General features: G+C 43.6%; 118 protein-coding genes (2 of these 118 cut by a window edge). 90 read left to right on the top strand and 28 right to left on the bottom strand.

Features of this window, described 5'->3' with window-relative positions; translation table 11 throughout:
- The 12 genes from QWY16_RS10515 to QWY16_RS10460 all read left to right on the top strand — a co-directional run.
- Positions 1–380, top strand: partial view of an acyl-CoA dehydrogenase family protein gene (locus QWY16_RS10515; RefSeq protein ID WP_300989186.1) — the 3' portion only. It extends 823 nt beyond the left edge of the window; 380 of the gene's 1,203 nt are visible here — the last part of the coding sequence; its start codon lies off the left edge, out of view; it ends in the stop codon at positions 378–380.
- A 53-nt stretch (positions 381–433) separates the two neighbouring features.
- Entirely contained in the window at positions 434–1,387 is a 954-nt protein-coding gene (locus QWY16_RS10510) for a VOC family protein (protein ID WP_300989185.1), read from the top strand.
- A gap of 314 nt (positions 1,388–1,701) precedes the next feature.
- Complete coding sequence (locus QWY16_RS10505; RefSeq protein WP_300989184.1) at positions 1,702–2,553, top strand: alpha/beta fold hydrolase; 852 nt, start codon at positions 1,702–1,704, stop codon at positions 2,551–2,553.
- Between the two features lie 18 nt (positions 2,554–2,571).
- The gene (tcuA, locus tag QWY16_RS10500; protein ID WP_300989183.1) at positions 2,572–4,077 is read left to right on the top strand and encodes an FAD-dependent tricarballylate dehydrogenase TcuA; all 1,506 of its coding nucleotides are present in this window, start codon (positions 2,572–2,574) and stop codon (positions 4,075–4,077) included.
- A gap of 229 nt (positions 4,078–4,306) precedes the next feature.
- On the top strand, positions 4,307–6,427 hold the full coding sequence (locus QWY16_RS10495) for a glycoside hydrolase family 3 protein (RefSeq protein WP_300989182.1): 2,121 nt from the start codon (positions 4,307–4,309) through the stop codon (positions 6,425–6,427).
- Positions 6,428–6,774: 347 nt separating this feature from the next.
- Complete coding sequence (locus QWY16_RS10490; RefSeq protein WP_300989181.1) at positions 6,775–7,422, top strand: DsbA family oxidoreductase; 648 nt, start codon at positions 6,775–6,777, stop codon at positions 7,420–7,422.
- Positions 7,423–7,448: 26 nt separating this feature from the next.
- Positions 7,449–7,775, top strand: coding sequence for an IDEAL domain-containing protein (locus tag QWY16_RS10485; protein WP_300989180.1), 327 nt, complete (start codon positions 7,449–7,451; stop codon positions 7,773–7,775).
- Positions 7,776–8,213: 438 nt separating this feature from the next.
- Positions 8,214–8,816, top strand: coding sequence for a CPBP family intramembrane glutamic endopeptidase (locus tag QWY16_RS10480; RefSeq protein WP_300993394.1), 603 nt, complete (start codon positions 8,214–8,216; stop codon positions 8,814–8,816).
- A 767-nt stretch (positions 8,817–9,583) separates the two neighbouring features.
- Positions 9,584–9,994, top strand: coding sequence for a DUF1259 domain-containing protein (locus tag QWY16_RS10475; protein ID WP_300989179.1), 411 nt, complete (start codon positions 9,584–9,586; stop codon positions 9,992–9,994).
- Positions 9,995–10,077: 83 nt separating this feature from the next.
- Positions 10,078–10,440, top strand: a complete 363-nt coding sequence (locus QWY16_RS10470) for a hypothetical protein (protein WP_300989178.1) — start codon at positions 10,078–10,080, stop codon at positions 10,438–10,440.
- Between the two features lie 203 nt (positions 10,441–10,643).
- Entirely contained in the window at positions 10,644–10,799 is a 156-nt protein-coding gene (locus QWY16_RS10465; protein ID WP_300989177.1) for a hypothetical protein, read from the top strand.
- Positions 10,789–10,989 (top strand): hypothetical protein, encoded by a 201-nt coding sequence (locus QWY16_RS10460; protein ID WP_300989176.1) that lies wholly within the window; start codon positions 10,789–10,791, stop codon positions 10,987–10,989. The genes QWY16_RS10465 and QWY16_RS10460 overlap by 11 nt, the downstream gene beginning before the upstream one ends.
- A gap of 119 nt (positions 10,990–11,108) precedes the next feature.
- Here the strand turns inward: QWY16_RS10460 and yyaC are convergent, their stop codons facing one another.
- Positions 11,109–11,705: a spore protease YyaC gene (gene yyaC / locus QWY16_RS10455; RefSeq protein ID WP_300989175.1), complete on the bottom strand. Its 597-nt coding sequence runs from the start codon at positions 11,703–11,705 to the stop codon at positions 11,109–11,111.
- A 470-nt stretch (positions 11,706–12,175) separates the two neighbouring features.
- Between yyaC and QWY16_RS19380 the strand changes: the two genes are divergently transcribed.
- A complete protein-coding gene (locus QWY16_RS19380) occupies positions 12,176–12,421 on the top strand; it encodes a GNAT family N-acetyltransferase (RefSeq protein WP_367281315.1) in 246 nt (81 codons plus the stop codon).
- Between the two features lie 44 nt (positions 12,422–12,465).
- Here the strand turns inward: QWY16_RS19380 and QWY16_RS10445 are convergent, their stop codons facing one another.
- A complete protein-coding gene (locus tag QWY16_RS10445) occupies positions 12,466–13,059 on the bottom strand; it encodes a CHRD domain-containing protein (protein WP_300989174.1) in 594 nt (197 codons plus the stop codon).
- A gap of 176 nt (positions 13,060–13,235) precedes the next feature.
- On the opposite strand from QWY16_RS10445, the gene srtD reads away from it, so the two are divergent.
- Positions 13,236–13,952 (top strand): class D sortase, LPxTATN-specific, encoded by a 717-nt coding sequence (srtD, locus tag QWY16_RS10440; RefSeq protein ID WP_300989173.1) that lies wholly within the window; start codon positions 13,236–13,238, stop codon positions 13,950–13,952.
- 95 nt (positions 13,953–14,047) lie between these two features.
- On the opposite strand, the gene QWY16_RS10435 is transcribed toward srtD, so the two are convergent.
- The gene (locus QWY16_RS10435) at positions 14,048–14,797 is read right to left on the bottom strand and encodes an SGNH/GDSL hydrolase family protein (protein ID WP_300989172.1); all 750 of its coding nucleotides are present in this window, start codon (positions 14,795–14,797) and stop codon (positions 14,048–14,050) included.
- Between the two features lie 366 nt (positions 14,798–15,163).
- Here QWY16_RS10435 and QWY16_RS10430 point away from each other — a divergent pair, with 366 nt between their 5' ends.
- The 5 genes from QWY16_RS10430 (at position 15,164) to QWY16_RS10410 (ending at position 19,851) form a co-directional block, all read left to right on the top strand.
- Positions 15,164–16,147 (top strand): ketoacyl-ACP synthase III, encoded by a 984-nt coding sequence (locus tag QWY16_RS10430; protein ID WP_300989171.1) that lies wholly within the window; start codon positions 15,164–15,166, stop codon positions 16,145–16,147.
- A gap of 247 nt (positions 16,148–16,394) precedes the next feature.
- The gene (locus tag QWY16_RS10425) at positions 16,395–16,517 is read left to right on the top strand and encodes a hypothetical protein (protein WP_300989170.1); all 123 of its coding nucleotides are present in this window, start codon (positions 16,395–16,397) and stop codon (positions 16,515–16,517) included.
- 226 nt (positions 16,518–16,743) lie between these two features.
- On the top strand, positions 16,744–17,421 hold the full coding sequence (locus QWY16_RS10420) for a response regulator transcription factor (RefSeq protein ID WP_300989169.1): 678 nt from the start codon (positions 16,744–16,746) through the stop codon (positions 17,419–17,421).
- On the top strand, positions 17,408–18,823 hold the full coding sequence (locus QWY16_RS10415) for a sensor histidine kinase (RefSeq protein ID WP_300989168.1): 1,416 nt from the start codon (positions 17,408–17,410) through the stop codon (positions 18,821–18,823). The genes QWY16_RS10420 and QWY16_RS10415 overlap by 14 nt, the downstream gene beginning before the upstream one ends.
- A 404-nt stretch (positions 18,824–19,227) precedes the next feature.
- Complete coding sequence (locus QWY16_RS10410) at positions 19,228–19,851, top strand: flavodoxin family protein (RefSeq protein ID WP_300989167.1); 624 nt, start codon at positions 19,228–19,230, stop codon at positions 19,849–19,851.
- A 170-nt stretch (positions 19,852–20,021) separates the two neighbouring features.
- Here the strand turns inward: QWY16_RS10410 and QWY16_RS10405 are convergent, their stop codons facing one another.
- Positions 20,022–20,885, bottom strand: a complete 864-nt coding sequence (locus tag QWY16_RS10405; RefSeq protein ID WP_300989166.1) for a metallophosphoesterase family protein — start codon at positions 20,883–20,885, stop codon at positions 20,022–20,024.
- 259 nt (positions 20,886–21,144) lie between these two features.
- On the opposite strand from QWY16_RS10405, the gene QWY16_RS10400 reads away from it, so the two are divergent.
- The 5 genes from QWY16_RS10400 to QWY16_RS10380 all read left to right on the top strand — a co-directional run bounded on the left by QWY16_RS10400 (position 21,145) and on the right by QWY16_RS10380 (position 27,073).
- Positions 21,145–22,161, top strand: coding sequence for a M28 family metallopeptidase (locus QWY16_RS10400; RefSeq protein WP_300989165.1), 1,017 nt, complete (start codon positions 21,145–21,147; stop codon positions 22,159–22,161).
- 847 nt (positions 22,162–23,008) lie between these two features.
- A complete protein-coding gene (locus tag QWY16_RS10395) occupies positions 23,009–23,485 on the top strand; it encodes a cupin domain-containing protein (protein ID WP_300989164.1) in 477 nt (158 codons plus the stop codon).
- A 103-nt stretch (positions 23,486–23,588) separates the two neighbouring features.
- The gene (locus QWY16_RS10390; protein WP_300989163.1) at positions 23,589–24,062 is read left to right on the top strand and encodes a cupin domain-containing protein; all 474 of its coding nucleotides are present in this window, start codon (positions 23,589–23,591) and stop codon (positions 24,060–24,062) included.
- A 216-nt stretch (positions 24,063–24,278) separates the two neighbouring features.
- Positions 24,279–24,755, top strand: coding sequence for a cupin domain-containing protein (locus tag QWY16_RS10385; RefSeq protein ID WP_300989162.1), 477 nt, complete (start codon positions 24,279–24,281; stop codon positions 24,753–24,755).
- A gap of 257 nt (positions 24,756–25,012) precedes the next feature.
- The gene (locus QWY16_RS10380; protein ID WP_300989161.1) at positions 25,013–27,073 is read left to right on the top strand and encodes a GAF domain-containing sensor histidine kinase; all 2,061 of its coding nucleotides are present in this window, start codon (positions 25,013–25,015) and stop codon (positions 27,071–27,073) included.
- 203 nt (positions 27,074–27,276) lie between these two features.
- Here the strand turns inward: QWY16_RS10380 and QWY16_RS10375 are convergent, their stop codons facing one another.
- Together QWY16_RS10375 and QWY16_RS10370 are read right to left on the bottom strand one after the other, a co-directional pair.
- Positions 27,277–27,822, bottom strand: coding sequence for an ECF transporter S component (locus QWY16_RS10375; protein ID WP_300989160.1), 546 nt, complete (start codon positions 27,820–27,822; stop codon positions 27,277–27,279).
- A gap of 233 nt (positions 27,823–28,055) precedes the next feature.
- The gene (locus QWY16_RS10370; RefSeq protein WP_300989159.1) at positions 28,056–28,493 is read right to left on the bottom strand and encodes a ribosomal maturation YjgA family protein; all 438 of its coding nucleotides are present in this window, start codon (positions 28,491–28,493) and stop codon (positions 28,056–28,058) included.
- Positions 28,494–28,768: 275 nt separating this feature from the next.
- Between QWY16_RS10370 and QWY16_RS10365 the strand changes: the two genes are divergently transcribed.
- From QWY16_RS10365 to QWY16_RS10340, 6 genes are all read left to right on the top strand, one after another.
- Positions 28,769–29,767, top strand: a complete 999-nt coding sequence (locus QWY16_RS10365) for a macro domain-containing protein (protein ID WP_300989158.1) — start codon at positions 28,769–28,771, stop codon at positions 29,765–29,767.
- Positions 29,768–29,872: 105 nt separating this feature from the next.
- Entirely contained in the window at positions 29,873–30,526 is a 654-nt protein-coding gene (locus tag QWY16_RS10360; RefSeq protein ID WP_300989157.1) for a vWA domain-containing protein, read from the top strand.
- A gap of 117 nt (positions 30,527–30,643) precedes the next feature.
- The gene (locus QWY16_RS10355) at positions 30,644–31,201 is read left to right on the top strand and encodes an alpha/beta hydrolase (protein WP_300989156.1); all 558 of its coding nucleotides are present in this window, start codon (positions 30,644–30,646) and stop codon (positions 31,199–31,201) included.
- A gap of 165 nt (positions 31,202–31,366) precedes the next feature.
- Complete coding sequence (locus QWY16_RS10350) at positions 31,367–32,347, top strand: aldo/keto reductase (RefSeq protein WP_300989155.1); 981 nt, start codon at positions 31,367–31,369, stop codon at positions 32,345–32,347.
- A 314-nt stretch (positions 32,348–32,661) separates the two neighbouring features.
- Positions 32,662–34,002, top strand: coding sequence for a copper amine oxidase (locus QWY16_RS10345; protein ID WP_300989154.1), 1,341 nt, complete (start codon positions 32,662–32,664; stop codon positions 34,000–34,002).
- Between the two features lie 57 nt (positions 34,003–34,059).
- On the top strand, positions 34,060–34,770 hold the full coding sequence (locus QWY16_RS10340; RefSeq protein ID WP_300989153.1) for a class F sortase: 711 nt from the start codon (positions 34,060–34,062) through the stop codon (positions 34,768–34,770).
- 113 nt (positions 34,771–34,883) lie between these two features.
- Here QWY16_RS10340 and QWY16_RS10335 read toward each other — a convergent pair whose 3' ends face one another.
- Positions 34,884–35,912 carry an alpha/beta fold hydrolase gene (locus QWY16_RS10335; RefSeq protein ID WP_300989152.1) on the bottom strand — a complete coding sequence of 343 codons (1,029 nt, stop codon included), beginning with the start codon at positions 35,910–35,912 and terminating at the stop codon, positions 34,884–34,886.
- A 253-nt stretch (positions 35,913–36,165) separates the two neighbouring features.
- Between QWY16_RS10335 and QWY16_RS10330 the strand changes: the two genes are divergently transcribed.
- The 13 genes from QWY16_RS10330 (at position 36,166) to QWY16_RS10270 (ending at position 51,437) form a co-directional block, all read left to right on the top strand.
- On the top strand, positions 36,166–37,188 hold the full coding sequence (locus QWY16_RS10330; RefSeq protein ID WP_436837183.1) for a zinc-binding alcohol dehydrogenase family protein: 1,023 nt from the start codon (positions 36,166–36,168) through the stop codon (positions 37,186–37,188).
- A gap of 66 nt (positions 37,189–37,254) precedes the next feature.
- The gene (locus tag QWY16_RS10325) at positions 37,255–38,856 is read left to right on the top strand and encodes a pyruvate oxidase (RefSeq protein ID WP_300989150.1); all 1,602 of its coding nucleotides are present in this window, start codon (positions 37,255–37,257) and stop codon (positions 38,854–38,856) included.
- Positions 38,857–38,961: 105 nt separating this feature from the next.
- A complete protein-coding gene (locus QWY16_RS10320) occupies positions 38,962–39,453 on the top strand; it encodes a DUF1648 domain-containing protein (protein WP_300989149.1) in 492 nt (163 codons plus the stop codon).
- Positions 39,454–39,897: 444 nt separating this feature from the next.
- Positions 39,898–40,506, top strand: a complete 609-nt coding sequence (locus tag QWY16_RS10315) for a TetR/AcrR family transcriptional regulator (protein WP_300989148.1) — start codon at positions 39,898–39,900, stop codon at positions 40,504–40,506.
- 519 nt (positions 40,507–41,025) lie between these two features.
- Positions 41,026–41,886: a MurR/RpiR family transcriptional regulator gene (locus QWY16_RS10310; RefSeq protein WP_300989147.1), complete on the top strand. Its 861-nt coding sequence runs from the start codon at positions 41,026–41,028 to the stop codon at positions 41,884–41,886.
- Positions 41,883–43,019: a M20 peptidase aminoacylase family protein gene (locus tag QWY16_RS10305; protein ID WP_300989146.1), complete on the top strand. Its 1,137-nt coding sequence runs from the start codon at positions 41,883–41,885 to the stop codon at positions 43,017–43,019. The genes QWY16_RS10310 and QWY16_RS10305 overlap by 4 nt, the downstream gene beginning before the upstream one ends.
- Positions 43,020–43,024: 5 nt before the next feature.
- Positions 43,025–43,867 (top strand): GNAT family N-acetyltransferase, encoded by an 843-nt coding sequence (locus tag QWY16_RS10300; RefSeq protein WP_300989145.1) that lies wholly within the window; start codon positions 43,025–43,027, stop codon positions 43,865–43,867.
- Positions 43,864–45,000, top strand: coding sequence for an o-succinylbenzoate synthase (menC, locus tag QWY16_RS10295; RefSeq protein WP_300989144.1), 1,137 nt, complete (start codon positions 43,864–43,866; stop codon positions 44,998–45,000). The genes QWY16_RS10300 and menC overlap by 4 nt, the downstream gene beginning before the upstream one ends.
- A gap of 29 nt (positions 45,001–45,029) precedes the next feature.
- Complete coding sequence (locus QWY16_RS10290; protein WP_300989143.1) at positions 45,030–46,106, top strand: YkvI family membrane protein; 1,077 nt, start codon at positions 45,030–45,032, stop codon at positions 46,104–46,106.
- Between the two features lie 504 nt (positions 46,107–46,610).
- The gene (locus QWY16_RS10285; RefSeq protein ID WP_300989142.1) at positions 46,611–48,089 is read left to right on the top strand and encodes a PTS mannitol transporter subunit IIBC; all 1,479 of its coding nucleotides are present in this window, start codon (positions 46,611–46,613) and stop codon (positions 48,087–48,089) included.
- 39 nt (positions 48,090–48,128) lie between these two features.
- The gene (locus tag QWY16_RS10280) at positions 48,129–48,566 is read left to right on the top strand and encodes a PTS mannitol transporter subunit IIA (protein WP_300989141.1); all 438 of its coding nucleotides are present in this window, start codon (positions 48,129–48,131) and stop codon (positions 48,564–48,566) included.
- A complete protein-coding gene (locus QWY16_RS10275; protein WP_300989140.1) occupies positions 48,567–49,718 on the top strand; it encodes a mannitol-1-phosphate 5-dehydrogenase in 1,152 nt (383 codons plus the stop codon). It abuts the gene before it with no gap.
- Between the two features lie 456 nt (positions 49,719–50,174).
- On the top strand, positions 50,175–51,437 hold the full coding sequence (locus QWY16_RS10270) for a mechanosensitive ion channel (protein ID WP_300989139.1): 1,263 nt from the start codon (positions 50,175–50,177) through the stop codon (positions 51,435–51,437).
- A 665-nt stretch (positions 51,438–52,102) separates the two neighbouring features.
- On the opposite strand, the gene QWY16_RS10265 is transcribed toward QWY16_RS10270, so the two are convergent.
- Positions 52,103–52,516 (bottom strand): DUF2892 domain-containing protein, encoded by a 414-nt coding sequence (locus QWY16_RS10265; protein WP_300989138.1) that lies wholly within the window; start codon positions 52,514–52,516, stop codon positions 52,103–52,105.
- 242 nt (positions 52,517–52,758) lie between these two features.
- On the opposite strand from QWY16_RS10265, the gene QWY16_RS10260 reads away from it, so the two are divergent.
- From QWY16_RS10260 to QWY16_RS10220, 9 genes are all read left to right on the top strand, one after another.
- Positions 52,759–53,154, top strand: a complete 396-nt coding sequence (locus QWY16_RS10260; RefSeq protein ID WP_367281314.1) for a peroxiredoxin family protein — start codon at positions 52,759–52,761, stop codon at positions 53,152–53,154.
- A gap of 139 nt (positions 53,155–53,293) precedes the next feature.
- Positions 53,294–54,103, top strand: coding sequence for an MBL fold metallo-hydrolase (locus tag QWY16_RS10255; protein WP_300989137.1), 810 nt, complete (start codon positions 53,294–53,296; stop codon positions 54,101–54,103).
- A 34-nt stretch (positions 54,104–54,137) separates the two neighbouring features.
- Positions 54,138–55,868: an adenine deaminase gene (gene ade, locus QWY16_RS10250; RefSeq protein ID WP_300989136.1), complete on the top strand. Its 1,731-nt coding sequence runs from the start codon at positions 54,138–54,140 to the stop codon at positions 55,866–55,868.
- Between the two features lie 393 nt (positions 55,869–56,261).
- The gene (locus QWY16_RS10245) at positions 56,262–57,527 is read left to right on the top strand and encodes a type 2 periplasmic-binding domain-containing protein (RefSeq protein ID WP_300989135.1); all 1,266 of its coding nucleotides are present in this window, start codon (positions 56,262–56,264) and stop codon (positions 57,525–57,527) included.
- Between the two features lie 90 nt (positions 57,528–57,617).
- Positions 57,618–58,496 carry a carbohydrate ABC transporter permease gene (locus QWY16_RS10240; protein ID WP_300989134.1) on the top strand — a complete coding sequence of 293 codons (879 nt, stop codon included), beginning with the start codon at positions 57,618–57,620 and terminating at the stop codon, positions 58,494–58,496.
- 14 nt (positions 58,497–58,510) lie between these two features.
- On the top strand, positions 58,511–59,341 hold the full coding sequence (locus QWY16_RS10235) for a carbohydrate ABC transporter permease (protein ID WP_300989133.1): 831 nt from the start codon (positions 58,511–58,513) through the stop codon (positions 59,339–59,341).
- A 167-nt stretch (positions 59,342–59,508) separates the two neighbouring features.
- On the top strand, positions 59,509–60,513 hold the full coding sequence (locus QWY16_RS10230; protein ID WP_300989132.1) for an HNH endonuclease: 1,005 nt from the start codon (positions 59,509–59,511) through the stop codon (positions 60,511–60,513).
- Between the two features lie 76 nt (positions 60,514–60,589).
- Positions 60,590–62,620 (top strand): Na+/H+ antiporter, encoded by a 2,031-nt coding sequence (locus tag QWY16_RS10225; RefSeq protein ID WP_300989131.1) that lies wholly within the window; start codon positions 60,590–60,592, stop codon positions 62,618–62,620.
- A gap of 179 nt (positions 62,621–62,799) precedes the next feature.
- Entirely contained in the window at positions 62,800–63,702 is a 903-nt protein-coding gene (locus tag QWY16_RS10220; protein WP_300989130.1) for a proline iminopeptidase-family hydrolase, read from the top strand.
- A 68-nt stretch (positions 63,703–63,770) separates the two neighbouring features.
- Here the strand turns inward: QWY16_RS10220 and QWY16_RS10215 are convergent, their stop codons facing one another.
- Positions 63,771–64,520 (bottom strand): arylamine N-acetyltransferase family protein, encoded by a 750-nt coding sequence (locus QWY16_RS10215; protein ID WP_300989128.1) that lies wholly within the window; start codon positions 64,518–64,520, stop codon positions 63,771–63,773.
- A gap of 596 nt (positions 64,521–65,116) precedes the next feature.
- Here QWY16_RS10215 and QWY16_RS10210 point away from each other — a divergent pair.
- Together QWY16_RS10210 and QWY16_RS10205 are read left to right on the top strand one after the other, a co-directional pair.
- Positions 65,117–65,479, top strand: a complete 363-nt coding sequence (locus QWY16_RS10210; RefSeq protein WP_300989126.1) for a GNAT family N-acetyltransferase — start codon at positions 65,117–65,119, stop codon at positions 65,477–65,479.
- 81 nt (positions 65,480–65,560) lie between these two features.
- Positions 65,561–65,983 (top strand): DUF1259 domain-containing protein, encoded by a 423-nt coding sequence (locus QWY16_RS10205; protein WP_300989124.1) that lies wholly within the window; start codon positions 65,561–65,563, stop codon positions 65,981–65,983.
- A gap of 81 nt (positions 65,984–66,064) precedes the next feature.
- Here QWY16_RS10205 and QWY16_RS10200 read toward each other — a convergent pair whose 3' ends face one another.
- A complete protein-coding gene (locus QWY16_RS10200) occupies positions 66,065–66,466 on the bottom strand; it encodes a DUF2512 family protein (protein WP_300989122.1) in 402 nt (133 codons plus the stop codon).
- A gap of 223 nt (positions 66,467–66,689) precedes the next feature.
- On the opposite strand from QWY16_RS10200, the gene QWY16_RS10195 reads away from it, so the two are divergent.
- The gene (locus QWY16_RS10195) at positions 66,690–67,250 is read left to right on the top strand and encodes a divergent PAP2 family protein (RefSeq protein ID WP_300989120.1); all 561 of its coding nucleotides are present in this window, start codon (positions 66,690–66,692) and stop codon (positions 67,248–67,250) included.
- Between the two features lie 21 nt (positions 67,251–67,271).
- On the opposite strand, the gene QWY16_RS10190 is transcribed toward QWY16_RS10195, so the two are convergent.
- Together QWY16_RS10190 and QWY16_RS10185 are read right to left on the bottom strand one after the other, a co-directional pair.
- On the bottom strand, positions 67,272–67,847 hold the full coding sequence (locus QWY16_RS10190) for a TVP38/TMEM64 family protein (RefSeq protein WP_300989118.1): 576 nt from the start codon (positions 67,845–67,847) through the stop codon (positions 67,272–67,274).
- 360 nt (positions 67,848–68,207) lie between these two features.
- Positions 68,208–68,720 carry a GNAT family N-acetyltransferase gene (locus QWY16_RS10185; protein WP_300989116.1) on the bottom strand — a complete coding sequence of 171 codons (513 nt, stop codon included), beginning with the start codon at positions 68,718–68,720 and terminating at the stop codon, positions 68,208–68,210.
- A 552-nt stretch (positions 68,721–69,272) separates the two neighbouring features.
- On the opposite strand from QWY16_RS10185, the gene QWY16_RS10180 reads away from it, so the two are divergent.
- The 3 genes from QWY16_RS10180 to QWY16_RS10170 all read left to right on the top strand — a co-directional run bounded on the left by QWY16_RS10180 (position 69,273) and on the right by QWY16_RS10170 (position 72,640).
- Positions 69,273–69,974 carry a GDSL-type esterase/lipase family protein gene (locus QWY16_RS10180; RefSeq protein WP_300989114.1) on the top strand — a complete coding sequence of 234 codons (702 nt, stop codon included), beginning with the start codon at positions 69,273–69,275 and terminating at the stop codon, positions 69,972–69,974.
- Positions 69,975–70,250: 276 nt separating this feature from the next.
- Positions 70,251–71,651: an FAD-binding oxidoreductase gene (locus QWY16_RS10175; RefSeq protein WP_300989112.1), complete on the top strand. Its 1,401-nt coding sequence runs from the start codon at positions 70,251–70,253 to the stop codon at positions 71,649–71,651.
- Entirely contained in the window at positions 71,651–72,640 is a 990-nt protein-coding gene (locus QWY16_RS10170; protein ID WP_300989110.1) for a bile acid:sodium symporter family protein, read from the top strand. The genes QWY16_RS10175 and QWY16_RS10170 overlap by 1 nt, the downstream gene beginning before the upstream one ends.
- 79 nt (positions 72,641–72,719) lie before the next feature.
- Here the strand turns inward: QWY16_RS10170 and QWY16_RS10165 are convergent, their stop codons facing one another.
- Positions 72,720–73,055 carry a hypothetical protein gene (locus QWY16_RS10165; protein WP_300989108.1) on the bottom strand — a complete coding sequence of 112 codons (336 nt, stop codon included), beginning with the start codon at positions 73,053–73,055 and terminating at the stop codon, positions 72,720–72,722.
- Between the two features lie 103 nt (positions 73,056–73,158).
- On the bottom strand, positions 73,159–74,013 hold the full coding sequence (locus tag QWY16_RS10160) for an NAD(P)H-hydrate dehydratase (RefSeq protein WP_300989106.1): 855 nt from the start codon (positions 74,011–74,013) through the stop codon (positions 73,159–73,161).
- 155 nt (positions 74,014–74,168) lie between these two features.
- On the opposite strand from QWY16_RS10160, the gene QWY16_RS10155 reads away from it, so the two are divergent.
- From QWY16_RS10155 to QWY16_RS10120, 8 genes are all read left to right on the top strand, one after another.
- Positions 74,169–74,912, top strand: coding sequence for a ZIP family metal transporter (locus tag QWY16_RS10155; protein WP_300989104.1), 744 nt, complete (start codon positions 74,169–74,171; stop codon positions 74,910–74,912).
- A gap of 132 nt (positions 74,913–75,044) precedes the next feature.
- Positions 75,045–76,001, top strand: coding sequence for an MBL fold metallo-hydrolase (locus QWY16_RS10150; protein WP_436837138.1), 957 nt, complete (start codon positions 75,045–75,047; stop codon positions 75,999–76,001).
- Positions 76,002–76,080: 79 nt separating this feature from the next.
- Complete coding sequence (locus QWY16_RS10145; protein ID WP_300989100.1) at positions 76,081–76,446, top strand: nuclear transport factor 2 family protein; 366 nt, start codon at positions 76,081–76,083, stop codon at positions 76,444–76,446.
- Between the two features lie 220 nt (positions 76,447–76,666).
- Entirely contained in the window at positions 76,667–77,632 is a 966-nt protein-coding gene (locus QWY16_RS10140) for a nucleoside hydrolase (RefSeq protein WP_300989098.1), read from the top strand.
- A gap of 13 nt (positions 77,633–77,645) precedes the next feature.
- On the top strand, positions 77,646–78,248 hold the full coding sequence (locus tag QWY16_RS10135) for an ECF transporter S component (RefSeq protein WP_300989096.1): 603 nt from the start codon (positions 77,646–77,648) through the stop codon (positions 78,246–78,248).
- Positions 78,249–78,312: 64 nt separating this feature from the next.
- On the top strand, positions 78,313–79,068 hold the full coding sequence (locus QWY16_RS10130; RefSeq protein ID WP_300989094.1) for an energy-coupling factor transporter transmembrane component T: 756 nt from the start codon (positions 78,313–78,315) through the stop codon (positions 79,066–79,068).
- The gene (locus QWY16_RS10125; protein ID WP_300989092.1) at positions 79,053–79,916 is read left to right on the top strand and encodes an energy-coupling factor ABC transporter ATP-binding protein; all 864 of its coding nucleotides are present in this window, start codon (positions 79,053–79,055) and stop codon (positions 79,914–79,916) included. The genes QWY16_RS10130 and QWY16_RS10125 overlap by 16 nt, the downstream gene beginning before the upstream one ends.
- Complete coding sequence (locus QWY16_RS10120; protein WP_300989091.1) at positions 79,909–80,724, top strand: energy-coupling factor ABC transporter ATP-binding protein; 816 nt, start codon at positions 79,909–79,911, stop codon at positions 80,722–80,724. The genes QWY16_RS10125 and QWY16_RS10120 overlap by 8 nt, the downstream gene beginning before the upstream one ends.
- A gap of 37 nt (positions 80,725–80,761) precedes the next feature.
- Here QWY16_RS10120 and ptsP read toward each other — a convergent pair whose 3' ends face one another.
- Positions 80,762–82,474, bottom strand: a complete 1,713-nt coding sequence (gene ptsP / locus QWY16_RS10115; protein ID WP_300989089.1) for a phosphoenolpyruvate--protein phosphotransferase — start codon at positions 82,472–82,474, stop codon at positions 80,762–80,764.
- Complete coding sequence (locus QWY16_RS10110) at positions 82,474–82,740, bottom strand: phosphocarrier protein HPr (protein ID WP_036804699.1); 267 nt, start codon at positions 82,738–82,740, stop codon at positions 82,474–82,476. The genes ptsP and QWY16_RS10110 overlap by 1 nt, the downstream gene beginning before the upstream one ends.
- Before the next feature lie 178 nt (positions 82,741–82,918).
- Here QWY16_RS10110 and QWY16_RS10105 point away from each other — a divergent pair, with 178 nt between their 5' ends.
- The 5 genes from QWY16_RS10105 to QWY16_RS10085 all read left to right on the top strand — a co-directional run bounded on the left by QWY16_RS10105 (position 82,919) and on the right by QWY16_RS10085 (position 90,263).
- Positions 82,919–83,671, top strand: a complete 753-nt coding sequence (locus QWY16_RS10105; protein ID WP_300989087.1) for a DeoR/GlpR family DNA-binding transcription regulator — start codon at positions 82,919–82,921, stop codon at positions 83,669–83,671.
- Positions 83,668–84,600: a 1-phosphofructokinase gene (gene pfkB, locus QWY16_RS10100; RefSeq protein WP_300989085.1), complete on the top strand. Its 933-nt coding sequence runs from the start codon at positions 83,668–83,670 to the stop codon at positions 84,598–84,600. Before QWY16_RS10105 ends, pfkB begins: the two co-directional genes overlap by 4 nt.
- Positions 84,597–86,513, top strand: coding sequence for a PTS fructose transporter subunit IIABC (locus tag QWY16_RS10095; RefSeq protein ID WP_300989083.1), 1,917 nt, complete (start codon positions 84,597–84,599; stop codon positions 86,511–86,513). The genes pfkB and QWY16_RS10095 overlap by 4 nt, the downstream gene beginning before the upstream one ends.
- Positions 86,514–86,725: 212 nt before the next feature.
- Positions 86,726–88,822 (top strand): sensor domain-containing protein, encoded by a 2,097-nt coding sequence (locus tag QWY16_RS10090; protein ID WP_300989081.1) that lies wholly within the window; start codon positions 86,726–86,728, stop codon positions 88,820–88,822.
- A 208-nt stretch (positions 88,823–89,030) separates the two neighbouring features.
- Positions 89,031–90,263: an AI-2E family transporter gene (locus QWY16_RS10085; protein ID WP_300989079.1), complete on the top strand. Its 1,233-nt coding sequence runs from the start codon at positions 89,031–89,033 to the stop codon at positions 90,261–90,263.
- Between the two features lie 126 nt (positions 90,264–90,389).
- Here the strand turns inward: QWY16_RS10085 and QWY16_RS10080 are convergent, their stop codons facing one another.
- Positions 90,390–90,575 carry a hypothetical protein gene (locus QWY16_RS10080; protein WP_300989077.1) on the bottom strand — a complete coding sequence of 62 codons (186 nt, stop codon included), beginning with the start codon at positions 90,573–90,575 and terminating at the stop codon, positions 90,390–90,392.
- A gap of 81 nt (positions 90,576–90,656) precedes the next feature.
- Here QWY16_RS10080 and QWY16_RS10075 point away from each other — a divergent pair, with 81 nt between their 5' ends.
- From QWY16_RS10075 to QWY16_RS10005, 15 genes are all read left to right on the top strand, one after another.
- Positions 90,657–91,028, top strand: a complete 372-nt coding sequence (locus tag QWY16_RS10075) for a nuclear transport factor 2 family protein (RefSeq protein ID WP_300989075.1) — start codon at positions 90,657–90,659, stop codon at positions 91,026–91,028.
- Between the two features lie 262 nt (positions 91,029–91,290).
- A complete protein-coding gene (locus QWY16_RS10070) occupies positions 91,291–92,010 on the top strand; it encodes a 3-ketoacyl-ACP reductase (RefSeq protein WP_300989073.1) in 720 nt (239 codons plus the stop codon).
- Between the two features lie 111 nt (positions 92,011–92,121).
- The gene (locus tag QWY16_RS10065) at positions 92,122–92,571 is read left to right on the top strand and encodes an SRPBCC family protein (protein WP_300989071.1); all 450 of its coding nucleotides are present in this window, start codon (positions 92,122–92,124) and stop codon (positions 92,569–92,571) included.
- 1,150 nt (positions 92,572–93,721) lie between these two features.
- Positions 93,722–94,969, top strand: coding sequence for a hypothetical protein (locus QWY16_RS10060; protein WP_300989069.1), 1,248 nt, complete (start codon positions 93,722–93,724; stop codon positions 94,967–94,969).
- A 509-nt stretch (positions 94,970–95,478) separates the two neighbouring features.
- Positions 95,479–95,823, top strand: coding sequence for a MerR family transcriptional regulator (locus QWY16_RS10055; RefSeq protein ID WP_300989067.1), 345 nt, complete (start codon positions 95,479–95,481; stop codon positions 95,821–95,823).
- Positions 95,820–96,272: an SRPBCC family protein gene (locus QWY16_RS10050; RefSeq protein WP_300989065.1), complete on the top strand. Its 453-nt coding sequence runs from the start codon at positions 95,820–95,822 to the stop codon at positions 96,270–96,272. Before QWY16_RS10055 ends, QWY16_RS10050 begins: the two co-directional genes overlap by 4 nt.
- A 71-nt stretch (positions 96,273–96,343) precedes the next feature.
- Positions 96,344–96,847 carry a P-loop NTPase family protein gene (locus tag QWY16_RS10045; protein ID WP_300989063.1) on the top strand — a complete coding sequence of 168 codons (504 nt, stop codon included), beginning with the start codon at positions 96,344–96,346 and terminating at the stop codon, positions 96,845–96,847.
- Positions 96,844–97,380 carry a Rossmann-fold NAD(P)-binding domain-containing protein gene (locus QWY16_RS10040; protein WP_300989061.1) on the top strand — a complete coding sequence of 179 codons (537 nt, stop codon included), beginning with the start codon at positions 96,844–96,846 and terminating at the stop codon, positions 97,378–97,380. Before QWY16_RS10045 ends, QWY16_RS10040 begins: the two co-directional genes overlap by 4 nt.
- 201 nt (positions 97,381–97,581) lie before the next feature.
- Positions 97,582–98,355 carry an aminoglycoside phosphotransferase family protein gene (locus tag QWY16_RS10035; RefSeq protein ID WP_300989059.1) on the top strand — a complete coding sequence of 258 codons (774 nt, stop codon included), beginning with the start codon at positions 97,582–97,584 and terminating at the stop codon, positions 98,353–98,355.
- 68 nt (positions 98,356–98,423) lie between these two features.
- Positions 98,424–99,080 (top strand): YIP1 family protein, encoded by a 657-nt coding sequence (locus QWY16_RS10030; protein ID WP_300989057.1) that lies wholly within the window; start codon positions 98,424–98,426, stop codon positions 99,078–99,080.
- Between the two features lie 241 nt (positions 99,081–99,321).
- Complete coding sequence (locus QWY16_RS10025) at positions 99,322–100,107, top strand: MBL fold metallo-hydrolase (RefSeq protein ID WP_300989055.1); 786 nt, start codon at positions 99,322–99,324, stop codon at positions 100,105–100,107.
- Positions 100,108–100,209: 102 nt separating this feature from the next.
- Positions 100,210–100,374, top strand: a complete 165-nt coding sequence (locus tag QWY16_RS10020; RefSeq protein ID WP_300989054.1) for a hypothetical protein — start codon at positions 100,210–100,212, stop codon at positions 100,372–100,374.
- Positions 100,358–100,864, top strand: coding sequence for a GNAT family N-acetyltransferase (locus tag QWY16_RS10015; protein WP_300989052.1), 507 nt, complete (start codon positions 100,358–100,360; stop codon positions 100,862–100,864). Before QWY16_RS10020 ends, QWY16_RS10015 begins: the two co-directional genes overlap by 17 nt.
- Before the next feature lie 221 nt (positions 100,865–101,085).
- Positions 101,086–103,092 (top strand): ABC1 kinase family protein, encoded by a 2,007-nt coding sequence (locus tag QWY16_RS10010; RefSeq protein WP_300989050.1) that lies wholly within the window; start codon positions 101,086–101,088, stop codon positions 103,090–103,092.
- Between the two features lie 127 nt (positions 103,093–103,219).
- Positions 103,220–104,143 carry a bifunctional helix-turn-helix transcriptional regulator/GNAT family N-acetyltransferase gene (locus tag QWY16_RS10005; protein WP_300989048.1) on the top strand — a complete coding sequence of 308 codons (924 nt, stop codon included), beginning with the start codon at positions 103,220–103,222 and terminating at the stop codon, positions 104,141–104,143.
- 51 nt (positions 104,144–104,194) lie between these two features.
- Here QWY16_RS10005 and QWY16_RS10000 read toward each other — a convergent pair whose 3' ends face one another.
- The gene (locus tag QWY16_RS10000; protein WP_300989047.1) at positions 104,195–104,734 is read right to left on the bottom strand and encodes a cupin domain-containing protein; all 540 of its coding nucleotides are present in this window, start codon (positions 104,732–104,734) and stop codon (positions 104,195–104,197) included.
- Positions 104,735–104,892: 158 nt separating this feature from the next.
- On the opposite strand from QWY16_RS10000, the gene QWY16_RS09995 reads away from it, so the two are divergent.
- Complete coding sequence (locus QWY16_RS09995; protein ID WP_300989045.1) at positions 104,893–105,309, top strand: GNAT family N-acetyltransferase; 417 nt, start codon at positions 104,893–104,895, stop codon at positions 105,307–105,309.
- Positions 105,310–105,717: 408 nt separating this feature from the next.
- Here QWY16_RS09995 and QWY16_RS09990 read toward each other — a convergent pair whose 3' ends face one another.
- The gene (locus QWY16_RS09990; RefSeq protein WP_300989043.1) at positions 105,718–106,107 is read right to left on the bottom strand and encodes a VOC family protein; all 390 of its coding nucleotides are present in this window, start codon (positions 106,105–106,107) and stop codon (positions 105,718–105,720) included.
- A gap of 258 nt (positions 106,108–106,365) precedes the next feature.
- On the opposite strand from QWY16_RS09990, the gene QWY16_RS09985 reads away from it, so the two are divergent.
- Entirely contained in the window at positions 106,366–107,199 is an 834-nt protein-coding gene (locus QWY16_RS09985; RefSeq protein WP_300989041.1) for an AraC family transcriptional regulator, read from the top strand.
- A 51-nt stretch (positions 107,200–107,250) separates the two neighbouring features.
- On the opposite strand, the gene QWY16_RS09980 is transcribed toward QWY16_RS09985, so the two are convergent.
- Positions 107,251–107,676, bottom strand: coding sequence for a hypothetical protein (locus QWY16_RS09980; protein WP_300989039.1), 426 nt, complete (start codon positions 107,674–107,676; stop codon positions 107,251–107,253).
- Between the two features lie 410 nt (positions 107,677–108,086).
- On the opposite strand from QWY16_RS09980, the gene QWY16_RS09975 reads away from it, so the two are divergent.
- Positions 108,087–108,299, top strand: coding sequence for a DUF3951 domain-containing protein (locus QWY16_RS09975; RefSeq protein ID WP_300989037.1), 213 nt, complete (start codon positions 108,087–108,089; stop codon positions 108,297–108,299).
- A 367-nt stretch (positions 108,300–108,666) separates the two neighbouring features.
- Here the strand turns inward: QWY16_RS09975 and QWY16_RS09970 are convergent, their stop codons facing one another.
- From QWY16_RS09970 to arsC, 8 genes are all read right to left on the bottom strand, one after another.
- Positions 108,667–108,789, bottom strand: coding sequence for a hypothetical protein (locus tag QWY16_RS09970; RefSeq protein ID WP_300989035.1), 123 nt, complete (start codon positions 108,787–108,789; stop codon positions 108,667–108,669).
- Between the two features lie 204 nt (positions 108,790–108,993).
- Positions 108,994–109,206: a hypothetical protein gene (locus QWY16_RS09965; RefSeq protein ID WP_300989033.1), complete on the bottom strand. Its 213-nt coding sequence runs from the start codon at positions 109,204–109,206 to the stop codon at positions 108,994–108,996.
- Positions 109,207–109,242: 36 nt separating this feature from the next.
- Entirely contained in the window at positions 109,243–110,088 is an 846-nt protein-coding gene (locus QWY16_RS09960; RefSeq protein WP_300989031.1) for a type II toxin-antitoxin system SpoIISA family toxin, read from the bottom strand.
- A gap of 365 nt (positions 110,089–110,453) precedes the next feature.
- A complete protein-coding gene (locus QWY16_RS09955) occupies positions 110,454–112,049 on the bottom strand; it encodes a long-chain-fatty-acid--CoA ligase (protein ID WP_300989029.1) in 1,596 nt (531 codons plus the stop codon).
- Between the two features lie 63 nt (positions 112,050–112,112).
- A complete protein-coding gene (locus QWY16_RS09950; RefSeq protein ID WP_300989028.1) occupies positions 112,113–112,274 on the bottom strand; it encodes a hypothetical protein in 162 nt (53 codons plus the stop codon).
- A gap of 65 nt (positions 112,275–112,339) precedes the next feature.
- Complete coding sequence (locus QWY16_RS09945; protein WP_300989026.1) at positions 112,340–113,128, bottom strand: hypothetical protein; 789 nt, start codon at positions 113,126–113,128, stop codon at positions 112,340–112,342.
- A 144-nt stretch (positions 113,129–113,272) separates the two neighbouring features.
- Positions 113,273–114,064 carry a hypothetical protein gene (locus QWY16_RS09940; RefSeq protein WP_300989024.1) on the bottom strand — a complete coding sequence of 264 codons (792 nt, stop codon included), beginning with the start codon at positions 114,062–114,064 and terminating at the stop codon, positions 113,273–113,275.
- A gap of 156 nt (positions 114,065–114,220) precedes the next feature.
- On the bottom strand, positions 114,221–114,640 hold the full coding sequence (gene arsC / locus QWY16_RS09935; RefSeq protein WP_300989022.1) for an arsenate reductase (thioredoxin): 420 nt from the start codon (positions 114,638–114,640) through the stop codon (positions 114,221–114,223).
- A gap of 208 nt (positions 114,641–114,848) precedes the next feature.
- Between arsC and QWY16_RS09930 the strand changes: the two genes are divergently transcribed.
- On the top strand, positions 114,849–115,343 hold the 5' portion of the coding sequence (locus tag QWY16_RS09930) for an alpha/beta fold hydrolase (protein WP_300989020.1). Its footprint extends 276 nt past the window's final position; 495 of the gene's 771 nt are visible here — the first part of the coding sequence; it begins with the start codon at positions 114,849–114,851; the stop codon falls past the right edge of the window.

The raw sequence follows: 115,343 nt of genomic DNA, 5'->3' as shown, positions 1-115,343 counted from the left end.
GTGTCGAATTTATTAAAGATGCGGCAAGCACACACTCCATTATAGCGGAAGCGGAATTGAAAATTGAAACGGCAGAGATGTTCTACTTTAAAGTCGCAGATGATTTGGATGCCAGCGCACAAGCAAAAGAATACATGGGCCGCCATGCTCGCGTGAAAACGTTAGCGGATATCGGCTATGCCAATCAATTGTTGAAAGAAGCGATGGATTTACTGATGTCAGCAAGTGGATCCGGTTTTGCGTATAACGGACATCCAATGCAGCGAATCCTGCTCGATTTTCTGGTTTTGCACTCTCACCGTTCTTTATCGCCGATCATTACAAAAGAAAACTTCGGACGGGTATTGGCAGGGCTCGAATCGAATGCAATCCGTTATTAATACTTTGAAATGTACACGCTTACAAAAAACAATTGGTTAAAGGAGGTTTTACGGTGAAACCTGAAATTGCAAAACTGGGTTATATTTCATTGGTATCGGCCGATTTGGAAAAGTCGCTGATATTCTTCAAAGACGTAATCGGTTTGGAAGAAACTGAAGAAAAAGACGGGGTCCATTATTTGCGGGCATGGGGAGACTTTCAGCATCATACCTTGTCCATTGAACAAGGGGACCGCGGCTATGTAAAGCATATCGGCTGGCGCACCAAGAAAAAAGAGGACGTCCAAGGCTTTAAAGAGCTTCTGGAAACGAACGGTGTGGCAGCAAGCGATGTAGAAGCCTGGAAAACGCCGGGCATCGGAGCATCCATTGCATTTCAAGTGCCAAGCGGCCATACCTTCCACTTTTACTATGATGTGGAGCGGCCGCCGGTGGATGAGCATCGCCGTTCCGTACTGAAAAATCAGACGTATAAATCCTGGGCAAAAGGGGTGTCGCCTCGCCGGCTGGATCACGTCAATCTCCATACTTCGGCAGATTCATCCGACACTTATTCCTTTATGGAAAATATACTCGGGTTTAAAATGCGTGAGTTTTTAGCGAACGATGCGGGAGATGTACTGGCTGGCTGGATGAGCGTTACGCAATTAGTGCACGACGTGGCGCTCGTTTCACGGCCGGAAACTCCGACGAAAGCGCGTCTGCACCATATCTCTTACTGGCTGGACGACTCACAGGATATTCTGCGCGCAGCTGATATTCTGCGGGAACATAATTTTGAATTCGTGGGTCCTGGAAAACATTCCATTTCCCAAGCCCTGTACTTATATGTAACGGATCCAGGCAGCGGCTGCCGCGTAGAATTGTTCACGGGCAGTTATTTGATATTCGAACCTGACTGGGAGCCAATCCATTGGCATGAAAGTGAACGTGCTTTCGGCAATACGTATTGGGGCGACAGCATCACAAACAAAGAGCTTGTAAAAGAGACGATTGAGGCATTGTAAAGAAAATGTTACAAGCTAAACCTTGATTCAACCCTTTTAAGAGAGAAATCATCAAAAAGCTATCTAAGTAATTCTCTCTCTTTTAAAAAGCTTCTCCAGCGAAGGCGCGTCCACGGGCAAGGCGAAGCAAGAAGACAGATAATCTGCCTGGCTTCTTGCGGAAGTCAATGAGGTGCCCAAAAGCTTTGGTCACCTCATTTGCGACGAGCTTGCGCAGGAGCACAAGTCTTTGCCTTACCCAAAGCAGCCGAAGCGTTATATAAAAGGATAATTCTTAATTTCAATTTATATCGACAATAGAAAGGGGCAAAAAAATGACTTTATTGACAAATACCGTGACACAGGAAATTGTTCAAACAGAGAATTTTGCTACTTATTTAAACCGTTCAGGCGAACAGAACACGGAGACGATTTTGTTCTTGCACGGTTCAGGTCCAGGAGTGACAGCTTTCGCCAATTGGCGGAGAGCGCTTGAAGAAGTGGGAGAAAACTTTCATTGCTTAGCGCCGGATCTATACGGTTTTGGCAAAAGCAGCCATCCCGACGTACCGCTGAAAAATCGCCAGCAATGGACGGATCAATGGGTCAAGCAGACAATTGAACTGCTGGACCATTTGAAACTTGAAAAAGTGCATGTGGTCGGCAATTCACTTGGCTGTTCAATCGCTATTGAATTATTGCTGGAATACCCGGAACGTTTTGATCAAGTGGTGCTGATGGGTCCTGGAGGCACGCCTAATACCAAATTGAGTTTTGAACTGGCGCGCGCGAAAGGGTTTTATGACAATCCTTCCAAAAAGAAATTAAAGCAGATTATGAGCTGGTTTGTTTATGACGAAAAAGCGATGCAGCCGGTCATCGACAGCATTCTGGATGTCCGCTTTGACACAGCGATGCAGCCGGAAGTGCACCGCTCAAACGATTCGATTTTCTCCACAGCTGCTGTTCCGGTGCCGGTTGTGGCGCTGAACCGCATCGAGAACGAAGTGCTTTTGGTCCATGGCTTGAACGATAAAGTTTGCTCAGTCGAGTCAAGTTATTATTTGGCCCAGCATTTGAAAAATGCACAGCTGCATGTTTTCGGGCAATGCGGCCATTGGGCGCAGCTTGAGAAGAAAGACAGTTTCCATGAACTCATCCAATCATTCTTCAAAAAGAAAATATAAGCAATGGGAAGTGGCCATATGGAGTCCAGAACAGAGTACCAATATGAAACGGATGTGGTGATTATAGGTGCCGGCAACGCGGCGATGTGTGCAGCTCTGGCTGCGCAGGAACAAGGTGCGCGCGTCATGGTCCTTGAAAAGTCGCCTGAAAAAGAAAAAGGCGGCAATACCACATACACCCATGGTTCGATTCGTTTTGCGTATAACGGAACAGAAGACATACAGGCGATCATCCCGGATCTTGAAGAAGAGGATCTCCGTATGACGGATTTCGGAAGTTATAGTGAAGAGCAGTATTATGAAGACCTTTGCCGCATGACTAATTACAAGACTGATCCTGAATTAGCTTCGATTCTAACGGGTGAAAGTTTTGAAACGATGAAGTGGCTGACACAGCACCACATTAATTTCATTCCCATTTACGGCCGGCAAGCTTTTAAAATCAATGGCATTTTCAAGTTTTGGGGCGGCATGATCCTGGAATCAGTCGGCGGCGGCCATGGATTGGTTGAAGCGCTTCATAACGAAGCAACACGCCAAGGCGTACGAATCTTATACGACACGATGGCCGTTAAATTGCTGCAAGATGACGACGGGATTCAAGGCGTCAAAGTGAAAGAACAAGGGCGCAGCAAAATCATCCGTGCAAAAGCAGTTGTCATGGCTTCCGGTGGTTTCCATGCCAATGTTGAAATGCGCACCAAATACCTCGGTCCTAAATGGGATGTTGTCCATACGCGGGGCAGCCGCTACAATACGGGTGAAGGCATCCAGATGGCTTTGGATATCGGCGCGCTGTCAGCTGGCAACTGGTCGATGGCGCATGCCGTGACGGGAGACCGTTACTTGCCTGATTTTCAAGAGGGTTTCCAGCGGCTGAGCTATCCTTTCGGCATCTTAGTTAATACGGACGGCCAGCGCTTCTTGGATGAAGGCGCCGATTTCCGGAATTATACGTATGCCAAATACGGCCGCTTGATCTTGGAACAAAAAGACAATTGCGCTTGGCAGATCTTCGACGGCAAAGTTTCTCATTTGCTGCGCGAAGAGTATAAAGGCAAACAAGTGACCAAGGTGAAAGCGAACTCGCTTGAAGAACTAGCCGCTAAAATGGAAGGCGTCAATAAAGAAAAATTCCTCAAGGAAATTGCTGAGTACAATGCAGCAATCGATGAAGCAGTGCCGTTTAATCCGAACGAAAAAGACGGCCGGGGAACGGAAGGGCTTGAGGTGCCTAAGACCAATTGGGCGAACCGCATCGACACTGCTCCGTTTGAAGCCTATGCCGTAACTTGCGGCATCACGTTCACATTCGGCGGATTGAAAATCAACGAACAGGCAGAAGTCCAAAACACGACGTACCAGAAGATCAACGGTTTGTATGCTGCCGGTGAAGCGGCTGGGGGATTGTTCTACGATAATTACCCAGGCGGCGCAGGATTGATGGCGGGGGCTGTATTTGGAAAAATTGCGGGTGAACAGGCTGCCCAATATGTGAAAACTGAAGTGGCTGAAAAAGTTTAATTTTCTTCGTGAAATTTTATTTGTAAAACGCGTTCTGGAATTCTCTTTGCTGAGATTCCGGAACGCGTTTTTTTATTGGGAAAGGGTATTGCAATAAAAGGAAGTGACAAGCTCTCTTTATTAGAACTGACGATCAAACTTTGTTAGGGTTAGATTATGTATTTGATTATGGAAGACTAGTGTAAAGAAGAACGTTGCAGTCATAAGCTTTAAAGGAGTGGAGTTTACCATGAACAAAGAGCAACCGGAGTTACAAGTTAAATCGAAGAAACTTATCGAGGTAGATGGATTGAAATTTAAAGACTTGAACGGCGATGGGAAACTGGATCCTTATGAGGATTGGCGGCTGAGCCCTAGAGAACGCGCAGAAAACTTGGTAACATTGATGAATTTGGATGAAAAAGTTGGGATGATGCTTATCAATTCCCGCCAGATGGGGCTTACCCAAAAAGATAAAATCAAGACAAGCCATAATGGGGTGTTGGATGAAGCAATTGTAGAAGAAAGTGAGAATATTTTTGCGGCTACAAAAATATATGGGACTTCTCATACAATTGAAAAAATGCATTTGCGGCATTTTATACTAAGAGACAATTGGGGCCCAGCCGAGACGGCGGAATGGGTCAATACGATGAATGAAGTCTGCGAAAGCACGCGCTTGGGCATTCCTTGCTTAATCGCATCCAATTCACGCAATGAACATTCAGAACCTGTTTTTGGCATGAATGACGCGTCAGGGATTTTTTCTACATGGCCCGGAACACTGGGCCTTGCTGCAGCCGCTAAAGGAGACATGAAAAAAGGCGGCGATGCGTCGCTGATCAGCCAGTTTGCTGAAATTGCTCATGATGAATGGGACGCTGCCGGTTTAAGGAAAGGCTATATGTATATGGCGGATACGGTTACAGATCCACGATGGCAGCGGATTTACGGTACGTTCGGCGAAGATCCGGTATTTATATCCGACGCGATTGGGCGTATCCTCAGAGGTTTTCAAGGGGATAAGCTTGGAAAGCACAGCATAGCGATGACCACGAAGCATTTTCCTGGCGGGGGGCCAAGAGAGAATGGGTTTGATCCGCATTATGAAGAAGGAAAATGGAATTTATATCCGACGCCTGGAAGTTTGGAAAAGTATCATTTGCCGCCATTCCAAGCTGCGGTTGAGCATGGAACTTCGTCCATCATGCCTTATTATTCAATTCCAAGCATTGATAAAAGCGCTGGCCAGAAACTTGGAGGGGAAGACATTCCTTTTGAAGAAGTAGGCTTTGCATTCAACCATTACTTTTTAAACGATATTCTCAGAGGCAAATTAGGTTTCAAAGGCTATATCAACAGTGACAGCGGCATTATCAATAAAATGCCTTGGGGCGTAGAAGGGCTAAGTGAAGCTGAACGTTTTGCGAAAGCAGTCAATGCCGGGACTGATTTAATCGCCGATACCAATGATATTGAAAATCTTAAGTCAGCTGTCGTAAAAGGCTGGATCAGTGAAGAGCGGATCAATGAAGCGAATACGCGCCTGTTGACGGAAATGTTCACATTGGGGCTGTTTGATGACCGGACATATGTATCGCCGGAATATGCTGCTGCAGTAGTGGAAACACCGGCCCACTGGGAAGCGGCTTATGAAGCCCATAAAAAGTCGGTTACAGTTTTGAAAAATCAGCAGGAAACTTTGCCGTTGACAGCGGAAAAGCTGGACGGCAAAAAGATCTATGTGGAGGTTTTTCATAAAGATCCAGAACGGGCGGCGATTTATACCGCAAAAGCTCGAAAAGAAGGCGAGGAGTTAGGGAAACTGTCGCTGACGGAACATTTCAGCGAAGCGGATGCCGCAATTTTGTTTTTGCATCCGATTTCCGGCGCCTATTTCTCTGCAACTCCCGGGCTTTTGGAACTCGACCTATGCGAAAAAAAGACAGTGAAAGCTCTGGACGGCACAGACTATGAAGAAACGACTTTGACCGGTATGGACCGTTTGAAAGATATTGTTGCTGATTTGCATGGCCGCGGCGGCAAAGTAATTATGAGTGTGAATATCACCTTGCCTTGGATACTAGAAAATGTTGAGCCTTTGGCGGATGCCTTGATTGCTGGCTATGACACGTTCTATAAGGCGCAATTTGAAGTTATTGCAGGAGACAGCCAACCAGCAGGTGTTTTGCCATTGACATTGCCAGCCAGTGAAACAGTTATTGCTGTAGATGAAAAAGGCAATTGTGTTTCAAGAAATGACGTGCCAGGCTACGACAAAGACCTCTATATGCCGGAAGGGCTTACCTATGCTTATGAAGACAACGATGGCAATATTTACAAGCTAGGTCACGGCTTATCTTATAACTGAATTTAGTATGTATAGCTAGACAGATTAACGAAGCTTCTTTCAATAAAAGCAGGAAGTGTGAAGAAAAGAGAGCTTAACTCTAAAACAAGGCAAATAAATTGTAATATAACTTATGAACGCGTAGAGTTTTACTTAATAGCTTAATAAAAGGTCAGCTTTTAAGTTCAAAATAAACCGCTTGGGAATTTAATCTCTATAAATAAAGGCGGTTTAGAGAAAACGACATTGGGATACCGGTTTCTCTGGTTTATGCAAATGATGATTCAGTTTAAATACATTGTTTTAAAGTTACTATAATATAGTTTTTGTTTTAATAAACTTCTGAAAAATGAAAGGTGGTTTCCAATATGGCTTTAAAAGTCAAAGTGTATTCAGACTATGTGTGCCCATTTTGTTTCTTGGCAGAACAACCGTTAGCGGAAGCCATTAAAAATAAAGACATCGAAGTAGAATGGATGCCGTTCGAGTTGCGGCCTGCACCCAATCCTACTCTGCGCCCTGAAGACGACTATCTGCAAACAACTTGGGCACAATCTGTATTTCCTATGGCAGAAAGTATGGGGATCGATATCGTATTGCCCGATGTGTCACCGCAGCCGCATACCCATTTGGCTTTTGAAGGCTATCAGTATGCTAAGGAAAATGGGAAAGCTGCCGCATATAATGAGCGTTTGTTAAAAGCCTTTTTCCAAGAAGGACTGGATATCGGGGATAGTGAGATATTGACGAAGCTTGCCGGAGAAGTTGGATTGGATGAACAACAGTACCGTGAAGCTTTGAAATTTCGGAAATACAAAGAAGCACATCAACTGGCCCTAAAGCAAGCTGAAGAAGCGGGAATTACTGCTGTACCTACATTTGTAATTGGCGAGATGGCAGTTTCCGGCATCCAGTCGAAGGAAAAGATTGAGCAAATCATCGAAGACGAACTGGGAAAGCAAAAACCAAAAGTCCTTTTTGAAGGAATGGCTTGCGGACCCGGCGGATTCTGTTGAAATATAATGAAAGAAGGTGTAAACCTATGATAAATGACAATAAAACGATTTTAAAAATTAGTGACTGGGTGAAAGGCGTAACCCGCAATGATGAGTTGATCATCGGTTTCATCGATTCCATGAATATCATCCAGGAAGCCGTATACGTCGTAGTAGCTGAAAGCGATAATGAAGAACTGATTGGAAAAACAATTCCTTTGCCGATCAAACAAGTTGAAAGCATTCCATCAGCAAAATCCAAAGATGCCGGGCAGTTGGAATTCCTTATTGATCTGGCGTTGTCAACAGGTGATAAAGAATGGTTCAATGAGCTTTCTGCGGAGTTGAACTCGAAGAAGCAATCTGTGAACTAAGCAGTTGGAAAACACATATTTTAAACAATAAATCCTGAAGAAGCATCTTCATTCGCAAGGTTTAATAACCTAAGACGGCGAATCGAAGATGCTTTTTTAATGCTTTTGGAATCAGCTTCATAGATTATTTCAAAATTAATGCAAGCTTAAGTTGAGGAAGTGAAACGTATTATTCGGAAAAGTGAATCTTTTTAAAGCGTTAATCCGTATGAAGTGTGTAGGAAATTTGAGGGAGGGAGTAATATACATAATTTATTTTTCCGAAACACCTTGTATTTGTTATTATTTACTTTCCTGATTATTTCACTTCAACTTGAAAATCACTTTCTTGCAGCCATATGGCTGTTTTTCTCCTTTGCCTTATTTTCCAGGACTGAAAAGCACTTAAATTCTTTCTTTCTCATACAATTGGCTTTTGGAGCAGGCTTTTACTTGTATATGTTCGCAAATTCTCAATGGATTGATCAAATCCAGCCCAAAGAGTGGCAGCTGTTTTTAAATCGAGTATCTTTACTTTGCGTTTTTGTGCCGCTGCTTGGATTGGGTTTTTTCTCTGATGCTCGACTTATCAAATATTGGAGAAAACCAGTGTGGAATGAATTCATCTACTTTCCTTTTATCTGGACGGGATTTCATCGCGTAAAAGTGAGCATTTTCCTTATGATTGCATTAACTGTCAATTTCGCCATATTCATGCCTTTAATATTTCTGAACGGCTGGTCTCATACCCGGGAAGTAATGTTGCTGGCTGTTATCTTTTCACTAACGAACGCGTTTTTAGAAGAAATGATTTGGAGAGGTATTTTGTTGAGCCGCTTTTCAGAGTTATTTGGTGATCGCTGGGCAGTCCTGTTGACGAGTATAGGATTCGGCTTACAGCATTATTCACTTGGTTTCTCTTGGGTTATATGCCTTGCTTTTTCGATAGGAGGGATGTTCTTCGGGGGCATTACCATCAAATCAAAAAGCATTGGGCCTTCAATTTTTTGGCATGGGATGCTAAATATGCTCATGGTTTTAAGCGGAATCATTTCTTTGTAAATCTGATTAAAAATCAGCCATACATAATTTGGATTTTTTTCTTTGCGTTTACTATACAAATTTTAGTATTTTTTAAAATTAGGGTCTTTTTAAAAACAAAATTCGACATTGGTGTTTTATAAAACTTAGCTTATCATTGAAAATGTAAAGCTGATTTTTCAAAAAAACAACAATGTTTTTTTATCTTAATAAAATTTCAGTAAAATTGTTTGCTTATTATGCTATAGCGGAAAATAGAGAAAAATAATTGAAAAAACCATCACATTAAGAAAGCGGAGAGGCTGACATTGCAGTCTTCTCCGCTTTTTTTGGGAAGATCAAAGACAGAAATGAATTACATTTGATCTTTGTCCGGTGTGCAGTTCCATAGTAGAAACCCGTTATTTTTATAATTATGCATTACTGTGCAACTATTTGCATAAATCAGCCATCCAGCAGTTCTAGTATGTTGATAAAACTTTTTTTAAAAAAGCGGAACTGGGAAAGGAATCGGAACATTTTTTAGAAATATATTTTCGACAATGTAAGAAGATATATGAGAAAAACATTTTAGATTTCAGAATTAAAAGAATATTCTATAACCCTTTACATATTTTATGACATATTATAGGCTTAAGGTATTGAAAAACAAAGTTTTGATGATACAGAAACAAGAGTTGTGGGTAAAAAGTATAAAATTTTGTCATTTATGTTTAATAATAAATTATTGAATTTTCTAAATAATTGTCTATTTGGACGCAGGGATTATTCAACAAGGGGTGGAAGGAATGGTTGAAGTGGTAGACACTGATTCACAAGTATTCATTATTGAAAAAGTAAGCAAGTTGCTGGATATAGAAGTTGAGACAGATTCGGAGATCTGTCAGTTCAAAAAAAAGAGAACGGCCGAAGCACAGAGAAACTCAAAGGTATATGTAAGATGGGCCCTAGATTTGAAGGTCTCCATCAGTTCCCTCGAAAACGATGGACAAGCTGTAAACGAGGCTGAAATTTTTCTTTTGCCTGAGGAACTGCCGAATTTCACATCGGCTCTTATCCAGCATTCCATCTTGTTTCCGACAAACTTTTCACAGCAACTTTCAATGGAGCGTGGAATGTATTGCATTCGCATAAAGTCACAGGAATCTCCGATAAATTTTGCAGAACGCCTTGTCGGAGCGCTTAAATCTCTTGCATAAACACCTTTGATAAAGAAAGAAAAAGGAAATGGCCTTATTATTTTTGAGAATCCGGATTGAAAAGTGTAAAGGGGAGCAAATGGATGGCACAAATGCAGCATATACCTCAAAAGTCAGTTGGCTATTATTTTTTTAAATCAAAAGATGTACATATTGAAAATGGTTCATCTTTTATAACATTCTTTGCGCGTCTGACACGGGAAATCCTTCATGAAAAAGAAGGAGAGAAACAAACGGAAGTACAGACTGTATGGGTCAAAATAGATGAAGTACAGTTGGAACAAGCCTCTGAAAAAGTGAAAGCAATGCCAAACTGCATGCAGCGGTATGAACTCACGCAAAATGTCTTCTATAATTTGTATCAATTGTCCAAGCACTGTCCGAAAGAACTTTTTTTTGTAACTCCATTTCACAGCAAATCCCATAGGGAAAATTTCATCACCTGACATCATTTCACGCATTAGCTAAAGTAGGAACTAACGGATTCTATTTAAAGCTATAATTTTTTAGCCGAAATAGAATTCGAAATAATAGCATTTTTCGAAATATATTACTTTTCGAGCTGATAGTAAGGTTTAAAGGAAATGAAATGACTGCCATGGATTAGAGAAGAATGACAAGCGGAACCATACCAAGGAGGATGAATTATATGAATGCTGTAATCAGAGAAGAAAAAAGAGTGAATGGCCAAACTACATCTTATTTGCAAATGTATCAGGAATTTATCAAAGGCTATAAGCAATACAAAGAGGAAAGAGTAAATCAATATACTAAAGCTGCCAAGGCTGAAAGCGATGAAAAATGAAGAATATTTAAGCAAGCTTACAACCGAAAAATTCTACTCTCATAGCCACTGGGATAATGCCAGAGCTTCTTTACCGGAAACTAGATCCACCGATTTGCCGTTTAGAAGTGAAGTGGCGGAAAGCAGGTCAGAGAAAGCCTGGTATGAAAGCTTGGTGAATATTGAAAAGTATTTGAGAGACAAGAAATAGGCAGCGAGAGCTTAGAAAAAATCACGGATATTAAGCAACTTAAAACATAGATAAAAGGTGAAGAATTTGCTGATGATCAGCTTATTCTTCACCTTTTTCATTTTTGGTTATTCAGACTTTCAATTTTGAAGCTCTTCTATTTTTATTTGATTATTAGCGTCCACTATCATTTTCACAGTGGCCTTAGCTAAGTTCATAACAGTATCTAATCTGGTGCTGTTTAAAGAATGATGGGGGAATTGAGCATCCAGATAGTTTACCACTGCTGTCAAATGGTAATCACCGATGTCATGAAGCCCTTTGTTTAACGCTTTGCCCGGTTTGAATGGCCCTTCTTTTAAGTAAATAGAGCCAATTTGATGGTAATCACCAAGGCCAGCATCGATTCCTATAACGATTGAATTTTTATGATTTCTTTTTATACCTTTTAATACTTTCTGCAGATTTAAGGCATGGACAGGCTCTGACAAAGTTCCATAGACAGGATACGGAATGAGGCTTTCTTTAAGCAGGGTCCCGACCAAAGGGCCATAGGAATCTCCTGTAGAACGATCTGAACCAATGCATAAAAAAAGGACATCATCAGAGGCTTGAGCAATTATTTTCTTCAGCTCAAAAGTAATCTTTGCACTTTCTTCTTCCAAATCCTCTAATTTGCTGCGGTAAATCACCTTTTCTTCTTTCTTCAGCAGTTTTTTTCCTCTAATATGGTACATCTTTTATCCCCCTAAACCTGCAATAGATGGTTTGAATATTATTTATGCAAACTTTTTTCTTCTATAATAGATGAGCTATACCAATCATACAAGTGGAAAAGCCAAAGCAGGCCATAAGCAAAATAAAAAATCATAGAAAAATCAAGATACAAATTACTATTGAAGAAAGTAGTAGAGTTTGTAAGATATGTAATAATAGGAATACAAAAGCAAGAATGACTCAATTTGAATTTGCGGACAGAGGCAATGAATAGAATACTAGCTGAAGAGGTACTGAAGTGGAAATACACAGCACCTTATGATTTTTATAACAATGATTTAACTGATGAAGGAATCTCTGAACTTCTCAATGGGACATATTTTGCATTGCTCAATGAAGTTAAAGAATTAGCGGGGTTTTTCTGTGTGGGAACGAGCGCGGGCACCGGTATAATGTTTACCGAGAGTCTTTCATCGATATGGGTCTGGGAATGAATCCAAAACTAGTCGGCAAAGGGCAAGGAACGGCTTTCGGTTCGTCCTATATTCTTATAGAAGAAAGTCATCCAGGGCTTCCGGTCCGGCTGACTGTCGCTTCATTTAATAAACGGGCAATTCATCTTTATGAAAAACTGGGCTTTGTTAAGGAAAATAGGTTTAGTACTGATCGTGTTGAATTTATTACGATGGTAAAAAGAAATGAGGAGAACAGGAAAAAAGCTGAACTTGTATCATAGATGATGGCGATAGCTGTCTGGAAGTTCAGCTCCTGATAGAAAAACTAAGCTGCTTTTTTACTGCGCCAGCTGATGAGCATAAATCCACCTGTCACCGCTGCCAGCAGGCCAAGCATTGTAAAAAGAGGTCCGTTTGAAGCCGTGGTCGGCATTTCGTCACCGCCGCCAGCCATTACAACCTGGCCGCGAATTTCCCCTTCAGGATACTGTTCTGTATGAAGGTTCACGTAAACATCGCCTGCTACAAGTGCTTCAGTAAACTGATCCCAACTCATGTCTCCGGCTAAGTCGGCTTCAGTCAGTGTGCCGCTTGCTACTTCTCCGTTATAATCCGTTGGCTCTGCATTCTCGAATAGAAGCAATTCTACGGGCCCGTTTTCACCAGGAGGAGCACTATGGAAATGACCTGCTAATGTATTCTCCAAGTTCTGGGCATTTACCGTATACTCCAAGGACGAACCGTCTTCGCTGAATTCAATTTGGGCGTCTCCTGATGCATTGCTTTCCACTTCCATGGGTTCCTGATCAGGGGTCATTTCCGCCATGAACTCCTGGCCTTCGTGAGCTGCAAAAACTGACCCTGCAAATCCTGCGACTGCCAACACTGCAGTCAACGGCAAAACCATTCTTTTCTTCATATACCAATCTCCTCTATTGCATATTTCGCCATTCGACGATACTATAATTTATAACACATTTATCTCAAAAAAGTTAAAATTCTGATAAAATGAATATTTTATTCTAAGGTAAAGTATTTTACTTCCTTCTTATACAAACTAATAATCTTTTATATTGCATTTTAGGAGGAGAGGCAGTGAGGAAGAAACTTGCATTGATACTCATTTCAACAGGACTAATCTTTGCTGGGTGGAACGGGTTTTCATGGGTGAATGAGAGTTCTTCTGGCAAAGAAGCTATTGGCAAAAATGATATTGTCAAAGCGGATAAAACCACAAAGCTGGAAGAAGAAAAATCAGTTGTTGAGCAGTATAAAATAGAAGAAGTTCCAAGCGAAAAAAACGGAGACTTTCTTGAGAAAGAAGTACTCATACATTCAAATCAAACAAAGCGGGAAGAAAGAATTGAAAAACCAAAATCACGTAATTATGAAGAGTATGATCGAGGTGCAAATATCGGATGGCTTCTTATACCTGCGATCGATATGAAATACCCGTTGTATTGGGGAACAGATGACGAGACCTTGACACAAGGAGTAGGCTATCATGTGGGAGAATTCACGACGCCTCCAGATAGGCTCGGTCATACCGTGCTGTCCGGACACCGGGATACAGTTTTCCGTGAACTTGGTGAATTAAAAGAAGGAGCCAAGATGTATGTGCAGTTTGAAGGAGTTCAGTATGAATATGAGATAAAGAAGACCTGGATTACAAATGCCGAGGACCGAACCGTAATCGTTAATAAAGAGGAACCGACTCTGACACTCACTACTTGTTATCCATTCCGGTTCATAGGAGCTGCGCCTGATCGTTATATTATTGAAGCGCCTTTAATCAGCAAGACGGATATATAAGGAGAAAGCCTGGAATTGATAATTTTCAATCCAGTAAAAGGCATTTAAAAAGAAAAACAGCAGCCTTTCTATTTAAAAGGCTGCTGTTTTTTCGTTTAATTGTTCACGTAATTAGCATTAAGCGCTTGCAACCCGATTTCTGCCAGGACTTCCTGGCCTGCAGCAGTCGGATGAATATCCCCCGGCAAGACATATTGCGCTTGGTTATCGCCAAAGGCGCTATAGGCATCAGCCAATACGACGCCGCTATAAGTATTCGCGATACCTGCGAAAGCAGCGTTAATCTGTGGCAAGAATTGATCTGCAATTTGATGCAGCGGGTTATTCAATTGGAACGGATTGTAAATGTTGTACAGGACGATGGGAGCATCGGTCAGTGACCGTATTTCTCCAATGATGTCAGCGACATTCGCAAATACATCACTGTTCGCCAGCTTTTGTGCAAGCAATTGCTGGAATAGCTGCGGATTCCCGCCACTCTCGGCATTTGCTGTTCTTAAAATGTCCAGGAAATCGTTGTTTCCGATGGTAATTGTTACATAATCAGCGTGGCTGACAGCTTGGCGGAACTTTTGATTTGTTTCCAGGGCTGTGAGCAAATCCTGACTCTGCCATCTTGGTACTCCCAGATTGCGTACCCGCAAATCGGCTTCGTCGGCTAATAAAGACGGGAAAGCGATTTTGGCAGGGTTGTTGTTCTTTTGACTAAGGTTAAAGCCTAAAGGTATAGAATCACCTAAAGCGACGAGCGACTCTTTGCCTTGATCCGATTTTGCAAAAGCGGAAGGCGTTCCAAGCGATAATGCAATCAACACGGCAATAAAAATCTTGAATAGTTTATTCATGTAGCATCTCCCTTCTTTTTCTAAGTTTAGTATAAAAAATAATTTCTGAATTGTCTGTAAAATTTAAATGATGATGGAAAAGATGGAAATTTATTAGTTGAATAATGAGGTATGAAGATACCATAATAACCTCAATTCTGAGACTGTAAATATAAGCTTTTTTGGAATCCTTATTTTTATCGGTTCACATTAAAAGTACTATCAGCTTTTATCTGTTCTGATACTTGAATTCCATAGCTAGGTTTCTCTATTACCGTTACGGCAATTAATGTGTATACGAAAAACCGCATTGTACAATGATATTAGTACCTAATACTAATAGTTGATGGTAGAATAGAGCGAGGACATCAAGAAGGGGCGAAATACATGATTACTTCAAAAGCAAGAATTACAGCTATCGGATCTTACGTACCGGAGAAGAGGCTGACGAATCACCACCTGGAAGAATTAGTGGAAACAAATGATGAATGGATTGTCCAACGGACTGGAATAAAAGAACGCCGGATTGCAGCAGATAATGAATTCACAAGCGACATCAGCTTTAAAGCTGTTGAAAATTTAATGGAACGCTACCAGAAATCCCTAGAGGATGTGGATATGATCATTGTCTGTACGATGACTCCTGATTTTAAAACGCCGAGCGTCTCTGCGCTTGTACAGGCAAAACTTGGCATAAAAAATACAGGTGCCATTGATTTGAATGCAGCTTGTTCCGGATTTGCGTATGGTTTGCATATGGCGAACGGCTTGATTACTTCGGGATTAAACCGAAAGATTTTGGTGATTGGCGCTGAAACATTTTCTAAAATCCTTGATTACAGTGACCGCTCGACTTGCATTTTGTTTGGAGACGGCGGCGGTGCCGTGCTTGTCGAATTCGATGAAGAAAAGCCAAGCTTTATTGCTTCACATATGGGGACGGACGGGGAATTGGCAAAAAATCTTTATTGTACGGATCTTTCCAATCAAATGTTTGGCAACGAATTGGCGGTAAATGGATTTGTTACTCAAAATGGGCGGGAAGTCTATAAATGGGCAGTCAATACGGTGCCCAAAGGCATGAAAGCATTGATGGAAAAAGCCGGTTTTACCAATGAGCAAGTGGATTGGTTTGTTCCGCATAGTGCCAACTTACGCATCATTGAATCGATCTGCAACAGAAACGGCCTTCCACTTGACCGGACGATTTATAGCCTTGAGTATTACGGGAATACTTCTGCAGCTTCGATTCCGTTGTCATTGGATAAAGGAGTGCGTGAAGGCAACATCAAAGCCGATGACAAACTTCTCTTATATGGATTTGGCGGCGGTTTGACTCATGCAGGGATGATTATCAACTGGACGATTTAAAAGATGGAAAGACGTATAGAAAAAGTGGAATTAATAACTTTATTAGCGGAAAGTCTTCTTCGATTTTGAAGAAGGCTTTTTTATTTCGTAAGGAAACCGTTGGATTTTCACTTAATTTTCATCTAAGCCTTTTAAAGTGATGGTATGGAAAAGAAATCAAATTGATAAAGAGGCGAATAAAAAATGAAGCTCCCGATTGAGCGGCAAGCACAATTACTGAATCATTGAAAAACGAACTGGCATCAAATTGCTTGGAATAGTGCTGGAGTATGCGACAGGGGGAGATTTTAATGCCTATTCGATAGCGAAGTTTGACAACGGCTATACCGAAAATTCAACGTGGAATCTGGCGGAAGCGCTTGGCAGTTGAGGCCACGTGCTAGGCCGGTTCAACATCATGTTATACAATCTAAACATAAGGTAACTCAAAAACAAGTTATACCGGATACTTATGCGGTATTGCTTGTTTTAATTTAGAGCAAAATATGTAAAGTGCCAAAAAAATATCGATTGAGAAGAAAAATTTAATCTAATCTTAACCTTCATGTGGTGTACTGGAATTAGAAATAATAACGCCGTTGGGAAGGGTGTTTGCTGTGAAGATTTTATTGGCGGAAGATGATGAAATGCTCGGTGAATTAATCGTTCATTTATTGAAGAAAAAAGGAGCCAAAACGGTCGACTGGGTGACCGAAGGGGAAGATGCTTATGACTATGCCGCTGCATCGTTTTACGATGTTATCTTACTCGACTGGATGATGCCGAATGGAGATGGCATCTTTATCTGCAAAAAACTTAGGCAGAGCGGATATGGCGGAGCGATATTAATGCTCACTGCCAAAGACGCATTGATGGATCGTGTAGAAGGCCTTGATGCCGGAGCGGATGATTATTTGGCAAAGCCTTTTGAAATCGAAGAACTATGGGCACGGCTGCGGGCTTTGGCCAGGCGCACATACTCTCCGCTGCAGGAGGAAGTCGTAGAAGTGAACGGATTAAATATAAATCGTACTGCACATTCTGTCAGCCGCGGGAATCATCAAATCAATCTGACGCCCAGGGAGTTTCAGCTTTTGGACATGCTGGTCCAAAACAGGGGAACTGTACTGACAAGGGAATTGATTTTTGACCGCATTTGGGGATTCGATACGGATGTGTCGATGAAAACCATCGATGCGACGGTTAAATTGCTGCGCAAGAAAATCGACGGTGAGGAAAGCGGCAGTTTGATCGAAACGATTAGGGGAGTAGGTTATAAAGTTGAAAAAACCTAAACTGCTTAGAAAGAGCGAAAAGGATGTCTTTGCCCAGACACGGAACCGCCTGACGCTTTTTTACAGCACCATTCTCACTTTATTCCTCGCTGCTTTTGTGGCATTGGCGCTGTTCGTATTTTACATCGTCGTTACCAATGATCAGGACCAGACGCTTCGCATTCTGTCTGACCGGGAAGTCAATATGGCGGAACGTGCGCTTGATGGCAGCGGTGGAGCGTGGAGAGAGCAGGAGCGCCGTGCGCTAACCGGAAATCAGGTCTTTTATTACATTACTGATGTTAACGGAGAGTTGATCATCAATAATGATGACCATGAAGAGTTGCGAGAATTATACTTAGATGTTATTGATGGATGGATGACAGACAATATTGAAGTCAAACGAGTGGAAATCGGCATTCCGGAAAACGATCCATTCCTGGAGGACTTTTCTGAAATGGATTTGGAAGTGATGGTGCTTGCACGGCCGGTCATTCATAATGGAGAACGGATCGCCATGATGTACATGGCAATCGATAATACATTTTACAGCAGCATGATCAAGTGGGTTGTTCTGATTTTTGTGTCCATTGCACTCGTGTTTGCTGTTGTTGGTGTTGCATTGAGCCGTTGGATGTCTAAACGGGCGCTCGAACCGGCTAAAGAAGCGTATAATTTGCAGAAAGAGTTTGTATCGAACGCCTCGCACGAATTGAGGACTCCTCTCAGCGTTATTTTATCAGCAGTGGAAGCACTTGGAATGGAGGTGGATAAATCCAATCCGTTTAAAGAGAAAATGCTGGGCACTTTAAAGCATGAGGTCAAACGGATGTCGGGTTTGATCACAGAGTTGCTGGCACTAGCCAGGTCTGATTCCGAACAAGCTGCAACACAGTTAAAAAAAGAGCGTTTCGATATACGCCCGGCAGCAGAGCAAATGATTGAATCATTCAGCGAATACGTATCTCAAAAAGAAATCTGCTTAAAACTGGTTGCACCGGAGCAGCTGGAAGTGGCCGGGGATCGCGATAAGCTTATCCAGCTGATGTATATATTGACGGATAACGCTATTAAATACACTCCGGCTGGAGGCCGCGTGGAAATTGCTCTTGAACAGCATAATAACAAAAAGCAATGTGAATTCGTCCTGTCTGTGTCAGACTCAGGAATCGGAATCTCTCCGGAAGACCAGAAACGGATTTTTGACCGCTTTTTCCGGGCCGATAAAATGCGTTCCCGCAAAGAAGGCGGTTATGGGCTTGGCTTATCTATCGCGAAGTCCATAACGACGGCACATAATGGAGAAATCACAGTTGAAAGCAATACTGGAGAAGGTTCTGTTTTTAGAGCAAGGATTCCTTTCATAGCGGAAGCTTCAAAAACCATGCATCCTTCAGGAAAAGCTTTGAACCAGATCTTATAGAATTTCCTGATTTTGAAGAAGAGTCACTGAATCATTATTTCGATTGCATTCTGGACATTTCATCTTGAGCCGGGAAGTGAAGATGAAGCGAAGCTGGTTTATTGGCTGTTCTGCGGTATGCTGGGCATAGAGTTGCTTTTGACTTGAAAAGAAAAATGCCGCTGTTGGAGTCGAGGACTCCAGCAGCGGCATTTTGTGTTTGAATACTTGTTATGTAAGATTAACTTGCTGAAGTAGCGTATTCAACCTTTACCAATGCGTATTTCAATTTTAACTGTAATTATTTCAGATCAGATGAAAAAATGAACTATTGCAGAGCAGTTTAATTAACAGTGGACAGGGAAGAAGTAATCATGTAGGGATTCTCTGAATAAGTGACTTACTTAAAGAAAGGAAATGAAAATATGCAGCAATTGAAGGCATTATTTTTAAACTGTTCATTAAAAAGCTCGGATGAAGTTTCCAACACTGAAGGGTTAATTAAAGATGTACAAGTACATTATAAACAGTTAGGCGTGGAATCCGAAATAGTTCGGTTGGCAGACTACCACATTGCTTTTGGCGTGCAGGAAGATATGGGCAGTGAAGATCAGTGGCCATCGATTTTGGAAAAAGTGAAAGCTGCTGATATTTTAATCATCGGAACACCGCTTTGGCTTGGTGAAAAGAGTTCACTTGCTACGCTCGCTATTGAACGGCTGTACGGCAGCAGCAGTGTCACTAATGATAAAGGACAGGCTGTTTTTTATAATAAAGTTGGAGGAGCGTTGGTGACCGGCAATGAAGACGGCGCTAAACACGCATCAGCTTCCTTGTTATATGGCCTGTCGCACATTGGTTATTTGATTCCGCCGAATGTCGATGCTTATTGGGTGGGAGAAGCAGGGCCAGGAGCTTCTTATATTGAAGCAGGAAGGGATAATGATTTTACAAAAGCAGCAGTAGAACGGTTAGCCTACAACACTTATCATTTAGCTGGATTGCTTAAAAACAACCCTATTCCAGCTGAAGGAAATACATTAGAGTAACGGCGAAGCAAGGTATCCGGCATTTTATTAATAGGAGCAGAGTCGAAATCTTTCCAAATAATCTACAAAGTCTCCGGAAATGTCTGTATTATTGATCCAGCGACAAGAACCGCGTGCCCTGTTTTACTAGAGCACGCGGTTCTTTTTTATATAAATTTCAGGTTAAAGAACTACAATTTAACTTTTTCTTGAGGAGGGACTTCAGCGGGAACCGGCACTGGGATCATATACTTGAAATAAGCCGCTTTTTCGACTGTTTCTTGTTTTAATGTAAAATGCTTTATAGCATTTCCTATTGCTTCTGCATGCTTCCGAAGTTTAGCGTCATCGATTGTCACTGAGTCTATGGAGATGAAAGAATCGGTAACTTCAATAATCCGGACTGCTTGGTCATCAAGTGCTGCTGACAATTGAAGAAAAGTCCATTGCTCTCGGGCGGCGAGGGAATTGCAGTGATTATGGCCGTTCACGTAAAGCCCGGCACCTTGTTTTTTGCTCAGAATGTCCCATATTGGAATATCGGGATGGATGCAGCGCTTTTCTTTTTCTGAGTTTTTGGTAGTGGAGAAGACGGGATGGTGGGCGAACAGGATGAGCGGCAATTCCTCTGATTCCTTGACAATGGAATCCAGCCAATATTGTTGTACACCGTCCATCGTTCCGCCCCAGTCTTCATAATCTTGTTCTCGGGCTGTATCAAGGAAAGCTAGGACGGCCGAATCGGTAGACACTGTATGGAAATGCTTCTGCTCAGTTGTGGAAAGGACCGCTTCACGTGTCATGGCGTAAAGATCATGATTTCCTAAAACATGTTTGAAAGGTTTGTTGTGCTTTCGAATAATTGCATAAACTTCCTCTAATTCATCTATTCGTCCAAAATTCGTCAAATCACCAATGGATACATATAAATCTGCCGGGATTGAGAAAAAACGTTCCAAAAACGTTTCGTAAAAGCTTTGCCGGTCCTCTTCAATATAAGCACAACCATCTTTCAATGTCGGATAATGCAAGTCACCAATCACAGCAATTTTCATTTTCTTCTTCATCCCCTTCTGTTTTCTGATAATTCAAGTATCTCATTGAATTGTTTAGCAGTATTAAAGGAATTGTAAAGATTTGTTAAGTTGATCAGAAAAATTTTGGACGTTGCTGAAATTCAACTAAAGGTTCACTTAAGAAATATAGACTTTAACAATGGCTGAAGGGGTATGGTAATTAGAAAAAGACTGGAATGATAATAATGCCAAAGCTTATTGCTCCATAAGCGAAGAACTTTGCAGGGAGGGATACATTATGGAAGACAAATACCTTAACTTGATCAAAGACCTGTCAGATCCGGCACTCGGCGGCCGGGAGCCAGGCTCATCCGGCCATAAAAAAGCAAGAGAAATGATAGTCCGACATTTTGAAGAGCTAAAGCTAGAGCCTTTAATGGAACAAGGATGGGGACAGCGGTTTCCGGTCACGAAAGTAATTACGGGAGAAAACCTGTTAGCTAGTAAAAAAGGAAATACCCAGGACTGGATTCTGCTAGGGGCGCATTATGATCATTTTAAAAATATTCCAGGTGCTGATGATAACGCGGCTTCAATCGGGATTGTTTTCGATGTGATCGCTTCGCTTGCTCAAATTTCCCATAACTTAACAGTAGTGCTCGGCATTTTCGATTTGGAGGAACCTCCGTACTTTTTATCCGAAAAGATGGGAAGCGTCTATTTTTACAAACATTTGCCTAAAACACTGGCCTTCGATCATTTTAAAGGAGCTATTGTTCTGGACTTATGCGGACATGATATCGCGATAAAAGGACGGGAGCATGCGCTTTTTGCGATTGGAGCAGATTCGAGCCCGCTGTTGTCTGCCAGTATCGCAGAAGCAGCAGAAAAGAATGCAAACTTATCGGTTTATCAAATCCTCCGCAGGCCGCGACTGCATCTCTCTGACCATTATATTTTTGATATGCACAATCAGCCGCACATCTTTCTGTCATGCGGCCACTGGCCGTATTACCACACGCCTCAAGACACTTTCGAGCGATTGAATTTAATAAAAGTGGCCCATGTTGCTGATTTTCTGAAAGAAGCGCTTCTTCGGATTGAGGAAAACTTAGGAAAAGAAACGGCTTTATTGAAGAAGTTCACTAGAGAAGATGAACTGGCAGAAGTGGGACGGTTAGTCGGAATGGAAATGCCGCCGGTCCGCTCAATCGATCCCATCCTTGGTGTTTTGATGCACACCATTTCAAGGAAGAAAAAAAGCTCGCTCCGGAAAGTGCAATTGATGGTGAAGGTATTGTTAAAGGGATTGTGAAGCGACAACCAATGTGATTAAGATAGATTTAATTAAAATGATAAGCCTTATTCATTTCGCTCCAGGACGGACGCTTTCCGTGGGGTGCGGCCCTAAGCCTCCTCGCTCGCTGGCGAAAACCATGTGCTCCTGCATCGCTGCTCTAGCTTCGAGACATGAAATGGCGCTGCTCCTGCGCAAGCTCGTCGCAAAGACTTGACCACGCAGTCTTTGGCCAATCTGTGGGGCAGCGCAAGCGACGAGACAGCCGAGACCCCGCAAGGAGCGAAGCGGCTGAGGAGGCTTGGGCGCGAGCCCGCTGCAAGCGTAGCTGGTTGGCGTAATATCGGTTAAAGGATGATCACTAATACAATTTTTAACTTTCTCAATATGCCTTCCAATAAAATGTGAACAGTCTCTCTAAATTTTTTTAATCGATGCAAATCTTTTTAAAACAACCTTAAACACATCAAAAGGTTTGATGGCATGAAGTATATTAGAATTGAAAATTTTATTATAATATTTGCACAGATGAATGAAAAAATAAAAAAATATATTTAATTCTGAAAATATAGAATTTTAAGTTAAATAGGTGTATAATATAGCTGGATAAAAATACTTATAGATTACATAGAAGATGGAAGAATCGCCTTATTGCGACGGAAAAGATTGAAAGTACAAATTAGTTGACGAAATTTTATAACCTATAGGCATAAATTCAAGTGAAAAGAGGGCTGGTAAAACTTAAAATCAGCAAGTATATCTTTAACTATGCCTAATCTGCCAATCAGGAAAATAGATTAACAACATTTTCAGAACTACTTACCTGCCACTTCGTTTTTGTTATTAAAATTAGGAGGTAAGGAAAATGGAACAGCAATTGAATAATGCTTTTTCGTTTGCGCACGGGGAAGGAAAAGCGTATTGGTTTCTTGGCACGTTAATAGAAATGAAAGCAACTGGCGAAGACACAAATGGCGTTTTTAGTTTATTTGAAGAACTGCATCCACCAGGCTATGAGACGCCGCTGCATCTACACCGCAATGAAGATGAAATATTTTATGTAGTGGAAGGCGAAGCGACATTCACCGTTGGGGAAAAAACGATTGTGGGAAAACCAGGCACTTTTCTTTACGCGCCGCGAAATATCCAGCACAAGGTTAAGATAGAAGGATCTGTGCCTGCGAAAATTCTCATTATGTTAACGCCTGCCGGAGGAGAACAATTTTTTGTAGAAGCGAGTGTGCCGGCTGACAATTTCAAGTTGCCGCCAGAGACTATTGTGCCCGATATGGATCAGCTGATGGCAGCTGCCCAGAAGTTTGATATTGAAATTCTGGGATGACAGATGAACGAATCAATATCATTTTCTAAATTCCATTAATGAAGACGTGTAGAAGTTGCCGATTGCCCAATTTAGCGCCATAAATATTGGGAGGTAACGAAAAATGGAACAACAATTGAATAATGCTTTCTCATTTGCACATGGGAAAGGTAGAGCCTATTGGTTTAATGGCACGCTAATGGAAATAAAAGCAACAAGCGAAGACACCAATGGCGTTTTCAGTTTGATTGAAGGCCTGCTGCCACCAGGTTATGAGACGCCGCTGCATAAGAAACAGAATGAAGAGGACATTTGCTATGTTTTGGAAGGTGAAGTAACCTTCACTTTCGGGGAAAAAACGATTATGGGAAAACCGGGAACTTTTGTTTATGTACCGCGCAACCTGGAACATAAATTCAAGGTTGAAGGATCTTCACCTGCAAAAGTGCTCTTCATGTTTACACCTGCTGGAGTCGAACAATTCTTTATTGAATCCGGTGTGGCAGCTGATGAATTCAAGTTGCCAACGGATATCGATACTGATATGGAGAAATTTGCGGCGACAGCACAGAAATACGGTGTAGAAATTCTGGGATGACATACGGTAATAAGGTCGACTTCTACACAAAATCATTATAAAGTGGCGGAGATTATGGGAGTTGTACTAGAGCGCTAAATTTTATTTTATCCCTTATGCGGCTTTGCATTCTTGCTGAGCCGCACCTTTTTGAATCCAGGGAGTTTCTTTTAATATCCAAGGGAAAGAACTGACAAATACGTAATTTATCCACTTTACAATTTGGAGGCAAGAAAAATGGATCATCCACTAAATAAAGCATTTGCGCTAGCGCAAGCTGAAGGAAAAATATTCTGGTTCCTAGGCACTTTATTGGAAGTGAAAATAACAGGTGAAGAAACGAATGGGGTATTCAGTTTGCTCGAAGAAATAGATCCGCCAAACTTTTCCACTCCATTGCACATTCATCATAATGAAGACGAATTCTTCTACATTTTAGAAGGCAAAGCCACTTTTAAGATAGGTGATAAAACAATTGCAGCGAAATCAGGAACTTTTCTTTTTGCACCTCGGGATATTGCCCATATGTACACAATCGAAGGACCTGCGCCGGCTAGAATATTAAGTATATTAATGCCTGCAGGATTAGAGAATTTTTTCATTGAAACCAGTATTCCAGCCACAGAATATAAGCTCCCTCCGGCTGATGTAGATGCAGATATGGATAAGCTGTTTGCAGCTGCAGCTAAGTACGGAGTAGAGATATTAGATTGATCATGAAGATGGATTGAATCCTTCATTTAAATGAAGGGTTTTTCTTATCCTTTCTCAAAAGTACAGTTTTCATTAGTGAAGCAAAGTATTTCCAATGTCGAAGTATATAGGGAATTGTAAGTTTTCTCTGTTCGTTTGGAAGAAAGACATGTAAAATAAAAGGTAAAAGATTACAGGAATGAAAATAGTATGGAAAAGAAAAAATACCTGGGGTTCGAGAATTGATTTTCTAACTCCTCTGATTGGAGAACAAGTGGATGCTAAAGGAACAGACTCGATATTCCAGGCTTGCCAATATAACGAAAGTCATCAATACCAAGCTTGAGCTCCGTGAAGTGCTTCAGCATGTAACCACGGCGATTTCTGAAGAAATTGTCCAATGCAATTCCGTAGGCATTTTTCTGCCTCACGAAGACGGAAGTTTCCGGGCGTTTGTCGGAAAACCAGAATTTATCAACGGCAATTCGTTCGATTCACAAGTGCTTGACCTCGAAATGGATTTGCTGGCAAATGAAGTTATTGAAACTCAGAAGACGATTTATATACCGGATACTTCAAAAGACCACCGCCCGGATCCAAGATCGGTGGAAGCCTTCGAGATAAAATCGCTGTTGGGCTTGCCTATTTCATTTGAACAAGAGTTGTTTGGACTGGTTTTTTTGTTCGATCACGGAGCACCGATGAATTTGACGGAATCTGAAATTCAAAGTGTGGAAGCATATGTCAATATGGCAGCGGTTGCGATTCAGAATGCGAAAAACTTAGCCCAGAAAGAGAACTTGATCGCCGAAAATCAGATGCTGCTAAACATTTCCCGGGAGCTGTCGATGTGCTCTTCCATTCAGGAAAGCATCGATAAATGTTTTTTCTATTTGTCCAAAGTTCTTGGCAGCGATAACATGGTTGCTCATCTATTGGATCCACTTAATAAAAAGAACATTTCTTTAACCAAGTGCAGTGAAGGCTGCACTTGGGAGGAAGCGGACTGCATGGGAGACCCCCGCAATATGCAAATGGATCAAGGCTACGATAGCCTGATTCAAAAAGTAATCCAATCCAGAAAAGCGATGACGGTTCCGTGCTTGGCTTCAAAAAACCTGCTCATCATACCGCTGGTTTCAATGAAAGAAGTGCTGGGAGTTATTACAGTCTTGAATCGGGATGGAGAAAATAGCAACTACGACACCAGCCAAATTCAATTGGCACAGTCGATTGTCGACACTACGGCACCTACTTTTTCTAATCTGCTTTATATGGACCAGCTGGAAAATATGGTAGAAGAACGGACAAGCGCGCTTGCTGCTGCAAACGAAAAAGTGACCAGTGTCATCGAAAGCATAACGGATGGTTTTTTTGCTTTAAATAAAGAATGGGAAATCATCTATATCAATAAGCATCAGTATTTGCCTGACAATAAGAAACCAAAAGAGGTATTAGGGAAAAATATTTGGGATGTCATTCCTCCACATACAGCTGAAATTATGTATGACGAATTTCACCGGGCGATGTTCGAACGCATTCCGGTGCAATTTGAAATTCCATCTCTAAATGAAGATTCTTGGTACGAAGTGGTTGCCTACCCGTTTGACGATGGGATTTGCTGTTTATTCAAGGATATAGCGGAAAAAAGAAAATATGAGAATGAATTAAAAAGATTGTCCAAATTGGATTTGATTGGCCAAATGGCGGCAGGAATCAGCCATGAAATCCGAAATCCCATGACGACGGTCCGTGGATTTTTGCAGTTGCTAAAACAAGAAGAAGACCTTAACAGGCATTTCAGTTATTTTGATTTAATGATAGATGAACTGGACCGTGCTAATTCAATCATCACGGAATTTCTTTCGATGGGAAATACAAGATCATCAGATTTGAAAATGATGGATTTGAATTCGTTGATCAGCGACATTGCGCCTTTGATTAAAATAGATACTTTTAACCAAAACAAACTGATCGAGTTCAATACCCAGGAAATTCCTGAAATGCTGATAAACCGCAATGAAATCCGGCAATTGATCATTAACTTATGCCGCAATGGACTGGAAGCGATGAATGAAGGGAACGTTTTGACGATTAGTACCTACCAAAATGAGGCTGGATGTGTCGTTCTGGCTATTCAAGATGAAGGCGAAGGGATTCTGCCGGAAGTTCTGGAAAAAGTAGGGACCCCTTTCTATACTACGAAAGATAATGGCACCGGTCTTGGACTCGGCATCAGCTATGCCATTGCGGCACGCCACAATGCCACTATTGATATTGAGACAGGACCGGGAGGCACGACGTTCTATACGACATTTTGCAATCGTGGAGAAAAGTAATTCTTTTGAAGAAACCTAAAAATACAAATTTTTATTACAAAAGGGGACGTCTGACATTTACAGACGTTCTCTTTTTGAAAGCTTTTGAGATAGGTGTGAGCGGAAAATTTTTGCTTAATAAGCGACTCCCGGCTGGATACGAGCAACTCATCTAAAACTGCAAAAAGCGGCACAAGCTAGTTTGCTTGTGCCGCTTAATGCGATTATTTAAAGAAAGGAACTTTTTTCAGTGCAATCACTGCTGGAATAGCGACAAGGAGCCCTACGACGTTCTGGACAATATTGCCGGGAATCGAAGCAGCCGGAACGATGAAGCTGTTGAAAATGATGGCTTCACCAATATAATAGATGCCGAGCATGAAAGGAATAGAAACAATAGCACCAATGATGTTGAACGTCTTGCTATTGCCATTGCGGCCATTTGACCAGGCAATTTTTCCGACAAGATAGCCTTGCAAACCGCGGGCCAGAATTGAAATCGGTGCCCACAAAGTCCAGCCGGAGATCAAGTCGAACAAGCCCATTCCAACCGCTCCTGCAATCGCCCCTTTTTTAGGGCCGAACAACATCGAAATGATAAAGAGCATCGCAGTGCCCAAATGCACCAGTCCGCCATTCGCTGTAATCGGCAATTTGATGTTCAGTAAAAGAGTCGCAACAAAGACAAGTGCAATTGACATAGCGGTAAGAATTAAATCAAAAGTCCGAGCGCGTGAGTATGTTGATGAGGCAGTGGTTGTTTTTTGCATAATCTTAACCTTCCTTATTGTCAGTTTTTATAATAAGGATAACTTTAGCAAAGGATTGGCCTAGTTGAAAGTATCAATATGACGAAATTCTTAGGGGTCAGTTTGCAGTTGAAAATATTAAGATGAACAATAGGCATGGCTAATTTCAAATAAGTCCAGAACTTTCTATAAGCATTGATTGTACAAATGCTAAAAGGAGCCGAAGATTTCCTTTGTTTCCTGTACTTTTTGCATTATTCACTAATGCGGCTTTTTAAATAAGAAAACAAAAATGTTATTGCCGTTTTATCCACGAATGCAGCGATGAATATTCCAATGGTATAGCGAATAAGATCAACAAATAAGAAGCCGTGCCCAAGAATCAGCGCTCCGAATAATGTCCCACGCAGCTCATTAACCCACTCCGCCTGAAACAGCTGGCTCAATTCAATACCGTAACAGAATATAATGGCGCAGCACAACGCGGAGAAGATTTTCTTGTCCACCAGGAGCAGTCGGCAGCCGAAATAAACCATCATCGCCCACAAGGCATCACCGGCATGGAAGGTAATAAATGATGGAAGCAAATTATCGAAAGTTCTTGATGCTAAGCCGAAAAATATACAGATGACCACTGCGCAAAGATAAAATATTCTAAGGCAGTAAGTACGATGGATAATTGGTAAAGACATTGACATCCCTCTTTAATTTTTATTTAATCTAAGCATTTCAAAACGATTATCTTCAATTGCTTTAAGTTCCGAAGTTAATCTAAACGGCTTTACCTGGAAAAAGATCCATGCGGATTGTACCGGAATATCTGCGGTTGAATGGCAAAAAGGCTATGCTGTTATAATATGAAGTATAAAGAGCACTTATTGGAACAGCTGCTCTTTTAAAAGAGCAGGATAAGAAAATTCAATCTGCTAAGGAGAAATTCCAAACATCGTATAAGGGGATGAAGCAAATGCCATTGGAAATTGTCCGAAATGACATCACTAACATGCAAGTCAATGCCATAGTAAATGCAGCAAATAACGCGCTTCAAATGGGCGGCGGTGTATGCGGGGCAATTTTCCGTGCAGCCGGTGCCAAGGATTTGCAGGCGGCCTGCGATCTAATAGGACATTGTCCAACAGGGGAAGCCGTACAGACAGAAGCTTTTAACCTGCAGGCCAAGTACATTATCCATGCTGTCGGGCCGGTTTGGAGTGGCGGCGACCAAGGAGAAGAGCGTTTGCTTCGAAGCTGCTACAAGAATTCGCTGGAACTCGCCGCAACTCTTGGCTGTGAATCGATTGCCTTTCCGCTCATTTCTTCCGGTATCTACGGGTATCCGAAAGAACAAGCGCTGCAAGTAGCGATATCTGAAATCCATGATTTTTTAATGCAGCATGAAATGCTCGTGTATATTGTGGTTTTTGACAAGCAATCGTTCGGCATCAGCGAAAAGTTGTACAAGTCAGTCAAACAGTATGTCGATGAAAACTATATCGACAAGCATGAACTGCGCTATCCGCGCAACCGGCGCATTTTTGAACAGGAAATCATGTCAGAACCGGTTTACGGACAATCTCTGCAACAGGAGACTGATCAGAGAATACTAGAAGATATTGTCGGACAAATCCACGAATCTTTTTCTGCCAGATTGCTGCGGTTCATTGATGAGAAAAACATGACCGACGCCAAAACGTATAAAAAAGCGAACATCGACCGCAAGCTGTTTTCTAAAATCCGCAATTCCTTGAATTATACACCGATGAAAAAAACGGTCATCGCTTTCGCCATTGCATTGGAGCTTGATTTGGATGAAACGGCAGAATTGCTTGAGGCGGCAGGCTATACATTGTCCAAAAGCAGCAAATTTGATGTCATCGTTGAATATTTCATCGAGCGGGGCAATTACAATATTTATGAAATCAACGAAGCGCTGTTTGCGTTCGACCAGCAGCTGCTGGGTGCCTAAAGTGTCGCTTTTCAAGCGACCTTTTTGTTTGCCCAAAAGCTTATTCTTAAGTTGTAAATGATAACCGGAGAGCACTCCGGATTACAATTTGAGGAGGAAAATAAAATGGCATTAAAAGACAGTACGGAATTGGTATTTATTCTCGACAAAAGCGGTTCGATGGGCGGACTGGAAAGTGATACGATCGGCGGGTTTAATGCGCTGCTGGCTAAACAGAAAAAAGAGCCAGGAGATGTGAAAGTTACAACAGTGCTGTTCAATCATGATTACGAGCTGCTCCATGACCGCCTGCCGATAACAGGCATTTCGCCAATGACCGAGGAGGAGTACGAAGTCGGCGGTACCACGGCGCTGCTTGATGCAATCGGGTCAACGATCAATAAAATTGGCAATGTGCAAAAGCGCACCAGTGAAGACCAGCGTGCTGACAAAGTGATGTTCGTTATTACGACTGACGGCATGGAAAACGCCAGCTGCGAATACAATTACAAAAAAATCAAGTCGATGATCAGCCATCAGAAAGAACTGTATAATTGGGAATTCCTTTTTATGGGGGCCAATATTAATGCAGTAAAGACAGCGGGGGATTTCGGCATTGCTGAAGACTTCGCGGTCAATTACCACGCCGATGAAGCGGGCACCCAGTTGAATTACAAAGTGATGAGTGAAACGATCAGTTCTTTCCGCCGCGGCAAGCAAGTTGACCGCACTTGGAAAAAAGACATTGAAGTGGATTTTGATAAACGATCTCAGGAATGACAAAGACTGGACCCTTGTATTAGAAGGGTCTATTCTTTTTTTATGCCTGATTGTGAACATGCCACTTGGACATTGACGGGATCCATACATACAATAGAAGAAAACTGAAAAGAGGCGATGGAAGTGAAAAAGCAAGTTTTGTTCATTCATAGTGCTGGGCCTCAGGGATTTAACCAAGGCAGCAGCGGGCTTATTCGATTTTTGGAGAAAGAGCTGGATGGAGATTTTGAGCTGCTTTATCCTGAAATGCCTGATCCTGAAAATCCTGTCTACACCGATTGGAAAGATCAATTGGCGGTTGAATTCACTAAGCTAAGAGGAGGTGCGATATTGGCCGGCCATTCGCTCGGCGGTTCAGCTTTGCTTAAATTTCTGTCGGAAGAGCCTGTAAAAGGACCATTTCCAGCGCTCTTCCTTGTTGCTTCTCCCGTCTGGGGTTTGGAAAAAGACTGGAAAAAAGAAGACTTTACATTGACTGATGATTTTGCAACGAAACTTCCAGAGATTTCGCGGATCGTCCTTTTTCATAGTACCGGCGACAATATTGTACCTTACACGCATCTTGAAAAATATACGGAACTTCTTCCTTCGGCTGCTGTTAAAAGCCTTCTTGGCGATAGCCACCTTTTTGAAAAGGGATTAAAAGAACTGTCAGAGGAAATGAAAAGTTTATAGAAGCTTGAAAAAGGTAAACAAAGCATAATCGTTCTGTAACCCAATGAAAGAAATTTGTTTTCACCAATAACTGTGTCTTTTTGCTTTACCGATGATGATTATCCTTTGGCGACCATTGATCCATGGAGGTTAAACAAAATCGAAAAAGAAAAGAGTGTGATTACGATGAAAACAAGAAAACTGGGACAGCAAGAACTTGAAGTTTCCGCTATCGGGCTGGGCTGCATGGGAATGTCGGATTTCTACAGCGGACGAAATGACAACGAATCGATCAAAACGATTCACCGAGCGATAGACCGCGGCATTACATTTCTGGATACCGCTGATATGTACGGCGTGGGTGCTAACGAGGAATTGGTTGGCCGGGCAATCAGGGGGCATCGCAATGAAGTCGTCATAGCTACTAAATTCGGGAATGTCAGAGGAGAGGACGGCTCTTTTAAAGGCATTAACGGCCATCCTGATTATGTTGAAAAAGCCTGTGATGCGAGTTTGATCCGTCTTGGCTTGGATACCATCGATTTGTATTACCAGCACCGTGTTGACCCGGACGTGCCAATTGAGGAGACGATCGGTGCTATGAGTCATTTGGTCAAAGAAGGGAAAGTCCGTTTTCTTGGCATGTCTGAGGCTGCGCCGCAAACTCTCCGGAAAGCATCAGCAGTTCACCCGATTGCGGCACTTCAGACGGAGTATTCTCTTTGGAGCAGAGAAGTGGAAGACGAAATTCTCCCGGTATGCCGGGAACTTGGCATTGGATTTGTGCCTTATAGTCCGCTTGGAAGAGGGTTTTTGACAGGGCAGATCCGAAAGTTTGAAGATTTGGCTGAAGACGATTATCGCCGCCGTTCGCCTCGGTTCCAAGGTGAAAACTTCCAAAAGAACTTGGACTTGGTGAAAAAAGTGGAGGAAATGGCAAAGGACAAAGGCTGTCGTCCAGCTCAACTCGCGCTTGCCTGGCTGCTGGCACAGGGTGAAGACATTGTTCCGATTCCTGGCACCAAACGGGTGAAATACCTGGAAGAAAATATTGGCGCATTAGAAGTGGAATTGTCGTCCGCGGACTTAGAGCGCATCAATGAAATAGCCCCGCAGGGAATTGCGGCCGGGGACCGATATGCGGATATGAGAAGCGTTAATCGATAATAAATTGAACTAACAACACTATATAAACATGCGTCGCTGAAGCGGCGCTTTTTTATATGTATATTTAAAGAGACTAAGAATAGAAGCCGGACAAAAGATTCTTATGTAAATGGTATATTTTACTAACCAATAAGGTATTTTTATTCGAAATGATAGAAAAAACAATATAATAGTAAGAAAATTTAGTTAAATAAGTTTAAGGAAAATACCGGAAGGGAAACTGAGTAAAGGCTGCTTGCGCTTGCTAGCATGTTCTCCTTGGCCATACATACACAGTGGGCACTGGTTGCCAAAAAAATATAGGAGGTTTTGGAATGAAAGCAATGAACAAAGCAACTACCCTGCTATTGATTTTAGTGATGCTGCTCCCGGTTGGAGGAGGGGCGGCGCTAGCAGACAGCCACCAAAGTGAAGTGGCGACTGTCGACACTGCAGCCTTGGAAATGAGAAGTGAAATTGATCGTCTTTTGTCGGAACATGGCTTTGGCACCATTACATTGATGCGCAAGATTTTCAACAAAGAGCCGGATGTAGAGCAGCTGAAAGAACTGGCGAATCTGAATAGCCAAGATCTTCGCGCCGGATTTGCCTCTGTTTATGGCGAAGGCCCTGCCGATGAGTTTATCGCCCTTTGGAACGAGCACAATGCTTTATTTGTTGAATATGCGACTGCTGCCGCCAATAACGACCAGCAAGCGATGCAGAATGCGATGGACAAAATGGAAGAAGGTTCCCATAAAATTGCAGTCCTCCAAGCAGAGGTGTCTGAAGGGAAATTGCCTGAAGCCGCTGTGGCAGAAATGCTCATGACGCATGAACAGCAGGTCAAAGCGTCGTTTGATGCTTATGTAGCAGGCGATTTTGAAACCTCTTACGCAATGCAAAGCGAAGCGATGGCGTATTTAGTGAATACGATGAGCAAAACGCTATCAACAGCATATGCGGAGCAATTCCCTGAGTTATACGATAATTCGAAGGCGTTGACAGTGGCAGGCAATCTCCGCTCCGATCTGAACCTGCTGCTCGGTGAACACTTTGCTGTTGCTGGCACAGTCATGCAGAAGCGTTTCCAAGATGCACCGGATTTTGAAGCGAGCCTTGAAGCCTTGAACGCCAATACGGGCAAACAGGCTGCTGCCACAACTTCTATTTACGGAGAAGAAGCCGGAAACCAATTTGCAGCGCTTTGGAACAGCCATAATGAATACTATCTCCAATATGTGGATGCCGTTAAAAACAATAACGCTGAAGAAAAAGAAGCGGCCGTGGCAAATCTTGGCCAGTTCCGGGATGAATTTTCTCAATTCATGAGTACAGCAACTGAAGGAATCCTTGATGCCGACACTGTTTCCGAAGCTTTGCAGATGCATGTCGATACAACACTCGGCACATTTGACAGCTTTGTAGCAGGTGATTATGCAAAAGCCTGGACGACTGCACGTGAAGGTTATGCTCATATGTTTGCTACAGCGAAAACTACCAGCGCAGCTTTTGTCCAGCAATTCCCTGATAAATTCGCAGGTGTCCCGGCCATGCCTGAAACCGGACTGGGCGGCATGGCTGGCATGTTTGATATGAACTCGATTCTTTGGAGCCTGCCTTTCCTTATAATCGCTGCTTTGCTCGTATTCTCCAGAAGGAAAGTTTTGGAGTGAATGATGTAAAGGGAGAGGGGAAAATTTCCCCTCTTTTTCTTCAGAGAGGTGATGTGTTTGACTTCGTTTGCCAAAAAATTTATCCTCCTGTATTTCCTGTTTTTATTTACGACAATCAATGGCAACCCAGTCCAACCGCTGGAAACATTGGCAAATGGATCTAGTGACAATCAGCAAGAGTTCATGAATTCGAGCTTGAGCGACCGGATATGGGAAAGGCAGATGCGCAGAGAGAAATTTGAGGACAAAAACATTCCAGTTCCAAAACCGCCGGTGAAAATGGATCCAGTCATCCAGCCGAAATCGCCTGGAGTTGTACCGATAGCCATCGAGATTCCGGCTATCGATGTAAAGGCGGATGTCGTCCATGTCGGAAAAGCCAAGGATGGCAGTATGGCAGTGCCTGAAGATATCGAGACCGTTGGCTGGTATAAACATGGTGCAAAACCGGGAGACTCCGGAAATGCAGTAATGGCAGGGCATGTGGATGGGTTATCAGGACCTGCAATCTTTTATGGCTTAAATAAATTAGAAAAAGGTGATCAAATCCACGTTGCCGATGCAGATGGAAATCAGCTGACGTTCGTGGTGACAAAGAAAAAAATCTATCTGCCTGATGAAGCGCCATTGATGAAAATCTTTGGTGACCACAAAAAAGCCAAATTGAATTTGATTACATGCACCGGTTCATTTAATCGGAAGATTGGGCATTATGAAGAACGGCTCGTGGTATATACAGAGCTTGTTGAACAGAAAGACAAGCAATAAGGATGATGGTCAAACTGAAGATTCTTCTGAAACTAGGGATGAGAATTCCTTGTTTTCGGAAAGGATCTTTCTTTAGGCAGTTCTGAAAAACCGATTATGCAAAATCCGGAAAATCACTTTTCGAGTTTTGGCAATAACTGAATTTCCGCTGCGAATTCAGTTATTGCCGCGATATATTGTTTTGGTTTGAAGACGTGGATGACATGGTTGGCATGGATTTTTTTGTAGCAGGCATGCGGTGCCAAATTCAAAATCCGTTCGGCATCCAGGTCATCCATAGCTCCAACCAGCCCGTAGTCCGGATAGCGATGCCAATCAGCATGGAGCACCAGAATCGGACACTGGAGGCGCCGGAGTGCAGCGGAGTGATCAATTCCTTCATAAAAACGGCCATCGACAAACGCCCGGGCAAAATCCGGGTCGAACATCGAAAGTGATTTTAACAGCAGCCTCAGTGTACTTGGAAAACCGGTTTCTATCGGCTGTCCGGGATGGGCGTCTTCAAATTTCTGTATTTTTTTGGATAAATAGCGGATAAACTGCGGCGGCACCCGCTTGACCCGTGTTTCTGAAACCGGCATTTCCATCCCGTTAAAATAAGTGGCAAGATCCCGGTTTTCCGGATCCCCTATATTGTCAACGAGCTTTTTCAACCCGTTGTAGACAAAACGGTCCTGATCTTTGAATCGCGGCATTTCGACAGAAAACACTGGGGCATCTTCCAGCACGATGGCTGATACAAGATGCGGGAGATTGGCTGCACACCATAAAGCGATGATTCCGCCTGAAGAATTGCCGGCGATTAAGGCTTTCTGTTTCACTACATTTTCCAAAAATGCTCTCATATCAGATCCCACAGTATCCCAGGAGTAGTCTCCGGGAGTCCAGCTGGATTTGCCGTGTCCCCGTATATCCACGACATACACTTGGAATTTTTTTGAGAGCGGCGCCATCACTTTTTGATAGCTTTCCCACATGCCCATTTGAGCAGGAATCAGTACCAGTGGAGGACCGTTATCCGGACCTGCCACATAATTGAGTTTGATCTGACCGGTATCAAATTGAAGTTCTTGAAAGCCGGCTTTTGTTATTTTAGGAGCAGTAATCTTTCCAGACAGTTGTTCATATGGATTTTTGTACATAGAATCTCCTTTCCCATGCATCTGTACTAATCATTATACTCTTTTTGTCTATTGAAATTTTTATAGCATCCATCGCTGTCTCAAATTTATACTGCTGCAAACTGGCACCTGGAAAATTATTTGAGTTTTTCATAACCCTTTTAGGGTAAGCAGGTATTAGGACCAAAATGGAAATTAGCTTTTGAAATACAACAGAACATAAGAAGCACTAGTTACTTTAAGGAAAGAGGCGAAGCCAGTGAGTCAGGAAAAAATGAAAGCATTAGGATTTTATGCGCCAGGAGACCGGTCGAAATCCCCTGAATTTGAATCCGTTGAAATCGACAGGCCCGTACCAACCGGCAGAAATCTGCTTGTCGAAGTTCGGGCTATTTCGGTAAACCCGACAGATTTACGGACACGTGACGCCAAAAAAGACAATGATGATTCATTGACGATTGTCGGCCGCGACGTTGCCGGTGTGGTCGTGGGCACCGGAGAAAATTGTTCGTTGTTTAAAACAGGTGATGAAGTCTTCTATGCAGGTACGAGTGCTGCGCCAGGAGGCCAAAGTGAATTGCATTTGGTGGATGAACGCATCGTCGGAAAAAAACCGCAAAGCCTTGATTTTGCGCAGGCGGCGGCTATGCCGCTGACCAGCTTAACGGTATGCGAAGCGCTGTTTGACCGTTTAGGAATTTCCCGCACTGCAGCGGATAATAGCGGAAAAACAATTCTGATTATCGGCGCTGCAGGCGGTGTCGGATCAGCAGCGACCCAGATTGCGAAACTGGTTGGCCTTCAAGTGGTGGGTACTGCTTCAAGGAAGGAAACAGCCGAGTGGGCAAGAGAGCATGGAGCTGACCATGTCATCAATCACCGCGAGCCGATTCCTCAGCAATTAAAAGAGTTGGGTCTGGATGGAGTGCAGTATATTTTCTGCATGACAAATATCGACGACCACATGGAAGCAATGGGCAAAGTGATTTTGCCGCAAGGAAAGGTATGTTCGATTCTGCCGGCTCAAAAGCCGATCTCTATCGCTTTCTTTTCTAAAAGCGTGACGTTTGTTTATGAATTGATGTACACCCGGTCGATTTATCAAACGGAAGATATGATTGAACAACACCATTACCTCAATGACTTGGCGGATTGGATTGACGAAGGCAAAATGCGTTCTACGCTGAACAAACACTTTAAGCCCATCAATATCGAGAATTTAAAACAAGCCTATGACCAATTGCTGACAGGCAAGACCATTGGGAAAATTGTAATCGAAGGCCCTTTTGAACAGTAATCAATAGAAGCGTGGAGCGGCTCGAAAGGAATGCAGTATAAATTTAATGAGAAATGAGGGGAAGCAATGTTTGAAAACAAGGCTGGCAGTTATGTAATCGACTTGCTCAAGGAATGGGGCGTAGACCATATTTACGGAATGCCTGGAGATTCGATCAATGAATTTATGGAGGAACTGCGTAAAGAAGATGCGATTCGTTTTATCCAAATCCGCCACGAAGAAACGGGTGCATTGGCTGCATCCGCATATTCAAAACTTACTGGCAAAATCGGCGTTTGCATGTCGATTGCGGGACCAGGGGCGGTCCATTTACAAAACGGCTTATACGATGCACAAAAAGACAAGACGCCCGTACTGGCGATCGTCGGCCAAGTAAGCAGCACATCGGTCGGAACGGATACATTCCAGGAGCTGAAACTCGAATCGATGTTTGAGGATGTGGCCGTCTATAACCGGCGCGTGCAAACGGCGGAACAGCTGCCGGACATGCTGAACCAGGCAATCCGGACTGCTTACGCTGAAAAAGGACCGGCCGTATTGATTGTATCGGATGATTTATTCGCTGAAAAGGTAAAACGGGACGTACCTTTGACGTCTTCAGCATATGCTATACCAAAAATCCGTGCGGCAGAAGAAGATTTGCAGGAAGGTGCCCGTTTGATTCAGGCGGCGAAAAAACCAGTGATTTTGGCTGGCAAAGGCGCGAGAGGAGCTGAAGCGGAATTGCTGGCATTTGCTGAAAAGATCAAAGCGCCCATTATCGCTTCACTTCCTGCAAAAGGGATTATACCGGATGATCATCCGCAAAATCTTGGGCAGCTCGGCCAACTGGGTACCCAGCCGTCTGAAGAAGCGATGAAAGAAGCGGATTTGCTGGTTTTGGCAGGCACTGCATTTCCTTACCGTGACTATTTGCCAGACAATGCTCCAGCGATTCAAATCGACATCGAACCGCGAGTGATCGGAAAATATTATCCCGTGACAGTAGGGATTGTAGGTGATCTCGGATCGGTAATATCTTGGTTTACGGCGCATGTAGATGAGAAAGAAGCAGATTTTTTAGGGACATACATGCAGAAACGGGAAGCTTGGCGAGCTGATCTTCAACAAGATATGAATAAAGAAACTCCGGTTCTCCAGCCGCAGCATGTATTAGCGGAAGTTCAGCAAATCATGGAGAAAGATGCAGTTATATCACTTGATGTTGGCAGTGTTACCATCTGGACTGCCCGTTATCTGCAGCTCTCGGGTCAGTCTCTTGTCGTATCGGCCTGGCTTGCAACAATGGGCTGTTCGCTGCCAGGAGCTATCGCTGCAAAATTGGCATATCCGGAACGGCAAGTGATTGGATTGATTGGCGATGGCGGGTTTTCCATGGGGATGCAGGATTTCGTTACGGCCGTCAAATACAACTTGCCAATGACGCTTGTGGTCTTCAACAATCAAAAAATCCAGCTTATCGAACACGAACAAGAACAAAAAGGCAATCCAGCGACGAATGTGGAAATCGCCAATATCGATTTTGCTGCTTTTGCAGCGGCTTGTGGTGGGATCGGCTATACTGCAAAGAATCGTGCGGAAGTGAAAGAAGCGCTGGCTAAAGCGAAAAAAAGCAATAAACCGGTTGTCATTGATGCTTATGTTGAAGATATCTCTCCGCTTGAATAATGGCCTGTTAAAATCCTTTGTCTATTTTAGACGAAGGATTTTTTTCTGTTTTCTGAAACCGGCGCTTCTTTTTTCGTAAAATGAATGGAGAGGGGAGGGGACTAGATGAACAATCAACCGAAAATCGATATTACAAAACCTCGCTTTGCGCTTTTGCTCGATGCAATTGCAATCATCGCATTTGCAGCATTGCTCATTTATCTCTTCAGCCAATATGGTTCATTGCCAGACCGGGTGCCAGGGCATTATAACGGTGCAGGAAAAGTTGACCGATGGGGAAGTAAAGTTGAATTATTCTTTTTGCCGATCATCGGCGCGGCATTATGGATCTTCATGTTCGTTATGGAGAAGTTTCCCCATACCTATAATTACTTGAACCTTACAGAGAAAAACGCTGAAGCCCAGTATAGAAATGGGATGCTCATGATGAATGTGCTTAAAAATGAAATGATCTTATTATTTTGCTTTATCACTTATCAGAACATGGAAGTGGCAAGTGGAAATGCAGAAGGATTAGGTACAGGATTCATGCCGATTTTCCTGGGCTTGATTTTCGCTACCATTTCCGTATTTATGGTTCGGATGGTCCGTCTGTAAAGCAAAAAAAGAGTGTGGCTTCCGATTGTATTTGGAAACCCGCACTCTTTTTTCTGTGGGTGAAACAACCGATTCTTTTTTGTGAAAAACAGTCCGGCAGGGGAGGGGAGCAGAAGTGCATTATATTGGCATTTCTTTTTCGTTTTCTGCATTTAGGCTGTAGCCAAAAATGAATAGCAGCATTCAATTAGTGAAAAGGCAGCTGAAGATTAAAAAAGCGAAATGAAGAAAAATCGTGGATAATCAAGTCGAAAAAGACACGTATAAGTTAAATAGAAGACTTTGATGTGAGTAACCCACATGTTTTATGAGTTATCCCCAGTGCCTTAAAGTTATTAACTTTTTGCTAATACAACTGTATCAAAAAGATAGCGTAAGCAAAATTTATTTAATACAGTTGTATTAATATATTGAAAATTAATAGTATTCTGATAAAATAGGGTTATGCCAAAACTAACTAATCACGAAGAAGTCAAACAGTCGATAGCTGAAGCCGCGTGGAAAATCATTTTAGAACAAGGTCTGGGAGGAGCATCCGTAAGAGCGGTCGCAAAGGAGGCGGGAGTATCGTTAGGAGCGCTGCGTTATTATTTCTCCACCCAAGAAGAGTTGATTGCGTATTCCAGAGAGCTCGTATATCAAAGGACTGCTGAAAGGATGAGAAGAGTATTTAAGCTCGACATGCCGCCGAAAGAAAAAATCGTCCAGGTATTGCTTAATTTATTGCCGTCATCTGAAGAAAAAAGGCTGGAAGTGGAAGCAAGGCTGGTATTCAAGGTTTATACACGGCATAAAGGAGATAAATTCGATGCCCAGCAGGACAGCGTATATTTGGCGATTAAAGAAGTCATGTCGTATCTAGTCTTGCTGAATCTATTGAAAAAAGATTCAGATCTGCATCTGGAAACGGAAAGGCTGTATTGTTTAATGGATGGCCTGGCGCTCGATGCCATGATCAGACCGGAACTTTTAGAGGCGAACAGGATGAAAAGAATCATCATTTATCATTTGAATTCAGCTTGCAGCGAAGAATTCGGAACAACAGGCTGGTAGCTGAAAGACGAAAATCACCGCGGCAATGAGTCATTTGCATAAAAATACATGAAATAAATATCGAATATAATTATATTATGTAGTCTAAATTACGGTTATATGCTAACCAAACTACGCCGCTTGCCAGTTAAATAAACAAATCCAGCCGCTAGTCAGGGCTGGATTTTTTCTTGTTGAATCTGAATAGAAATATTAGACGGATCTTTCATGATTTTTTTAATCTGCCCTTTCTTAATGCATTTAATAGTTCAACGCCATCATATATGCAGAATTTTATTTTCATTATAAGTTGTGCATCCACAGTACTCTTCAAGCTACTTTTTCTTTTGAAGTTTTCCCTGCTTTCTTTACGCTCTGCAAGTAAATCCACTTTAAAATTTTTAACAATAAAAATATTTAAAAATTGTATGCAGTATATTGCACTCTTTAGAATTGTGTGATAAATTAAATAAAATCTTTAATGAAGCTTAAACTTCATTTGGTAAATAAAAGACGTCTTAACTTCAAAAGGGAGATATTATGAAATTATCGGAATTGATTCAAGAGCGATACAGCGACTTATCAAAAAGCCAGAAAAAAGTGGCTACCTATGTCTTGGACAACCCGAGAAAAATAGCCCTTGACCCGGCTCAGGATGTTGGAGATTCCATAGGCGTCAGTGAAACCACGGTAATTCGTTTTTGCTACAGCCTTGAACTGTCCGGCTATGCGGAGCTGCAAAAGGCCATCCGGGAGCAATTGCTTTCTAAAGAAAGCAGCTTGGATGCCTACCAGCAATCCAAAATGGATTTAGAGCAGCAGCCTCATTTTTTAGAAGAAGTAATGGAGCGCGACCGGTCAGCCATTTCTACGACGATGAAACAGATTGATGAAAAACATTATGAAACCGCGGTTGAAAAATTAGCGAAAGCGGACACTGTCTATATATTGGGGCTCCGTTCATCATTTGCGGCAGCACATTGGCTTACATTTACGCTCAATCTTGTTAGAGGAAAAGTGCGCCAGATCCGTCCAGAAACGGAAGACATTATCCAGATACTCAGTGAAATGGACAGCAATTCCGTTTTGATCGCCATTTCCTTCCATCGATATTTGAAACAACCAATCCGGATTGCGGAACTGGCAAAACAACAGGGTGTCTTTATCATTGGCGTGACAGATTCCCAATTGGCACCAATCCAACAGCATAGCGATGTGCTGTTTCCGATTTATTCGCCAAACAAGTCAACGCTTGACGCGACTGCGACATTATTTTCCTTTCTAAACGCGCTGGTAGCGGGAGTCGTGGTGAAAGGCAAAGGAAAGTTCCGAAAACGGCAAGAAGATTATCAGGCTTTGGACAGTGATTCCTTATTTATGGAAGGGGGAGATCGTCAATGAAAGCAGTGCTAGAAGAAATAAAACCGGTGGTGGAAGAGGTATTCCAGCATTTGCATACACATCCGGAAATCAGCTGGAAAGAAGTTGAGACCACCAACTATTTAAAAGAGCTGCTGGAAAGTGAAGGATTTGAAGTACAGACTTTCGATGATTCAACGGGATTGGTTGTCACAGTGGGCAGTGGTGAGCCGTGTATCGGGCTCCGTACAGACATCGATGCATTGTGGCAGGAAGTGGATGGAAAGTATCAGGCCAACCATTCCTGCGGACACGATGCGCATATGACGCTTGCTGTCGGTGCACTTCTTACGTTGAAAAAACTTGGCATCCCGGAAAAAGGCCGCTTGAAAGTGATTTTCCAGCCGGCAGAAGAAAAAGGCACGGGCGCCCTGTCATTTGTCGAGAAAGGAATTGTCGACGACATCGATTTTCTGTACGGCGTCCATCTGCGTCCGTTTCAAGAAATCAGCCATGGCTATGCATCTCCAGCAATCATGCACGGATCCGCAAAAATGCTCAAAGGGTCGATCCATGGAACTGATGCACATGGAGCACGGCCGCACGAAGGGCAAAATGCCATTGAAGTGATGGCGCTTCTTGTACAGGCCATTCATTCCATCCAAATCAATCCGATGGTCCCGCATTCAGCAAAATTGACGATGTTCCAGGCCGGCGGTGAATCGGCAAATATCATTCCGGGAAATGCAGTGTTCAGCATTGATATGCGTGCGCAAACAAACGGTGTCATGGATAAATTATTTGCGCAAGTCATTAAAGCGATGCAAGCTGTGGCAGAAATGGCCGGAGTGAAAATTCCTTATGAAGTGGTGGCAGAAATCGCGGCTGCTGAAGTGGATGACACGGCTGTTGAAATTATGGGACAGGCCATTGCGGAAACTGTAGGCGAAGAATTTTTAGTACCGCCAATTATTACACCTGGAGGAGAAGATTTTCACTTTTATACGCTGAAGCGCCCTTCAGTCAAAGCAACGATGCTTGGGCTTGGCTGCGATTTAGCTCCTGGCCTCCACCATCCGGCGATGACGTTTAATCAGGATAGTTTGATCGTCGGCATTGAGATTCTCGCCCGTACAGTCCAACGCACTTTTGAACATCTGGAACAAGGGAAGTGACAGACATGACAGACGGAATTATGATTCGCAGACTAGAAACGAATGCGGAGATGCGCTTGATCCAACAACTCGAACGCGAAGTATGGGACATGTCGCCGGTTCCGACGCACCAGACATTTACCGCTTCCAAAAATGGCGGAATTCTGGTCGGTGCTTTTGACGGCGAAGAGCTGGTCGGCTATTGCTATGGCTTTACCGGGTTTAAAGACGGAAAAACTTATCTTTGTTCCCATATGATGGGCATCCATCCGGAATATCAGTCGAAAGGCATCGGCAAACGCCTGAAACAGGAACAACGAAAAATCGCCCAGCAAATCGGCTACGATTTAATCACCTGGACATTTGATCCATTGGAAAGCCGCAATGCGCACCTCAACACCTCCAAATTATTCGGCATCAGCACCACTTATATTGAAGACTGCTACGGAGAAATGGATGATGGCTTAAACCGCGGGCTGCCAACTGACCGTCTGCAGATTGAATGGTGGATTTCAAGCAACCGTGTTGAAGACGCTTGGGTGCCCGAAATCGCTGAGTATAAAACTCCGTTTCAAATCACGCAGACCCCGAATGGTTTTCCGGTACTTGAAATTAATGAGAGTGAATTTCTCTCCGGTGCGGAAGGCGTTGAAGTGCCAGTGCCACAGGATTTCCAGACGATTAAAAAACTGGATCCTGAACTGGCGATGGACTGGCGCATGAAGATCCGGACAGTGTTCCAGCAGTTATTCGCAGCCGGGTTCGCAGTCACCGGTGTCCGAAAGGCTGAGGAAAGCGTCCATTATTATCAATTCGTTCCGGCAAAGACCATTCCATTACAACCAATAGAAAGAGGCGATAGGCAGTGAAAATTACAGAAATCAGGATTCGGAAGATGAAGATGATGATGAAAAAACCATTTACCACTAGTTTCGGGACATTCCAGGAAAAGGACTTCTTATTGCTGGAAGCAAAAGATGAACTCGGCAATTCAGGCTGGGGAGAATCGGTAGCGTTCCATTCTCCATGGTATAGCGAGGAAACGCTGGAAACAAATATGCACATGATCAGAGATTTCCTGGTGCCGATCGTATTTGAAAATGACATCCGCCATCCGGACGAAGTCAGTGAACTATTCAGCCATCTCCGCAAAAACAATATGGCAAAGTCGACAGTCGAAGGAGCCATTTGGGACCTTTATGCGAAACGCAACAAAATGACGCTCGCAGAAGCTCTCGGAGGCACCCGCAATAAAATTGAAGTCGGCATCAGCATCGGGATCCATGAAGACGTCAATGAGTTGATCGATACAGTCGCTGGATTTGTGGAAGAAGGCTATAAACGGATCAAAGTAAAAATCAAGCCGGGCTATGATGTGAATGTGATGCGGGAGCTTCGTGCCAAATTCCCGGATGTGCCGATGATGGCAGATGCCAACTCGGCTTACCGACTGAAAGATATCGATTTGCTGAAACAATTGGATGAATTCAATTTGACAATGATCGAACAGCCATTGGCTTCAGACGATATTATCGACCACGCCAAACTGCAGCCGGAACTTGTTACGCCAATCTGCCTGGATGAAAGCATTCATTCATTGGAAGATACCCGGAAAGCCGTGGAGCTTGGCAGCACCAAAATCATCAATATTAAAATTGGCCGGGTCGGCGGATTGACGGAAGCGAAAAAAATCCACGATTATTGCATGGAACAAGGCATTCCGGTTTGGTGCGGCGGGATGCTCGAATCTGGAATCGGCCGTGCACATAATATTGCACTCACGACTTTGCCGAACTTCATCCTTCCAGGAGACACTGCCGGATCATCGCGTTACTGGGAAGAAGATGTCATTTCTCCGGAAGTGATTGTGGAAGATGGGTATATCACCGTTCCCGAGGCTTATGGAATTGGCTACGCTATCAATCAAAAAGCTATGGACAAGTTCACCGTTGAAGAGCTCATCTTCAAAACACAGCAAACAGCAGCTGGCACCGGACAATAAAATACGTTTAATCAAACGGGAGAAAGAACATGAGAAAAAGTTTTCAAATTGGCGGTGCTTTTATCGGTGTAATCGTTGGCGCAGGGTTCGCTTCCGGACAGGAAGTTCTGCAATTCTTTACGAGTTTCGGGATTTATGGAATTATCGGATCGTTTATTGCCATGGCGCTTTTCGCTTTTCTTGGGATGAATCTGACGCAACTGGGCAGCCGTCTTCAGACAAAATCGCATCAGCATGCCATTCGCCATATTTGCGGCAAGTATTTGAGTCCGGTCGTTGACGTCGCCATTACATTCTTCTTGTTTGGCGTAATGGTCGTCATGTTTTCCGGATCTGGTGCTATTTTCGAACAGCAATTCGGCATACCCGGTTCGGTCGGGAATATACTGATGGCCGTTCTAGTGATAGCTTCGGTAATGCTGAATGTCCAAAAAGTGATTTCACTGATTGGCGCTTTCACTCCGGTATTGCTGGTCGTCGTCATTATCATAAATGCGTATTCTCTTTTCAATTTCGAAATGTCGGCTGCAGAAATCGATGCGGCGACAGCTGCTGCTGCGAACAGCCAAGCCGCTCCCCATTGGCTGCTGGGTGCCATCCTTTACGTCTCTTATAATTTGGCTGCCGGTGCTGCAATGATGACGGTCATGGGCGGAACGGTAAAAGATGAGAAAGTTGCTGCATGGGGCGGGATCATTGGAGGATTGGGCCTTGGTTTGCTGATCTTGCTGATCAATGTATCGATGCTGACACAGTTGAAGAAGATTGCAGCGGTGCCGATGCCGATGCTGGTATTGACCAACCATATCAGCCCTCTTATCGGAGCATTCATGTCAATCATCTTGCTTGGCATGATCTACAACACGGCCGTCGGGATGCTCTATGCTTTCACAGCGCGCATCGTAAAGTCTGAAAGCCCGAAATTCAAAGTGTCGGTCATTGGTTTTGGCACTGCAGCATTTGCTTCCAGCTTTTTCGGATTTGTGACGCTCGTCGGAACTGTATATCCGGTGATGGGTTATCTAGGGTTCACGCTGATCGCGGCAATTGTCATCGCCTGGTTTCGGAGAAGAAAAGGGCAAGTGGCTAAGGAAGCATTCAGCTGAAGGATACGTTGGCCGAAAACTCAAGGAAAAGAAAAAATTACCTCTGGCATTTCGTTTAATGCCGGGGGTTTTTTCTGTCTAAAGCCAGCTTCATCAAATTTGATTTTGATGGATTTAATTTATCTTAAGTAACGGCGTTTCTGCATACTAAAAAGTTTTTATCGGGGGCTCTTAGGGAACATAAAACTAGGTGCGAAAATGGCGTACTCCTATCAATGAAGTAATTCCATCATGTTCCGGTTCTAAATGTCTGAAAATTCAGGCATTATCTATCGTCAATGATAGGAATATGCTACTATTTAAGTGAATTCATGCACCTACTTTAAGATTTTACTCAAAAGAGAGTAGAGGTGGTAAAACGTGTAATACGGTCGGCCTTTTCATTCTTAGATTCGGTATGCCAAAAGGAAGTGGCAGGCAAATTGTTAAGCCCAATTATTTATGCCTTCAGTATGGCTGAACTTATCATCGACATTGATAAAATTGGAGAAGAGAGGGATTAATATGGCTGATGCAAGCGTCCGTGCGCGAATCCAGCGCTTCGGAAGTTATTTGAGTGGAATGATCATGCCAAATATCGGTGCCTTTATTGCTTGGGGTCTTATTACTGCTTTGTTCATACCGGATGGCTGGTTCCCGAATGAAACTTTGGGTTCGCTGGTCGGCCCAATGATCACATATTTGTTGCCCTTATTGATCGGGTTCACAGGCGGGCGGCTCGTCTACGATTTTCGCGGTGGTGTACTTGGGGCCATAGCAACAATGGGGGTTATTGTCGGAGCTGAAATTCCGATGTTCCTTGGAGCCATGATCATGGGTCCGCTTGCCGGGTTTGCGATGAAATTAATAGACGGCTGGTTCCAGCATAGAATCAGAGTCGGTTTTGAAATGCTTTATAATAACTTTTCCGCTGGTATTTTAGGGGCATTCCTGGCGGGAATCGCTGTTTTCTTCGTCGGGCCGATCGTCAATACGTTGACGAATACACTGGCCAATGGCGTTGAAGTGATTGTCGATATGGGATTATTGCCGCTTGCGAGCATCATCATTGAACCGGCGAAAATCCTCTTCTTGAACAATGCCATTAACCATGGGATTCTGAGCCCATTGGGTGTGGAACAAGCGGCAGATGCAGGAAAATCCATTTTGTTCCTGCTCGAGACAAATCCAGGTCCAGGGCTTGGTGTGCTTTTGGCTTTCTCGGTATTCGGCAAAGGGATTTCAAAAGCGTCCGCGCCAGGAGCAGCCATCATCCAATTCCTGGGCGGGATTCATGAAATTTATTTCCCATATGTCTTAATGAAACCCATTTTGCTTCTGGCTGTAATTGCCGGCGGGATGAGCGGCGTATTCACATTTACCGTATTTAATGCCGGTCTGCCGGCAACACCGTCTCCCGGCAGCATTTTCGCATTGCTTGCTTTGACGCCGCAAGGAAATTACTTGGGCGTCATTTCCGGAGTGGTCGTAGCGGCAGCGGTATCGTTTGCTGTTGCATCTGTCGTATTGAAAACCAGCAAAGTGGAAGATGAAGATTTAGCGTCGGCAGCGGGAAGAATGGAAGAAATGAAAGGCAAGAAAAGCGATGCAACTGGTTACTTGACTCCAAAACCAGCGAAGGAAGTTGTGGGGATGACTTCAGGTGACCGGGTTGAAGCTGATAATACTCAGCCGGTCAATGCGGCTCCGCTTAAAAACACGGAAGAGATCCGAAAAGTCGTTTTCGCTTGCGACGCCGGAATGGGATCAAGTGCCATGGGGGCTTCGCTGCTCAGAAACAAATTCAAAAAAGAAAGTATCGATGTACCGGTGTCCAATACAGCAATCAACCAGCTTCCGGAAGATGCAGACATCGTAGTTACCCATAAAGATTTGACTGACCGAGCAAAAGCGAAACTGCCGAATGCTGAACATATTTCAGTAGAGAATTTCATGAACAGCCCGGAATACGATAAGCTGGCGAGACGTTTGAAAAATCAGTAGCAGCAATCTAAAAGAAAAATTCCAGTGGGAGTGATTTGGATGGCGAAAGAAGTATTGAGCAGAGAAAATATCAAATTGAATGTGCCGTTGAGCGGGAAAGAAGAAGCAATTCGATACACAGGAGAGATTCTTGTAAGGCAAGGATATGTCGATGCCGGTTATATCGATAAAATGTTTGAACGGGAAGAAATGGCTTCCACTTATATGGGGAACTTCCTGGCGATTCCGCATGGTACGGAAGATGCCAAAAAAAATGTCTTTGAAACGGGTATTTGTGTTGTAACTGTACCAGATGGAATTGACTTTGGAGATGGCAATCTGGCTAAGATATTCATCGGGATTGCTGGAAAAGGGAACGAGCACCTAGAAATTCTTTCGAATATCGCAATTGTCTGTTCGGAAGAAGAAAACATCGATAAAATTTTGAATGCCCGATCAGAAGAGGAAATCCTGGATCTCTTTAGCGAGGTGGGGTAAATGCAGGCAGTGCATTTCGGGGCAGGAAACATCGGCCGGGGGTTCATCGGCCTTCTACTCAATCAATCGGGATACAACATGCTTTTTCTCGATGTCAACGAATCAGTCATCAATGCACTAAATGAAAAGAAAGAATACGAAGTCACTTTATCGGCTACGGAAAGAGAAGTGATACGGGTCGACAATGTATGGGGCATCAACAGCATGTCGAATGCAGAAGAAGCAGCTGAATTTCTGAGCAAAGCAGACCTTGTCACGGCAGCGGTAGGACCGAATGTGCTGCCTGCGATTTCGGGGTTGCTGGCTGAAGGGTTGAAAAGAAGATTTCAGAACCGCCCGGAGCCATTGAATGTCATCGCCTGTGAAAATATGATCAATGGCAGTTCTGTGTTGAAAGAACATGTCTATAAGCATTTATCCGTGGAAGAAAGAAACATGGCTGACGAATTGATTGGCTTTCCCAATGCTGCTGTAGACCGGATAGTCCCGGATCAGCGCAGCGGCGATCTGCTTGGCGTAGCCGTAGAGCCATACTATGAATGGGTTGTTGAGCAGCCGGCAATCAAAGGGCAACGGCCACCCGTAAAAGGCATCACCTACGTGGATGATTTGAATCCTTATATAGAGCGCAAACTTTTCACAGTGAATACCGGCCATACTGTCCCAGCTTATTTAGGCCGCTATAGAGGACATCAAACGATCAATGAAGCGATGGATGATGAAGGAATTGAACGCATTCTACAAGGGGTGCTTCGGGAAACGGGAGAAGTACTGATTCAATTGCATCATTTTGACAGTGCCCAGCACGAAGCATATACCCGGAAAATCATCGGCCGGTTCCGAAATCCATATGTTTCAGACTTCGTTACACGTGTCGGGAGAAGTCCAATCCGGAAATTAGGAAGTAATGACCGTTTGGTCCGCCCGGCAAGCCTTTATCTGCAGCTAACCGGAAAAGAGCCGGTCAACTTGGCCACTGTGATTGCAGCCGTGCTGCTTTACGAAAATGATGAAGACGATGAAGCGCGCGAATTGCAGAAATTGGTTAAAGAAAAAGGATATGAGGATGCTTTCCGACAAGTTTCGGAATTACCGGTTGGCGACCCGCTAATTCCGGCAGTAATGAAGCAATTGGCTAATATGAAAAAATAAAGATTGAAGAAATGCAACGCAAAAAGCGGCAGTCGGACTGCCGTTTTTTTGTATCGCTTTTATAAAATAAACGTCTATTCAGCAATTATTCAATGATTTATAAAGTCATCAATTGTACTGAAATCATTATGCCATACTGAAGAGGTATTCAAGAAGCTGAAGGGGGTTGACTCGAAATCAGTTAGGGTGTGCAAGTGCGCGGAGCTTCGAAACCTCTTATCTCCGTTATGATCATTAAATATTATACAAATGGCCGAAAATGCAGTTCGACCGTTTGTTTTTTATTTAAAATGTTAGGTATCTTAAAAATTTGGGTAAAGCAACGTTATACAGAAGTTATATCATAAAATTGAAAAAATAATAAAAAAATATTGTTTAGATGGAAACATACGGGGAATATGGAAGAAGCAATCATATATAAATTGCAAAAAAAACGAAAAATGGAGGGAGAAGTCTATGAACCAATTCACGGGAGCTTTTCGGGACATGGGAACCACAATTGTGAATTTCCTGCCCAACGTCATTGGCGCCATTCTGTTGTTATTAGTCGCTTGGCTCGTTGCCACAATCGTCCGTGCAATTTTTACGAAAGGACTGAAAAAAGCTGGAGCACCCAATGCCATGGTCAAGGGCCATATGGCAAAGACGCAGGAAGATGCGAACAGTAAACTGGACTCGATCGGCAAAATTTTATACTACTTAATTTTCATCCTGTTCCTGCCTAGTGTGTTTGATCAACTGAATATGAGAGCCGTAGCAGCACCCATTACAAATATGATGGACAAATTGCTAGCCTTCATACCAAACTTGCTGATGGCAGCGATTATCCTCATACTTGGCTATTTCGTCGCTAAATTTGTAAAGAATCTGGTTGCAACCCTTCTGACTACAATTAATATCGACAAATGGTTCAACAAATTGACAAACAAAACTGGAACTCCGGAAAAAATGTCTGCAAGCAATAAAAACACATTAGCAAACGTTCTTGCAAATGTTGTTTTCGTTCTAGTCTTGATTCCAATCATCACAGTGGCACTTGAAACGTTGAATATCGATTCGATTTCGCGTCCGGTTTCCGACATGCTCAACCAAGTGCTAAATATGATTCCGAATATTTTTGTTGCGATTATCCTGATTTTAGTCGGGGTGGCAATCGGTAGATTTATCGGCGATTTGCTGGCCAGCCTCTTGAAAGGTACGGGACTTGATAATATTTCCCAGTCGTTGAACTCGGGTTCGAGACCGAATATGCCAACGCTTGATTTGGCTACAATTATCGGGAAAATTGTTCAAGTATTGATTATCGTTTTCTTCACAGTTGAAGCGTTGAACGTTTTGGAGCTGGAAGTGCTTAACAATATCGGGACTTCCATCATTGGCTACTTGCCGCTTGTGTTAAGCGGACTTATCATTTTGGGCCTCGGCATAATCGGCGCCAACTTGCTTGGAAATTACATCCAGCGTGCTTCTGGAAACCGCATGTACGGTGCAATTGTCAAATACGCGATTATCATCATTGCAGTATTTATGACGCTTGACCAATTGAATTTTGCCACAAGCATCGTCAATTTGGCATTCCTGTTCATCATCGCTGGACTGGCTGTGGCATTCGCCATTTCGTTCGGCATCGGCGGCCGGGATTTTGCGAAACGCCAATTGGACAAATTTGAAGCGAAAGCACAAGCAGAAGATAACAAACCGAATGACGGAAATTTATAAGTTCAGTAAAAAGAGAATGCCTTTGATAGGCATTCTCTTTTTTTAAGCTTGATGAGAAAGTCAAACTTGTACTTATGGTCATCCCTTAACCGATATTCCACCAACCAGCTGCAAAGACTTGGCCTCACAAACCTCGGCCAATGTCTTTGCGACGAAGCGCGCAGCGCTACAGGAGCATATGTTTTCAGCCGTAGGCGAGCGCCAAGCTGCTAAGTCTTTGCGACGAGCTTGCGCAGGAGCAGCGCACTTTCATGTCTCGAAGCTAGCGAAGCGATGCAGAGACAGTAGGGTTTTCTCCGCTGGTTGGCTCCATATCTAAAGAGCAAGCACAAACATTCGAGAGCTTTCTCAAACAGTCACACTTTTAGAGAATCTCTAAAGGTGACAAAAGGAAGTTGAATACAGCGGAAGGTGGGCGAAGGGCAAAGATGTGCTCCTGCATCGCTGCGCTAGCTTCGTCGCAAACGAACCGTGCAAAAGTACTTTTGCACAGTTCGCTTCCTGCGGAAATAACATGAGCTGAAGACCCTGGACTGAGCAAAGCGAAGGAAGCTGCTGAAGCCAAGTCCGCGGAAAGCGTCCCGCCTGGAGCGAAATGAAAAAGCTGAAGAGAATTTCGTGACAACCCGAAAAAAAGAATGCCTTCTATAAGGCATTCTCTTTTCTTATTTATTTTCATCTAGCAGATTCTTAAGAGCTTGTTTCTCCAAACTGATCTCATTTCCTGTTCTTGCACCCATTTTTCGAAGCAGCGGCAAAGGAGGGCACCAGCCTTGTACAGCCTGCTGAATCATGAAAAGACTGGCAGCTCCACTGAGATACATCCATTTCTTATTGGAAATTATGCCAAGAATAGAAGAAGTTAATGCAATCGAAGCCAAGTTCACTTCCAATATGCGCTGCGCATCCCATTCCTTTTCCAATTCAATGACGCGTTGCTGGATTGTTTCTCTGTCTTGCCCTTTAAAGTAATTTACATTTGCTTCAATTTGACGTTCAATTTCTCCGTTAATAAGGTCTGGCGTATGCTGGGCAATTCTTGACTGGGTTGAAGGTAATGTTTCGATTTCCATGGCCATGTTTATGCTACCTGCTTTCATTTTTTGTCTTAAGAAGTATTATTCCGCTATTTTCAAGTTTTAAACATGGAACAAGGAATTTATAAAGCCAGGCTTTAGATTATGATATAAAACTGAGGAGGTTTTACAATGCCTGTATTCAGCTTGGGAGAAGCGATGCCTGATTTTATACTGCCAGCAATATCTGGGGAAATTTTTCTTTTGAATCACAGAAAAAAACAGATAAAGGATGGCACTTCATTGTGTTTTTCAGGGAGTCCTGGTGTTTAGCCTGCATCAAAGCGCTTAAAGACTTGGAAAGCAATAAAACATATTTTACCGGGGAAAACATTCGCCTGATTGCTATTTCTACAGATATGCTTGCAGATTTGAAAAAAATGTCAGACAAACTTCAATTATCTTTTCCAGTATTAGCAGATGAAAACCAAGAGTTTTTAAAGCAATACGGCGTCTATCTGCACGGTGAAGAGTCCCCATACGAGGATACAGGAATACATGGTGAACCGGCCTATTTTTTGATGGATGAAAACGGGGAATTGCTTTATCAGCAAAGGCAGACTAGTCCTTATGGACGCCCGTCTGCCGATGAATTGCAGCAGATTATAAGGTTCATCAAGAAGAAACTGCAAACTGTCTAAATACAGGTAAAAGCGGAATCGATTTTTTCGAATCCGCTTTATTTATTGACTTAGCTTTCAAAAAGAACATATAAATTACCTGAATATTGCATTATACTTATTTCACCAGATGTGCCGGAATTAGAAAAGAGGGGTTTTCGTGGAAAGATACATTTGCGAAACATGCGGTATGCAATATGAGAATTCTGCTGTTCCACCGAGCCAGTGCAAAATCTGCAACGAAGAACGGCAATATATCAACCCGATGGGGCAAAGCTGGACCACTTTGGAATGTATGATGAAAGGGGCTCCTTATAAAAATTGGATTGCGGAGGATGAAGAGGAAATTCACAGTATTGTTACAAAACCTAGTTTTGCTATTGGCCAGACAGCCTATTTAGTGCGAGAGAAAGGGTTTAATCTATTATGGGATTGTATTACCTATATCGATCCTACGACAATTGAGGAAATAAAAGACCTGGGAGGTGTTGACGCCATCGCAATCTCTCATCCACATTATTATGCAAGCCAAGTGGAATGGGCCGATGCGTTCAATGCCGATATTTATATTCATGAAGACGACAGGCAGTGGGTGACCCGGCAAAGTGAAAAAATCATATTCTGGTCAGGACAGTCGATTGAACTGCATGAAGGATTGATACTGCATAAACTCGGCGGGCATTTTAAAGGGGCGACTGTGCTCGAATGCCAAAAAGGCATTATATTTTCCGGAGATATTGTCCGGGTAACGCCAGACTTCCATTGGGTCACTTTTATGTACAGCTATCCTAATTTCATTCCATTGCCGGCATCAACCATCCAAAGGATGGCAGATTATTTGAACGGGATCAACTATTATCGGATTTACGATGCTTTCCACCGGATAATAAAGGAAGATGCGGATGAAAAAGTGCAAAAATCAGCACAGCGGTATATTGATGCGCTGAACGGAAATTTCTTTTCTACGTAACGCTTTCAGGAAAAATAAGGAGGAAGAAAAATTTATGGAACGTGAACAGCTGAAAAAGAGAATTTTCACAGCAAATAAACAACAAGCAGCCGAGCTGGTGATTCGCAACGCAAATATTGTGAATGTCTTTACGAAAGAACTGACTCAAGGAGACATTGCCATTACAGACGGCGTGATTGTTGGCATCGGGGAATATGAAGGCGAAAAGGAAATTGATGCTGCCGGACGGTATATTTGCCCGGGCTTGATTGATGCCCATGTCCATATAGAATCGTCAATGGTGACTCCCCATCAGTTTTCCCAGGTCGTGCTGCCTCACGGAGTGACCACTGTCATTACTGATCCGCATGAAATTGCGAATGTCAGTGGATCCGAAGGCATTGAATTTATGCTGAACGATTCCGAATCTGCCATGCTGGATATACTTGTTATGCTGCCTTCTAGTGTGCCGGCAACTTCTTTTGAAAACTCAGGCGCTACACTGAGTTCAAATGATTTGCAGAAGTTTATCGGCCGTGACCGCGTTTTAGGGATAGCGGAAGTGATGGATTTCCCTTCTGTTTTGAACGGTAAAGACGGCATGCTAGACAAGCTATTGCTTAGCAGGCAAATAGACGGCCATGCGTCCGGATTAAAAGAAAATGACATCAATGTCTACCGCACTGCCGGCATATTGACAGATCATGAATGTGTCACCAAAGAAGAAGCGGTTATACGGCTGCAGCGAGGCATGTATGTCATGCTAAGGGAAGGTTCAGTAGCCAAAAACCTGTCAGCGCTACTCGAAGCAGTTAATGAAAACAATGCACACCGCTGTTTATTTTGCACGGATGATAAGCATTTGGACGACTTAATCGAAGAAGGCAGCATCGATTTTAACGTCAGGGCCGCCATACAATATGGCATTAATCCAATTACAGCGATCTCCATGGCAAGTCTCAATGCGGCACAATGCTACGGTCTGCATACAAAAGGCGCAATTGCCCCCGGATTTGATGCGGATTTTATCCTCCTCGACAATCTGGAAGAATTTACAATTTGTGAAGTTTATAAAAAAGGCAAGCTTGCGGCTGCAAATGGTCGATACGCGGGGCCCGATTCTTCTGGGGCAACTACCGAAAAAGTGCGGGAGACGGTAAATCTTAGCCGATATACTCAAAAAGACTTGCAGATCCATTTAGGAAAAAGCACAAAAGCGAATATTATCGGTATCAATCCCAATAGCCTCATAACGGAGCATTTAGTTGAAGAAGTAGAGACGATAGACGGCTATTTCCTGTCGGACATTCAAAAAGATCTGCTTAAAATCGCAGTGGTCGAAAGACATCGCGCCACTGGAAATATCGGCCTTGGCATTGTCAAAGGGCTCGGATTGAAAAGCGGAGCCATTGCGACTACTGTCGCGCACGATTCGCACAATATCATCGCGGTCGGAACCAATGATGCAGATATCTTACGCGCTGTTGATGCGCTCGAGAGAATGGGAGGCGGACTCACGGTGGCGGAAAAAGGGGAAGTGTTGGCAGAACTTCCGCTGCCGGTAGCGGGACTGATGTCTGAAGAAACCTTTGAAGAAGTCTATAAGGAATTAAAGCAAGTGGATAAAGCCCTTTCAAAACTGGGCGCTCCGTCTCACTTTAATGCCTTTCTCACTTTATCTTTTTTGTCTTTGCCAGTTATTCCCCATTTGAAGATCACCGATTGCGGTTTATTCGAAATGGCAGCGTTCCGGCACATTGAAGTTCCGGTTGATGAGGGAAGGTAAGAAATCAGCTTTAATACTTAATCTTTAAATGAAAAACCAAGAGCTTGATTCATTGTTGGATCAAGCTCTTTAAATTGGGCAAGAACAATTCAATGTATTCAACTACTTAGGCCAAAATTTGGAACTTTATATGGCCGGTTTTTTCTCGTTCTAAATTGAATAAAATGCCGATTATAGAAAAAGTGGTTTAGAAAAATTACGAAGAAGGAATTAGTGCAGAAGATGTATGTTTTGCTGCTGAATTTGCTTTGCGGCTCGGATTATAATATTATTAAGAAAAATATTCAAAATAGTTGAAATTTCTGATTTATTAGGAAGGAGTGGAGAAATAAGGATATCGCTATATTTTAAGGATAAATGTAAGCGCTAACATTAAAAAAGGGGGCTAAATTGATGAAAAATTTTTTATTGTATCTCGCTATTATTTCAGTTTTAATATTATCGGGATGCGGCGGCGGTTCTGGCAGTGGAGAAACCGCTGACGGAAAAATTGAATTGACCTTCATTAACGGGTTTACTGGCGGAGACGGAGATTATATGAAAAAAATCACCAATGGCTTTAATGAATCGCAAGATAAGTATGTAATCAAAGAATCCCAGGAAAAAGATCATTACACGAAATTCAAAACTGGAAATTATGATTTAGTTATGATCCATACGGATTTGCTTGAAACATTCAAGCAAGATGGCATGATTCAAGACATCAGCAGTTTAATGGAAACTGCTGGAATTAGCCCAGACGATTTTCATCCTGTTGCAAAAGAACAAGTGACTTTTGATGACGGTGTCTTTGCGCTGCCTCTAGATATCCATCCCATGACCATGTTCTATAATAAAAAACTGGCTCCTGAAGCTCCTCAAACCTATGAGGATTTTGCAAAATTAACGACTACGCTCCAGCAACAAGATCCCAACCTGTTTGCGACAGGGGTCCCAAGTGCAGGCCTTGGGGAATGGTTCATTATGACAGTAGCAGCTCAAAATGGAATCAATATGGTTGAAGACAATCATGTGAACTTTTCTCAAGAAGAACTGGCTGATGCGTTAATGATTTACCACGATATGATTTTTAAAGACAAAATATCTCCCCAAGGCTTAGGGCTGGATGGAGAATTCCAGGCTTTCATGAAACAAGTGGATGAAGGCGGCAGTGCCGTTCAGACGGCCACGGCATTAACGGGTCCCTGGTATTACCAAGCTGTAAAAGAAGCCTATGGAGATGATTTAGGAATCGCTTCTGTCCCAGTAATCGCAGAGCAGCCGGGTGTTTACGGCGCTGGACATACACTTGCCCTGCCTTCTTCAGTAACCGATGAGGAGCGCATGGCTGGACTTGCGGAATTTCTGAAATACATGTATACACCTGAAAATTTGATCAACTGGGCAGATAGCGGACAAGCGCCTACGCATATACCGACAATGGAATTGGTGGAAGCCGATCCTGAAAAATACCCGCTTTCCGCGCAGAACATCAAACAATTTGAGTCTTTCGAAGGTGCTCCTAAATTGTATCAGTATCGCGAACAGGTCCGTTATGTAGTAGAAAATGTATATCCGAAAGTTGTCGGGGACGCAAATATTACAAAAGAAACACTGATGAGCGAACTGAAAAAAGCGACAGAGCAAGCGAAACAAGTCGCAGAGACAGCACCTCAGTAACTGGTTGATAAAGAAATATAAATGAACGGCATTTCCTACTGTAAATCAGTGAAATGCCGTTCTATTTAAATAATCGGGGGTGTTTTGTCTATGCGGATTTCAAAAACCTGGTCCATTATTTTATTTTTGCCATTTCTGATCTGCTTTACCTTATTCTTAATTGTGCCATTCGTATACGGCCTTTATATCAGTTTTCATCAATGGTCTATTTTTGGAGGGAATGGGGGATTTGTCGGTCTTGATAACTACGTGTCGATCCTGACACCTGGCAATGTTTACAGCAATGCTTTTTACAATGGATTAAAGAACACGTTGATTTTCGTGGCCATTAGTGTGGTGCCGCTTGTGGTGATCAGTTTAGCTTTGGCTTTAGTGGTCGACAGCATCCCGGATAAATTGAAAGTATTTTACCGGACGGTCTTCTTTATTTCTTATGCTGTTTCCGTTACTGCCGTTTCAGCAATTTTCAAATGGCTTTTTACTGGGAATGGCGGGTATGTTAATAATGTCATGAACACTTTCGGTCTTGGCACACCGAACTGGCTCAACGATCAGCCACTTGCCTGGATTGCCATATTAATTGCGACAGTGTGGTGGACAATTGGATTTAATATGATTTTGTTCATCAATGCTTTGGATGAAGTGGACCAGAATTTGTATGAAGCTGCTGGTTTGGACGGAGCCAATTGGTGGCAGCGATTCAGTTATATTACGTTTCCTTCCATTAAAGGAGTTTTTGTTTTTTTGACAATCATAACCGTCATTGCGTCTTTCAATCTTTATGGCCAAACTTTGCTCATTACAGCTGGTGGCCCGGCGCAAAGTACAACTTCCTTGATCATGGTCATCCAGCAGGTAGTCTTTAACCAGAACAACTTAGGGATGGCTTCTGCGATGTCGATGCTAATGGGCTTTGTCATGGTCTTGATTGTAGCCGCTCAATATTTCTACACATTCCGCAAAGATTAGGAGGTAGTGGAACTATGAAAAAATCCAAAAGTAAAAATGCATTTATTTTAGTCGCTGCCACCCTGCTTGCAATTTTATTTCTGCTGCCTTTGATTTTCATGCTGTTCACATCGTTCAAGGCATTGAGCGAATCCATGTCATCTTCAGCGCTATTTCCGAGAGCATGGACCCTGGAAAACTACAGCAGTATTTTTGGAGTTGCGGCAGATGTTCCTGTAATTCGCTGGTTGGCAAATACAGGGATCGTAACGATTGCAGGCACCGCCTTGGTGGTATTCGTCGATGTGCTGGCTGCCTATGCATTGGCGCGCTTAAATTTGCCCGGAAAAAAGTTTTTTTTCACCATGGTAGTGGTGGCATTGACGATACCGGGCATCGTTACGCTGTTTCCGATGTTTTATATCTTCCGTGAATTGAACTTGATCAATACCTTCGCGCCGCTGATTTTAATTTATTCTGCCAATACGATGGGAGTATTTCTGGTTTATAGTTTTTTGAAAGGTTTTCCGAGAGATTTGGAGGAAGCGGCAGTTATTGACGGTGCTTCACTTTGGCAGATACTGCGGTTTGTCATTTTCCCAGCGATACGGCCGGTTGTTGCCACTTTAGCTGTTTTGACTTTCCTGACGATTTACAATGACTTCCTATGGCCATCGGTCGTCACCAGTGCGGATGAAATGAAAACGGTAACGGTTGGAGTAGCGAATCTTGTTCAAGGAGCCAACTTCGTTAACCCCGGCCGGATGATGGCGGCGACCGTTGTTGCCACATTACCCGCATTGATCATTTTCGTAGCTGCAAACAGGTATTTTGTACGCAGTGTCATCAGTTCCGGAATCAAATAAGACTTTGTGCAAAGCGTGTATGCTGTAAAAGATGCATGCTTTTTATGTTTTCTTGGATTATAGGCAATTATCCGGACAAACTTCTAAACAAGCAGCAGAAATATACGATATGATGAATGCATGGAAAAGAAAAACCGTCATTTTGATTTGTTTAGGAGGAAAAATAATTGAATTGCTTTATTGTCATGCAAGGCGAAACGTATCAAGAGGAAAAGAAAATGGGTCTGTTGTGGACACCTCAACGGGATAAGTCCGGAATGGTGCCGCATTCCTATAAAAGGATGCGGGATATAAAAAAAGGCGACCGGATTTTTCATTACGTGAAAGGCTATATTGTTGCTCTCAGTGTAGCAAAGGAAAATTGCCGATTGGGGAATAAGCCGATAGCGGTTAACATGGCTAATGGAAAGGAAGAAAAGGGCTATTATGTTTCTGTCGAGTACCATGAACTGGAACAGCCTTTAAGCATACATGAGCATTTTGATGAGCTTGCCAGTTTGCTGCCGGTCAAATATGCGGCTTTCCAGGAAGACGGAAGCGGCAATCCGGGTTATCTGTATCCCTGCAATGAAGAGCTTGCCATCAAAATGCTGGAAGGCATCAGTATGCTGAATGTCTATGTGCCAGAAGAAGAGCAGCTGGAATTAGCGATTGAAGTGATCAGGACGACCGAACATAATCCTTTGGTGCCTTTAATCGCCGAAACGATACTGGAAGCGAAAACAAAGATGCAGCGCGGTGAGCAGCAATTCCGGAAACGGCTGACGCCATTATGGAATAAATCTTGTCCTCTTTGCGGAATGGACTTGGAGCCGGTGCTGAAAGCGAGTTACGCAAAACCATGGAAAGATAGTTCAGATCCGGAACGGCTTGATCCATATAACGGTGTTTTACTGTGCAGCAACCATGATTCGATGTATTCTTACGGACTCATTACCATCAACGCAAATGGCAAGCTGCAAATTTCAGCAACCATTCCAGAAGAAAAGTACAGCGATTATGGATTGTCCGCGCGTCTGCGAATACCGGTCTATCCTGAAAACAGCGGTTACTTCAAATGGCATAAAAAGAATATTTTCATCGATAAAAGAAGCCGGATTGCTACACTCCATGAAGAAAAACCGGTAATGGAAGAAATAAATTCGGAACAGGAAGCGGCAAAGAAAAATTAATGAAGGCATGCAGTGAACCGCGTGATTCCGGGTATACAAGGATTACACCTTAACCCCTGGAGAACGGAGAGCCAATATGGATATTTTGATGACGGTATTGCTGTTGATCAGTTGTTTGCTGATTTCTAATATAGTTAGCCACTATACCCCTTTTATCCCCACTGCATTAATTCAAGTCGCGTTAGGGGTACTCCTTGTTTTCATCTTTGACGATATTACCTTTGATATCGAAACAGAATGGTTTTTGCTGCTGTTTATTGCCCCGCTTTTATACAACGATGGCCGGCATTTCCCGCGGGAAGAATTGTGGAAGATGAGAGGGCCGATCCTGGGGAATGCGGTATTGCTCGTGCTGATTACAACAGTGGCCGGTGGGTACTTCATCCATTGGATGATCGATGATATCCCGCTTAGCGCAGCTTTTGCCTTGGCTGCCATTTTATCTCCTACTGACCCAGTGGCAGTCAATGGGATTGCCCAGCGCATTCATATCCCCCAAAAAGTATTGAATCTGGTCCGGGGTGAATCGCTGATCAATGATGCCTCCGGGCTTGTCGCTTTCAACTACGCAGTGGCGGCAGTAGTGACGGGTTACTTCTCATTATCTGAAGCGGCATTAGACTTTTCATACAAATTTGTAGCTGGAGCAGTTTTAGGCTTGGTTTTGGGCTTGCTTGTCATCTGGATCCGTTATATTTTGCGCCGGCAAGGCATCAACGATGTCACTTTTCAATCACTTCTCCATGTCATGACTCCTTTTATCATTTTCATCATTACCGAAGATCTGCTGCATGCTTCGGGAGTTATCGCTGTAGTCGTTGCTGGGATTGTCCATTCATTGATCCGGGAACGAACCGAAACGCTGGTAGCGGAAGAACAGATGCTTGCTGAAAATATATGGACAATTATGCTGTTCGTGCTGAACGGCATTGTTTTTCTGCTGCTCGGATTGAACATCCCTTCTTCGATGAGCGGTGTGCTTGAGAATCCGAATATCAACGAATGGATGCTGTTCGGCTATGTAATCGCAATCGCGCTTGTTATTTTGGGTCTTCGTTTTGTATGGGCTTATTTATTTGAGACTTATGAATACCGGTTTGGAAAAGTGGAAGACAGTCCAAAGCCCAGCCTTAAAACCACCTTATTTGTCAGTTTAACAGGGGTTCGTGGAACCGTTACGATGGTCGGTGTCTTATCGATTCCTTTCTTTTTGGAAAATGGAGAGTCTTTTCCAAACCGTTCATTGATCATTTTCTTAGCCGCTGGAACGATTTTATTCACCTTGGTCGCGGCCACAGTTCTATTGCCTTTGCTGAGCAGAGGCATGTTGGAAGAAGGGGAACAAACGGACTTTTTGGATACGGAAGAAGCGAGAAGGCGTATCCTCTTGGCTTCCATTAAGAAAATAAAAGCTGAAATGGACGAAGAAAATGAAGTGGCAGCTTATGAACTGATGGACGAATACAAATTGCGGCTTCAACAGACACTTTCTGCGGATGAAATTTCGTCAAATAGAACAAAAAAACACAGAAGAAAGTCGAAAGAAATAAGATTAATAGCTTTGGATATAGAAAAGAACTATATTAAAGAGCTTCAGAATAAAAGCATGGATAAAGAAGTATATGAGGCGTTTGAAAAGTCGTTGGAACGCCGGGAAGAAATCATCAGGCAAAATATCCGCTCTCTTACCGTGCATTTGCAAGGCAAACTTATCAGGGCGTGGAAAAGGTTCAGAGGACAGTACTTGAAGGATGAAGAAACGCGCCTAGTCAACATGCAAATTGGCAAAGAAGTCCAGCTGGGAGCCTTGCAAGCAGCAGTAAAAAAACTGGAGGAATATAAAAGGAATTCGGATGATAAAGAAATTATTGATTCGGTAATTTCCGATTATAATCAGATGATGAGCGGTTTGAAACGGCCCGAGGCCCAATACAATGAGCAATTCGAATTGCAGAAAGAAGAACTGCGCATAATCGTAATGGATGCCAGCAGAGCAGAGATAAACCGCATGTATGAAGCGGGCGATATCACAAGAGAACAGACTAGGGAACTTCGAAGATTCGTAAACTATATGGAAAGCATAACGCTTTATGAACGCGGAGATTAAAATATCGGTAAAAGGGTTTGCAGGCTTTTCGGAAGCTATGCAGCCTTTTTTGTATTCGTGCAAGAAAATGATTACTGTGGAGGAACATAGAGCACATTTATATACAGTACGGCTTGTTTAATAGTCTGAATAGTAAGATAATTTAAATGATCTATGAAAACTTACAAGGAGGAAAAAAGATGGAAGGACAAACGAATATCATAAGATTGAGGAATGGATTCCATGTATGGACCAGAAAAGTTGGAGAAAGCCCTATCAAAGTATTATTGTTGCATGGCGGTCCGGGATTGACACATGATTACTTAGAAAATTTCCAGGAATATCTGCCGCCTGAAGGAATTGAAATTTACTTTTACGAGCAATTGGGTTCTTTTTATTCCGATCAACCGGATCAGGATGAACTTTGGAACTTGGAACGTTTTTGTGACGAAGTGGAAGAAGTGCGATTGGGGTTAGGGCTTTCAGATTTTTATCTTTATGGCCACGGCTGGGGCGGCATGCTGGCCATTGAATACGCGCTGAAATATGGAGATTCTTTAAAAGGATTGATTATATCCAACATCACTGCAAGCACTAAATCATTTGTAAAGAGTGGTAACGAAAGCAGAGATGCGCTGCCGGCAGAAGTCGTTGAAAAAATGAAATCTCTGGAAGAGTCCGGTGGCAGCGAAGGACAGGAATATGAAAATCTGTATTGGGAATATTATGGAAAGAAGCACATCTGCAGATTGGATCCCAAGCCTGAACCTGTCGCCCGTACTGAAAAACGGATAAATTTGAACGTATTGGAGCCATTGATGGGAGATAAAGAGTTTGATGTAAATGGAGCGCTGAAAGACTGGGACCGCTGGGAGAACCTGAACGACATAACCCGTCCTTCTTTGGTGATTGCCGGTCGCCATGATGCTTTATATGAGGAAGATATTGAAGAAATGGGCAGGCGCCTTCCAAATTCCCGGGTGGCTTATTGTGAAGACGGCAGTTTATTGGCCATGTGGGACGACCCGAATGCTTATTTTAAGCACATCCTTTCTTTTTTGCAGGACGTTGAAGACAGAAAAATAGAGAGACAGAAAAAATAAAGAAAAACCGGATTCGATGGATGGTTTTCATCCTTCCCGAATCTGGTTTTTCTTTTTGGCTTCTAGACTTAGGAATTTAACAGAATGCCAAATTCTTCTTCAAGCACTTTCAGTTTTTCTTCCGGCGAAAGCTGGGTTTTTTCTTTCTTTCCATTTTCCGAACGGGTCAATTGATGATCGGATAATGTGACGCGGCCTTCCGGAGTCGCCTTGGTGACTAAGTCATCATGGGTAAACGGAGAGTCTTTTGAAATTTGGTTGAAAACACAGCCTTCATGAAAATCGGCAAGCTGCTTTTCTTCCAGGCTGAAGCGGTAGAGCGTACGCTCTTTGCCGTCATTGTCCCGGACCAGGTCATAGAATTTCTCGTCAGCTTGTTTAATGGTGTAAGTTCCGCTATGGTCGGTATGCCGTTCGCCTCCAAGCGGAATCGGACTGATAGTAGAATCACCAAATCCGGCATCAACAAGGTAAGGAACATCGAGATTCACCAGGATTGCCGCATGGGTATCCGCTTTTGACCATGTGCCATCCGGCTTCTGGACGGTTGCAGAAATCAGTTGAGCATCGAATCCAAGTTCTTGGAGCAGCCAGTGGAACAACCCGTTAATTTCATAGCAATAACCCCCGCGTCTTTGGTTAACAATTTTTTCATATATATTCTCAACGTTCAAGTAAATGGGAACCTCACGGATTACATCCAGGTTTTCAAAAGGGATGTTCTGCATATGCAAAGACTGCAGGCGGGCAAGGTCCTGCAAAAAACATTCCTCTACCGGGTAAGCGTTGAATCTTTTCAAATAAGCGACCGTATCCATACTCTATCTTCATTCCTTTCATGCTATATCTCCATTAATAGTAGCACGGCAACAATAAATGAACACGAAATTTGAATCTTGAAGAGCCATCAATTAGCAGATGTTCTTTCTGTGCCGCTTATAAAATGCCGGCAAACCGGCACTCATTGCAAATCGTTTCAAGAGGTTAAGCAATTCGAATGCCATCATTTAAACTGCTGTGTTTTTCTGAAAGGATATATTTTACTGTTATTTATCTGTTTTTTTGAATAATTAGTCATTTAAGCAGCCGTTGTTTAATTTTCTGGGTATTAATTCCCTTTTTTATTTGATGAAATTTTAGTAAGATATAGACAATTGAGAAAACTCCGTTACTTTAGAATGTAATTTTATTTCGATATGTTTTTTCTTTAAGTCTTTGGGTTCGTAAATTATTCCGCTTTTTTACATAATCATTTGAAAATAAAGATATAAATTCTTTTTTTCCTCCTGCTGGTATTGTGCAGAACTGAACCATGTATGAGGAAAAGAAAATTTGCAGGAGGGAAAGAACTTTGGCTTCAGCACTTCAAAAAAAAGTTCAAGAGATCAACAATATGGAAATGAGGTTCTCCAGAATGTTAATCAGGTACAAAAAATCATGTGAAAAAATCGCCATGGGTTTGCTTTCTTTTATGCCGGGAGAGAAAGACCTGAAAAAATTAAAGCAAACGATACAAAAATACGAAGAGAATACCGATTGCCATTTATACCTTTGGAGAAAAGGGGATGATTTCATCGGATTGATCGGTGTAGAGCTGGAGGATTCCCATTTCACAGTTCATCATATTTCAGTGATGCCATCCTATAGAGGTGAAGGCATTGGACGGGCCATGGTAGAAAAAATCCAACAAATTCTCGAACCTCGAGAAATTCGGGCTTCAGAAGAGACGAAAGAATTTGTGGAGATGTGCAAGAAAGTTGAAAAAAGTAATCACTGACCGAAGCCTAGCAGAAATGATCAAGTCCGCATAAATCGAGAAAAAAGATGTTTAAATCGAAATTTGGAAGGAATGGATGTTATGCAGCTAGTGGAAACAGTGGCAGAAAAAGTAGGACATCTTTTAGATGCAGAAGTGGAAGGGAATTCTGATAAATACATCATTAAAAAGAATAGAACACTTCAAATATGCACAGAAAACGTCTGTTTTACTTGCACCCTTGAGCTGGATATTTTTTTTAAGCGGATGCATGGCAACGGAATTGCATTTAATAAAGCCGAAATTCTTTTGTTGCCGGAAGAGTTGAAGGCTTTCAATTCTGCTTTAATCGAACACGAAATTACTTTTCCCACTTCGTTTCGCCAGTGGCAAGTAGAAAATCCACATATTATCGCAGTAAATATCGAATCGATGGAGCCGCCAGAAAATTTTGCTGCACGTCTTGCTTCTGCTTTGCAAGTCATCGATAATATAGAGTTCCAGTTGGATCGGACATGGGTATAATTTTATGCTTATTAAAAAAAGGGTCCTGGAATAATTATTCCAGGACCCTTTTTAGCATTGAAATGCTTTAACTATGGTTCATTAAGTTGCAGAACTTCTGCGGCGATTTCTGTCACGGAACACTTGGCTGTCCAAAAATTGATGGAAATACCATTCGCCTAACCCAATAAAAATACCTGAGATGATTGCCGGTGTAATCACATCTGCAGTGCTTGGAACAAGCGCTTCTCCCACAAGCCAAATCACCAGAATGGCAACCGCTACATCTGCGATAGTGGCAAGTGAGTTGCGTTTCGTTTGTTCCGAGCGTTCGCCTGATCTGCGGAAAATCATCAAATCTCCCATCGCATACGCAATTAAAGTTAAAGCCAAGCTGATCAAAAGCGTATCCGCAAATGAAATGTCAAAAAAACCGGTTAAAATGATTAATAAGACTGCTGCAATCATAACGAATTTAATAGCCAATGCAAGTATATGTCTCAACTGAATCTCCTCCTTTCTTCTTTTTTACTCAACCTTTACCCCGATTTACAAATTATTAAATCAAATTTTCATATAAATATTATATTTTTATCAAAAGGGTATTGATGCAGCGCTTTTTCTTCAATTTCTGCATAAAGGGGGCAGAGTTAGGGTAATAAAAAGAAATAGACTTGAAACTTAAGAGTGGCAAGTTATTTTAGATGCAGAGTGGAGGACGAGGGATATGGAATTACAGCAAATGAACAGAGGAATAGCGACCTCACTTTCAGCTATTGGCATTGCACAAGCATTAAAAGTGCTGACTCATAAGAACTTGACTGGAAAATGGGATTGGAAACAAGCCTTTACGACTGGCGGCATGCCAAGTTCCCATTCAGCTGGCGTCTCAGCACTTGCTGCTTATGTGGCAGCGAATAAAGGCACAGGACATACCGAAACGGCATTAGCTGTAGTTTTCGGCACCATTGTTATGTATGACGCGCAAGGAATCCGGCGCCATACTGGAGAAATTGCTCATCTGGTCAACGATCTAGAAGACAGTTTCGTTTCCCTGACAGGAGAATTTCCAAGCCTTGAATTCGAAAGACGGGAAAAAGAGTTGAAAGAGATTCTTGGCCATCAGCCGATAGAAGTTTTAGGCGGGGCTATATTCGGTGTATTGTTCGGACTTGTTTCTGCCAAAATTGAAAATGATGAACGCAGACAAAAGAGAAGAGAACGCAGAAAAGAAGGCGCTAAATTCCGTATCGAGTCAAATGAAATTTATGTGCCCGCAAAAAAATAAAATCCAAAAAAGCGTCCCGATTCAGGTGCGCTTTTTTGGATTCGTTAGACCCACATTCAATCGTACTTGATTCATTTTTCCAATGACCACATAAACCAACGCCAACACTAGGAATAAAGTCAAGCTTACGTACCAGGGGAATTCCGTAATTGCTTCACCGAATGCCGTATAAATGATAGCCGGTGCAATCAAGCCCAGCATAGAATAATACATATATTCCTTGCGGGTTTTGGTCATTTCCATTAAATAAAGAGAAAGCAAGTGGAAATGGACAAACGGCATAATGCGCAAAATCATCACTTGGCCTACTGAAATTTTGCGGTCTGAAAACATCCGGTTTTTTAATTCAGACATTTTTTTCCGGAATTTAGGAAATTTATTGACCAGCAAATACGACACCAGACTCATTAATGAAAGACCGATAAAAGACAATAAAGCCCCTTCCCAAAAACCGAAAACCAAACCGCCGATCACACAGACCAAAATAACGGGCAAAAACAAAAGAGGCCGCAATAAATGCAATAGCACAAAAAGGAGCGGGGCCAGCCAACCAAATCCTTCTATAAAAGTTTCTAACGTATATTCGAATTGCTCCATTGTTATACCTCATTTGATAAACTTTCTTAATTCTGAAGAATAAGCCAATAATACCGCAAAAGCAAGCAAGAGGCTTAAAGCTCATATCATACTAACAGTGATTTATCGCGAAAGCCAGGGATATTCTGACGACTGAAAAAGAGCAAAAGTTTTTTGTGGTTCGGTTGTGTATGTCTTGCATTATTCAAGATCAGTGGTTTGAATGGTGGGAGGATGTTCTAGAAGAAGAGTTGCTGCGGGAGCGGACAGGGAAGCATACCGAAAAAAACGCTGCTGCACAGATGCGCTAATTTCGCGCTGTTTTAAAAATACCGGTTAAAAGGATAGAATCAATATAAGCTACCTTTTTTAAAAGGCAGCTTATAGTATGTCTTTAATCCAGACCATATGCGGTTTTCCTTGTTCCCAATAATCTTCAATCAGAAAGCTGGGAGTCCCTAGTCTTTTCAACCAGTACTGCTGGGAACTTGAAAAGCCGGCATCCAAATAGAATTTTGTTTTGCCTAAGCTGTTCAGTTGAATAATGGCATTTTGAAATAAAAAATCTCCTACTCCTTCGCGCTGATAGGAAGGATGTACATAAACGCATCCAACTTCAAATTGCCCTGGTTCCACTTCAACCATTGACTTTAACATATTCCCGGGAGACTGTAAGGCAATGGTGCCTAGAATATGACTTTTCTGTTCGGCAATATAAAACTGGTTTTCTGATTCCTGTAAACTCTTACTTACCGCTATATTAAGCCTGTAAATTTCCTCTTCGTATAATTCCTGATCATGGAACCCTTCTCGAGCAAGCAAATCAGCCAGACAAGCACGGAAGAGCTCGTCCGCTTCATTAATGTCTTTTGCTTCGATTTTCCTGAATATCATAGCGCACCTCAATCTCTTATGATTAACTCTCTTAAGCCTTCTCAATGTATGTCTTTTTCCTAATAATACCGTTTGTGGGGCGATCAACGCTATATAATTCACATACGCTTTTTTTATTCTGAACAACTTTCACTCTTGAGACAGAACACTTGTTCTTATTTAGGGAAACGATTATAATAGACTAAAGAAGAAAAATTCTGCGCTGCCTTTGCCTCTTAGGATAAACGACTAAAGAAGTTCCCGCTTTTGGAAAAAGAGAGAGAGGGAATTCGAAGAAATGGCTAGGGTAATTTGGATTTAAATACAAAAAGAGTTTCCATCGAGCGGTTCTTTTTAAATCGAAAAATACATACACATTTTTCAATTATTTTCTTGAATTTCTAAACTGATATTAATTTATTTTCCTTAATCATTTTAGATGGGATAGCTTGCAATAAAGAAGGGAAGATAGACATGAATATTACACAACTTTATCAAAGCGATTGCATCGTCGAACACGTATATTTGTGATAAAATCAGTGCATATCCACTTAGAAAGGGACGTGTTGAAGAATGAAAACCAATTCTCAGCCTGGCGCCCTTTTGACAGGTGCGCCTTTCTCAAATCCAAAAAAGCAGAAAAAAATGCTTTACTTAAACCACATTGTACTATTAGGAGATTCAGTCGCTTACGGCTATGGCACACAAGGCGGCATTGCAAAGTACTTGAAAGAAACCTTTCAAAATAGCCAAGTGACAAACTTGGGCATAAACGGCTTAACCAGCAACGGAATGGTAGAACGTCTGCGTTCAGGCATATGGGACAAAACAATTGCTTCTGCTGATATGGTTCTGATCAATATCGGCGGCAACGATTTGCTGCACGGCTTTCGTGGATACGGCGCAAAAGGTCTCGTGCGCCAATTTTCTTCCATTAAACGGACGTTCCGCCAGAACTTGCTGGAGACATACAAGCGCATCCGAGAGCTCAATGAAGCTATCTTAATTGTACAGAATAATTTGTACAACTCGATGAAAAAAGAAGTCCAGTATTTTGGTTTCACTGATCTGTTATTGCGTTTATGGAATTCATCAATCGGCGAAAAAGATGTGATTGTTTCCCGAACAGAAATTATGGGGAAGAATCCTGAAATTTGGCTTGATGCCATTCATCCGAATGATGCCGGCTATAAATTAATGCACGAATTGTTGATGAAAACCCTGAGTTCTACCGGCATCATCATTAATTCCCCTGAAAGGGCGGATCGTTCTTAATGAGGTTTATATATGAGAAGGCTCATTTATGCAATCAAACGCATAATTGGGTCTTTTTCTATGCAATGAATTTTCAAGCTTGAAATGGAGTTTCAAAAGAGCAGGGCAGTGCAACACAAAATTTGACTGCAAATTATTATATTAATATTTTATTCCATTGAAATTTTCAGATGATTATGTATAATGAACACTATTAGCCGGACAGAAATATCAGCCGATTCTAAATGTTTGTTATTTGTTAGTCCGGAAATCGTTATACCTAAGGAGTGAAGTATTATGACCGTACAGAACATCACCGTTGTCCTGGACGCCTTAAAAGCGGCACTGACAGAAGAACAGGTTACGATTAATGAAACGGTAAGAGAACTGCATGGCAAAGATGAATCTTATCATGCCCTGCAATTACCGGACATTGTCGTATTTCCTGAATCCACCCAGCAGGTCAGCCAAATCATGAAAATCTCCAACGAATTCAAGGTGCCCGTTGTTCCTTTTGGCCTTGGTTCGAGCTTGGAAGGGCACGTTATTCCGGTAAATGGGGGAATAACAATCGATTTTTCCTTGATGAACAAAGTGCTGGAAGTGAAAGAACATGATTTTCTGGTGAAAGTGCAGCCAGGTGTGACACGTACCCAATTGAATAAGGAATTGAAAAAATACGGGTTGTTTTTCAGTGTAGACCCAGGAGCAGATGCCACGCTTGGAGGCATGGTAGCAACAAATGCCAGCGGAACCACCTCGGTCAAATACGGTGTCATGCGTGACCAAGTGCGCGATTTGGAAGTGGTTCTTGCTGATGGAATGGTCATCCACACCGGCAATTTGGCAGCTAAATCATCGTCCGGCCTTCACTTGAACGGATTGTTTACTGGATCCGAAGGGACGCTCGGCTGTTTTACTGAAATGACATTGCGTGTTTACGGCATTCCGGAACATGTGTCTGCAGCAAGGGCATCTTTCCCTTCAGTCAATGATGCTGTAGAAGCAGTGGTCTCCATTCTTCAAGCAGGGATTCCGGTTGCCCGTGTAGAGCTTGTCGATGAACCATCGATCAAACAAGTCAATCTTTACAGCGAAACAAATTACAAGGAAAAACCGACTCTGTTTTTGGAATTCCACGGAAACGAGGCTGGATTAAAGCAAGACGTCGAATTTATGAATGAAATCGTTTTGGGACACGGCTGCCAGGAAATCCAGTTCGAAACGGACACGGCAAGCCGCAATAAATTATGGGAAGCCCGACACAATCTGGCTTATGCGTTCATCCACGGCTATCCAGGCAAGAAAATGATGGTGACCGATGTCTGCTTGCCAATATCGGAACTTGCAGGAGCCGTTGCCCATGCCCGTGAAAACCTTGAAAGTATGGATTTGATCGGCGGAATTGTCGGCCATGTCGGAGACGGCAACTTCCATATATTGCTGATGATGGATATGAATGAGGCAGAAGAAGTAGCAAAAGCTGGCGAATTCAACGAGCGGATTGTTCTTTACGCACTTGAGCGAGGCGGCACATGCACCGGCGAACATGGAGTCGGCATCGGCAAACAGAAATATCAGCAGCAAGAACACGGCGATGCGCTGCGAGTAATGGAGAAAATCAAGCAAGCATTGGATCCGCACAATCTGCTAAATCCAAATAAAAATGTCAAAGCAGAGAAAAAGGAGGCCTTCTGATGAAACTGCTTGAAAAACTGAGTGCTTTTGCCGGTAAGTATTTTGCTGTATGGGTGATTGCCATTGCGATTGTGGCATTTCTCATTCCTGACCCTTTCTTGCCTTTTGGAAGTTATATCACCATTTTGCTTGGAATCGTCATGTTCGGGATGGGGTTGACGTTGAAACCAGTAGATTTTAAAATTGTATTTATGCGCCCAATCCCCGTTATCATCGGAGTAGCGGCCCAATTTATCATCATGCCGCTAGCCGCTTTTTCCATCGCTTATTTATTGAAATTGCCTCCGGAATTAGCTGCCGGATTGGTGCTTCTTGGATGCGTCCCAGGAGGAACTGCTTCCAATGTGATGGTTTATTTGGCCAAAGGGAATCTGGCCTTGTCAGTCGCCATGACATCGTTGTCCACTTTGCTGGCGCCGATCATGACACCGTTATTGCTTCTTTTATTGGCAGGGCAGTGGCTGCCGGTAGATCCGGTTTCCATGTTTATGTCCATCATCCAAGTCATCATTATTCCAATTGCCTTAGGGTTTATCGTTCAAAGATTTTTCCCAAAAGCAGTCGAAAAAAGCGTCTCGATCGTACCGCTGATTTCTGTTCTGGCCATCTTGATCATTGTTTCTGCAGTGACTGCAGCCAATGCTTCGAATGTCGTCAGTGCTGGATTCATCGTCTTTATCGCCGTGTTCCTGCATAATGGGTTCGGTTTATTGCTTGGTTATCTAACTGCAATGGCGCTCGGATTGAATGAAAACGACAGACGTGCCATTTCAATTGAAGTCGGCATGCAGAACTCCGGACTGGGAGTTGCCTTGGCTACCGCCCACTTTAGTCCGCTTGCGGCGCTTCCAAGTGTTTGGGGAGCTATCTGGCACAACATCTCCGGCCCAATTCTTGCGACAATCTGGTCGAAAAAGCCTGTGCCGGAAGACAATGCAGCTGTGATTCCTGCTGCTAAAGTTCCTTCAGCAGTAAAAGCTGGGAAGTAAACATTCTTTAGCTGCCAAAGACTATTTAATTATTAATATTAAAAACGAGAAAAGCTGATTGCCAGCAGTTCTCGTTTTTTTATTTTTTCCGCAGCGTATCAATCAATTCTTCGCCTTTCACTGTCTTTGTGGAAAAAGCGATCGCGTCTCCTTCTTTAATGGCATCAAAATTACCAGTGGCATCTTCGGCAATGGGATAGTTTTTTTCTTGGCCTTCAAACTCAATAATTACTTCATCTTTTTCTTCGTTAGCGTAACCTTCAAAGATGCCATTCATTTGAGTGGTCAAGTCAATTCCGGATGCTGGATCCGCTCGTTCGGTTTCCTGTACCATTTCATTTTCCGGCCGTTCGATACAGCCGGAAAGCGACAACACAAGCAATCCGAATAATAAAGTTTGTGAGATGAACTTCATTTGTGCACCTCCTTTTCGAACCTCATTTAGTATAGACACGCCTATTTCAGCAAAACTTTGCTAATGAAATGCAATTTTATCACTAGTCTATCTGTTTCAGGCTTTATTTAGGCTCGTATTTTTTCCATACTTCCGGAAGGAAATCCGTTAATTCATGAGCGAGCAATGTTTGCGTAGAACGTGTAGCGGCCCAATGGTCAGCACAAGCCCCGTGGAGAAACACCGCATTCAAAACAGCATGTTTCCAGTCTTCATGGCAGCACAGCATGCCGAGAATCATGCCCGTCAATGTGTCGCCTGTGCCGCCTTTAGCGAGCGAGGCATTTCCAGTGGCGTTAACCCAGGTTTCACCATCCGGGAAGGCAATGACTGTCTGATGTCCTTTCAAGACGATGGTGACACCAAGTTCTTTCGCAAACCTGGAAACATAGTAACCGCGCCGCTTTTCCAGGTCGGTTGTTGAGACACCCGTAATTCGTGAGAACTCTCCAGGATGGGGCGTTAAAATAATTGGAGCTGGCCGCTCATTATAAGAACGCTCCGTTAAAGCGCCTGCATCGAGAACAACTGGAAAATCGCAGTCGACGAGCTGCTCAATCGCATGTTCTGCAATCCGGTTCGGCACAATGCCTGGCCCGATGGCAGCCGCGCGGTACCGATGCAGTTCAAGCGTCCCGTCTGCTACTTTTTCTAAGCCATTCCGGATATAGGTGGCTTCCGGAAGAACAGGGACCACCAATGGAATCACTTCCGATTCGGTGCCGATTTCCAGTTTTCCGATTCCGGAGCGCATCGCACCCAGCCCTGATAATAATGCAGCTCCTGGCATATCCCGGCTGCCCGCTATCAAAAGACCGGTGCCATATGTTCCTTTGTGGCTTTTTTGGTCTCGTATCGGAAGGGTTTTTTCTACAGAATGCCCGGTCCATACGGATAGCCTTCCCTTATTTTCTGCCAACCTCATCAGCTCCCAGCATAATGTCTGTTTAATAAAACATACCCGTTCGAAGCAGCTAAATAACGGCTGCGAAGTTTAGATTCCGATTGTGGTTATGATTGATAATTTCCGGGAACGGTAAAGCATGGAAATGAAATTGAAGAGGGGTGGGTTGGATGGGGCAAGCGCTGTTTTGGGGTGCAGTAGCAGGCGGAGCCAATTTGTTGGGTGCTTTGATCGTCATGGCCGTTGCGCTTCCGCAAAAGCTGATCGGTTTTATCATGGCACTTGGAACTGGGGCGTTGATCGGAGCTGTTGCTTTTGAGCTGTTGGTCGAAGCGATGGAAATCAGCGGGTTGATGTATATAGCGCTGGGATTTCTCGGCGGAGCATTAATTTTCACTTTTTTGGATATTTTAGTTACTCGTAAAGGCGGCATGCACCGGAAACGTTCCGGGCATGGAAAAGATGCCCCCAGTAATTCGGAAGCAAGTGCCGGAATGGCGATTTTTCTCGGCACCATCATGGATGCCATCCCGGAAACAGCCATGATCGGCCTTGGCCTTGCGCAAGGCGGAGGCATCGGTTTCGCATTGATTGCCGCTGTTTTCATCAGTAATTTGCCAGAAGGTATATCCAGTACAACCGGTTTGCAAAAAGGCGGCTTCCATAAAAAGAAAGTGCTGATGATGTGGGTTTTCGTAATGGTAGCATCCGCATTAAGTTCACTTATCGGATATACATTCCTGGAAAATGCCCCAACAGATATTCAGGCGTTGATCAGTGCTTTTGCGGCAGGTGGCATTGTCGCCATGGTGGCTTCTACCATGATGCCTGAAGCACATGAAAAAGGCGGGCCAATTACCGGTTTCATTACAGCGCTGGGAATTTTTATTACTTTAATGCTGCAGCAAATTTAGCGTTCAAAGCCTTAAGAAATTTATTTCTTAAGGTTTTTCTTTAGCAAAGGCAGAGTGCCTGCAAGTATCCCTATATGAGTTTGAGTGATAGAATATTCAGTATATTAAATAATAACCTCAAGGAGGATGGCCATGCCCAAACAATTAAACGGACGCATTCATATAATTGATGGAATGGATTTAGGGTTAAAAGAACGGACAGGTACGTATGTAATCGATGAGCAGGAACTGACCATCATTGATACGAGTGCCAGCCCTTCAGTTCAGCATGTTAAAAAAGGGTTGAAAGAATTAGGGTTTTCACTGGACCAAGTGAAATACATAATCGTCACTCATGTCCATCTTGATCATGCAGGCGGAGCCGGTCTTCTGCTTAAAGACTGCCCAAATGCCAAAATTGTGGTACATCCGAAAGGAGCGAGGCACCTTGCGGACCCGAGCCGATTGATCGCTGGCGCAAGGATGGTTTATGGAGAAAAATTTGATGAATTATTCAATCCCATTATACCTGTACCGGAAGATCGGCTGCTGTTAAAAACGGAAGGCGGCCAATTGCAAATCAGTCCGGCCTGTACACTTGAATTCTGGGATACTCCCGGACATGCCAACCATCACTTCGGCATTTACGATCCTGTCAGCAACGGCATGTTCGCCGGTGACACGGCAGGCATCCGCTATGAACAGCTCGTGGAAGACGGCATTGAATTGTTTTTGCCATCGACTTCCCCTAACCAGTTTGACCCAGTTGCCATGAAACGGGCAATTGACCGGATGCTGGCACAGAACCTGGATGCCATCTACTATGGCCATTATGGGATGACCGAAAAACCCCAAAGTGCTCTTCACCAGGTTTCTGATTGGCTAGAGGTCTTTTTGGAAGAAGCAAAAGCGGCGCTTGACAGCGGCGACGGCCCGAAGGAACTGGCAGCACGGCTAAAAGGTCGGGTAAAGGAACATTTAAGACAACAGCATATTGCCGATGACCACCCTGTTTATAAAATTATCCAACTCGACATGGAAGTCAGCTCTATGGGCATGATGGATTTTTTGGCGAAAAATAAAAGCAGTGAGAATACAGCAACTCAATAAATCAGCAAAAAGAGTGGGTTTAAAAATGCTCTATCGGGTATTGAATAGAAAATAACTTCCTTAAGGAGGAAAATTCCATATGGCAGATGTAAAAAGTGAGAAGTTTTTCAAAGAAATGAACATCGCTTTTGTAATCGGAGACTTGGATTTTATTGAAAAACATATTGCGGACGATATTACATGGGAAATGGAAGGCGAAAAAACGATCCGAGGAAAAGAAGAGTTTTTGAGCTATGTTGGAGCGATGGATACCAATCATGACGTGAAAGTCACAATTGACAAGGTGCGGACTGAAGGCCTCCAAGCCACGGTGAGCGGAAAAATGATGGTTAATGAAAAAGACGGCAACGTAAAATCTTATTCATATCAAGACATATACGAAGTGAATTCGGAATCTGGCGGCAAAATCACCAATTTGATATCCGTCGTCAATGAAGATAAATAATTAAAATTGTGAGAGGAGACGAGGGTCTCCTCTTTTTTGTGCTTGAATATATTAAATGGAAGAAATCCAATTGATACATGGGTTCATTGCAGGAATTTGATCTTCTGAAATCGAAATACTTAATGACATTTGAAGGAACGAAGTCCACGTGTAATGAAAGAACTGCTAGAAGAACTAGCTGCTCAATTAAAGGCTAGGAAATACATAAAGGAGGAATTAGATGGCTATTCCTGTGATTATCGACTGCGATCCCGGAATTGATGATGTGATGGCATTGACTTTAGCTTTTGCCCATCCGGAGCTGGAGATCAAGCTGATTACGACGGAAGCGGGAAATCAGACGCAAGCAAAAACGGTAGCAAATGCTTTAGCCTTCACCAGTTACTTGGGGCAGAACATCGAAATTGCCAAAGGGTTGGAAAAGCCAATGTTCAAAGAGCTCGAGATTGCGGATGCAGTCCATGGAGACAATGGCCTCGGGAATGTGGAATTTCCTGAACCCACGCTAAAGTTAAGTGAAAGAACGGCTATCGATGCGATGAGACAAGTATTAATGGACAGTGCCGAGCAGGTCGTATTGATTGCAACCGGTCCATTGACGAATCTGGGGGCATTGCTTTTCACGCATCCTGAAGTCAAACAAAAGATTAAATTCATTTCTTATATGGGAGGCGCAGCAGTTGGCGGCAATATGAGTCCAACTGCTGAATTTAATGTTTATGTAGATCCTCACGCTGCTGATTTGGTATTCCGCTCAGGGGTTCCAATCGTCATGAGCGGGTTGGATGTCACGCATAAAGCGTTTGTGTCGATGAAAGAACTTCAGGACATTGAAAGCATCGGGTCCGATTTTGCCTTGAAAATTTCGAAGATGCTTCGCTTTTATGTGAAAGAAGCAAGGCAAACCGCGTTCCACACTCCGGAATTCGAAGAACGTTTCCGCCTGCATGATTTATGTGCGGTCTCGTATGTCTTGACGCCGGAATTGTTTGAAGGAGATGACTGTTTTGTCCAAATAGAGACAGTAGGCCTCCTGACTGCGGGGACAACCGTGGTGGACTATGTACAGCGTTCCGGAAAACCTGCCAATGCGAAAGTGCTGCATACGGTCGACCGGGAGAAATTCGTTGCCCAATTTGTCGATGCGATTAAAAAGATGAGCCAGCAGACAGCTGACCATACTTAAAGGGGGAGAAGAGATGAAGCGCAGTTTTAAAGATGATTTCAGTTTAATGGCGATGCTGTTGATACCGATTGGAGTAGCGATCAATATTGTCGGTTTCCAATTGACAAATGTTCTGCGGTTGCCGATTTTCCTGGATACCATCGGCACGATTTTAGTCGGCGTTATTGCAGGGCCATGGGTCGCTTTACTTGCCGGACTGATCACCAACTTAATCAATGCGATATTCAATCCAGTCTATTTGCCGTATGCCTTAACATCAATGGCTATCGGAGTGGGAGCCGGTCTCCTTTCCAAATACGGATTTTTCAAAAGTGTTCCAAAAACGATCATTTCAGGCCTTGTCATTACGTTGATTGCGGTTGTGGTTTCGGCACCGATTACGGTTTTGGTATTTGGGGGGGCAACAGGGAATACGTCTTCTCTCATTACGGCTACCTTCCTGGCATCAGGCCAGGAATTATGGACTGCCGTGTTTTCTTCCAGCTTTATTGTGGAAATCGCCGATAAAGTGGTTTCAGTCTTAATCGTCTTTTTCATTGTAAAAGGCATGTCGGACCGTTATTTATCAAAACTGAAATACGGCCATCTGTATATGAAGCGCAGAAGCCGGCAATGAAAAGTTTTGCAGTTAATGCTGTCAGCTTAAAAGATGCAGTTGTGGAAAAGAGGTGGCATCATCCATGAAACCAAATGCATTGCTTCAGCTTCATCCGATGACGAAATTTTACTTTGCATTATTTATTTTAGCGGCCGTTTTAATCATTCCAGGCTACCTATTCGCCTTTTCACTATTTTTCGGTTTGATGGCTATTGCATTCATGGCAGGGGTTTTCAAGGAATTCATGGAAATTGTTTTGAAAGCTTTATTGAGTGTTTTAATCATCGTGTTTCTGATGCAAATCTTTTTCTTTCCCGGAGAACAAGTGCTGTGGCAATGGTGGATTTTTGAAATCAAACAAGAAGGCATCTATTATGGCCTTATCTTAACCTCTCGCATCTTGGCGATCGGTTCCGCCTTTGTGCTGTTTTTCAGGATGACAGAAGTGCGGGATTTTGTTAAATCGCTTGAAGATAAAGGCATGCCGCCGATGGGCGCCTACGTAGTATTATCGACGCTGCAAATCATTCCGGAAATGCGCCGCCAAGCGAATACCATCATGGAAGCCCAAAAAACGAGAGGCGTCGAAACAGAAGGTTCCTTGTTCGTGCGGGCGAAAGCATTTATTCCTACTTTAACGCCGTTGATTTTGTCGTCCATCGCCGGTACAGAAGAAAGGGCGCTGACACTCGAGTCACGGGCTTTTTCAGCTCCGGTGCAAAAGACCAGTTTGCATAAGCTGACAAAAAGCCGTGCTGACCGGATTCTGCCAGTCGTTTTGGTCTTCATCATTATCGCTTTAGTTGTCTGGAGGTTTTTCTTATGGCAGCAGACATGATCGATTTAAAAAACGTTTCGTACCGCTATCCTGTAAGCGATGATTATGTCTTAAAAAATGTCTCTTTCAGCATCGAGAAGGGAAAATTCACCGCAATCATCGGCAATAACAGTTCGGGCAAAACAACATTGTGCAACACCATCCGGGGATTTATTCCTCATTTTTATAAAGGGGACCTGGAAGGAGAAGTCCTGGTTGATGGCATTCGTATACAGGATGCACAGCTCGGACAATTGGCTGAGAAAGTGGGCTATGTCTTTCAAAACCCTTTTATCCAAGTATCAGGCGTTAAAAACAATGTTTTTGAAGAAGTGGCATTCGGATTGGAAAACCTTGGAGTTCCGGTCGATGAAATTCGTTTGCGGGTTGATGAAATGCTGAAACTCGTTAACATCGACCATTTGCGCTATAAAAACCCCTTCGATCTGTCAGGAGGGCAAAGACAGCGTGTTGCCCTTGCTTCCATCATCGTAATGGACCCGGATATTCTGGTCATTGATGAACCGACTTCCCAGCTTGACCCAATCGGGACTGAGCAGATTTTCGACATTATCCGTTTGATGAAAGAACGCGGCAAAACCATTGTTTTGGTTGAACATAAAATAAACTTGATTGCTGAATATGCCGATGATTTGCTGGTTATGCATAAAGGTGAACTGGTCATGCAAGGCGCCGTTCGGGACATTTTCGCTGACCCGCAATTCGAACAATATGACATACAGTATCCGCATGTTACGGAACTTGCCCTTCAACTGCAAAAAGCAGGGATGCCACTAGCGTTTTTGCCGATAAGAGATAGTGAATTGGCAGAAGCACTGAATTTGAATGGAGTGATTGCGCGTGACTGACCTTCTATTGGAAAATGTCAGTTTTTCTTATCCGGACGGCACAAAAGCGCTTGAAGACTTTTCTTTGTCGGTTACAACTGGCGAACGCGTAGCCATTGTCGGACAGAACGGTGCAGGGAAGACAACTGCGGTCAAACTGATGAATGGTTTATTAAAACCAAAGGCTGGAACGGTGTTGGTCGGTGAATGGGACACTAAAAAATACACCACTGCTCAAGTTTCAAAAAAAGTCGGCTATGTGTTCCAAAATCCGGATGATCAGATTTTTCATAACGATGTTGAATCTGAAGTCCGTTTTGGACCGAAAAATATGAAGTTTGATGTGGAGCGTGTAGATGCGCTGACCCAATGGGCGATGGATATTTGCGGAATCACCAGTTTTGCGGAAGAAAACCCGTATAATTTGCCGTACTCCGAACGCAAATTCGTGACGATCGCATCTGTTCTGGCGATGGATTCGGATATTATCATCCTCGATGAGCCGACAGCCGGACAAGACAAAATCGGATTGAAAATTCTTGGCCGCCTGCTCGAGACGCTTGAACAAAAAGGGAAGACCGTCATTACCATTACGCACGATATGGAATTTGTCACCGACTATTTCCAGCGGATCGTTGTCATGGCGAACCGCAAGCTCATAGCCGATGACCAAGCGAACAGGATTTTTTATGATGCCGGGATTCTGGAAAAAAGCATGCTGAAGCCTCCCGCGGTAGCTCAAATGGCAAGAATGCTGGATTTTCCAGACGGCATCCTTTCCAAGCAGCAACTGATTAATGCAATTCTGCAGCAGCACACCGGACATTAAAAAAGCCACAAGGTTCAAAAGAACCTTGTGGCTTTTTTTACATTTTTTCTTTTACGTAAGTGGCAACTTCAACTGAAGTGTCCATCGCTAGAATTCGGTCAATATGGCTTTCCATATCGGCTTTTGATAATTTGCTGATTTGCGCTCGTGCTTTCAGAATAGAAGAAGCACTCATTGAAAATTCATCTAAGCCAAGGCCAAGCAAGATTGGAATGGCAATTTCATCTCCGGCCATTTCTCCGCACATGCCTGTCCATTTGCCTTCACGATGCGAAGCATCAATGACCATTTTCACCAGGCGCAAAATCGCCGGATTGAAAGGCTGGTACAAATACGACACGCGTTCGTTCATGCGGTCAGCCGCCATGGTGTACTGGATCAAGTCGTTTGTGCCAATGGAGAAGAAATCCACTTCTTTGGCAAATGTATCCGCCATAACAGCAGTAGAAGGAATTTCGACCATGATGCCGATTTCGATTGAATCACTGACTTCAACGCCTTCTGTCTGCAGCTTCGCTTTTTCATCGAGAACGAGCGATTTCGCCTGACGGAATTCATCGAGTGTTGCAATCATCGGGAACATGATTTTCAAATTGCCATGGACGCTTGCACGAAGCAAGGCACGCAGCTGCGTCCGGAACATGTCTTCCATTTCCAGGCACAGGCGGATTGCCCGCAAGCCCAGGAAAGGATTCAGTTCTTTTGGCAATTGCAGATAAGAAAGCTCTTTGTCGCCGCCGATATCCAATGTGCGGACTACAGTCGGTTTGCCTTCCATCGCTTTTAATACCGAAGAATAAGCTTCAAATTGCTCTTCTTCCGTCGGGAACTGGTCACGGCCCATGTACAGAAATTCCGTACGATATAAGCCGATTGCTTCTCCGCCGTTTTCCAAGACGCCAACCGTATCTTTCGGTGTTCCGATATTGGCGCCGAGTTCCACTGAATGGCCGTCCGTTGTGATGGTCGGCTCGTTTTTCAGTTTTGCCCATTCCGCTTTTTGGCGGTCGTACTGGGCTTTCTTTTCTTCATATGAAGCAATGGTTGCTTCGTCAGGATCAATGATGATTTGGCCATCGAGACCATCGACGATGATGACGGTTCCGTTTTCAACAGCTGCCATCGCGGTCTTCGCGCCAACGACTGCCGGTATTTCCAATGTCCGGGCAAGAATGGCCGAGTGGGAAGTGCGTCCGCCGATATCGGTGATAAACCCTTTAACAAATTTTGGATTCAATTGCACCGTATCGGAAGGGGTCAAATCCTCCGCGATGATCACGACTTCGTCGGAAATCATGCTCGGGCTTTGAATGGATACACCCAAAAGGTGGGACAGCACGCGTTTGGTTACATCGCGGATATCTGCCGCGCGTTCTTTCATATAATCATTGTCCATCGATTCGAACATCTGGATGAACATATTTGCGGTTTCCTGCAAAGCATATTCCGCATTATTTTTGTCTGTCTCAATTTTTTCCTTGATTGGGCCAAGCAATTCGGGATCGCTTAGCACTAAAAGATGGGCGCCGAAGATGGCGGCTTCTTTGTCGCTGATTTGCTGAGAAGTTTGTTCTTTAATCGTTTCAAGTTCTGAAATGGATTGGGTTAATGCGGCTTCTAAACGAACTACTTCCTGCGCTGTATCCGTTACAATCGTTTTTTCGACGTTCAGGTCCGGATTTTCAAGTCTGAATGCTTTGGCAATGGCAATTCCATTAGAAGCAGCGATTCCGGATAATGTTTTGTTCATCAGTTTGAAAGCCCTTCTGAAGCCATTACTTGGCTCACTTGAGCCAGTGCTTCTTCTTCATCTTCTCCATTTGCAGCAACAGTAACGGTTGACCCGGAAGCCACTCCGAGACTCATAACCCCTAAAATCGATTTCAAGTTCACTTTTTTGCCTTTATGCTCCAATGTGATATCGGATTTGAATTTTGACAAAGATCCCACTAAAGCGGATGCCGGGCGTGCGTGGATACCTGCTTCGTCTGTGATTGTGAATTGTTTTTCTACCATGTAAAATTCCTCCTAAAATGAATGATTGTTTTTGGTCGATTCTTAATCAATTATGAACGATTTTGAAAGAAATTTAAAGCAAATGAATGTTTTTGATTGCTTATGAATGATTATGATTGATTTTGGAAGCGATTTCAAGTATTATCTATTTAAATGAATCAGTAAAGAAGGTGAATGGATGTTAACGAACGAACGGCATGACTTCATTTTAAAATTATTGGAAGAAAAGCAGACGATTAAAATTCAAGAGCTTGTGGATTTGACGGCCGCTTCCGAGTCGACAATCCGGCGTGATTTAACTGAACTTGAAAACCAGCAAAAATTGGAACGTGTTTTTGGCGGAGCTGTTCTTCCTGCGCGTTACTTGATTGAACCAAGTGTTGCAGATAAATCTACACAAAACCTGCAGGAGAAAATTCAGCTGGCGAAATTTGCTGCTGCGTTCGTCCATAAAGGCGACAGTGTCTTTTTAGATGCAGGCACCACTACTTTTCAGATGATCCCTTTCTTAAAAGAAAAAGATCTGGTTGTGGTGACAAATGGATTGACCTTGGTCGACTCATTGAACGAGCAAGGCATCACCACTTATCTGACAGGAGGAAGAGTCAAGCCGCGGACCGGTGCACTGGTCGGAGCCCAGACCATTCAATCTCTAAAAAATTATCGCTTCGATGTTTGTTTCTTGGGCGTCAACGGATTTCATCCCGATTATGGATATACGACGCCGGATCCGGAAGAAGCAGCCGTTAAGCAACTTGCCAGTTCACTAGCGCGCAGGACTTATGTGCTTGCCGACCATTCGAAATCCAATAAAGTGAGCTTTGCTAAAATCATGGACTTGGAACAGGCAATTCTGGTCGTTGATGAATTATCCGGTGAAACCATCGAAATTATGGAAAAAAAGACTACAGTGAAGGTGGGAAAAGCATGATTTATACGTGCACCATTACACCATCTATAGACTACACCACCTATTTACCCAAATTCAAGACTGGGAAACTGAATCGCACGAACGACGTACATTATTACCCGGGCGGTAAAGGCATTAATGTTTCCCGTGTACTAAGCCGGCTGGGAACTCCCAATAAAGCGCTTGGCTTTGCGGGCGGGTTTACAGGCCATTATATAGAAGAATTTCTCCAAACTGAAGGTGTAGCCACCGATTTTATCCAAACGGAAGAAATCACGCGGATCAATGTGAAAATAAAATCCGAGGAAGAAACGGAATTGAACGGTCCAGGTCCAGCCTTGAACGAAGGGCAGCTCAGCGAATTGGCAGAAAAAGTCCGGGCGATGGAAAAAGGCGATTGGTTTGTGCTGGCAGGCAGCTTGCCTGACTCGATACCGATATCTTATTTCATGGAACTTGCCGACATCTGCCGAAACCATGAAATCCGCTTTGTTCTCGATACATCCGGTCCGGCATTAAAAGAATTGGTAAAAGCCAAACCGTTTTTGATCAAACCCAATGAACATGAGCTTGGGGAATTGTTTGATATTGAAATAAGCGGCAAACAACAAGCTTTATCCTATGCCTCGAAACTGATTGAAAGCGGTCTTGGGCATGTAATTGTTTCAATGGGCGGCGAAGGCGCGTTGCTGGTGACTAAAGAAGAGGCAGTCTCGGCGAAAGCGCCGAAAGGGCAAGTTGTCAATACGGTCGGGTCCGGTGATTCGCTGGTTTCCGGTTTTATCGCATCCTATGCTAACGGATCCGATGCTATAAAAGCGTTCCAGTACGGAGTGGCTTGCGGCAGTGCCACAGCTTTCCGGTCCGATCTATGTGAAAAACAAGATGCAGAAGAGCTGCTCAGCCAAGTTGTACTCCACCCCATTAATAAAGAGGATGTGACGACATGAAAATTACTCAATTATTGACTGAAAACACCATTATCCTGGATGTGAATGCTTCTTCAAAACCAGAAGTGATTGACGAACTGGTCACCCAGCTTGACCGTGCCGGAAAGTTAAATGATCCGGCCCAGTTCACGAAAGACATTTTGACGCGTGAACAGCAAAGCACGACGGGCATCGGGGAAGGCATCGCGATCCCGCATGCCAAATCCCAGGCCGTTAAAGAACCAGCGATCGCTTTCGGGCGTTCGGCACAAGGCCTCGATTATGAATCAATGGACGGCCAGCCGGCAAATCTGTTTTTCATGATTGCCGCCACTGAAGGCGCCAATGATGCTCATTTGGAAGCCTTGTCCCGCCTCGCGACATTTTTGATGGACGATAAATTCCGGACAAGAATCCTTGCGGCCACATCGAAACAGGAAGTCCTGCAAGCCGTGACCGACAAAGAAACAGAAGAAGACGGACCGGTCGCACCAACAGATGAGCATACCGCTCCAGCAGGGTCTTCCAAACGGATTTTGGCGGTAACAGCCTGCCCGACCGGAATCGCCCATACGTATATGGCGGCTGAAAAGCTGAATGACCGGGCAAAAGAGCTCGGCATTGACATCAAAGTGGAAACAAACGGTTCAAGCGGCGTTAAAAACCGCCTGACAGACGCTGACATCGCAGCGGCGGATGCCATCATTGTGGCCGCCGATACGAAAGTGGAAATGGCGCGCTTCGCCGGCAAGCCGGTCATCCAGACGAAAGTCGGCAAAGCGATCTATGAGACGGATCAATTGCTGAACCGCGCAGTAAATGGAGACGCCCCGGTTTACCAGCACGATAAATCAAAAGACGAATCCACCGAAACGGAATCGAAAGGATACTTCTATAAGCATTTGATGAACGGCGTTTCCAATATGCTGCCCTTCGTTGTCGGCGGCGGGATCCTGATCGCCATTTCGTTTTTCTGGGGCATCAATGCCGCAAATCCGGACAGCCCGGAATACAATGAATTTGCCGCCATGCTCAGCACAATCGGCGGAGGCAATGCGTTCTTCCTGATGGTACCGGTGCTTGCCGGATTTATCGCCATGAGCATCGCGGAACGGCCCGGATTTGCGCCTGGTATGATCGGCGGCTTAATCGCCATCACGGTTACCGGGGTTGAAGGGGCAAGCGGCGGTTCCGGTTTCCTTGGCGGTTTAATCGCCGGTTTCCTGGCGGGTTACGTCACGCTGCTCGTCAAGCGGGTATTTTCTGTGTTGCCGAATTCCCTTGAAGGATTAAAGCCGGTGCTGTTTTTCCCGGTCTTCAGCATTGCCATCACAGGCATCATCATGATGCTCGTCAATCCGCAGTTGACAAAAGTCTATACAGCGATTTCCGCGTTTCTTGAAAGCCTCGGCGGTACGAACCTGGTATTGGTCGGCCTGTTGCTCGGCGGCATGATGGCCATTGATATGGGCGGCCCGATCAACAAAGCCGCTTATACATTCGGCATCGCGATGCTGGATGCACAGAACTTTAACTTTATGGCGACGGTTATGGCAGCGGGAATGGTTCCGCCGCTTGGAATGGCCATTGCCACAACGATTTTCAAAAACAAATTCACCAAGCCGGAACGTGAAGCCGGCAAAACCGCTTACGTTTTAGGTGCCTGCTTTATCACGGAAGGCGTCATCCCGTTTGCGGCGGCAGACCCGGCGCGTGTTATTCCGGCGTCGGTTGCCGGAGCGGCAGTGACCGGTGCCCTGGTTATGCTGTTCGATATCAGCCTTCGCGCTCCGCATGGCGGCGTGTTCGTCATGGGACTGGTCGACGGCGGCGTCACGAAAATATTGATGTATGCAGTGGCGATTATCGCTGGAGCCTTTGTCACAGCCATTGTGGCCGGCCTCTTGAAGAAGAAAGCAGTTGCAATTGCTTAATTTTAAAAAAGCCGTTACAGATTATAAATCTGTAACGGCTTTTTGTTTTGTATCTTAATCTAAGCAAAAGAAATGTTGAACAAAAGTAAAAAAAACCCATAATTTTTTATTGCAAACAATCTAAGTTCCGCTTAAACGTGTTAAAGTATATTTTAAAAGACAGGACAAGGAGAAAGATATACGGCCTTTCGTCCTTAGTGAGGAGTGATGGATTGGACAACATAGAAAACAATATTCGAAACTCTATCATTAGCGGAGATAATCCGGATTTCTTACTGGAGATGTTTTCTAGTTTAGTGGAAGAAGCCGCAGTCTGCATGTATGTTTTAAGAGACGGAGTTTACAGTTATATCAACAAACGGTTCAGCGACTTTTCCGGGTATACCAAAGAAGAAATTCTGAATAACCCTCAGGCATTGGCAATGCTGATCCATCCCGAAGATTTGGCTATTGTCATGGAGATTATCCATAATCGACTGGAAAATAAAGATGCAAAATCCCGCTACCGCGTCCGAATCGTGAAAAAAGACGGGTCGTTGGCTTATACCGAAATCCATTCCACCAAATCGATAATCAATAACGTTGCCGTTATGGCGGGAACCGTTATTGATGTCACGGAAGAAGTAATGGTGAACCAGTTGCTGAAAGAGAACAATGAACGCTTCCATTCTCTTTTTTATACGAATCCGGATGCTATTTTTACCTTTGATCTTTTCGGGAAATTCGTTGATGTCAATCCAAGCTGTGAAACTTTGACCGGTTACACTGCTGAAGAATTATTGGAAATGTCCTTTACACCGTTACTGCTGCCCGAACATTTGCCGAAAACGATGGATTATTTTGAACAAGCTTTACAGGGCTTTACCAATAGCTATGAAATTTCAATTTACCATAAAGACAGAACACCTTTGCATTTGGAAGTCACGAACTTTCCCAAGAAGCAAGATGGTAAAATTGTCGGGGCTTACGGCATTGCCAAAAACATTACAGAAAAGCTGCTCTATAAAAAACAAATGGAAGACTTGGCGTTTTATGACTCTTTGACGAAACTGCCGAACCGGAGGCTGTTTGAAGACCGCCTGCAGCAAGTAGTGGAAATGGCGAAAATCAGTGACTGTAAGCCTGCAGTCCTTTTCTTGGACCTGGACCGCTTTAAGTTCATCAATGATTCTTTGGGCCATTCCCTAGGTGATGAATTCTTGATCTTAGTCGCTCAGCGCTTAGTGGAAAATCTGCGTAAAGGCGATACAGTGGCCCGAATTGCAGGCGATGAATTTGCGGTCCTTTTGCCGACAACGGAACCGCAGGAAGCGGCGGGAATTGCAAAGCGGCTGATTGCCTCGATGAGAGAACCATTTAACGTGTCTGGCCATTCCGTGACCATTTCCGGCAGTATCGGCATTGCGTTTATAGACAATCAACATGAAACGGCTTTCGATTTAATCAAAAAAGCGGATACTGCGATGTACTACACGAAGAAACAAGGCTCCAATAATTTCACCATTTATTCAAAAGAACTTGATTTTAAAACAATTTTTAAAGTGGCTGTTGAAAAAGATTTAAAATCTGCCATTGAAAACAACGAATTTGAGCTGTTTTATCAGCCGATTGTCAGTTTGAAAACGGAGCAGCTGAATGGCATGGAAGCTTTGCTGCGCTGGACCCATCCCACTCTGGGAGTGATTCCGCCCGATAACTTCATCCCGATATCCGAGGAAAGCGGACAAATAATTTCGATTGGCAAGTGGGTGCTTGAAACGGCTTGCAGGCAAAATAAGGAATGGCAAAACGCAGGACATCCTCCGTTTAAAGTCTGCGTCAATATTTCTACGATCCAGTTGAAGCGACCGGATTTTGTGGATGCAGTCAAAGCCATTCTCCATAAAACAGAACTTGCTCCGCAATGGCTGGAACTGGAAGTTACTGAAAGCATCTTGATGGAAAATACAGAAGTCGTGAAAGACAGTTTGCGGCAGTTAAAAAAACTCGGCATCTCCATGTCAATTGATGATTTCGGCACAGGCTATACATCGTTAAGCTATCTTCGCCAGTTTGCTTTTGACCGGGTAAAGATTGATCGCAGTTTTATAGAAGATATTGAAAGCGATTTGAACGGCAAAGCCATCACCTCCTCCATCATCGCTTTAGCGCACAAATTGAATATCGGCGTGATAGCGGAAGGCATTGAAAACGAAGGGCAGCTCGGGTATCTCCGGGATGAATTATGCGACGAAGGCCAAGGCTATTATTTCAGCCGCCCTATGCCGGCAGAAAAACACATTTTCCCTTATGGGAGTAAGAATTATTAAATGCGCTGAATTTGCGATTTAAGGAATAATTTTAAGTAAAAAAGGGAACTCTATTAATACCACTTAACAAATTCTTCCGTTATTAGGAAGATTCTTATCTGTTGCCGGAAAGTAGCCAAATTGCCTTCTTCATTGATTGCGGTCTGGCTGTTTTTTTACGTTGATGCTGCTCTAGCCGTTCAGACTTTGGGAGAAGGAGGATAGCAGGATGGAGCCCGAAAAAGAAAAATTGAATATGCGGACAGTCGCCACGTGGTTTGGAAGATGGTTTTTGAATAATAAACTGGTTGCGATCTTATTGGTCGTGTTATTGGTTTTTTTGAATCTTTATCTATTGTCCCGGATTACATTTCTGTTCTGGCCAATTCAAGGTTTTTTTAAAGTGATGGGACTGCCGATCGTCATGTCCGGCGTTCTTTATTATTTGCTGAATCCGCTGATTGATTGGATGGAAAAGAAAAACATCCCCCGGGTAAGCAGCATCATTATGGTATTTGGCTTGTTGCTCGGATTGATCATTTGGGGGGTGACCATCCTCATCCCGATCCTGCGGGAACAATTTGAAAGCCTGCTTGCCAATTTGCCGGCTTATATCGACAGTTTAGTGATCCAAATCGATTCTTTGCTCCGAAGTGATGTCTTGTCCCAGCTGCAAAGCCGATTGACAGGAGATGCGGATGGCCTTACAACCTCCATCACCGATCAAACGGATGAAGTGGTCGATACGACAGTCACAGGCATCGGCAGTGTCGTGGGTGTCGTTACAAATACGGTTCTAGCGCTGATTACAACACCGATCATTTTGTTTTATCTGTTAAAAGACGGCCATAATCTGCCTTATCATATTATGAACTTAGTGCCTTCTCGCATGCGTGAAAAAACCTATGTCTTGTTGAAAGAAATGAATTTGCAAATCAGCCAGTATATACGCGGCCAGCTGCTCGTCGCATTTTTTGTCGGACTGATGTTCTTTATCGGTTTTACGATTATCGGCCTTGAATATGGACTGATTCTTGCCATCATGGCGGGGGCGTTAAACCTTATTCCTTTTCTGGGTTCTTTTATTGCATTTATTCCTATTGTCATCGTGGCCCTCGTGGCCCATCCGCCGCTTATGCTGGCAAAAGTGCTGGTTGTGTTTTTCATCGAACAAACACTCGAAGGCCGGATCATCCAGCCGCTGATTCTCGGAAGCAATTTGAATATCCATCCGGTGACCATCATTGCTGTTTTGCTGACAGCGGGCCAATTATTCGGCATTGCCGGCGTCGTGTTGGGAATACCGGTATTCGCCGTCTGCAAAGTCGTGTTTGTCCATTTGTTTATTTGGTACCGGACCTATACCGGCCTTTACGATGACAATTTCAATCCAGCGCCAAAGCCGCTGGTATCAGAGAAGAAAAAACGGAAGCAGCTGTCTGTCCGAAAAAAACTGCAGTAATATGAATCTTCACAATAAATTTTTCCGAAACTCTTGAAATGGTTAAGGCAAGGAGGTGGTAGCAAGTTAAAGCCATCAAATTTGCAAACAAAAAATGAAATCATCTGCATGATTTCATTTGAGTGATTAATCGTTTTGGTTGTTCGCAGGTTTTCCTTTTCGCCACGAATAGAAAGCTAAAGCAAAAAAGAAAAAGGCGGTATTGAAGAAAAAGACAATATCGTCGAACATGCCTTCAAACAATAGGATGTTGATCAGCGTCAAGATATGCATGAAGCCAAGGGTAATAATTAAGACCGTCGAAGTTTTCATAAACGTTCCTCCATCAGTTATTGAATCTTTAGTGTACCTTAAATGGGCCGAGAAGAAAAAAGATTGAAAGGAGAACTTTATATGTCAGTCGTAACCAATCAGCAGTTTTTTGAAAAAGTGAACCGGGCTTTTATCGAAGGGGATATCAATTTTTTGGCAGACCACGTGGCGGAAGATGTGGTGTGGATGATGTATGGCAATAAGTCAGTCGGCCGAGAGGAATTCATCAACTGTGTCAAGGAAATGGGCATGGGCAACGACACTACAGTTGTTTTAACCATCGAAAATTTGATTGCCAGCGGAAATGCCGTCGCATTGAAAGGGAAAATGCATACCAATACGGAAGCGGGAGATGAAAAAATTTATACTTACTGCGATATCTATGAACTGGAAAATGAAGGATCCGGTAAGATCAAGGAACTGACTTCATTTATTCTGGATGTGAAAGGATGATTGTCCAGGCTTAAGGCTTGTCGCAACGGCATCAAACAAAAAATAACCCGCCCTTGAGCTAACTCTGCGGATTATCCGATAAAAAATCCTGTAAGCCGGTCTCCCTTGACGGGACCTTTCAATCGCTGCTTTGCCGCTCGGTGTTGATGCACCGGGCGGTTTTCTTTTTTTATCAATCCGTACCGCAGATCATGTGTAGCCAGTAAGAAAAAGGGAATGAAAGGATTATGCAGTATTTGAAAAACGAAAGGCGGAATAGTACATGGCACAATCATTAAAAGGGAAAATCGCATTTATTACAGGAGCAGGGAAAGGCATTGGCCGGGCAACTGCTTTGGCATTGGCTAACGAAGGAGTTGACGTCGGACTGATTGCCCGCACTGAAAGTGATCTGCAGAAAGTAGCGGAAGAAGTGCAGGCTATGGGTGTAAAAGCGTCGTTTGCTACAGCTGATGTGTCTTCGATGGAACAAGTGGAAAACGCAGTCGCATCTTTAACCGAGTCGCTGGGGACTGCCGATATTCTCATCAATAACGCTGGAATTGGCAGTTTCGGCCCCTTCCTCGACATCGACCCTGCTGAATGGAAAAAGACCATTGACGTCAATTTGCTTGGCATGTATTACGTGACGCGCGCCGTCTTGCCCCAGTTGATTGACAAAAAACGCGGCGACATCATCAATATCTCTTCGATGTCCGGGTTGAAAGGGACAGCAGGGTCAAGTGCCTACAGCGCTTCGAAATTCGGCGTCCTCGGCATGACCGAAGCTTTGTCCCAGGAAGTGCGCAAACACAATATCCGGGTATCCGCTTTGACGCCGAGCCGCGTCATCACCAATTTCGGCAGCGGACAAGAACCGGAGAACAGCAAAGAGAAATTTATGCAGCCGGAAGATATTGCAGAATACATGGTCGCCCAGTTAAAATTGCATCCGCGGATCTTTATCCCGACATCCAGCCAGTGGGCAACGAATCCATTCTAAAAACCGACCAGGTACCGGCAACCACTAGTTTCCGGTACCTTTTTTCGTATTGGAATATGATACGATAGGGGTATTGAAAAACAGCTGCCGAATCAGTGAGGAGAGGAAACGATGGTCAAATGGAAAGAACAACGGGTCATTCCGGCAAATATTGAAACGGTCTGGAACCTGTTCTCGGATAAAAACATCAAACGGCTCATGCCGAAAATAGAAGACCATATTTTACTAGAGAACAATGACGACGAAGCCGGTGCCAAACATGCCCAGAGTTATTACGAAGGCAAGCAATTGCAGAATTATATCGTTGAAACGATCGCCTACGAAGATTTACCGGAACGAAAATACCGGCATACAAGCTTTACCATGAGCCAGCTGTTCCAAGTGGCATATTACTATACACTCGAAAAAGTATCTGAAGAAGAAACGCTTTTTATTTATGAAGGAACCCAAAAAGGACTGACTTTAACCGCTAAAGCGATGCTGCTTTCCGGAAGCAAAGCGAAGCGCAACGAAACAGTTCAGGCATTTATGGACCGAGTCGAAACCGAAGCAACCAAATAATAGACCTGATTGACGAGTCCGGCATCTGCTGTAAAGCGGCTGCCGGATTTTTCATTGCGCTATTGACTGGGTGGTGCACCACTTGGCTAAAAATAAGTGTTGATTGAAACAGAAATGAACCTATCGGTAGCCATCTTTTTCAATACCTGTAAGTCAAAATAGAAACGATTTTTTAACTCGCGGTCAGCCTAGTAAAAAACACCAGTTAGGTATATCTTTATACTCTCAAAAAACAATGATTTTAAAGTTTTTTTTGAATCTATTTGATGTTTTTGTTAAATAGTATAGAATATTCTGAAATTTTATGTTGCTCTAAAGCGTCTGCTAAGAATATAATGAAGGTGTCAAAATACATATAGTCTTCTACAAAGTTCCATGGGAAAGTCAGGGATAACTGGAGGTACCCCTGGAACACCGTATTACCTATAAGAAGGAAAGGTTGTCTGTGGAGAAGAGGATTCACAAAACACACTAGGAGTTTCGCCAATCAATGAAGTTATTTCGAGCCGATTTCCAGTCAATTAGATTGCACCGCCACATTCATCCGATAACCCGAACAAGAAGAAGGGAAAGCATGTCCAGTAATTCAAGACTCGGTAAAACGGTCATATGTGTACTTGCCGTGTTGTTTTATCTTAAGTTTAGCCAGATATAACGGGCTGTTGTCTTGGTAATTACAATGTTGGCTAAGACACCTACACCGCCAATATGAAACAGGCGGTTAATGCAGAGGAAAAGATGGCTTGCATCGCCTTATTCATCTTAGATTTCGGAAGACTATGAGACCGCCTGTACAGCCTGCCATTCGAGGGGGACACAACGGAAAATACCAAACATTTTGCGCTCTTTGAATCCTTTAACACGCTTTGGGAAGAGAATTGGGTGGCTGTCTGGGAGGGCAAGAGAAAATTTTCAGAATTCGATTCGATGGAACAAATTGCGTTGGACTACGCTCAGTTACGCTTTAGAGCGGAAAAACGCTGCCATCAGCAAACTATACGGTTACATGGAGGCAGAAGGATTTACAGATTTTGGCATGACTTGGACTATGATGCGTACAGTGCAGTTGCAGATACAGGTGAATAGAGAATCCTTTGCCAGTCAAATGAGAAAAAGGACAAATTTCAACCAACGAACGGAGTGAGTCACCATGACTTCTTCATCAACGAACAAAGTATTCAGACGGATCGCTACTATTGCACTTACGACCTTGGTGGCAGGGGGTGGATGGAGTGCACAGATGCCCCTTGCGTCAACCAGCCTGCCAAATGAAAACGAATCGAATGCGCAAAATATGAATCTCCATGATAATGCGGGAATGCCAACACGCAGTTCTGCCCCGATGGTCACCATGCCAGGGAATGACGACCATGCATCTGCCGATTGGGAGAAGGTCACCGATTACGATTATTTCACTGCGTATATCGAACCTGAACTAGTGGGGCTCTTGGACCGACTGAATGGATTGGATGAAAGAAGGGATGAACTCTGGGGGACGACCAACGGCGAGGACGTAACAGAGGATGTACTGGGTCTGGTCACTGACTACAAGCAAATTCGTACCGAACTGCTGTCCATGACGTTCACGGGTTCAATCGAACGCCGCAAGCTTCTTTACGCAGCGGGGGATGACCTGTATCAAGCCCTTACGCTTCGGTCGGACGCCCTTTTCGTGTTGCATGAGGGGCTGATGGAAGGAGATGGCACTACCACGCATGACGAGGTGGACCGAAGAGTCGAGAAATTCAACAAGTTGATGGCAGCATCCGACACCCATATCGACGGACTCAACGACAGCCTGATCGCCCTATATGACAGTTTCCCTGAATTTGATGATGCGAGCCAGAACCCGCCAGAACCCAATGTACCGAAACAACTGACGGACAGGGAGCATTTCCTGATCTACTTCATCAACGACCTCACCTATGCTGTCAACGAAGACGAGATGACCCAAATCTTCTACATCGTGCCGATCATCACGGGATTCGGGTCAGAACGTACGGACGACCCGATTGCCCTGTTACGGATGGGTCAGGGCTACCGATTAGCCCTTGACCAGATTGCGGCGGATTGGGATTTCACACTGCTTGGTGAGAATGCGGCTCATCTCATCGGATTCCAAGAGAACTTCCGCGAGGCATTGAAGTGGCAGGGCGAAGCATCCGCTATCCTTGAAAGGGCACTTCTTAAAAGAGGGGACGGTCCATCCGATGAAGCCTTTGCCGCCAGCTTGGAAGAAGCCAGTGTTTCCTTGCAAAAGGCGTCTGATTCCAACGGTGTCGCCATGGACTATTTTTTCACTTACCTGGAGGCGGAAGGGCTGACGGAGGAAGATTGGGCAGCATGGTATTTTTTAGGATTCGGTGATATCAGTTCCGTTATCGATCGGTATGAATAGAACAGCCGTTATGCTTCGATGAGGCTCAAACGGTTTCACAGGTGTCGAATGAGCCGAAGCTTTAAATGGGAGCAAAATACAGAAAGAAGGAACCCATATAAAACGGTCAGAGTTAAGGGTGCACCGCCTTGGGAAGACACTGTTTCTTTAACTGAGCTAATTCGTAAAATACTCGAACAGTTGATTAAAGTTCACTGAAGAAATTCGCAAAAGTGCGCTATTTATTTCGAAAGGCATATCGGCATTCTTCTAATGGAAATTAGATGAAAGCGAGAAGAGTACAGTCGGGCTTCTGAAATATGAGAAGGCGGGAATACCTTGTTCAATGTTGAAATATATTATAGAAGGAGTTTAATAAAAAATCGATCAGGTTGTGTTTAACCTGATCGATTTTTTTATGTTTTATTAATCCATGTTAACAACTTGTGTTTTAGATGATTATCTTTTTAAACAACTTTACTTTGAAAAAGAGCAAAAGTTAAACAATTTTATTCTCAATCGACAATTGGATGTATATAATCAGCGAGTTTTCGAACATCAGCGGATTATCAAAAGAAACGCTGCGTTATTATACAGAAGCGGAGCTGTTGGAACCTTCTTTTATTGTTCCGGTGAATAAATACCGTTATTATGACGATAGCGGTTACTTCTTAGCGGTTTTATTGATCCAGCTGAGAGGCTTCGGGCTCAGCATCCAAGAAATGAAGCGGGTGAAGGGAGATGAATCATTTCTTAATCTGGAAACGCTGCTTTTGAAAAAGCGGAAGAACCTGCTGGGACAAATCGAAGACCTGCAACCGCTTGTCAAGGAAATGGATGAATTTTTAGCAAGCGGAAAGGATGAAGCGGAATGATTACTTGGAGCGAAGAAAAAATAATTGATGCCAATATAGAAAAGATCTGGAACTTGTTTGCCGATGAAAACATTCAGAAAATCATGCCGAAAGTGGAACGGCACCGATTGATTGAAAAGCAGCCACATGAAGTAGGGGCGAAGCATGAACAGACTTACCGGGAAGGAAAACGTGCAGAGACTTATGTGGTCGAGACGCTCGCCTACGAAGACAGGGACGATAAGAAGTTCAAGAAGACTAGTTTTGTTCTGGGAGGGGCCTTCCAAGTGACGTTTGCTATTGCTTTAGAAAAAATCGGCAAGGACCGGACAAAATTTACCTATTCAGGGCAAAACAAAGGCATCAACTTTGTCGGCCGGGCCATGCTGAAGCTCGGCAGTGAAAAAAGCAATATGAGAGTTGTCCATGAGTTCATGGGAAAAGTGGAACAGCAAGCATTGAAAAATTAACACGCCTGGACCTGCGGGATTGTGTTTTGCTGTCATAGAAAGAAGATTAATCGTAGAGAGATGTGTGTAATGTGAAGGTATACATAAACGGTTCAGTTGGCAGCGGAAAAACAACGCTTGCGAAAACCATAGCTGCAAAACTTAGAATTCCTCGGTTTGAAATAGATAATTTTGTATGGGAGCGGCAAGCAATCAGTGATTTGCGCAATAGTGAAAAAGCGCGGAACAAGCAATTTCAACAAGCGGTCCAACTGCCTGAATGGGTAATCGAAGGCGTTTATATCGGTAGGACGGATAAAGGGTTAAAACGAGCGGATAAGATTATATTTCTCGACATTCCCCCATATGTCCGAACTTGTCGCATCAGTAAACGGTTCATCAAGCAGAAATTGAAGTTGGAGACGGCCACTTACCGGCAGACACTGCGCATCTTTTATAAGAGATTCGGCTGGAACCGGTATTTCGAGACGACCATGAAACCGGTATTTATTCAAAAGCTGCAGCCCTATCAGGAGAAAACGTTTATCCTTAATAATCAGGAAGGCATCACAGCATTATTGGAGGTGACAAGATGAACCCTATTCCACACGCACTTGTAAACGGCGGAACCGGCATGCTGTCAGGAGTCTGTACAGCGTTGGCAGCCAAAAAATGGAACGTTTCGGTGATCGGCCGATCGAAGAATAAGTTCAAGCCATTAATGGAACAGCATCCAGAAGCGATTTTCCCGATACAAGCTGATTACGATTCAGAGAAGATTTTCAGACTGGTTCAAGGAGCGATTGATGAACGGGGAATGCTGGATCTGATCATCAGCTGGACACCGAATCACAAAGCTTTGGAGCGGATTTGCAAGTTGAATGCAAGCAGCGCTCATTTTCAATTGCTGCATATAAAAGGGAGCAAGAGATATTTCCACGATACAGAAATTGACCTACCTGAAAACTGCGCTTATCAAAAAATCTTTCTCGGTTATATGGGCGAAGCAGGAGAAACGAGTTGGTTGAGCCATGAAGAAATTTCAAAAGGAATTTTTAGGCAAATCGGTTCAACAGAAACGGCAAGCATCATTGGGCAAATTGAACCGTATGAAGCAAGGCCACAGTAAAAAATATCAACTAAATAGCTTTTTCGCTAATATATGTAGAATACTACATAAGGGCAATTCAGAAAAATCAAAACCATGCAAACAAAAAAGGAGACAGCGATGATGGAACTGGAAAAGAAAATAACATTCATCAAACAAGCGATGCCTGAAATGGAAATTTGCAAAATAGAAGAAAAGAAAACCGGATGAGACAACGAGATTGTGTTCATCAATAACAAAAAGGTTTTCCGGTTTCCTAAAAACAAAGAAGTGGCTAAAAAAGTGGAAATGGAAGCGAGATTGCTTTGTGATTTATTGAAGCAGAAACAGCTGCCTTTGAACATACCAAATCTCACTCTTTTGTACGGAGACGACAAGAAAATGGTTTGTGGATGCTATGACTTGATCGAAGGAGATATGTGCATCAAGTTCGAAAAAGCAGGAACGTTTGAAAACGCCAAATTGATAGGGGAATTTTTAACACAATTACATAGCCTGGAAATCCCAGATTATATGGAAAAAAAGCATACCACAGCTTATTGGGAAACATTCTATTGCGACGTCCAGAAAGAAATTTTCCCGTGTATCGAACAAGAAGCGCAATACGAAATACAAGACACGTTCGAACGCTTTTTATTCCAACAAGATCCTTCAACAATTTCCTCAACAGTAATCCATGGAGACTTGACCGCCTCCAATATCGTTTTCAAAAGTGCGGAAAACAGGATTACCGGCATCATTGATTTCACGGATGCCCAAATCGGAGATCCGGCCTTTGATTTTGCAGGAATTTATTGGGACTTCGGACCGGCATTCACGCAGCAAGTACTGGAAAACTATAGAGGCACAGAAAAGATTGAAGCGATTTTCAAAAGAGTCCAAGCATTTTACGGCTTGCAGCCGGTTTTTCATGAACTGCTGTTTGATGTGAGAAATCAGAAAGACATCGATTGGCGATATGCTTTAAAAAAATTCTTAGAAATGAAATACCAATGAATTTTACCGGTTTGAAACTTTTGGGAATTTCAATCGTATGAATGATTAAAGAGAGAGGGGAATAGACGATGGTGCATTTGAAAGAAAAAACTGTTTATGGAAAGGTCAATCCTTTCACAGCTATTTGGCTGAAAACAAGAGAAACGGTGCGGTATTTAATTGAGGAAAAATCAATGGGCTATGTCATATTGCTAATGCTGTTATCCGGCATTAGCAGCGGTCTGGTTGGGGCATTCAATACTGAGCTAAATGAGTTGATGCCGGTATGGGGCATCATACTTGGCTCCATCATTGCGGCCCCGATTTTTATTTTGTTGATTTATGCCATCATGGCAGGAATTTATCTGGTCGCCGGCAAGATATTCAAAGGGGTCGGTACTTACCAGGATCTTTTTAAAGCTACTGGAGCAGCGACGATTCCGCAAATTTGGTTAATCCCTGTTTATCTGATTTGGATGCTGGCGGCACCGGAAACGTATTTTGCCCAGCCGGACGGAATGCAAGGTGATGGCGGTGGGCTTATCCTGACGATTTTCGGCTCCGTCCTCATAACGGTTGTAACGATCTGGAGTATCTTTATCAACAGCAAAGCCATTGGAGAAGCACATCGCATCTCCAGCTGGAAAGGCTTTTTTACCATTATGATTCCGTCACTCATTATCGGTGTTGTCATTGCTGTTATTGCAATAGTGCTGGCAATTCTATTTTTCAGCTTTGCCGCTTAAGAAGGCTTCGGTCTTCTTTTTTTATTTGGTGAAATACAGAAGAGAATAGTAATAAATGTATAAAACTACATAAGGGTATAATAAAAAAAGCAAAAACGCAATAAGAAAAGCGACGAAAAACAAAAAGAAGAGTGGGAGGACAAATGAAGCTGCAGGAAGAAGACATACAAGAAGGCAGGAAAATAATTTAAGAAAAGAGAATCATAAATCATGCTAGCTTAAAATGAAAGAAGGCGTTCAGATGATCGACATTTATCAAAAAGAAAATGTGATTTGCGTTGAAGGCACCATCGAAAACTTCGGCCGAAAAGTATTTGTTTACCTCGTTGATGGCATGCTGGTCGATACAGGGCCGGAAAATCTCGGACAAGAACTGATCCCTTTTTATAAACAGCACGAACTGGATCAAGTGGTGCTCACGCACAATCATGAAGACCATACCGGCATGGCAGCTTGGATTCAGGAAAATCTGAAAGCCCCAATTTATGGGCACCCGAAAGGCCTAGCACTGTGTGAAAAACCAGGCGATTATCCGCCGTACCGGCAGCAAACCTGGGGCGGGCGAAAAGCTTTCATTCCGCTGCCGCTCCATGAAACCATTCAATCCCGCAATGGTGAATGGAAAGTGATACATACCCCAGGCCACGCAGAAGACCATGTGTCGTTTCTGAACGAAGAAACCGGGCAGCTGTTCACCGGCGACTTATTCGTTTCACCAAAAACAAAAGTCATTATGGACAGTGAATCGATTCCGCTCATCATGAACTCGATTCGGCAATTGCTGCAATCTGATTTTAAATCGATGTTTTGCGCTCACTCCGGTTATTTTGAAAATGGCAAAGACATGCTAGCGAAAAAAATGGCCAATCTTGAAAAGCTCAGTTCAAAAGTGCATGCTTTGAATGACAGTGGTTTATCTATAAGAGAAATCAATGAAACGATATTTCCCACGAGCTATCCTATCATCGAGTTTTCTAAGGGTGAATGGGACTCTAAGCACATTGTAACTTCCATACTGAACGGATAATGACAGGAAGTGGAACATGGGACCGTGAGTGAACACTCCACTGAAGCAATGATGTGAGAATTCCGGGAACAGCTGGACGCTGAAGTCGAAATTGGCGGGTACATGGCTTGCCTGGAAACCGTCTATACGATCAAAGATGTAGTTTCTCATGCAATCACGCAAATCAGTGATTTCGTGTCGTACCCGGCAAGCTGCTTAGACTTGATGGTTCAGCATCATCTATTCCATACACTTATTGGAGGTACAAGAATTGGAAAAAGTATATGAAACACCACGAATGCATTTAAGAACATTGTCTCAAGACGATTTAAGCGCTGCAATGCGCTTCTGGGGCAATTCGGAAGTTATGGAAGAGTCAGGAGGAGCGACTGCACTGGAAGCTCTCCCACGCGTCCTGGAAGGCTATAAACGCTGTCACTTGGAAAGAAGGCTCTCCGTGTACGGCATTATTGAGAAAGCATCCGGAAATATGATTGGCGCTGCTGGCTTTAATATCAATGATGCCCAAAACACTGCGGAATTGCTGTGCCATCTTGAAAAAGACAGCTGGGGCAAAGGATATGCCACTGAAGCGGTCCAAGCCTGCATCGAATTGGCAAAAAGACATTCCGAAGTTGAAACAATTTACGCTTCTGCTGCTCCCGGCAATGAACGCTCGTTAAAACTGCTGCAGAAAGTGGGATTTCAGTTTATTGACAAGAGATGGTTTGATGATACCCAGCAAGAAGAGCCGTATTTCGAACTGACGGTGAAATGAAGTTGACCGAGGCAGCATCAGGATTGAATTAACTATTCTTGCTTGAAAATCAAAAAAGGATCCGCTGGGGTCCTTTTTTCGTTTTAACAAAGACGGTTTGTTAAAATTTAATAATTGCCTAGGTCCATGCAAAACGTATTGCTTTATATTTGCTATACTAAAAAGATGAAATATTTAACTTAATCATTGTAAATATTTCGATGCAGAAAGGAGGCAAAACCTTGGTTTATGCAGTCCTGCTTTTAGAAATACTGCTTATCACTGTTTTTATTTACTTTGTCAGCGGACGGCTGATGGGGGCACAGGTCAATTTTATAAAACGCGTTTTATCGGTAGCCCTCGGGGTATCGCTGACAACGTTTGTTTACTGGTATTCTTATTTGCGTTATACCGATTACTTATCGGAAAGTGTCCTTAACACCGCCACTGACGTCAGCACGATTGTATGGATTGGCAGCATCCTGCTTATTTCCATGCTGTTGTATCTGTTATTTGAACTGTTTGATCCCATTGAACTTGGCGCAAAAGGGGAACGCATTACCGGAAGAAAGTTTATTTTCAGGCGCCTCCAGCATCGCTGGCGCCGGCAAAAAAGGCTACGCCAAGTCGTGGAAATTGCCATCCGCAACGGCATTTCCAGAGCCCTTAAATACGCAAGGCACCGGGAAAATGACCGGGAGTTGGCGATTGCGTTCCGTGATACGCTGGAACAAAGCGGCGGCATCTTCATCAAATTCGGCCAAGTGCTGTCCACCCGCACCGAATTGTTTCCGCCTGTGTTTGTCGAAGAGCTTGGAACCCTTCAACAAAACGTCAAACCGCTGTCGAGCATCCAAGTGCAGACCATCCTCCAGAATTCACTGTCTGATGAACTGGATGAAGTTTTTTCGCATTTTGAAATGGAACCAATTGCCGCAGCATCTATCGGCCAAGTCCATAAAGCCATCTTGAAAAAAGGCAACCACCATGTCGTCGTGAAATTACTGCGGCCGGAAATCAAACGGATCATGCGGGACGACCTCAATATTCTGGTCGAATTTGCAGAATGGGTGTCCAGCCGGTCTACATGGGCTGAAAATCTTGGTTTCAGGGAACTGGCCATCGGATTTGCTGCAGGGCTCCGCGAAGAAATCAATTTCAATATCGAAACCCGCAACATGATCCAAATCTCGAATGCACTTGAAAATAGCCCTTATCAAGTTAAAATTCCACACGTTTACACAGAATACAGCAACGATAGCCTAATTGTTATGGAGTATGCGGAAGGCAAAAGCATTGCACGAGGAAATGCTGTGTTTCAACAATTTGGCATCAATCAGAAGGATTTTGCGCGGACAGTATTGTTTTCTTTTTTCGAACAGATGCTGGATTCGGGTATTTTCCATGCAGATCCACATCCCGGCAATATCTTTATCGATGAACGGGACGGGTCGCCGATTTTGCTCGATTTCGGTGCCGTTGGCCGCTTAGCTGCTCCTCAGCAGGAAGGGCTTAGCCTGTTCATTATCGGCGTAGAGCAAGGGGACGCCAGTGTCATATATGACGCGGTCACTTTGCTGGTCGAAGATTCTCAGCACATTGACCGACACAGATTTGAACAAGCCATTGGGCAGATTTTATTAAAAATTTCGTTTGTCAACCGGATTCCTACTACTGAACTTATCCATTCGCTGTTCGACTTAGTGCGGGATTTCGGTCTGTCGTTTTATCCGTCTGTCGGAACCGCTTTGCGTTCCTTGATTACGTTGGATGGCACATTGCATACCATCGACCCGTCGTTTGATATGTTTACGGAAGCCAAAGTCTTTGCACAAAAGTATAAGACCGCTTTCCTGAAAAAACCTTTTACAGAACCGAAAGCCGTCAAAGAACGGCTGGAAAGCGAACTTTCTTTGCTGATCCCGGAAATGCTCAAATTGCCGAAACGGCTGGACCGTCTTGTGGAACGAGTGGAAAGCGGAAAAATCATTTTGCATCACGATGTTTTTTCAGACCGGAAAAATGCCAATTTTATCACGCAATTATTTTCCCGCTTTATTTTATTGATGACAGGGATCACGTTCGGCCTTGTGTCATCCGCGTTGCTTGCCATTGCCCAGTTTATCCAGGCGGCATATGCTGTCTACCTGAACACAGCCGCCTATACCGGGTTATTCTTATGTGTCATCCTACTGGTCCGGTTATCCGTGCAGGCAATACGGGATATGAAGCGAAGCAACGATATTTGAATTTTACCGCCATCCAGTGCAGCCGGCTGGATGGTTTTATTGTGATCAAAAACTAGTTGACAAAGTCAACTAGTTGGATTACTCTTTATTTAATTAAAAAAATTCTGAAAATTTAAGGGGTTTTAGAATGACAGAGCGCACCCATACAGAAGAGATCCGTAGATTTAACCGGCATTATGCCAATATGTTAGGGAAAATCGATCAGCGCATTTACGGAAAGCCATATCCTTTAAGCGAAGTTCGGGTCATTGCCGAACTATATGGAAAACAACATGCAACTGCGACCGACATACGCGAAAAATTGGGCATCGACCGCGGTTATATGAGCCGCATGATCCAGAAGTTCCAAGAAGAAAACATCATTTCCAAAAAACAAGCATCCACAGACAAACGGCAATTTTTGATTCATTTAACCGAATACGGAGAAAAAGTTCATCGAGGATTGGTAGACGATGCTAACAGGGAAGTCGGCAAAATGATTGATGCACTCAATGCACAGCAAGTGGACCGTTTGACTTCTGCCATGAGAACCGTCGAGTCTTTGCTGAACTTCGAGCAAGCGGAAGTGCCTCGTGTCATTATCCGGCCGTATCAACCGGGTGAACTTGGCTATGTGTCTTATTTGCACGGCGCGTTGTACAGCAAGACGTATCAATTCGGCGCCCTCTTTGAATACTATGTCATGAAAGGCCTTGCAGAGTTTATGATGGATCCATCGGGCGGAGAACTGTGGATTGCGGAAGTCGACGGAGAAATTGCTGGGTCAATCGCCATCACTCGATCCAGTAAGGATACGGCCCAGTTAAGATGGTTTGTGCTCGATGAACGTTTCCAAGGGCTTGGCATCGGCCACAAGTTGATGGACACCGCATTGGCATTTTGCCGCACACAGCAATACCGGCATATTTTTCTATGGACCGTCAACATTCTCGAAACTGCGCGGCATCTCTACAGCAAATACGGTTTTACTTTGACCGAGCAAAAAGCGAATAACGATTGGACAGAAGACGAGTTGCTTGAAGAGCGCTGGGACCTCGAGTTGGGTTCGTAGGCCATAGAAGCACTCAGTTTTTCACTGAGTGCTTCAACAGCCTATAAGAAGTCATTTAATTCTTTTAGAACGGATCAATAGTTTGCTTACAGGAGCCATTAATAAGAAAAGGAATTTCTGAATCGGCCAGGGCGGTTTTGTAATCCGGATATCGTTCTGGTACCTGAGTGCCAGGCGGGACAATATCAATAAAGGCGGCAGCCCTTGGCTATTAAGCTTCTGAGCATGAGCTAAAGCGAAATAAGTTTTAAAAAAATGATCAATTGTCAAAGCTGGTCTGAAGCGTTGAATCGAGTGAACTTCCTGCGGGCCCTCATTCCAGAAAAAGTGGGGGACTCCAGGCGGAATCGTCACTTTTTCTCCCGGGCCGACAAGGTGATTCCGCCCTCCAATTGAAAAATGCAAAGTACCGGAAAGCACTTCTACAGAACTTTCTTGTCTCGGATGGACATGTTCCGGCTCTTTTTCGTCCGATGGCGGATTAAACGTTTTAATCTCTAAGTATGCGCCGTTGGTATCCTGAGCCGTTGTGCGGAAAATCATTTTTTGGCCATTTCGTGGATTGAAGATGGTTTGATGTGCCGTCGTCATTGAAATAACCTCCATTTAAAATGAATTGAATGGCATACGGGATGGTTAAAATCTCGAAAGACAGGCAACTATTCCTTAAATGATGATGTCGTCCCGTTTCACATATTTGGAAGGAACTGCAGATTACCTTAACTTTAAAAGATAGGGGATGAAATTCAATGAGTTCACCAAATGGCATACGAATCACAGAAGAACCGCCAGCCGATTTTAGAGCCGTTTTTCAGCTTTACCGGGAGTTGGCATGGGATGCACTCGGATTGACGGCAGATGACTTGGAAGGAATGTGTCAGCAAAGCTGGTTTGTCAGTTATGCGTATCACGGCGATCGATTAGTCGGAATGGGGCGGATCTTATCAGATGGCGTGATTACTGGAATTATTTGCGGGCTCGGCGTTTCACCAAACCATCAAGGAATCGGCATTGGCCGTAAGCTCATGGACCAGCTGATTGAACAATGCGATCGCCACCGGATCATTCCGCAACTGATGTGCAGCGAGAGCCTGGAGCCGTACTACGAGACGATGGGCTTTGAAAAATTTGCAATAGGCATGACACGGAAACGAAAAAGCGAATAACCGGTTTGGTTGATGATGAAGATGAATTCAGGAAGCAGGAGAGGCCGGTAAAAAAAGCCTCTTTTTCTTAAAAAATATTTAAGTTGACATAATATAAATTATCGGAAGTAGTGTCTCATTTAGTAAGTATACTTAAGACAGTGAGACAAAACCGATTTTTTGGCTGATTTCGAGCATTTTCCGGCTTTTTCGCTTTTCAGCTCGTTAGCTGCGTTTTACGCTGTTGTTAGTTTTGGCTGACTGTATTTTGATATATGGCATGAGATTTTTTTAAAGGATTCTTGAATCGGTTTTGTTTCAATGAATTTACTTAGACGTTGTTAAAATCTCTTAGCTAACATTAAAATATTCATCCGTCATTCTTAAGTTTGCGGAATCGGTCTCATTCAAGTTCAGTCCGAGCTGTCTTTACATAATCAGCAAATTCCACCGATGTCCATCCAAATCGCTGAATCCCGCTCCGTAAAAACCGTTCGATTCTCCAGGCTCACTGAACACTGTTCCACCTGCTTGAACTGCTTGTTGGCACATCTCATGGACTTCTTCGCGGGAATCCGCTGATATGGACAACAATACTTCGATACTTTTTGATGTATCTGTCAATTCGTGTCCTGCAAACGTCTGCAATGTCGCTTCTGGAAATAACATAATCATGGAATTATGCTCCCCGATGACAATACCGGCCATTTGCTCACTGTCTGAAAACCGCTCATTAATGGTAAACCCCAATGCCTTGAAAAATTCCTTCGATTTGTTCAGGTCTTTTACCGGCAAATTGATCCAAAAATCTTTTGTCATTGCGCTCTTCCTTTCTTTTCCTGGATTTTCCTTGCTTCTGACAGAACTGGTTGTACCGCCATTATAGGTCCGTTTTTAAGGATTTTCTATAGTTTCCCCTAAACTTTCCTAAAATTCCACCTGATTCCGCCTTTCATAAACCTATCGATTCTTGTTTTTAACTTTACGAAAATCTGGAATTCACCCGGATTTTACAATATTTTATATTAATTCTTGTTATAATGGATGATATACCCTTTATAGAAATGAGTTGGAGCTATGCATGCAAATCTGACCGATCCTCCCTTCTTCTTTCATTCAGCAGGCGAAATCCGGCATTCAGTCGGCAATCGCCACTTGAAACCGCTCCATGTCCATCCGGAAGCCTGTGAAATCATGCTGGTCTTGGAAGGCCAATGCCGCTTTGCCCTTAACCAGAAAGCTTATACCGCCGGTGCAGGCGCAATCATGCTCATCAATGCCGGTGATTGGCATGCGGAAGCCTCTGTGAGCGGCCAGTCCTTTGTTTGCCTGTACCTCAGCTGCTCCGGGAATCTAATCGAAGGCTGTGGCACAAACCAAATCAGAGCGCTCCAGGCGTCTCCTGTGCATCAAACGACGGAGTTTGAACGCCTGCAATCGGTTCTAACGCAGATCCTGGAAGAAAACAGCAGCTCCTATGCCAATAAACGGCAGACGGTCGGGCATTTGCTGGGATTGTTCCTGAGTGTCTTGAACCGCTCCCTTGCCCCGCCATTCACGGCAGAAAGTGACCACCGGCAGCATGTACGGATCGCCAAGCGCTTTATCGAAGAAAATGTGCACACGTCGCTGACTTTGGAACACATCTCCACAGAAGTCGGCTTAAGCAAATACTACTTGGCCCATATCTTCAAAGAATGTACGGGCATCAGCCCGATCCAGTACGCCATTCAATGCCGCATCCGTGCTTCACAGCATTTATTGGTCCATTCAGCCTTGAATATCCAACAAATCGCCCGCCGCACCGGCTATAAAAGCGAAACGCATTTCCAGCAAGCTTTTAAGAAAGCGACCGGACAGACGCCGCACAAATACCGGACAGCGAATAAAGAAGCATCCGCCAATACATAAAATGGCCATTAAAAACCAGGGATCCACATCTCCGGTTTTTAATGGTCTTTTTCATTCCAATTCAGGTTCGATTGCTTTGAGGTTATTGTCCATCCCCAACCTGAACAGCAACACTGCCAGCATGCCCGTTATCGGCGTCATCACCATCATCTCGAAAGTGGAATTGGACACCAAGTTGCCTGCGGTATTGAGCACCATAATTCCAAACAGCAGCCAAATGCCGACCTGGACGCTTTTCGTGAACCGCCCTTTGAGAATATAACCGGCTTTTAAAGCAATGATGAACATAAAAACCACTTGCACAAAAATCGAGATGATTTCAAACGCCAGGATCTGCGATTCGTTTTCGAGCCTGCCGCCCCATACAAAACTTGCAGGGAGTATTTTCACGAGGATCAAGACATGCATGACAATGGACAGCACATTGATAAATAGAATGACGTTGCAAGCGGTTCGGACACTGATCATTTTTCTCATGTTCATCCGCCTCTCTTTTATAAGACCGCATTATCGACACATGCGTGATTCTATTCGCTATTCTTTTGAAAAATCCTTTAATCACTGCCTAAATGACACATAAACAAAGGATATAAAAAGATGACTCCGCAATAGCGGAATCACCTGATTGAAGCGATGGGCCTTCTTTATTAAAGGATAGGTTTATCTCTCATCAGCTATGGCTAAATGGTTAATTGCTGAAATGGCTTTGATTTATAAGAAAATTTATTTAATCATCATAATTTTATGCTTTTATAATATTTTTTTGCTCTTTTGATAAATTCGGCAGATAGTATGAAAAGCATATTCTGTATTTGCATCTAAGCGGCAAGAGCTGTACCTTATTATCAAACAACATCAAATTCCAATCGGATAAAGGAGGAGTTCCCATGAATCCTATGGCATTAATGTCCCTTGGCTTTCCAGTCATGATTATCGTGCTGGTGGTGATCGCCCTTTATAAAGTATTCGTGAAGAAAAAATCCGTCACGCCTTTTTATACGCCTTTTGACGAAATCACCGGCCAAACCGGAGTGGTTTTTCATGAAGAGCAAGAAGTGCATGCCGAAGACCCGGACCAAGGCGACGACAAAGACCGCTGATCGGCTATCTCCAAAGGAAAGGTGCCACCTTCGAGTAAATTGCCTGCTGTTTATTAGATTTCCTTCCCTTTCGTGTTTAAATACGTTCCGTTCCACTCAACAAACTGCCCACTTCACCAATAGAAGCCCATCCTGCTCGTGAAGCAGCGACTTTTCTCAAAATACTGTCCGCAGAATTAAATTTACTGTCCGTTCCAGCGAAATACTGTCTCCAAGCAACGATTTACTGTCGGCAAACGCTAAAATACTGTCCCACACATCATTTACCCCAAATAAAAGACAGAAGCCTTTTTTGCTTCTGTCTCTTGTTCGTCCGATTCGGATTTGTTGCTTCACCGTAATCATTTGAATAATCGCAATCAGTTTCTTATTGCTTGCCGCTTCGTTTGCCGAATTTGTATACCATAAAAACCATAATCAACGGGACAGCGACCATCAATCCGAATATCGCTACAGCTGCAATCATTTGAATACTGGATGTGTCATTCACAAGCGCATTCTCCTTTTTCTCTTTAATGAATTGTCTCTTCACTCCGATTCTACACCATTTCTGAGGTGCCCGAGCAATTCTTAATTTGTTTCACATTTCGCAACGCTTTTTTATTGCGGTTTCATCCATGCAACCTTCATGCAAAGGCAATTGGTTGTCTCTATATCACAAAAAATGGAGCCCCGGATAGGGACTCCATTTGACTTAAAAGCCTTTGCTTCGACCAATCTTCCGAATGGCTTTTTCGTTTGACTCTTCCATATCTTCGACGAGCGAAAACATCGAATGAGCTGATACGACTGCTCGTTTTCCACCTGGAGCCAGTCTTTTAGCTGCGATACCTACACGTCCACCTGATAAGCGAGAACTGCTTTTACCAGTAGTTCCTCTTGAATGGCTTTGAGCTACTTTCGGCATAAACGTTCCCTCCTTTGCTCTTAGTATATCAGATTCTTACGGAAGCCACCAATCTAATATGTATGCCATGTTCATTAAATGCGAAGCATCCACGCCATTTGCCTTAATTTCCCCTTTGCCTACAACGGATAAGAGAAAGTTGTAATGGTACCCAAAGTAAGGCATGACCACAATGGTCTCGCCCAGATCACTAGTGATTTCCACTTCATGCCCATCCTCCAATCGCGTTATCCACTGTTCTTGCTGTTCGACATCTACAGACAGCATGCCGTGATAACGGATGATGTCTGTCAGGCTTTGATTCATCGATCTTTTTAGTTCATCGTCATCAGCGGTTGTGTCCACTTCGCGAAGATGAACTTGCAACTGCATCTGGTCGGTGTACTCAGAAAAATAAGTCCGCAATCGCTCTTGGTACTCCGCCCAATTCTGCGGAGGGTTCATGGAGACCAAGTGGTTGTCTGTATACGCCACTACATTGTGGAATGCCAGCACCTTAGTTGTGTTGTTCCGAAGAATGCGTTTGTTCTCACTTAAGGTTTTCAATGTGTATTCTCCTTGTTTGAATTCCGCATTCCAAATCTTAGTGATATCTGGAGTTTGGAACAATGCCAAATCCAGAAAAATTGCCGCACCCGCTAATTGTAAAAGCAGCTGCCAATCGGAAACCGCAATCGTTTGATCAATCAACAAAATACAGAGTAAACTGACGAAGAAAAGATAGAATCCCTTACGAAAGCTCAGCAGATTATTGTAATAGGTTTCGGTTTTAAAGAGGAAGATGACGAATGTCACCATCAAAAATAAAGCCATCATCACTACTAAAACAATTGGGTTTGATAAAAAATTCCATAACACACTGAAAAAATCTTTTACTGACATTGATTCGCTTCTCCTTTCCGGCTATGCCCAAAGAATATCGCATATTTTTCGGCATATCTTATTATACAAAGATAAAAACAAAACACCTGCTGATTTTCAAAGCAAGCACCAAATATTTTACGCTTATTCTTTCATGCTTCATTGAACCATACAATAGCCTATGGCAAACTGTGTATCCCAACTACTGGAGGCACACATCAAAAACTGGAGCCTGTAAGACTCCAGTACCGGCCGTTGCGCTTTATGGCTTTATGCCCTGATTCGATTGCCATCCCCCTTATTTTTTTGCGCTAAATTTACAAAGCCCATCAACCCTTTTTCACATCACAAAAAACCCGGAACTGCAAAAGCTCCGGGCCAACTGATTAATTCACTTTTTTGGCACTGTTCCAGTACATCTCACGCAAACGGAATTTCTGCAGTTTCCCGGTGGCGGTTTTCGGCAGCGCTTCCACAAAATCAATCGACTTCGGCGCTTTGAAATGCGCCATCTTCTCACGCGTGTAGTTGATGATGTCTTGTTCCGTCACCTGGGAACCCGGCTGGAGCACGATGATCGCTTTTGGCACTTCGCCCCATTTCTCATCCGGCACCGCGATGACGGCAACTTCCATGACGTCCGGATGCTTGTACAACACGCCTTCGATTTCTGTCGAAGAGATGTTTTCGCCGCCGGAAATGATCATGTCCTTGATGCGGTCCTGGATTTCGATATAGCCATCCGGATAAGTCACGGCAAGATCGCCCGTGTAAAACCAGCCGTCGCGGATCGCTTCCGCCGTTTTCTCCGGATCTTTGTAATAACCGCTCATGACGACGTTGCCGCGAGTGACGATTTCGCCAAGCTCTTTGCCGTTCCAGGCGACTTCCTGGCCATCTTCCTGGTTGACCACTTTCGTCTCCCCGTTAAAAGCCAGTTCGATGCCTTGGCGCGCTTTGATCGTCGCTTGCTCTTCCGGCGATTTCGATTCGAATTCCTTTTTCCATTCGTTGTACAAAATGAACGGAGACGTTTCCGTCAGCCCGTAAACATGAATCATGTTAAGACCGAGTATTTCTTGCGCTTTGCCGATCAATGCCGCAGCGGGTGGAGCTCCGGCTGTCGCCATGCGCAGTTTGGTGGTAATCTCTACGTGTTTCGCTTTCGGATCGTTGACGAGCATATTGACGACGGTCGGAGCCCCGCAAAGAATGGAGATCTTCAGCTGTTCGAACAAATCCAGAATGAGCGGCGGATCGACTTTCCGCAGACAGACATGCGTCGCGCCAGCCGCAGTGATGGCCCACACACCGCCCCAGCCGTTCGCATGGAACATCGGCAAGGTGTGCAGGTACACATCGTCATGGACGACATTCAAATGGTGCAGGAAGTTGGCGGCATTCAAGTAGTTGCTGCGGTGCGTCAGCATGACGCCTTTCGGATTGGACGTGGTGCCGCTTGTGTAATTGAGTGTCAGCATCTGGTTTTCATCGATATCAACTTCAGGTACGTGTGCATCTTCCGGCACTTCCTCGATAAAGCCCTCATACGTCACACCTTTGATAGTGGAGGTGCATCCCGACACTTCGACAACGATGTATTTGTCTATCGGCAACTTGTCCTGGATGTCTTCAATAATTTTCCCGAACTCGGCATCCACAATGAGCGTCTTGGCATCACTGTGGTTAATGATGTACTCCAAGTCTTTTGCCGTTAAGCGGTAATTGAGCGGCACCATGACCGCGCCTAATTGGCAGATGCCGTAAAAGCATTCGAGCATATAATGCGTATTGGGCAGCATAACCGCGACGTGATCGCCTTTTTGGATTCCGGCATTATGTAGGGCGATGGCCAGGCGATCGGTGCGCTTGCCGAATTCTTGGTATGTAAAGCTCTTGTCTTCGTCAATCACCGCGATTTTCTCAGGGTAGTATTTAATGGCACGGCGTTTCCAGTCGAGAGGTGTCAAAGCAGCAAACATATTCTTTTCCCCTTTCAATCCCATATTTTTTATAAGTTGTTATAAAACAGTATATTAATCCATTTAAACTGTGTCAATGGAGTTGTCGAAATTGAACGAAAACTTCATCATTTGCAACAGTTCGCTATGCATGTCAACTTCCCCTTTGAATACGGTCGCTTTGTACTCCACCCAAGCTGCGCCTTCACATGCCAAAAAACGGCGGTATTTCCATTTATCGTTCATTACACGGCAGATTGCTTTTCCTTTATAGTAAGTCAACACATATAAAAAAGAGCCGCTATGGGCTCTTAAAGCTGATGCTTGAGGAAATAATCCGTGAATTCCTCTTTGTAATCTTCAAGGATTTCGAAGAACTTGTAGTTGTGCAGCTTGCTGTAGTCCTTGCCGTACTTCTTGAAATAATCCATCAGGTAATTGAACAATTCGTCGTACAGTTCCATGAACGGTTCATCGGTCATCCGCTCAAACCGCTCCAAAAACAAGTGAATGGCATCTTCGTCGCTCTTGTCGACATAATAGAATAAATCGCTCATGCTTCGAATCAAAGCAAGATAAACGTGGCGGATGTTTTCTCCCTTGGAAATTTCATCCCTTGCCTCCAAATAAAACGGCAATTCATTCAAGTAGATGTCATTTTCATGAATACTCTTTTTCCGTTCGAAGGAGGCATGCGCCTGGCAGAAAAATTCCGACCAGAAGAAATAGCCGTCCCGGTCTTTCCATTCCCCGTACTTCTCGAAATCCGTCTGCAGGCGGTAATGCTCCACTGCATGTCCCATCTCATACGTCAGCAGGCTTTTGGTCAATCCGCCATAAACTTCAACACCGATGACGCTTTTGTCGCCAAGCGGGTAATGCGCCGATTTCTCCGCTCCGCTGCGCCTGTCCGGCATGCCGTATGCCTTCCAGATGTACCGGCCAAAATCACTTCGTTCCGTATAGAACAGGATGGTTTCCACTTTGTGCCGGAAGTTGAACGTCGGGTAACACCGCTCCGCATCCAGAATCATTTCCTGAAAATCCACTGACTCGTCTGATAGGTTTAGAAAGTTAACGCCTGTCGCTGTTTTATTCATATCCACTGTCTCCATTTCCATTGAATTTCCTGGTAGGGATCCACACCTCTTTTCAATGACGGCTTTCTTATCCTATACCCGAAATACCATCGCCTACCCATCCTCCCTATAATTTTCCAAAAAGAAAAGAGCCCCTAAAGGCTCTCATTGGTTGTTTTCTGCAAAGAAGTTGGTGAGTTCCTGTTCGTATTGCTCCAGCCGTTCAAAAAAGCTGTATTCGTGCGTGGCGTTGTAAAATATGCCGTTCCGCAATAAGTAGCTGTTCAGCTCCATGTAGAGCGTTTCATAGACAGTCATGAATTCGGGAGACGAATCCTGTTCGAAGCGGTCCAGGTAATAGGAGATGGCTTGGGTGTTTTTCTCCAATGTGTAGGGGTGCAAATCCGCCATGGAATAAATCATGTAAAGAAAGGTCTGTTGGATGTGCTTGTCGTCAAAGAACAAGCCCTTATTCTCCAAAAACATCGGAAAATTGGTGAGGTACAGGTCATTGCCTTCCGGTGTCCGCTGGGTCATCGAAGCATGGGCTTGGCAGAAGAACTCCGACCAGAGCCGATAACCCCGGCGTTCCTTCCAGCCTTCATAATTCGTGATATCGCTTTTCAACTTATGATGCTCGATGGCGTGCCCCAATTCATGGGTCAGGAGCATTTCAGTCAATCCTTTGATCGCTTCCACGCCGATGATGCTCTTCAACCCATGCGGATAGTGAATCGCACGGCCTTCTTTGCTGTATTCGTCTTCGATCCCATATTCATTTTTTATGTATTCAGTGAAATATTTCCGTTCGGTAAAAAAGACGATGATTTCTATCTTATCCGCAAAATTAAAGTCTTCGTAAACACTCATGGCACGTTCAATCAGTTGGTTAAAATCCTTACTGTTGGTATCTTCCAGTAATGCCAGGTAATGAATGCTGTTTGCCGTTTTGTACACAACGATACCTCCCTATCTTTTATCCTTTTTCGTCAGAGAAGAATTCTAGGTCAAATCTCCTCAACTCTTTTATTCTAGCAGGTTGAACGCAAAAAAGCCGTCCAGAGGACAGCTTTCAGCTTGTGTTTTATTACCGGAACATTCCCAGTGCATATATTAATGTCCGTCTTCCGAGAAGGTCTTGATGCGCCTGCCAATATCGTCACGCACTTGCTGAAACACTTGCCATTTTTCTTCTTCCGTACCTTCGGCTTTTGCCGGATCTTCAAAGCCCCAATGGTCGCGTTTAACGTGAGGCGGTGTTGTCGGGCATTTATCTGCCGCATCTCCGCAAAGCGTGATGACCAGATCCGCGTTATTCAAAATTTCCGGATCGATCAAGTCTGAAGTCTGTCCAGCAATATCGATACCGATTTCTGCCATCGCTTTTACCGCTTTCGGATTCAAGCCGTGCGCTTCAATGCCGGCGCTATAGACTTTCCACTCTTTCCCTAAATATTCTTTTGCCCAGCCTTCCGCCATTTGGCTGCGGCATGAATTGCCGGTGCATAAAAAGTAAATCGTTTTTTGTGTCATGTGAACTTCTCCTTTTTTAGCAGTTTGCAAGCATATGCCGCGGATACCCATTGGTCTTTACTCTTCGAACTATATAACAATCCATTTTCGCGCGTCAAACTTTATCGATTGGCACAGGATTGTCATGCTTAAAATGAAACTTTCTATCCGCTGGAAACGTATGTAAGTAAAGCAAGGATAAATGTTGTGAAAGAAAAGAGGCCGGACAATGAAGTTATCTTATAAGGAGTATGGAAATCAACATGCACCGTTAATGATTTTTATCCACGGCGGTGGAGTCGGCGGCTGGATGTGGGACAGGCAAGTCCGCCATTTCAGCAGCTATCATGTAGTAGTACCGGAATTGGATATCTTGGAGAACGCGTCTCCATTTTCCATCCATGCAAGTGCCGATCATATCATTGCTTTAATAGAAGAAAAGCGGCAAAACAAGCCGGTCATCGCCATCGGGTTTTCATTGGGGGCCCAAATCTTATTGGCCGTTCTTGGCAAAAAGCCGGATTTAGTGGATTATGCCATGGTCAACAGCGCGTTGGTTAAATCATGGCCGTTCACCGGTGCATTGATCCAAACTTCCGCTTTCTTTCAGCCCCTGGCCAAAAGCAAAGCATTCTCCAGGCTTCAAGCAAAGTCATTGTACATAGAAGAACCTTACTTTGAAACCTACTACCGGGACAGTTCCCGCCTTAGGAAACAGGATTTG

The organism is Planococcus shenhongbingii, assembly GCF_030413635.1.
Taxonomy (GTDB): Bacteria; Bacillota; Bacilli; order Bacillales_A; family Planococcaceae; genus Planococcus; species Planococcus shenhongbingii.
Note: the sequence above shows the minus strand (reverse complement) of the source record. Positions and strands in the feature narration are given on the sequence as shown.

Coding starts and splice junctions, on each gene's coding strand:
- QWY16_RS09950 (WP_300989028.1), bottom strand. CDS start 112,274: ATGAACGATAAATGGAAATACCGCCGTTTTTTGGCATGTGAAGGCGCA.
- QWY16_RS10490 (WP_300989181.1), top strand. CDS start 6,775: ATGGCTTTAAAAGTCAAAGTGTATTCAGACTATGTGTGCCCATTTTGT.
- QWY16_RS10150 (WP_436837138.1), top strand. CDS start 75,045: ATGCCCAAACAATTAAACGGACGCATTCATATAATTGATGGAATGGAT.
- QWY16_RS10165 (WP_300989108.1), bottom strand. CDS start 73,055: ATGAAGTTCATCTCACAAACTTTATTATTCGGATTGCTTGTGTTGTCG.
- QWY16_RS10215 (WP_300989128.1), bottom strand. CDS start 64,520: ATGGATACGGTCGCTTATTTGAAAAGATTCAACGCTTACCCGGTAGAG.
- QWY16_RS10380 (WP_300989161.1), top strand. CDS start 25,013: ATGCTAAAGGAACAGACTCGATATTCCAGGCTTGCCAATATAACGAAA.
- QWY16_RS10030 (WP_300989057.1), top strand. CDS start 98,424: ATGGTGCATTTGAAAGAAAAAACTGTTTATGGAAAGGTCAATCCTTTC.
- QWY16_RS10020 (WP_300989054.1), top strand. CDS start 100,210: ATGGCTTGCCTGGAAACCGTCTATACGATCAAAGATGTAGTTTCTCAT.
- QWY16_RS10495 (WP_300989182.1), top strand. CDS start 4,307: ATGAACAAAGAGCAACCGGAGTTACAAGTTAAATCGAAGAAACTTATC.
- QWY16_RS10365 (WP_300989158.1), top strand. CDS start 28,769: ATGCCATTGGAAATTGTCCGAAATGACATCACTAACATGCAAGTCAAT.
- QWY16_RS10025 (WP_300989055.1), top strand. CDS start 99,322: ATGATCGACATTTATCAAAAAGAAAATGTGATTTGCGTTGAAGGCACC.
- QWY16_RS10205 (WP_300989124.1), top strand. CDS start 65,561: ATGCAGCTAGTGGAAACAGTGGCAGAAAAAGTAGGACATCTTTTAGAT.
- QWY16_RS10480 (WP_300993394.1), top strand. CDS start 8,214: ATGTTCGCAAATTCTCAATGGATTGATCAAATCCAGCCCAAAGAGTGG.
- QWY16_RS10465 (WP_300989177.1), top strand. CDS start 10,644: ATGAATGCTGTAATCAGAGAAGAAAAAAGAGTGAATGGCCAAACTACA.
- QWY16_RS10395 (WP_300989164.1), top strand. CDS start 23,009: ATGGAACAGCAATTGAATAATGCTTTTTCGTTTGCGCACGGGGAAGGA.
- QWY16_RS09965 (WP_300989033.1), bottom strand. CDS start 109,206: ATGCCGAAAGTAGCTCAAAGCCATTCAAGAGGAACTACTGGTAAAAGC.
- ade (WP_300989136.1), top strand. CDS start 54,138: ATGGAACGTGAACAGCTGAAAAAGAGAATTTTCACAGCAAATAAACAA.
- QWY16_RS09945 (WP_300989026.1), bottom strand. CDS start 113,128: ATGAATAAAACAGCGACAGGCGTTAACTTTCTAAACCTATCAGACGAG.
- pfkB (WP_300989085.1), top strand. CDS start 83,668: ATGATTTATACGTGCACCATTACACCATCTATAGACTACACCACCTAT.
- yyaC (WP_300989175.1), bottom strand. CDS start 11,705: ATGTACCATATTAGAGGAAAAAAACTGCTGAAGAAAGAAGAAAAGGTG.
- QWY16_RS10385 (WP_300989162.1), top strand. CDS start 24,279: ATGGATCATCCACTAAATAAAGCATTTGCGCTAGCGCAAGCTGAAGGA.
- QWY16_RS10125 (WP_300989092.1), top strand. CDS start 79,053: ATGGCAGCAGACATGATCGATTTAAAAAACGTTTCGTACCGCTATCCT.
- QWY16_RS10170 (WP_300989110.1), top strand. CDS start 71,651: ATGAAACTGCTTGAAAAACTGAGTGCTTTTGCCGGTAAGTATTTTGCT.
- QWY16_RS09990 (WP_300989043.1), bottom strand. CDS start 106,107: ATGACAAAAGATTTTTGGATCAATTTGCCGGTAAAAGACCTGAACAAA.
- QWY16_RS10330 (WP_436837183.1), top strand. CDS start 36,166: ATGAAAGCATTAGGATTTTATGCGCCAGGAGACCGGTCGAAATCCCCT.
- QWY16_RS10275 (WP_300989140.1), top strand. CDS start 48,567: ATGCAGGCAGTGCATTTCGGGGCAGGAAACATCGGCCGGGGGTTCATC.
- QWY16_RS10285 (WP_300989142.1), top strand. CDS start 46,611: ATGGCTGATGCAAGCGTCCGTGCGCGAATCCAGCGCTTCGGAAGTTAT.
- QWY16_RS10190 (WP_300989118.1), bottom strand. CDS start 67,847: ATGGAGCAATTCGAATATACGTTAGAAACTTTTATAGAAGGATTTGGT.
- QWY16_RS10400 (WP_300989165.1), top strand. CDS start 21,145: ATGGAAGACAAATACCTTAACTTGATCAAAGACCTGTCAGATCCGGCA.
- QWY16_RS10040 (WP_300989061.1), top strand. CDS start 96,844: ATGAACCCTATTCCACACGCACTTGTAAACGGCGGAACCGGCATGCTG.
- QWY16_RS10105 (WP_300989087.1), top strand. CDS start 82,919: ATGTTAACGAACGAACGGCATGACTTCATTTTAAAATTATTGGAAGAA.
- arsC (WP_300989022.1), bottom strand. CDS start 114,640: ATGACACAAAAAACGATTTACTTTTTATGCACCGGCAATTCATGCCGC.
- QWY16_RS10315 (WP_300989148.1), top strand. CDS start 39,898: ATGCCAAAACTAACTAATCACGAAGAAGTCAAACAGTCGATAGCTGAA.
- QWY16_RS10280 (WP_300989141.1), top strand. CDS start 48,129: ATGGCGAAAGAAGTATTGAGCAGAGAAAATATCAAATTGAATGTGCCG.
- QWY16_RS10435 (WP_300989172.1), bottom strand. CDS start 14,797: ATGAATAAACTATTCAAGATTTTTATTGCCGTGTTGATTGCATTATCG.
- QWY16_RS10235 (WP_300989133.1), top strand. CDS start 58,511: ATGAAAAAATCCAAAAGTAAAAATGCATTTATTTTAGTCGCTGCCACC.
- QWY16_RS10350 (WP_300989155.1), top strand. CDS start 31,367: ATGAAAACAAGAAAACTGGGACAGCAAGAACTTGAAGTTTCCGCTATC.
- QWY16_RS10310 (WP_300989147.1), top strand. CDS start 41,026: ATGAAATTATCGGAATTGATTCAAGAGCGATACAGCGACTTATCAAAA.
- QWY16_RS10355 (WP_300989156.1), top strand. CDS start 30,644: ATGGAAGTGAAAAAGCAAGTTTTGTTCATTCATAGTGCTGGGCCTCAG.
- QWY16_RS10335 (WP_300989152.1), bottom strand. CDS start 35,912: ATGTACAAAAATCCATATGAACAACTGTCTGGAAAGATTACTGCTCCT.
- QWY16_RS10080 (WP_300989077.1), bottom strand. CDS start 90,575: ATGAAAACTTCGACGGTCTTAATTATTACCCTTGGCTTCATGCATATC.
- QWY16_RS10060 (WP_300989069.1), top strand. CDS start 93,722: ATGACTTCTTCATCAACGAACAAAGTATTCAGACGGATCGCTACTATT.
- QWY16_RS10175 (WP_300989112.1), top strand. CDS start 70,251: ATGACCGTACAGAACATCACCGTTGTCCTGGACGCCTTAAAAGCGGCA.
- QWY16_RS10445 (WP_300989174.1), bottom strand. CDS start 13,059: ATGAAGAAAAGAATGGTTTTGCCGTTGACTGCAGTGTTGGCAGTCGCA.
- QWY16_RS10360 (WP_300989157.1), top strand. CDS start 29,873: ATGGCATTAAAAGACAGTACGGAATTGGTATTTATTCTCGACAAAAGC.
- QWY16_RS10460 (WP_300989176.1), top strand. CDS start 10,789: ATGAAAAATGAAGAATATTTAAGCAAGCTTACAACCGAAAAATTCTAC.
- QWY16_RS10065 (WP_300989071.1), top strand. CDS start 92,122: ATGGTCAAATGGAAAGAACAACGGGTCATTCCGGCAAATATTGAAACG.
- QWY16_RS10195 (WP_300989120.1), top strand. CDS start 66,690: ATGGAATTACAGCAAATGAACAGAGGAATAGCGACCTCACTTTCAGCT.
- QWY16_RS10485 (WP_300989180.1), top strand. CDS start 7,449: ATGATAAATGACAATAAAACGATTTTAAAAATTAGTGACTGGGTGAAA.
- QWY16_RS10180 (WP_300989114.1), top strand. CDS start 69,273: ATGAAAACCAATTCTCAGCCTGGCGCCCTTTTGACAGGTGCGCCTTTC.
- QWY16_RS10390 (WP_300989163.1), top strand. CDS start 23,589: ATGGAACAACAATTGAATAATGCTTTCTCATTTGCACATGGGAAAGGT.
- QWY16_RS10375 (WP_300989160.1), bottom strand. CDS start 27,822: ATGCAAAAAACAACCACTGCCTCATCAACATACTCACGCGCTCGGACT.
- QWY16_RS10225 (WP_300989131.1), top strand. CDS start 60,590: ATGGATATTTTGATGACGGTATTGCTGTTGATCAGTTGTTTGCTGATT.
- QWY16_RS10110 (WP_036804699.1), bottom strand. CDS start 82,740: ATGGTAGAAAAACAATTCACAATCACAGACGAAGCAGGTATCCACGCA.
- QWY16_RS10085 (WP_300989079.1), top strand. CDS start 89,031: ATGGAGCCCGAAAAAGAAAAATTGAATATGCGGACAGTCGCCACGTGG.
- QWY16_RS09985 (WP_300989041.1), top strand. CDS start 106,366: ATGCATGCAAATCTGACCGATCCTCCCTTCTTCTTTCATTCAGCAGGC.
- QWY16_RS10270 (WP_300989139.1), top strand. CDS start 50,175: ATGAACCAATTCACGGGAGCTTTTCGGGACATGGGAACCACAATTGTG.
- QWY16_RS10135 (WP_300989096.1), top strand. CDS start 77,646: ATGAAGCGCAGTTTTAAAGATGATTTCAGTTTAATGGCGATGCTGTTG.
- QWY16_RS10185 (WP_300989116.1), bottom strand. CDS start 68,720: ATGATATTCAGGAAAATCGAAGCAAAAGACATTAATGAAGCGGACGAG.
- QWY16_RS10405 (WP_300989166.1), bottom strand. CDS start 20,885: ATGAAAATTGCTGTGATTGGTGACTTGCATTATCCGACATTGAAAGAT.
- QWY16_RS10095 (WP_300989083.1), top strand. CDS start 84,597: ATGAAAATTACTCAATTATTGACTGAAAACACCATTATCCTGGATGTG.
- QWY16_RS10410 (WP_300989167.1), top strand. CDS start 19,228: ATGCAGCAATTGAAGGCATTATTTTTAAACTGTTCATTAAAAAGCTCG.
- QWY16_RS10145 (WP_300989100.1), top strand. CDS start 76,081: ATGGCAGATGTAAAAAGTGAGAAGTTTTTCAAAGAAATGAACATCGCT.
- QWY16_RS09975 (WP_300989037.1), top strand. CDS start 108,087: ATGAATCCTATGGCATTAATGTCCCTTGGCTTTCCAGTCATGATTATC.
- QWY16_RS10000 (WP_300989047.1), bottom strand. CDS start 104,734: ATGACGACGGCACATCAAACCATCTTCAATCCACGAAATGGCCAAAAA.
- QWY16_RS10325 (WP_300989150.1), top strand. CDS start 37,255: ATGTTTGAAAACAAGGCTGGCAGTTATGTAATCGACTTGCTCAAGGAA.
- QWY16_RS10210 (WP_300989126.1), top strand. CDS start 65,117: ATGTTAATCAGGTACAAAAAATCATGTGAAAAAATCGCCATGGGTTTG.
- QWY16_RS10265 (WP_300989138.1), bottom strand. CDS start 52,516: ATGGCCATGGAAATCGAAACATTACCTTCAACCCAGTCAAGAATTGCC.
- QWY16_RS10320 (WP_300989149.1), top strand. CDS start 38,962: ATGAACAATCAACCGAAAATCGATATTACAAAACCTCGCTTTGCGCTT.
- QWY16_RS09955 (WP_300989029.1), bottom strand. CDS start 112,049: ATGTTTGCTGCTTTGACACCTCTCGACTGGAAACGCCGTGCCATTAAA.
- QWY16_RS10155 (WP_300989104.1), top strand. CDS start 74,169: ATGGGGCAAGCGCTGTTTTGGGGTGCAGTAGCAGGCGGAGCCAATTTG.
- QWY16_RS10220 (WP_300989130.1), top strand. CDS start 62,800: ATGGAAGGACAAACGAATATCATAAGATTGAGGAATGGATTCCATGTA.
- QWY16_RS10370 (WP_300989159.1), bottom strand. CDS start 28,493: ATGTCTTTACCAATTATCCATCGTACTTACTGCCTTAGAATATTTTAT.
- QWY16_RS09960 (WP_300989031.1), bottom strand. CDS start 110,088: ATGTCAGTAAAAGATTTTTTCAGTGTGTTATGGAATTTTTTATCAAAC.
- QWY16_RS10505 (WP_300989184.1), top strand. CDS start 1,702: ATGACTTTATTGACAAATACCGTGACACAGGAAATTGTTCAAACAGAG.
- tcuA (WP_300989183.1), top strand. CDS start 2,572: ATGGAGTCCAGAACAGAGTACCAATATGAAACGGATGTGGTGATTATA.
- QWY16_RS10240 (WP_300989134.1), top strand. CDS start 57,618: ATGCGGATTTCAAAAACCTGGTCCATTATTTTATTTTTGCCATTTCTG.
- QWY16_RS10055 (WP_300989067.1), top strand. CDS start 95,479: ATGTATATAATCAGCGAGTTTTCGAACATCAGCGGATTATCAAAAGAA.
- QWY16_RS10300 (WP_300989145.1), top strand. CDS start 43,025: ATGACAGACGGAATTATGATTCGCAGACTAGAAACGAATGCGGAGATG.
- QWY16_RS10430 (WP_300989171.1), top strand. CDS start 15,164: ATGATTACTTCAAAAGCAAGAATTACAGCTATCGGATCTTACGTACCG.
- QWY16_RS09980 (WP_300989039.1), bottom strand. CDS start 107,676: ATGAGAAAAATGATCAGTGTCCGAACCGCTTGCAACGTCATTCTATTT.
- QWY16_RS10245 (WP_300989135.1), top strand. CDS start 56,262: ATGAAAAATTTTTTATTGTATCTCGCTATTATTTCAGTTTTAATATTA.
- QWY16_RS10345 (WP_300989154.1), top strand. CDS start 32,662: ATGAAAGCAATGAACAAAGCAACTACCCTGCTATTGATTTTAGTGATG.
- QWY16_RS10130 (WP_300989094.1), top strand. CDS start 78,313: ATGAAACCAAATGCATTGCTTCAGCTTCATCCGATGACGAAATTTTAC.
- QWY16_RS10475 (WP_300989179.1), top strand. CDS start 9,584: ATGGTTGAAGTGGTAGACACTGATTCACAAGTATTCATTATTGAAAAA.
- ptsP (WP_300989089.1), bottom strand. CDS start 82,474: ATGAACAAAACATTATCCGGAATCGCTGCTTCTAATGGAATTGCCATT.
- QWY16_RS19380 (WP_367281315.1), top strand. CDS start 12,176: ATGAATCCAAAACTAGTCGGCAAAGGGCAAGGAACGGCTTTCGGTTCG.
- QWY16_RS10305 (WP_300989146.1), top strand. CDS start 41,883: ATGAAAGCAGTGCTAGAAGAAATAAAACCGGTGGTGGAAGAGGTATTC.
- QWY16_RS10290 (WP_300989143.1), top strand. CDS start 45,030: ATGAGAAAAAGTTTTCAAATTGGCGGTGCTTTTATCGGTGTAATCGTT.
- QWY16_RS09995 (WP_300989045.1), top strand. CDS start 104,893: ATGAGTTCACCAAATGGCATACGAATCACAGAAGAACCGCCAGCCGAT.
- QWY16_RS10470 (WP_300989178.1), top strand. CDS start 10,078: ATGGCACAAATGCAGCATATACCTCAAAAGTCAGTTGGCTATTATTTT.
- QWY16_RS10140 (WP_300989098.1), top strand. CDS start 76,667: ATGGCTATTCCTGTGATTATCGACTGCGATCCCGGAATTGATGATGTG.
- QWY16_RS10050 (WP_300989065.1), top strand. CDS start 95,820: ATGATTACTTGGAGCGAAGAAAAAATAATTGATGCCAATATAGAAAAG.
- QWY16_RS10005 (WP_300989048.1), top strand. CDS start 103,220: ATGACAGAGCGCACCCATACAGAAGAGATCCGTAGATTTAACCGGCAT.
- QWY16_RS10075 (WP_300989075.1), top strand. CDS start 90,657: ATGTCAGTCGTAACCAATCAGCAGTTTTTTGAAAAAGTGAACCGGGCT.
- QWY16_RS10070 (WP_300989073.1), top strand. CDS start 91,291: ATGGCACAATCATTAAAAGGGAAAATCGCATTTATTACAGGAGCAGGG.